Raw genomic sequence first — 113,595 nt, 5'->3', positions numbered from 1 at the left:
TGCTGGTCCATCCCGACAAGAACATGCAGATGAAGAACCTCAGCGACCTCTTTCCGGAGGGTACGCCACGGATCAACGGCGAGCTGACGGAAGTCCAGGCCAATGGCCAGACCCGCATCGTCACGTTCGCCCCGATCAAGGGCCTGCCGTCGGTGAACTGGTACATCGGCCTGTCCATCGACAAAGACAAGGCGTTTTCCAGGCTCAGTGAGTTCCGTTCTTCGGCTGTCGTGGCCACCGTGTTCGCCGTGGTCTTCATCATTGCCCTGCTGGGCATGTTGATTCGCCTGCTGCTGCAACCGCTGCAGGCCATGAGCCGCGCCATGGAAGATATCGCCGAAGGTGAAGGCGACCTGACCAAGCGCCTGGTCATTCATACCCAGGACGAGTTCGGTATTTTGGGCAATGCCTTCAACCGTTTCGTGGAGCGTATTCACACCTCGATCCGCGAAGTGTCCTCGGCCACCGAGCAGGTCAATGAAGTCGCCCTGCGCGTAGTGAACGCCTCGAACTCCTCGATGGCCAATTCGGATGAGCAGGTCAACCGCACCAACAGCGTCGCCGCCGCGATCAATCAACTGGGGGCTGCTGCTCAGGAAATCGCACACAACGCCGCACAGGCTTCGCAACAGGCCAGCTCCGCCCGCCACCTGGCCGAAGACGGCCAGCAGGTGGTCAATCGCAGCATCGAGGCGATGAACCGCCTGTCGGACCTGATCGTCACCTCCAGTTCGCACATCGAAACGCTGAACAGCAAGACCGTGAACATCGGCCAGATTCTGGAAGTGATCACCAGCATCTCCCAGCAAACCAACCTGCTGGCGCTCAACGCGGCCATCGAAGCGGCGCGTGCCGGCGAAGCGGGTCGAGGCTTTGCGGTGGTCGCTGACGAAGTGCGCAACCTCGCCCACCGCACCCAGGAATCGGCGCAGCAAGTGCAGAACATGATCGAGGAGCTGCAAGTCGGCGCCCGTGAATCGGTCAGCACCATGGGCGAAAGCCAGCGTCACAGCCAGGACAGCGTGTCGATTGCCAACCAGGCGGGCGAGCGCCTGGGCAGCGTGACCCAGCGCATCGGTGAAATCGACGGCATGAACCAGTCGGTGGCCACCGCCACCGAAGAACAGACGGCCGTGGTTGACTCGATCAACATGGACATCAACGAGATCAACATGTTGAACCAGGAAGGCATGCAGAACCTGCAGTTCACCTTGAGCGCCTGCTCGGACCTGGAACAGCAGGCCAGCCGCTTGAAGCAATTGGTGGGCAGCTTCCGGATCTGATGATCTGCGCGGCAACAAAAAAAGCCCCGGACCTTGCGGTCCGGGGCTTTCTCGTTCTTGCGTATGGCGCACCAGGCGGGATTCGAACCCACGACCCCTGCCTTCGGAGGGCAGTACTCTATCCAGCTGAGCTACTGGTGCAAGCGGGCGCCATGATACTCATATGCGTTGCGGGCGTCCATGCCGCTGAATCGCCTGGCTTTTTCAAAGCTGTCACAGGCGTTTGCTACGCTGATCAGAAAAATGCAGCAAAAGGGCCGTTTTCGTTCTTTTTTTCGAACAGGCTATTGTCCTTTACCCCCTTTGATCCTAGGATTCGTTTGAGATTTCAAACGCTCTTGTCTGGGTGCTGAACCGCGCGAGTCCAATCCGTGCGCTATTTATGTGCTTCAGCCCAGTGAATGATTTCCCTGACGGCAGCCTATCGAGGCGCCTTTCTACAATCATAATTCGCTCCGCATCCTTTGCGGGCTGTTAAGGAAAGCCGACATGCAGCTTAAAGACACCCAGTTGTTCCGCCAGCAAGCCTTTGTCAATGGCGCGTGGGTTGATGCGGACAATGGTCAGACGATCAAGGTCAACAACCCGGCAACGGGCGAAATTCTGGGCACCGTGCCGAAAATGGGCGCTGCCGAAACCCGCCGTGCGATCGAAGCCGCTGACAAAGCGCTGCCGGCCTGGCGTGCACTGACCGCCAAAGAACGTGCGGGCAAACTGCGTCGCTGGTTCGAACTGATGATCGAGAACCAGGAAGACCTGGCTCGTCTGATGACCCTGGAACAAGGCAAGCCATTGGCCGAAGCCAAGGGCGAAATCGTTTACGCCGCTTCCTTCATCGAGTGGTTCGCCGAAGAAGCCAAGCGTATCTACGGCGACGTGATCCCGGGCCACCAGCCAGACAAGCGCCTGATCGTGATCAAGCAGCCAATCGGCGTGACCGCAGCGATCACCCCGTGGAACTTCCCGGCCGCGATGATCACCCGTAAAGCCGGCCCGGCCCTGGCCGCCGGTTGCACCATGGTACTCAAGCCTGCTTCGCAAACCCCATTCTCCGCTCTGGCCTTGGCTGAACTGGCGCAACGTGCCGGCATCCCGGCTGGCGTGTTCAGCGTTGTCACCGGCAGCGCCGGCGACATCGGTACCGAGCTGACCAGCAACCCGACCGTACGCAAGCTGTCCTTCACCGGTTCGACCGAAATCGGTCGTCAACTGATGGCCGAATGCGCCAAGGACATCAAGAAAGTCTCCCTGGAACTGGGCGGCAACGCACCGTTCATCGTGTTCGACGACGCGGATCTGGATAAGGCCGTCGAAGGCGCGATCATTTCCAAGTACCGCAACAACGGCCAGACCTGCGTCTGCGCCAACCGCCTGTACATTCAGGACGGCGTCTACGACGCGTTCGCCGAGAAGCTGAAAGTCGCTGTGGCCAAGCTGAAGATCGGTAACGGTCTGGAAGAAGGCACCACCACCGGTCCGCTGATCGACGAAAAAGCCGTGGCCAAGGTGCAAGAGCACATCGCCGACGCCCTGAGCAAAGGTGCGACCGTACTGGCTGGCGGCAAGCCGATGGAAGGCAACTTCTTCGAGCCGACCATCCTGACCAACGTGCCGAACAACGCGGCCGTGGCCAAGGAAGAAACCTTCGGTCCATTGGCGCCACTGTTCCGCTTCAAAGACGAAGCCGACGTGATCGCGATGTCCAACGACACCGAGTTCGGTCTGGCCTCGTACTTCTACGCTCGTGACCTGGGTCGTGTGTTCCGTGTGGCCGAAGCCCTGGAATACGGCATGGTCGGCGTCAACACCGGTCTGATCTCCAACGAAGTCGCGCCATTCGGCGGCATCAAGGCTTCGGGCCTGGGCCGTGAAGGCTCCAAGTACGGCATCGAAGATTACCTGGAAATCAAATACCTCTGCCTGGGCATCTAAGCGCCCGGCAAGGCATTGCTTCAAGCGCAAAGGGCACGAGAGCGCTGTCCCTTTGCGCCGCTTCAAACCGGAATTTTCTCGGTGGCCGGGAACGCCGTGGCAGTCGATCATCGCATGCTGCCGCCGCTGCTCCCCGCCGCTTTATCCTTGAACCACGCCGCCCGATGAGCGGTGAATGAGGAATATATGAGCAAGACTAACGCTGATTTGATGGCCCGCCGTACCGCTGCTGTTCCACGTGGTGTTGGCCAGATTCACCCGATCTTCGCCGAGTCCGCGAAGAACGCGACCGTGACCGACGTTGAAGGTCGTGAGTTCATCGACTTCGCCGGCGGTATCGCTGTGCTGAACACCGGCCACGTGCACCCGAAAATCATCGCGGCCGTGACCGAGCAGCTGAACAAGCTGACCCACACCTGCTTCCAGGTACTGGCCTACGAGCCGTACGTAGAACTGTGCGAAAAAATCAACGCCAAGGTGCCAGGTGATTTCGCCAAGAAAACCCTGCTGGTGACCACCGGTTCTGAAGCCGTTGAAAACGCCATCAAGATCGCCCGTGCCGCCACTGGCCGTGCCGGCGTGATCGCCTTCACCGGCGCTTACCACGGTCGCACCATGATGACCCTGGGCCTGACCGGTAAAGTCGTTCCTTACTCGGCTGGCATGGGCCTGATGCCAGGCGGTATCTTCCGTGCTCTGTACCCGAACGAACTGCACGGTGTGAGCATCGACGACTCGATCGCTTCCATCGAGCGTATCTTCAAGAACGACGCTGAAGCCCGTGACATCGCGGCCATCATCCTCGAGCCAGTTCAGGGCGAAGGTGGTTTCTACGTCGCTCCGAAAGAGTTCATGAAGCGTCTGCGTGCCCTGTGCGACCAGCACGGCATCCTGCTGATCGCTGACGAAGTACAGACTGGCGCCGGCCGTACCGGTACCTTCTTCGCCATGGAACAGATGGGCGTTGCTGCCGACCTGACCACCTTCGCCAAATCCATCGCTGGCGGCTTCCCGCTGGCCGGTGTGTGCGGCAAGGCCGAATACATGGACGCCATCGCTCCAGGCGGCCTGGGCGGCACCTACGCCGGTAGCCCGATCGCTTGCGCCGCTGCTCTGGCAGTCATGGAAGTGTTCGAAGAAGAAAACCTGCTGGACCGCTGCAAGGCTGTCGGCGAGCGTCTGGTGACTGGCCTGAAGGCCATCCAGGCCAAGTACCCGGTGATCGGCGAAGTCCGTGCCCTGGGCGCGATGATCGCAGTCGAGCTGTTCGAAAACGGCGACAGCCACAAGCCGAACGCTGCTGCGGTAGCGTCCGTTGTGGCCAAGGCTCGCGACAAGGGTCTGATCCTGCTGTCCTGCGGCACCTACGGCAACGTTCTGCGCGTCCTGGTACCGCTGACTTCGCCGGACGAGCAACTGGACAAAGGTCTGGCGATCATCGAAGAGTGCTTCTCCGAGCTCTGATCACCCAGTGTGACCTGATTCACAAAAAACCCGCTTCGGCGGGTTTTTTTACGCCCCTTGAAACACATCGCCCGCTTTAACGCTGTATCGAATAGCCATCATTGGCTAAGGTTCCAGCATTGCCAGGGAGAGCTGTATGACATCCGTCATTTTACCCGCCGTGCCAAGAGTATTGATCGCCGAGGCTGACCCCTGGTCGCGGGATCTGCTCAAGGAAGTGTTGTTGAACGTTCGCTGCGATGCGCGGCTGGACTTGTGTGCCGATGGCCAGCAAGCGCTGGAGTTACTGGCCGCCAAACCCTATGACCTGGTGATCGCCGACTGGGAGTTGCCGGGGGTCGATGGCCTGAATGTGCTGCGCAGCATCCGCCAGCGCAAACGCCAGCCGCCGCTGCCGTTTATCCTGATGAGCAGCCGCAACGACAGCGCCAGCGTGCGCGAGGCCCTGCCGCTGGCGCCGACTGCCTACCTGACCAAACCCTTGAACATGGACAGCCTGACCCAGCGCTTGCAGGGCTTGCTGCTGAGCGCCGGTGAAGAGGTGTCGTGCGAGGTGCCGTCGCTGGCGCCGGGGATGACCTTGTCGGTCTACCTGGAGCGTCGTCGCGAGCTGGCTGAAGGCGCGCCGTTGATGACCGACGTGCAATTGGCGGTGCAGCGCAGCCTCAATCCCAATGGCCTCGATCTGACCGCCCTGGAAGAGGAAATCCGCACCGATCCGCAAGTCACCGCAGTGCTGATCGCCGCCGCCAACAGTGCGGCCCATCATAACGGCGCGGCGGTGCAGACCTTGTCCCAGGCACTGCATCGGCTGGGCACCGGGCAAAGCATGAACCTGATTCTCGGCCTGGCGCTCAAGCGCAGTGCCAAACTCAGTGATCCGTGCCTGGCTGACTATGCCGAGCGTTACTGGAACCTGTCGCTGCACACGGCTGAATACGCGCGCACCCTGGCGCGTCTGCTCGATCTCGATCAGGAGCGCTGCTACTGCGCGGGCATGCTGCACCGTCTTGGCGATCTGGCGTTGCTGCGTTGCCTGCAGGAGTGGCAGCAGGCCGGCGGGCCACTGGATGATCTGGAAGAAGTGGGCGAGGCGTTGTCCGAATACGGTGCCGCCTACGGCTCGGCCTTGCGTACCCGCTGGCGCCTGCCGCTGGAGCTGCGCGAGCTGATTGCGGCGGCCTATCAGCTCGGTGGCGGGGTTTACTCGCGTGAAGCGCTGGTGATGAACATGGCGGCGCAGTTGGCGCGTCTGAACGAACATGAAGGCCTTGAGGCGCTGGCAAAAAGCCGCACGGCACGATTGCTCAAGATCGGATTGCCGGAATTGATGCGCCTGCGCAAGACGTAAGCGCGCCACCAGCCCGGTTCTTGCGGCATTGATCAGGCCGTGACAATCCGGTTCTTGCCCTCGCGTTTTGCCTGATACATTGCCGCATCGGCGCGGGCGAACAGGCTTTCCACGCTGTCGTCTTCAGCGGTCAGGCAGGTCAGGCCCTGGCTGACGGTGATGCCGAAGGCGTGGCCGTCGTGGCTGAAGCTCAAACGCTGGATTTCCCGTTGCACGCGCTCGGCCACCTGCAGGGCCATATCCGGTGTGCAGCCGGGAAACACTGCGGCAAACTCTTCGCCGCCGATACGCCCGAACAGATCATTGCGTCGCAACGCCGCCCGGCCGCTGTCGGCGATTTTTTGCAGCACGTTGTCGCCCTCCGGATGACCGTAGCTATCGTTAACGGTCTTGAAATCATCGATATCCAGCATCAGAAACGACAGCGGCTCACCTTGTTGACGTGCCAGCTCGAACTCGCGGCGCGCGCAATCGAAAAAGTGCCGACGATTGCTGCTTTGCGTCAGCACATCGGTGGTGGCCAGGCGGTGCAGCTCGGCTTCCATGAGCTTTTTCTCGGTAATGTCTTCGGCGATGCCGACGATGATTACCGGTTGCCCCGGTTCGGCCTGGCGGTTGATGAAACACTTGTCGCTGAGCCAGCGCAGCTGCCCATCGGCATCGGTGATGCGATATTCGCGGTCCTCCACTGCACCCGTTTCCAGCACTTCGGCCAGGCTGCGTTCGGCATACTCCAGGTCGTCGGGATGAATGCTGTCGCGCCACTGATTGCTGTCGGCCAGCAGCTGCTCGGCAGATCGGCCGAAAATCCGCTCATAGGCGGGGCTGACATAGAGCACCTGGCGCGTTTCCCAGTCGAGTGCCCAGAGTATGGCGTTGACGCTGACCAGCAAGGTGCTGAACAGCTGCTCGCGCTCGCTCAGGCGTGCGACTTCGCCTTGAGCGTGCATCAGTGCCATCAGGGTTTGCGCGGCCTCAGGCCATGTCGAAGGAGATGAGTCTTGCGGGTGTTTTTTGAGCATCGGCACAAATCTCAAAGGCATGCCGCGTATTCGACAGCGGCCACAACGAAGCCCGCCGGGGGTGGCGAAGTGTCTTTGAGATAAGGGAATTGAAACGAAGTTCCGAGCGGTGCGCCCCTGAACGGAGGCGCACCGATCAACGGCATCAGACAGCGGCAGGGCGCAGGGAGTAGGTCTTCAACTGATCGGCGAAATCACGCAGGGATTGAATCCCGCTGGCTTCGGCTTCGTGGACCCAGTCCTTGATGGCGGCGAGCATGTCGTGACCATTCGAACTGGTCTTGACCCAGATCTGCTGCAAGGCCAGGCGTTTCTCGTAAATTACCTTGAGCGCCTGACTGTGCTCGAGCATGTTCTGGATGCGCACGTGGTGCCTGTCGTCCAGCAGGCTGGTTTCTCGCGAAAGCAGGCGTTTGGCACGGTGGAACTGGTGACGGACAGAGTGATCGACCTTTTCCAGCTCTTGCTTGACCAGCGGGCCGATCACCAGCTTGCGGTACTGAGCCATGATCTGGAAACGGTTGTTGAGGATCGCCATGGCGGTGTCCATGTCCAGGCTGCCCTTGCCTTCAACGCGGTGGGCAATAGGCGCAACCCGCTGGACCTTGGCCAGACGCAGGAAGCTGAAGACTTTGATCCAGGCCCAGCCCAGGTCGAATTCCCACTTCTTCACCGACAGTTTTGCCGAGTTAGGGTAGGTGTGATGGTTGTTGTGCAGTTCTTCACCGCCAATCAGGATGCCCCAGGGCACGAGGTTGGTCGCCGCGTCACGGCATTCGAAGTTGCGGTAGCCGACGGCATGGCCCAGGCCATTGACCACGCCGGCAGCCCAGACCGGGATCCACATCATCTGGATGGCCCAGATGGTGATGCCGATGGTGCCGAACAGCAGCACGTCGATGACGCCCATGATCGCCACGCCCAGCAGCGGATAGCGGCTGTACAGGTTGCGCTCGATCCAGTCTTCGGGGCAGTTCTTGCCGTAGATACGCAGGGTCTCGGGGTTTTCCGCTTCGGCGCGGTACAGCTCGGCACCTTTGCGCAGCACGGTGGACAAGCCTTTGACGACCGGGCTGTGCGGGTCATCTTCGGTTTCGCATTTGGCGTGATGCTTACGGTGGATGGCGGTCCACTCGCGGGTGTTCTGCGCCGTGGTCAGCCACAGCCAGAAACGGAAGAAATGTTTGAGCGCCCCATTCAACTCAAGGGAGCGATGGGCCGAGTAGCGATGCAGATAAACCGTGACGGCGATAATCGTGACATGGGTCATCAGCAGGGTGACTGCCACCAGTGACCAGGCCGACAAGCCTAGAAAACCTTCGTACCACATAGGCTGTAGGGCCCTCGATAAAGAAAAAAACAGCCGTTGCATTATCACTAAGCCCACACAGAAAACCAGTCGCCCTTTCAGATAAGAGTGGCTGGATGTGTCGGTAAACTATAATTCCTATCTTTTGTGTAAGGACATGGATCGCCGAATGTCTGCCATCTATCGCGATGCATTGCGTGCAGCGCTGCTTTATTTGCTGTTTTCTGTCGTCTGGCTGCTGTCCAGTGGCTATTTATTGAACAGTTTCTTCGATGATTCCGCCGAGAGGATGCGCTGGCAACTGATCAACGGTTACCTGTGGGTGCTGTTAAGTGCCGGCCTGATCTTCATTGCCCGGGCGCGCCTGCTTCGCTGCCTGGGTCTGGGTGCCAGGCTGCGACAGCGCGAGGCCGATCGCGAGCGCCTGCGTCAGGCGGCAGCGGTGTTCGATTGCACTCACGAAGGCGTGCTGGTCACCAACATGCAGGGGCTGATCGTCCATGTGAATCGGGCGTTCATGCAGATCACCGGCTACCAGTCCGAAGACGTGCTGGGTCAGCGGCCCAGTCTGTTCAAGTCCGGGCGTCATCATCCCGAGTTCTACCAGGCCATGTTCGCGACCTTGCGCACCAGCGGGGAATGGAGCGGGGAAATCTGGAACCGACGCAAAAGCGGCGAAATCTACCCTCAATGGCAGACGATTCGTCTGGTGCGCGACGAGGATGGTCACCCAAGCCACTACGTAGCGGTATTTTCCGACATCAGTGCGATCAAGAACTCCGAGCGGGAGCTGATGCGCCTGGCCCATCACGATCCATTGACCGACCTGCCCAATCGCTTGCTGTTCACCGACCGCGCGGAACAGGCATTGGCCTCGGCGCAGCTTCACAAGCGCGGTTGCGCGCTGCTGATGATCGATCTGGATCACTTCAAGATGATCAACGACAGCCTCGGGCACACCATTGGCGATCAACTGCTCAAGGCGGTAGCGGAGCGTCTGGCCGCCATGTTCGGCCCCGGCGTGACCCTGGCGCGGCTGGGCGGTGACGAGTTCGCCGTGCTGGCCGAGAGCTGCCCGCAACTGGTGCAGGCGGCGGCGATGGCCCAGCGCATCATCGACGGCCTCAAGGAGCCGTTCCTCATCGAAGGCCATCAGTTGTTCATCAACACCAGCATCGGCATCAGTCTGTTCCCCAGCGATGCCTTGAGCGTTGAGCAATTATTGCGCAATGCCGACTCTGCGCTGTTCAAGGCCAAGAGCACCGGGCGCAACGACTATGCCCTGTACACCGAGGAGCTGACGGCCCATGCCCAGCAGCGGGTCGAGATCTCTTTCGAGCTGCGTCGAGCGCTGGATTTGAATGAGTTGCGGGTCCATTACCAACCGGTTCACGACCTCAAGACCAGCCGCCTGATCGGCGTCGAAGCGCTGGTGCGCTGGGAGCATCCGCAACGTGGGCTGATATCGCCGGCGGAATTCATTCCGGTCGCCGAGCGCACCGGGCTGATCGCCGAGATCGATGCGTGGGTCATGGGCCAGGCGTGTCGGCAGATGTGCCAGTGGCAAGAGGACGGGGTGGTGTTGTCCTTTGTCGCAGTGAACGTGTCGTCGCGGTTGTTTGCCCGTCGCGAGTTGTACCAACAGGTGGCGCAGGTGCTGCACGACACCGGGTTGGCCCCGGCCTGCCTGGAGCTGGAAGTCACCGAAAGCGCGGTGATGGACGATCCGGAAGTGGCGCTGGAGCAGATGCACCGCTTGCGCGAATTGGGTGTACGCCTGGCCATCGATGACTTCGGCACCGGCTATTCGTCGTTGCTGCGGCTCAAGCGTTTGCCGGTGCAGAAACTCAAGATCGATCAGGGTTTCGTCGCCGGTTTACCCTGGGATGAAAACGACGCGGCGATCTCGCGGGTGATTATCGCCCTGGCCCAGAGCATGGGCATGCAGGTGCACGCCGAGGGGATCGAACAGGTCGAGCAAGCCGCTTTCCTGCTCGAGCAAGGCTGCGACCTGGGCCAGGGTTACTGGTTTGGACGGCCGATGCCGGCGCAGCAGCTGGATTGGTCTCGGGCGCCAGCAATCAAATAACGCGCTAATGCACATTAACTTGTGGGAGCAAGCTCGCTCCCACAAGGTTTTGGCGATCTCGAAAAACCGCAATTCCCCGCAAACCCTTGTCCCGCCAAATAATGTCTTCTGGTTATATAAACATTCTTAAATAGTCTTTTTAAGAATATCTGCGCCTCACTACTATTGGTCTCACGCCGCAAGCAGTGCCGACACTGCGAGGCAACCTCTCAGTTGAAGGAGCAGCACCATGAGCGCATCCCTGCGTAGTGTCGACGGTCAAGACGAAGCCACCATCCTGCGTGAAATCCAGAGTGCCCTGCGCGACCTGCGCTTCGGTGCCGTGGAAATCACCGTGCACAACGCCCAGGTGGTGCAGATCGAGCGCAAGGAAAAATTCCGTTTGCAGCAGCCTGGCAACAAGCCGGGCTGAGGCGAAACAGGCAACGCGATTTCCGAAATCCCATAAGAAAAAGCCAATACCCCCAGATTTCCAGGAGCTTTCACCATGTCGTCGATTCGCCACTTCGCTTTGGCCGCTCTGGCCAGCGCTCTTTTTGCCGGTTCCGCGGTTGCCAAGGACTACGAGCTGCTCAACGTGTCGTATGACCCGACGCGCGAGCTGTATCAGGACTACAACGCCGAGTTCATCAAGTTCTGGCAGAAGGACCACGCTGGCGACACCGTGAAGATCCAGCAGTCCCACGGCGGTTCGGGCAAACAAGGTCGCGCGGTCATCGACGGCCTGCGTGCCGACGTGGTGACCCTGGCCCTGGCCGGCGACATCGACGAAATCGCCAAACTGGGTAAAACCTTGCCGGCGGACTGGCAGAAACGCCTGCCGGAGGCGAGCACTCCTTACACTTCGACCATCGTGTTCCTGGTGCGCAAGGGCAACCCGAAGGGCATCAAGGACTGGGGCGACCTGATCAAGAACGATGTGTCGGTGATCACGCCAAACCCGAAAACCTCCGGCGGTGCGCGCTGGAACTTCCTCGCGGCCTGGGCTTATGGCCTGAAAGCCAACGGCGGTGACGAAGCCAAGGCCAAGGAATACGTACAGACCCTGTTCAAGCACGTTCCCGTGCTGGACACCGGCGCCCGCGGTTCGACCATCACCTTCGTCAACAACGGTCAGGGTGACGTGCTGCTGGCCTGGGAAAACGAAGCTTTCCTGGCGCTGAAAGAAGATGGTGGTGCGGACAAGTTCGACATCGTCGTGCCTTCGCTGTCGATCCTCGCCGAGCCGCCGGTGGCGGTCGTCGACAAGAACGCCGAGAAAAAGGGCAACGAGCAGATCGCCGAAGCTTACCTCAAACACCTGTACAGCCCGGCCGGCCAGGAAATTGCCGCGAAGAACTTCTATCGCCCGCGGGACAAGGACGTCGCCGCCAAGTACGCCCAGCAGTTCCCGAAACTGGAGCTGGTGAGTATCGACAAGGACTTCGGCGGCTGGAAAAGCGCGCAGCCGAAATTCTTCAACGACGGTGGTGTGTTCGACCAGATCTATCAGGCACAGTAATCTTAAATAGCCATCAACGAGCCCCGGATTCACCTCCGGGGCTTAGTGCGTTTCTTGACCAAGGACTTTTATGTCGCGTCGTATCTCCCCCGTCATACCCGGCTTCGGGCTGACGCTGGGCTACACCTTGGTGTACCTCAGCCTGATTGTGCTCATACCCCTGGCGGCAATGTTCGTGCATGCCGCCCAACTGACCTGGGACCAGTTCTGGGCAATCATCTCGGCACCCCGCGTGCTGGCAGCGTTGAAGCTGAGCTTCGGCACCGCGCTTTGCGCCGCGATCATCAACGGCATCATCGGCACGCTCCTGGCCTGGGTATTAGTGCGCTATACCTTCCCTGGACGAAAAGTGATCGACGCCATGATCGACCTGCCGTTCGCCTTGCCGACGGCAGTGGCCGGTATCGCGCTCACCGCGTTGTATACCCCTACCGGGCTGGTGGGTCAGTTTGCAGCGGATCTGGGTTTCAAGATCGCCTACACCCCTCTGGGCATCACCCTTGCCCTCACTTTTGTGACACTTCCATTCGTGGTACGTACCGTACAGCCGGTATTGGCCGATATTCCCCGTGAAGTGGAAGAAGCGGCGGCGTGCCTGGGAGCAAAACCCTTGCAGGTTTTCCGCCATATCCTGCTGCCGGCGCTGTTGCCGGCGTGGCTCACCGGTTTCGCCCTGGCCTTTGCCCGCGGGGTCGGCGAGTACGGTTCGGTGATTTTCATCGCCGGCAACATGCCGATGAAAACCGAGATCCTGCCCCTGCTGATCATGGTCAAGCTCGACCAATACGATTACACCGGCGCTACCTCCATTGGTGTACTGATGCTGGTGGTTTCCTTCGTCCTGTTGCTGCTGATCAACCTGTTGCAGCGGCGCATCGAAACCCCATAAGGAGGCGGCACCATGTCCCAATCGTCTATCGCTGCCGCTTCTTCGGCCAACGCTGCCCGCCGTGGCAGCGCGACTTCGCGGCGCATCCTGATCGGCTTAGGCTGGTTGATTTTTGCCCTGTTCCTGCTGTTGCCACTGTTCATCGTGGTGTCCCAGGGCCTGAAACTGGGGCTGGGCGCGTTCTTCACCGCGATTTTCGAACCAGACGCCTTGTCGGCACTGAAACTCACGGTGATTGCCGTACTGATCTCGGTGCCGTTGAACCTGGTGTTCGGCGTCAGTGCCGCCTGGTGCGTGAGCAAGTATTCGTTCCGCGGCAAGAGCATGCTGGTGACGCTGATCGACTTGCCGTTCTCGGTGTCGCCGGTGATCGCCGGTCTGGTCTACGTGCTGATGTTTGGTGCCCAGGGCCTGTTTGGACCGTGGCTGCAGGATCACGACATCCAGATCGTCTTCGCCCTGCCGGGCATCGTGCTGGCGACGATTTTCGTTACCGTGCCGTTCGTGGCGCGGGAGCTGATCCCGCTGATGCAGGAACAAGGCACCCAGGAAGAGGAGGCCGCGCGCCTGCTCGGGGCCAATGGCTGGCAGATGTTCTGGCACGTCACCGTACCCAACATCAAATGGGGCCTGATTTATGGCGTGGTGCTCTGTACCGCGCGGGCCATGGGCGAGTTCGGTGCGGTCTCGGTGGTTTCCGGGCACATTCGCGGGGTGACCAACACCTTGCCGCTGCACGTCGAGATCCTCTACAACGAATACAACCACGTGGCCGCGTTCGCCGTGGCGAGCCTGTTGCTGATCCTGGCGCTCTTCATCCTGCTGCTCAAGCAGTGGAGCGAAAACCGTATTAACCGCCTGCGCGCCAGCGCCGCGGAGGAATAAGTCATGTCGATCGAAGTGCGTAACGTCAGCAAGAATTTCAACGCGTTCAAGGCGCTGGACAACATCAGCCTGGACATCCAGAGCGGCGAACTCGTCGCGCTGCTCGGCCCGTCGGGCTGCGGCAAGACCACGCTGCTGCGGATCATCGCCGGCCTGGAAACCCCGGATCAGGGCAACATCGTGTTCCACGGTGAAGACGTGTCCGGCCACGACGTGCGTGATCGCAACGTCGGTTTCGTGTTCCAGCACTATGCGCTGTTCCGCCACATGACCGTGTTCGACAACGTCGCCTTCGGCCTGCGCATGAAGCCCAAGGGCCAGCGCCCGAGCGAAAGCCAGATCGCCGCGAAGGTGCACGAACTGTTGAACATGGTGCAGCTCGACTGGCTGTCGGACCGCTACCCGGAGCAACTGTCCGGTGGTCAGCGCCAGCGTATCGCCCTGGCCCGCGCCCTGGCGGTGGAACCAAAAGTGCTGCTGCTCGACGAGCCTTTCGGCGCACTCGACGCCAAGGTCCGTAAAGAGCTGCGCCGCTGGCTGGCGCGTCTGCACGAGGACATCAACCTGACGTCGGTCTTCGTGACCCACGACCAGGAAGAGGCCATGGAAGTCGCCGACCGCATCGTGGTGATGAACAAGGGCGTGATCGAGCAGATCGGTTCACCGGGTGACGTCTACGAAAACCCGGCCAGCGACTTCGTCTATCACTTCCTCGGTGATTCGAACCGCTTGCACCTGGGGGATGACAACCATGTGCTGTTCCGTCCGCATGAGGTGTCGCTGTCGCGCCACGAGCTGGAAGACCACCACGCCGCCGAAGTGCGCGACATTCGTCCGCTGGGTGCGACCACGCGGGTGACGCTGAAGGTGGAAGGGCAGAGCGATCTGATCGAAGCCGAAGTGGTCAAGGATCACGACAGCCTGACCGGCCTGGCCAAGGGCGAAACGCTGTTCTTCAAGCCGAAGGTCTGGCAGAAGGTCGCCAACCTCTAAGCAAAAGCTTCTCGGGCGAGCTCGCTCCTGCAGGAGCGAGCTCGCCCGCGATGTCGACGACTACAGCGCTCCCAGCAACCCACTCTGCAACACCAGCACACAGCCCAAGCCAATCAGGATCGCACCACTGAAGCGCGGCACAAACCGCTGGCAACCCGGTGTCGACAACGGCCCGAGCAGCAGCGAGGCGCCCAGCACCGCCGCTACATCCGCCAGTGAAAACACCAGGTTCACAAAGCTGCCCAACAGTAGAAACTGCAACCACGCCGGTGCCGAACTCGTGACGTCGACGAACTGCGGCAGAAAGGTCAAAAAGAACAGCGCGGTCTTCGGGTTGAGCACTTCAACCACCACACTGTCACGCAGCACGCCGGGCTCCTGTCCCTCGACCTTTTCGACAACCCGCCCGCTTTTGACAATCATCGACCCGCCCAGCCAGATCAGATATCCCGCCCCGGCCAGCCGTATCACGTCGAACGCCATGGGCGCGGCATGCAACAACGCTGACAGGCCAAACGTCGCCCCGGCGATATGTGCATAACAACCCAGGTGTATGCCCAGCGCGGCTTTCAGCCCGGCGCGTCGGCCATGGGCCAGGGTCTGGCTGGTCATGTAGAGAATGGCCGGGCCCGGCATGCAGGCAAAGGCGATGGTCGCGGTGGCGAAGGGAATCCAGAGTTGCAGGGACATGGTGGTGCTCTTCCATTGAGTGAGTGCCGCAAGGCATGTTCTGGAAGACGCCGGACAGGGGAGGCAGATGAACTACAGGCAGCGCGTTACCAGTGCTGCAAGGTTATGGCGGGGGCGGTGGCGCAGAAATACGACAGCTGCCGTATTTTATCCGCGACCTGCGCGCAGGATGCTGTGCACCACACCTCAGCCCACAGGCAGGCCGAGCCGGACGGCATACACCGCCAGTTCCGCGGTGTTGTGCAGGTCGAGTTTGCGCATCAGGTTTTCCCGATGCTTGCGCACGGTCAGCGGGCTGATGTGGAGGGTGTCGGCAATGTCGCGCGCCGAAGAGCCTTGGGCGACCAGGCTGAGGATTTGTTGCTCGCGTTTGGTCAGTACCGCGTTGGCAATCAGGTGATCGCCGGGGTTGCTGCTGCCATGACCATCCACCGCAAAGCGTACGGCGACCGCCAGGTAGCGTTTGTTCTGCTGGATGGCATCGATCGCGTCGAGCAGCTCCTGGCTTTCATCGGCCTTGGTCACGTAGGCCTGCACACCGGCATCCAGCACCCCGCGAATGGTGCTCAGCTCGACATTGGCTGTCAGCACGAGGATTTTCAAACGAGGAAAGTCGGTGCGCAGGTCGCGGATGAATTGCAGGCGATTGACCCCGGGCATGCCCAGGTCGAGCAGCAGGAGGTCAATGCGCTGCGCTGCCAGAGCCGCGAGAATATCGTCGCTGTTGGCGGCTTCGGCGACGACCTGCAAGTCGTCCCGGATCGAGAGCAGAAACCTCAGGCCGTCGCGCACGATGCTATGGTCATCGGCAATCAGGACGTTCAGGCGCTTCACTTCCATTTGTAGTCGCTCTTATTTTTGAGATGTCGTCATGCCCGAGATCATTGCGCGCAAGTATTTCGTCGATCTGTTGTTTCGACAATCCTACGCGGTGCTATTTGCCAACTTCGTCATACCCTGGCCGGTGGCCTTCGTGTTCAGGCACGCCGTGCCCTGGAGCTGGAGTGCCGTGTGGATTGTGGCGATGTACGGTTTGACGACCTGCCGTGTCCTGCACTCGCGGCGTTACTTTGCCCAAGCCAAGCGAGATGTCTCTCTGCGGCCGCAGCATTGGGGCTGGCTGGCGGCGGTGTTGTCCTGGCTGTCGAGCCTGCTCTGGGGCGTGCTCGGATGGATCGGATTTGCCACGGGCGACCCGCAGTTGCAGGCGTTCACCTGCGTGGTGCTGACCGGCCTGGTGTGTGGTGCCGTGCCTTCGCTGTCAGCGTTCCCGGCGGCCTATGCCGGCTCACTGATCGCGATGCTGGCGCCGATCACCTTACAGTGTCTGCTGACCTCCGGGGAGGTTTACACCACCTACCTGTTTTTCCTCGCCTGCCTGGCCGGGGTGAACCTGTATTACAGCCGGGTCACCTGGCGAACACTGCACGAGACCATCCGGCTGCGCCTGGAAAACGTCGATCTGGTTCGGCGCCTGGAACAGGAACGCGACCGTGCGCAGGCAGCCGACCAGGCCAAGTCGCGCTTTCTCGCCGCGGCCAGTCACGATCTGCGCCAGCCGATCCACGCCCTCGGGCTGTTTGTCGCCGGCCTTGCCTCATTGGCCGAACGCGGTGCCGTGGCGGCAGACAAGGCTCGCGATCTGGCGACTCGCCTGGCAACGGTCATCGGCAACCTCAGTGGCTTGCTCAACGGTTTGCTTGATATCTCCCGCCTTGATGCCGGTGTGGTCGCCGTCACTCGCGAAACGGTGTCGGTGGAGCGTCTGTTTGCCGATCTCAGTGACGAGTTCAGCGCCAATGCCAGGGCGCGAAACCTGCGTTGGCGGGCGCGTCCGGGCCAGTTCTGGATCGACACCGACCCGGTGTTGCTCAAGCGCATGCTCGACAACCTGCTGTCCAACGCAATTCGGTACACCGAGCAGGGCAGTGTCTTGCTCGGCTGCCGACGTCGCAAGCACAGTCTTGAAATACAGATATTCGACACGGGGCCGGGCATTGCCAGCGAGCACCGTGATCAAATTTTTGAGGAGTTCGTGCAACTGCATAACGCTGAACGTGATCGCAGCCAGGGGCTAGGTCTGGGATTGGCGATCGTGCGTCACACTGCGCGGCTATTGGGGCATGACATTCGCGTCACGTCGGTGGAAGGACGCGGCTCGATGTTCTCCGTGAAGGTGCCTTTGGTGGCGGCGCCCGCCCTGGCGCAACCGCACACAGTCGCGGCAGCACAAGCGGACAGCCTCGGCATTCTGATCATCGACGATGAGCGCACAGTGCTGGACGCCTTGCGGCAGTTGCTCGAAGTCTGGGGCCACAGGGTGTATGCCGGTGCATCGGTGCGAGAGGCCTGCGATGAGCATGGCAAGGCGGCCGAAAACGGACCGGCCGCCGTGCACCTGATTCTCAGCGATTTTCGCCTGAGCGGCATGAACGGCCTGGAGGCGATCCATCGTGCCCGTGGCTACCTCAATGCGGTGGTGCCGGCGATCATCATCACCGGCGACACATCATCGGCCTGCCTTGAAGAGACGGCGGCGAGCCATTTTCGGGTACTGCAAAAACCCCTCGATGCCGGGTTGCTGCGCGACAGCCTGAAAGCGTGCCTGGAGTCCCGGCGCGTGGGTTGAAGTACTCGTCAGACGCTGCCCGAGCGCCCGTGTGCCAGCGACCTGACCGGGCCGGAACGTTGCTCGATCTGCTCTTTGAGGTCATGGCGCAGGCCAAGCATGAACGCCAGTTCGGCGACCACGAACAACGGCCCGACGATCAAGCCGCTGACGTCGTCGACGAACGCCGGTTTACGCCCTTCGTAATGGTGGCCGACAAACTGGATCACCCAGCCGATCACGAACATCCCCAGGCCGCTGCTCAGCCAGACCAGGGTGCTTTGCTGTGCCAGTACGTGACCGGCCCAGACACAGAGCCCGAGCAACGCAGTCATCAACACGCCCAGACGCAGTTCCAGGCGCAGGTAAAACCACGCCGACGCCAGCGACGCCAATACGGCCGGCGATACCCAGATACTCCCTATCGACCATTGCGGGCGTGACAGCAGTACCGCGACAGCAACCACGATCAACGGGATGCCGATGAAGTGGGTAGCGATGTTGCGCGGGTCGCGGTGATACGCAGCGTATTGACTGAGGTGGTCGACGAGGCTTTTCATTGTTGTTCTCCTGTAGGGTGACGGGATCATGCCCTCGGGTGGCGCGGTGCTCTGTCAACCAGGCGACAATCTTTAGGAGTTTTCATGGATATGCAGCTGTGGCGTCCTCAACTGATGCGCGGTCAGTGGTTCAGCCATTTGCCGGTGTCTTTTCAGGATAGCCTGCTGGCCGCTGCCCGGTTGCGGCGCCTGACGTCGGGCCAGGCCCTGTTCAAACGCGGCGACCCGCCCTGCGGACTGTACGCGGTGCTCGAAGGCGCGGTACGTGTGGGTGCCGTGAGTGAGCAGGGCAAAGAGGCTTTGTTGAGCTTGATCGAGCCGCCGCACTGGTTCGGCGAAATCTGCCTGTTCGACGGCCAGCCGCGTACCCACGATGCGTTCGCCGCAGGCCCTTGCACCTTGCTGCACATTGCGCAAAACACCTTGCTGGCGCTGCTTGAAACACAGCCCGGGTACTGGCGCCATCTGGCATTGTTGATGAGCCAGAAACTGCGCATGACCTTCATCAACCTTGAACAGCTGAGCCTGCTGCCGGCCCCGGCACGCCTGGCCCACCGTCTGTTGATGATCGCCGAGGGCTACGGCCAGACCACCCCGCCGCGTAGCGTCCTGCAACTGCCCCAGGAACAATTGGCCTCTATGCTGTCGCTGTCGCGCCAGACCACCAACCAGATCCTCAAGGACTTGCAGGGGCAAGGGATTATTGGCCTGAGTTACGGCGAGATCGAGATTCTCGATGCAGCGCGGTTGCGGGCAGTGGCCACGATTTAAAAGTCTACGCAGGCCTATTGTAGGAGCGAGCCTGCTCGCGATAGCGGACTCTCAGTCACCATATCAGTGTCTGACAGACTGTGATCGCGAGCATGCTCGCTCCTACAGGGAATGTGTGACCTTCAGAGCTGTCGTCAACCGCACTCGATCACCTCAACCCATCCCGAAACTGCCCCGGCGTCATCCCCGTCCAGCGTTTGAACGCGCGGCTGAAACTGCTGGTGTCGGCAAAGCCGAGTAGATAACTGATCTCGCTCAGCGATACCTGCGGGTCACGCAGATGCAACAGCGCCAGGTTCTCGCGGCTTTCGTTGAGCAGCGTGTCGAACCGACAACCCTCGTCCGCCAGGTGCCGTTGCAGGCTGCGCAGGCTCAGGTGCAACGCCTTGGCAATGTGTTCGGCACTGGGCTCGCCTTCGGGCAGTTGTTCTTCGATGGCATCGCGAACCTTGCGCTCCCAGGTCAACGGCTTGAGTTGCGCCAGGGTGCGCTTGAGTACGGTCTCGTTGTGTTCGGCCAGCTCCGGGTTGGCGTCGTCGAGGTGGCTGTCGAAGTCGACGAAGGCGAACTCCAGGCGGTCCTCGTCGGCGCCGAAATGCACCGGTGAGCGAAAGACTTTGTGCCACTGATGCGCGTCTGCTGGTTCCGGGCGGCGCAGGTAGGTGGCCAGCGGGGCGTAGTCGCGGCCCAGGCGGTTACGGCAGGTGCGCACATAAATCGCCATGAAGGCGTCGATGGCTTCGAAAGCCGGGGCCGGATTGCCTGGCGGAATTTTCAAGTGAAAACGGTAGCGGTCCTCGCCGCGCGTCAGCTCCAGTTCCAAAGCATCACTGACCACCTGGTGATAACGCACGATACGTTCGAACACTTCCCGCAGGCTGCCGCTGGCCACCAGGGCATAACCCAGTGCGTGGAAGGTGGTCGGGCTGACAAAACGCGATACCCGCAAGCCGAGCGCCGGGTCGCCGCTGGCCTGCACCGCCAGTTCCCACAAGCGCGTGGTGCCCGACAGCGGATAGCGCGCATTGGGGTCGTCCATCCATTGCGGGTCGAGCCCTGCTTGCTGGCACAGGTCAGTGCTGTCGAGGCCCAGGGCGTCGAGTTGCTTGCGCAGGGCGCGGGTCCAGCTGGCGAGGGAGGTCGGTTCGGTCATGCTGATTGGCGCTTCCGGTCAACAGGTTGGCGTTCACGGCTACCGCGATGCGAGGGCTCGCAAGGCAGGATGCATCCATCAATAACCAGAGGATGGAAGCATGAACGGTACTTCTGCAAGCCCCCAACGACTGAATGCAGCTCAACGATCTGCGCATATCCGTGAAGTGGTGCTGGCCAGGGGGGTGGGGTTGCGTGAGCAATACCCGATTCTCAAGCATCAGGACGCCATCGGCGCGAGCATTCTGGCCTTTGCCCTGGTCGGCATGATCGGTTCGGCAGCGCTCTACATCACGGGGCACATGGCCTGGTGGGCGTGCCTGCTGCTCAACGGTTTTTTCGCTTCGCTGACCCATGAGCTTGAACACGACCTGATCCACAGCATGTATTTCCGCAAGCAGAAGGTCCCGCACAACCTGATGATGGGCCTGGTCTGGCTGGCGCGGCCGAGCACGATCAACCCGTGGATTCGTCGCCATTTGCACCTCAATCACCACAAGGTCTCGGGCTCGGAAACCGACATGGAAGAGCGCGCCATCACCAACGGCGAGCCCTGGGGTTTCGCGCGGCTGCTGATGATCGGCGACAACATCATGTCCTCGGTGATCCGCATGCTGCGGGCCAAGACCTGGGCCATGAAGCTCAACATCCTCAAGCGCACGCTGAAGGTCTATGCACCGCTGGCGCTGATGCACTGGGGCGCGTGGTACGTGTTTCTCGGCTTCCACGCTGCGAACGGCATTGCCCATCTGATCGGTACGCCGATCGAATGGTCGGCGACCACCCTGTCGGTGATGCAGGTGATCGACATCGCCGCCGTGGTGATCATCGGCCCGAACGTGTTGCGCACCTTCTGCCTGCACTTCATCAGTTCGAACATGCACTACTACGGCGACATCGAGCCGGGCAACGTGATGCAGCAGTGCCAGGTGCTCAACGCGCCGTGGTTGTGGCCGTTGCAGGCGTTCTGCTTCAACTTCGGCAGCAGTCATGGCATCCATCACTTCGTGGTGAAGGAACCCTTCTACATTCGCCAGCTGACGGTGCCGGTGGGGCACAAGGTGATGCGCGAGATGGGTGTGCGCTTCAATGACTTCGGCACCTTTGCGCGGGCGAACCGGTTTGTGCGCAAGGATGAGGTGGTGGCTGAAAAGGTGGGTGCAGCTCGGGCTTGATGGTTATCTGTCAGGGCCTCATCGCGAGCAAGCTCGCTCCCACGAGTTTTTTGGATGAATGCAAAATTTGCGTTCAGCACAAATCCCTGTGGGAGCGAGCTCGCTCGCGATAGCGGTGGTTCAGACTGAGTCAATCCGGCTGAAACGGCGACTCACTCAAGATCACCCCGGTCTCATCCACATACCGCTGCCAATGCTCGATCAAGTCATTGAGCTTCTGCGGCTGGCTCAGTGCCAGGTCATGAATTTCCCCCGGATCATTGCCCAGGTCATACAGCTGCCAGGTCGCCGGCCCAACTGGCCCCGGAATGTAGACGGCTTTCCATTGCCCCTGGCGAATCGCCCGTCGCCCGAACAACTCCCAGCCGGTCACCGTGTGCTCATCGTGCACTTCGGCGGTTTCACCCGAGAGGAAGCCCAACCACGACTTTCCGCGCACCTCGGCCACCGGTTTACCGTGCCATTGCTTGCCCGGATGACGCACGCCTGCGAGGTCGAGGATGGTCGGGGTGATGTCCATTACCGTGCCGAAACCATGGCTGATCTGCCCCTTGAGCGGCAACTGCGGGTAGTGCACCAGCGCCGGTACGCGAATCCCGCCTTCAGTGGTGAAGGCCTTGAACAGGCGCGATGGCGCCGTCGCCACCTGTGCCCAGTTCGGCCCGTACCAGACGTAGGAATTGGCGCGGCCGATGTTGTCCAGGCTGTTGTCGTAATGCTGGTTCAGATAGGTCAGCAACTGCGGGCCGAATTTCGGGAAGGCTTCGAGCAACGCGCCCTCGGCGCCGTTATCGGACATGAACAGGATGAAGGTATTGTCCAGTTGCCCTTGCTGGCGCAGATAGTCGACGACGCGCCCGATGTTCCAGTCCATGCGCTCGACCATCGCCGCATACACCTCCATGGCCCGCGCGGAAATCTGCCGTTGCTCGTCGCTCAAGGCGTCCCATTGTGCGGTCAGTTCGATCAGCGGATGGGGTTCGACGTCAGCTTCGATCAGACCCAGTTGCTTGAGCTTTTCCAGACGCTCCAGGCGCAGGACTTCAGGGCCGACGTCATAGCGCCCGCGATATTTCTCGACCACCTCGGCCGGCGCCTGCAACGGCCAGTGCGGCGCGGAAAACGGCAGGTAGGCGAAGAACGGCCGGGTCTGGTCACGCTCCTTGAGGTATTGCAGCAGCTTGTCGCCGAAGGCATCGGAGGAGTAGAAATCCTTGGGCAATTCATCGATGAACTGGTCGTCCTCGATGTACAGCGCCGGGGTGGATTTCAGCAGACGCGGCGTCTGCTCGTCGTAGGTTGGCTCGAAACCATAGTGATTGGCGGCGCCCGGCAGCAGCGAAAACGATCGCTCGAAACCCCGCGCATGAGGCGCCAGTTCAGCGGTCAGGCCCAGGTGCCATTTGCCGCTCATCAAGGTCTGGTAACCGGCCTCGCGCAAAAGCTCGGGCAGGGCGACCACGCGGTCGTTCAGGTGGCCTTCGTAGCCGGGTTTGCCGATCAGGTCCGGGGTCAGCGCCTCGGCCATGGTGCCGATACCGGCGATGTGGTGGTCGGTGCCGGTCAGCAGCATCGAGCGGGTCGGCGAGCAGGTCGGCGCGGTGTGGAAGTCGGTCAGGCGCAGGCCATTGTTGGCCAGGGCATCCAGGTTCGGCGTACTGATTTCGCCACCGAAGGCACCGAGATCGGAGAAGCCGAGGTCATCGGCCAGGATCACCAGAAAGTTGGGACGTTGCGGCATCAAGCAGTTCCTTTTTCAGTAGGCAATGTAGGACAGCGGCAGATCGCGAACCTGAACCGGCACGGGAGGTTGGTAGTGATCGTCGCTGGTGAGTTCGTGCAGGAGTTCTTCGCGCAATTGGTGGAAATCGAAACTGCTGCGCTGGCGCGGATGGGGCAGGGCAACCTCGACCACCTGCTTGATGCGGCCGGGGCGCGGCTCCATCACCACCACGCGGTCGGCAAGGAAAATCGCTTCCTCGACATCGTGGGTCACCAGGACGGTGGTGATTTTTGCCCGCTCGCGGATCGCCAGCAGCTCGTCCTGCATCTGCTGGCGGGTCAGCGCATCGAGGGCGCCGAAGGGTTCGTCCAGCAGCAAAATTCGTGGGCTCGCGACCAGCCCGCGGGCGATGGCCACGCGCTGGGCCATGCCCCCGGAGAGTTGATGCGGGTAGGCGCGGGCAAAGTCGCCCAGGCCCACCAGCTCGATGAAATCGTTGATGCGTTTGTGCTTCTGCGCGGCGCTCAGCGGTTCGTTGACCAGGCCCAGGCCGATGTTGTCGGCCACGCTCAGCCACGGGAACAAACGGTGTTCCTGAAAGACGATGCCGCGCTCGCTGCCGATGCCGCTGACGGCCTTGCCATCTACGGTGATCTGTCCGCGAAACTGTATGTCCAGGCCCACCAGCAAGCGCAGCAGCGTGGACTTGCCGCAACCGCTGGAGCCGACGATGGCGACGAATTCACCTTCGGCGATGTCCAGGTTGAATTCGCGAATGGCCTCCAGTTCGAAGCCGTCGACGTCAAAGGTCTTGCCTACGTGAGTGAAGCTGACAATGGGTGCGTTCATGCGTGTCTCCAGCGAGTGGCGCGGATTTCCAGGCGTTGGCCAATGAGGTTGAGCAGGGCGCCGGTGAGACCCACGAGCAGCATCCCGGCCATGATCAGGTCCATGCGCAGCAGTTGCTGGGCACCGATCATCTGGCTGCCGATACCGCCATTGGACGGCATGAAATATTCGGCGCCGATGGTGCCGAGCCAGGCGTAGATCAGGCTCAGGCGCAGCCCGGCGAAAATCCCTGGCGCTGCGCCGGGCAGCACCAGCCGACGCAGGCGCTGGCGCAGGTTGAGGCGCAACACCCGGGCGGCTTCATTGAGCTGTGGCGAGAGGTTGGCGACGCTGCGCTGAGTGGCGATGAACAGCGGAAAAAACGCGGCGAGGGCGACGAACACCCACTTGGCCAGTTCACCCAGACCGAACCACGCCGTGAGCAACGGCACCCAGGCAAAAATCGCGATCTGACGAAGGGCGGCGAGGGTCGGGCCGAGCACGCGCTCACAGGTTCCCGACAGCCCCAGCAGCAAGCCGAGGGTGAACCCGAGGCTGCCACCGAGCAGCAATCCGCCAAGGGTTCGGCCCAGGCTCAGGGCCATGCCACCGATCAAGGTGCCGTCGAGCAAACCGTTCCAGGTCGTCTGCAAAACGATCACAGGACTGACCAGGATATTCGCGTCGATCCACTGCTGATCCGTGGCGACTTGCCAGAGCGCGAACAACGCCAGCGGCAACAGCCACGGCTGCAAGCGCTGCCAGCCTTGATAACGCGGACCACGACGGATTTCCGCGGTGGCCGGGTGCGGCCAGTGCACCAGGTATTTGTCCAGCAGGCCGATGCCGCGGTCCATCGCCACGCCCATCACGCCGATCACCACGATGCACACGAACACGATGTCGAGCATGAACAGCTGCCGCGCCCAGACCATCAAGTAACCGATGCCCTCGCTGGAGGCGAGCAGTTCCACGGCGAGCAATGAGGTCCAGCCGGCAGCGAGGGCCAGGCGTACGCCGGCCATGAATGCGGGCAGTGCTGCCGGCAACACCAGACGGCGAATCAGCAGGTGCGAGGGCAGGCGCAGTACGGCAGCGGCTTCACGCAGTTTGGGCTGGGCGTCACGCACGCCGACCAAGGTATGCAGGGTCACCGGCACCACGATGGCCTTGATCAGCACCACCAGTTTCAGCACTTCACCGATGCCGAAGAACACCATGAACAGCGGAATCCAGGCCAGGGTCGGGACCTGTGCCAGCCCGGTGAACGTCGGGAACACCAGACGTTCGAGTCTCCGGCTGAAACCCAGTGCCGCACCCGATACCGCCCCGACACTGACCCCCGCAAGAAGCCCCCAGAACAGGCGTTGCAGGCTGATCCACAAGTGGCTCCACAATTCGCCTTGGGACAGTTCCAGCGCGCTGTTCCAGACCAGCGAAGGCGTCGGCAGGATCTGCTCGCTCATCCAGTGATTGCGGCTGGCCAGCCACCAGAGTGCGAACAGCAGAGTCGGCAGTATCCATGCCAACAGGCGATGACTGAGGCCAGGCCAAAAGGACCTGCCACCCAGTGGCGGAGCAACCAGCGGCAGGCTGAGAAGCGAAACACGGGCCATGGGAGACCTCCGTTGAGCTGAGCGAGGTGTATGCAAAATCGATCTATAAAAATGAAAATCAATTCTATTGAGCGATAAGAAAATTCATTTAAAGCCTGTCGACCAGCCCGTATCCAATGCCTTCGCTGAATATTTTCGATGCGATTCAGGCATACCCGCCGAAGAGGTCCGTGTACCTTGATTTAGATCAAAAAGATCTAAAAATGTGAATTTATAGTATTTAAGTGTTGGACAGATTTAGGCCTAGGTTCGGCTTCTGAACGCCCGATTCCCAAGGAGCCGCACCCATGAGCCTTCCCTTCAAAAGAGTCATCAGCCTGTTTGCCCTGACGGGTTTTCTCGCCTTCACCGCCAATGCCGCCGAACTCAAGGAAATCCGCATCGCCGTGCCGGACCTCAGTGCCGGTACCCAACACAGCGGTGGCGGCGTGGTGGACGTGCTGCGCGATCAACAGATTTTCGAAAAGGCCTTTGCCGAGCAGGGCATCAAGATCCAGTGGAATTTTTTCAAGGGTGCAGGCCCGGTGATCAACGAGGCGTTTGCCAACGGTCAGGTAGACCTGGCGTACCTCGGCGATCTGGCGGCGATCATCGGCAAGTCCAACGGCCTCGATACGCGCCTGCTCAGTGCGTCGGCGCGAGGGGTCAAACATTACCTGGGGGTGGTTCCGGGGTCGGGCATCAAGACCTTGCAAGACCTCAAGGGCAAACGCGTGGCGATCTTCCGTGGCACTGCCAGCCAGTTGTCGTTTGATGCAGCGCTGGCCAGCCAGGGCTTGAGCGAGAAGGACGTGAAGGTCATCAACCTTGACTTCAATGCAGCGGTGGCGGCGCTCGCGGCGAAGCAGATTGACGCGTCCTGGAGTGGTTCCGGGCTGACGGCATTGCAGGCCAAAGGCCTGGCGGAGCTGCCGCTCACCACCAAGGACCTTGCGGGGGCCGGCAGCGTGCAGGCGGTTCTGGTGGGGACCGGGAAGTTTGTCGATGAGCATCCCGAGGTGGTCGCCAAACTGCTCAAGGCCCAGCAGCAGGCCGTGGACTGGTTGACCCAGGAGAGCAACAAGGACGCCTACGTGCAGTTGGTCTCGGGGCTGGCCAGTTATCCGCCGGTGATTCTCAGCCAGGACCTGCAGGATCAGAAGTTGAGCGAGGTGTTCCCCTCGACGCTCGATCCGGTGTTCCTTGGCAAATTGCAGGATGCGGTGGACCTGGCTGCGCAGCAGAAGCTGATTCGCAAGCCGTTCAAGGTCAGTGACTGGGTGGTGCCGGAGTTGGCGGCGGCCAAGCTCTGAATCTTTGTCATCAAAGCGGACGCCTTCGTCGAAACGCCGCCGGGAGACAAGCCTGCTCCCATAGGGGAGCTCTGTCGAACACAAGATTTGCGTTCTCTGAAGATCAAATGTGGGAGCGAGCTTGTCTCCGGGCGGCGTTCCGACGAAAGGGCCATCAAACCGCGACAGCGATCTGCTGGTTGTCCACCGCCACCAGCGTCTCGATCATGGCCCGCGCCGCCGGCGAAAGACGAAACCCCGCGCGACTGACAATGCCGCAGCGCGCGTTCATGCTCTCGATGTTCTGCGGCAAATTGCGCCAATGCAGTTGCACCAGCGAACCCTGGGCAATGTCTTCGATAAACGCCTCTTCCGTGCCCACGCCAATGGCGTTCGATTGCAGCACCACTTTGACCAGCGCCGGAAAATGCTCGGTCTCGATGGTCGGTGAAAAATCCACGCGCCCGCTGAGGTTGGCCAGCAGCTTGCGAATGCCCGGCGGGATCATCGTGGTCGCCAGCGGGTAGTCGAACATGTCGTTGGTCGACAGGCTTTCCTTGACCAGCAGCGGATGCCCCGGGCGGCAGAAAAACACCCCGCGCTTGGGCGTCAGTGCCTGGGTCTGGAAGTTCGGGTCGGCTTCGAAATGGCGAATGTCGGCGATGAAGAATTCGATCTCTTCACGGCTCAGGGCGCGGCTGAGTTTTTCCCAGTTGTCCACCTCGAAACAGGTGCGCACTTTCGGGTGCGCAGTGATGAACTGCGCCACCGCATCCGGCACCAGTTTCACCGCCGGGGCCGGGCCGCAACCGAAGCGCAATTCCCCGGCATCGAGCTTGGTCATCTGCGTCACTTCAGAACTGAGCAACGCCGCGCCCTGCACCAGGCTGCGGGCATGTTGCAGCACCACCAGGCCTTCTGGCGTGGGGCGCAGGTCCTTGTTGCCACGGTCCACCAGCACACAGCCGAATTCGTGTTCCAGCCCCTGGATACTGCGGCTGAAAGCCGGCTGGGTGATGCCCATGGCCTCGGCGGCGCGGACGAAACTGCGGTGTTCGTCGAGGGCGATGAAGTAACGCAACTGGCGAAGATCCATATGCTTTTCCGGCATCCTAAAAATAGCTCGAAGGCATTTGCGACGAGGGTTGACTGAGGTTTTAAATGCAACCTCTTATTCCGTCAACGAAGCATGTAGTTATCTATTAGATCTAAATTGAATATAGATAGAGCCATGATTCGCCGCCGGACAACCGCAAGCTGTCTGATGAGGGTCTACCCATGAGCAATGCCGCTTTCGCCGTACAACCCGCTGTTCACGCGCTTGAAATACACCCGGTGGCCGGACGCATCGGTGCCGAAATCCGTGGTGTGCAACTGTCCGGCGAGCTGGATGCCGCCACTGTTGAAGCCATTCAACAGGCGCTGCTGCAATACAAGGTGATCTTCTTTCGCGAGCAGACCCAGCTCGATGATCAACGTCAGGAAGCGTTCGCCCATCTGCTGGGTGAACCGGTGGCGCACCCGACGGTGCCGGTTCGCGAAGGCACCCGTTACCTGCTTGAGTTGAACGGTGCCGAGGGCCAGCGAGCCAGTTCCTGGCACACCGACGTGACCTTCGTCGAGGCTTACCCGAAAGCCTCGATCCTGCGCTCGGTGGTGGCCCCGGCGTTCGGTGGCGACACCCTGTGGGCCAATACCGCTACGGCCTACGAAGGGCTGGCGCCGGAGTTGCGTGAACTGGCCGACAAACTGGTGGCCGTGCACAGCAACGAATACGACTACGCCGGCGCCAAGCCGGACGTCTCGGCGGAGAAGCTGGAGCGTTATCGCAAGATCTTCACCTCGACCGTCTACGAGACCGAGCACCCGGTGGTGCGTGTACACCCGATCAGCGGCGAAAAAAGCTTGCTGCTGGGGCATTTCGTCAAGCGCATCAAGGGCTATTCCCAAACCGATTCGGCGCACCTGTTCGGCCTGTTGCAAAGCCACGTGATCCGTCAGGAAAACATCGTGCGCTGGCGTTGGAAGGCCGGTGACGTGGCGATCTGGGACAACCGCTCGACCCAGCATTACGCAGTGGATGACTACGGCACTCAAGACCGCATCGTGCGGCGGGTGACCCTCAAAGGTGAAGTGCCGGTGGGGGTGCATGGGCAGGTCAGCCAGACCGTGAAAGGGCCGGAGATCGGCGGCGTCTGAGCCAACGCTATCGCGAGCAAGCTCGCTCCCACAGAAAATCTCTTGTGTTCACAAAATCAGTGTGGGAGCGAGCTTGCTCGCGATGGCGGCCAACCGGGCAATAAAAATCTGAATATTCAGCCCATGGTGCAACCGTCCCCATGGGTTTTCTGATCGGGAACCTCGCCTTATGAGTCCGTTGCACATCGCTCGACCCTCGTCACCCCAACGGCTCAAACGCCTGCCCCTGGCCCTGTTGCTGGCAGGCAGCGCCGGTTGGACCCAAGGCTATGCCGCCGACAGCAGCACCCCGGCAACACCCCCGACAAAAACCGCCACGGCCGACGGCACACAGCTTGAAACGGTGACGGTGACCACTCGCCGCCGCGAAGAAAGTTCGCAAGACGTGCCCACGCCCATGAGCGTGGTCAGCGGCCAGACCCTGGAAACCCAGCGGGTCTATCGCATCCAGGATCTGCAGCAACTGGTACCCAGCGTCAACGTCGCCTACATGCATGCGCGGCAGTCCAGTGTGTCGATCCGTGGACTGGGCAACAACCCGGCCAGCGATGGCCTGGAAGGCAGTGTCGGCCTGTACATCGACAACGTTTACCTCGGCCGTCCCGGCATGGCGGTGTTCGACCTGATGGACATCGAACAGCTCGAAGTGCTGCGCGGCCCGCAAGGCACCCTGTTCGGCAAGAACACCACGGCGGGGGTGATCAACATCAGCACCCGTGCGCCGACCTTTACCCCTGAACGCAGCATCGAAACCTCGGTGGGCGAGGACGGTTATTTCCAGACCAAGGGCACCATTTCCGGGCCGTTGAACGATGAGTTGGCCGGTCGATTTTCCGCCTACCGCACCCGCAGCGACGGCGACATCAAGAACGAATACGACGGCCATGATCTGAACGGCGGCTCGCGCGACGGTTTCCGTGGCCAGTTGCTGTACAAGCCCAACGAGTCGTTCAACCTGCGCTGGATCGGCGACTACAACGAAGAGGATTCCAGTGCCGGCACCCGCGTGTTGTTCAACACCGGGCCGACCATCAATGGCACCAACCTCTACCAGGCTCGCGCCGATGCGGCGGGTGCGACGCTGGTCGACGGCTCCCATCGCAAGGTCAACCTGAACAACGATCAGCACGTCAACGTGCATCAGGGCGGCACCTCGGTCGAAGCCAACTGGACCTTGCCGAGCGACTTCACCCTGACCTCCGTCAGCTCTTATCGCTGGTGGAATTTCACCCCGCGCAACGATGAAGGCCTGAACGTTGCGGCGGTGTACAACGCCGGTGTCTCGGTGGAAGACAAACAGTATTCCCAGGAATTCAGGCTGGCTTCGCCCACCGGTGGATTCTTCGATTATGTGCTGGGTGCGTACTACTTCGGCTCGAATCTGGACAACAAATCCTTCGCTTACTACGGCCCGCTGGCGGACATCTGGAGCGGCACGCCCAGCGGTGCACTGAACAACGTCAGCAGCGTCGGCAACGGCCATATCGAGACCAACAGCTTCGCCCTGTTCGGCCAGGGCACCTGGCACCTGACCGAGCGCCTGGACTTCACCGCTGGGGTGCGCGGCACCTACGAAGAGAAAAGCGCCTGGGTGACTCGCGATGCGCCACTCGGCGGTGCGGCGGTCACGGGCGCTGCCGCAGCGGCTCGCCGCGCGCGTGCCGGAGTTTACGATTCCGGCGATCTGAATCAGTACAGCTCCAGCCCTTCCGGCCTGCTGAACCTCAGCTATCGCCTCACCGATGACCTGCTCACTTACGCCACGCTGTCCCATGGCGAGAAGTCCGGAGGGGTCAACCTCGCGGTCGGCACTGCACCGATTGCCGGCGCGGATTCGTTGTTGATCGGCACTGAGCGGGCCAACAACGCCGAACTCGGTTTCAAGAGCACGCTGTGGGATCGCCGCCTGCAACTCAACGCCAACCTGTTCTGGACCCAGGTCAACGGCTACCAGACCAACGCCTACGACGACGTCAATCGCGTGCAGTACCTGACCAACGCCGGTTCCGTGCGCTCCCGTGGTGTCGAGTTCGAAAGCACCGTGCTGCCGGTGCGGGGCCTGACCCTGAACCTCAACGGCTCGTACAACGACGTCAGCTACCTCTCCTACAAGGACGCGCCGTGCCCGCCGGAAGTCAGCCTGGCGCCGGGTGCTCCGGCCTCTTGCGACCTGACCGGGCATCAGGTGGTCGGCGCCTCGAAATGGATCGGCAACGCCAATGGCGAATACAAATGGAACCTGAGCAACGGCTTCGAAGAGTACGTCACCGCCAGCTATGCGTTCCGCTCCAAAGCGGTCGGCACGGTGGAGGATTCGGACTTCGGGCAGATCCCCAGCTATGCCGTGGTCAACCTGTCCACCGGCCTGCGCGGTGATTTCAACCAGGGCCAGTGGGACGTCTCGCTGTGGCTGAAAAACGCCTTCGACAAGACCTACTACACAACCCTGTGGACCGCCGCCAATGGCGGTTATGAAGGCCTGCTCGGCACGCCACGGACCTTGGGCCTGACCGGTCGATACGACTTCTGAGCGGAACAAAAAATACTGCGGTGTCCCGGGGTAAACCGCTGGGGACCGCCGCCTCAGTTACCGGTGATTAATACGCAGATTTTGGCTTTGCAACCCTTGCCGGTGGTCAGTGAAACGAACCTGATAGCCGCTTCGGGTGTAGAGGTGGATACGGTGAGAGAGGCGTCTTTGAAATCCTGGGTCAGAAGGCGTTCATCTGGCAAAACGACCGCCTTCCACTGTCCTTGAAAGACATTGATCGGGTGGCGAGTCTTGTTGCTGATCTCAAGTTCAGCCGCGCCCGTTTCCTTGATTGTGGCCGCAAAAACTGAGAAGGGCGCCATTAATAGCGCCATGCACATTAATGGCCGAGGTGTGAATGTCATGGGTACTCATCCTGAGTGTGTGGGTCGGTGTGGACAGATTGCCTGTTGTTCTAAAACGGCGACAGCGCCTTGGCAATCCTGCTGTTGTAAGCGGAGGTGTGCAGTTACCTCATTCCGTTAACAGCATGCCTAGCTGGAATATTTTCAATGCCTGGTAGGCATGGGGTTGCGGGTTCCAGGCCAGACACGTTGTGGAACAAGGGCTGTAGCGCTTCAAGCATTTTGTTTATTCAAAATAGTTATATGAATAACTTTAAAAATTACTTTCGGGGATAAGCAGTCCGGCCAATGATTCTCCCAGCGAAGTGTCGCGTGGGGATGTTGATCACGACATTTCGCCAATCCGCAAAGAGACCGCAGGGAGTACAGCAATGGGTAATGTCCAGATCGCCACCGGCGCACATGAGGTGCTGTGGCGCCAGCCACCCGGTGGCGAATTGGTCGACCTCGGCCGACCGCATCGTGTGCCGTTGGGGCAACTGCGTTTGCAGCGCGTGCCCAAAAGTGCCCTGCGTCGACGCGAAGCGATTGTGCTGGGTGTGCTGGCGTTGCTGGTGCACGGCGCGGTGATCTACTGGGTCAATCAGCAGCCGACCCAGGTGTTACCGATCGTGCCGCCGGAGATTCCGCCGATGACCATCGAGTTTTCGCGCCCGGCGCCACCGGTGGTCGAGCCACCGCCGCCGCAACCTGTTCAACCCGTGGTTGAGCCGCCACCGCCGGTAGAGGACGAATTGGCGGTGAAGCCGCCGCCACCCAAGCCCGTGCCTAAACCCAAGCCGGTCGCCAAACCCGTGCCGAAACCGGCCCCCAAGGCTGTTGAGCAACCACCGGCGCCGCCACAACCGGCCGCACCCGTAGCCGCTCCCGCGCCGCCGGCACCGCCTGCGCCCGCACCGGTGACACCCGCCTCAGCCACCGCCGCGTACCTGAAAAACCCGGCGCCGGAATACCCGTCGCTGGCCCAGCGTCGCGGTTGGGAAGGCACGGTGTTGTTGCGGGTGCATGTGTTGGCAAGCGGTAAGCCGGGCGAGATTCAAGTCCAGAAAACCAGCGGTCGCGATGCTCTCGACGAGGCCGCCGTGAACGCCGTCAAGCGCTGGAGTTTCGTGCCCGCCAAGCAGGGCGACGTCGCACAGGACGGCTGGGTCAGCGTGCCCATCGATTTCAAGATTCATTAAACCGACACCAAATTCGCGCGAAACGTTTACACGAGGAATACACCATGACGTTACTGGCATCTCCACTTCAATCCATCGAAAGCGCGGTGATCTGGCTGCTGGTGGTTTTTTCCGTTGCGACCTGGGGCCTGGCATTGCTCAAGGGTGTGCAGTTCGGTCGTCTCAAGGCCCAGGATAAAAAATTTCATCAACAGTTCTGGGCCGCTTCGAGTCTCGACTCGGCGGCCGAACTGAGCGAGACCCGGCCCGGTGCGGCCGCCCGGGTGGCGCAGGCCGGTTACGCGGCGATCCAGGTCGGTGAGGCACCGCAGGCTGCGGACCTGAGCCAGGCGATCAATCATCAGGATCGACTGGAGCGTGCCTTGCGCCAGCAGATCGTGCGCGAGCGCCGTTCGCTGGAAACCGGCTTGGCAGTGCTCGCCAGTATTGGCAGTACCTCACCGTTCATTGGTTTGTTCGGCACGGTGTGGGGAATCATGGAGGCGTTGAAAGGCATCAGCGCGGCCGGTTCCGCCAGTCTGGAAACCGTGGCCGGGCCGATTGGTGCGGCACTGGTGGCCACCGGTGTGGGGATCGCCGTCGCGGTACCGGCGGTGCTGGTTTACAACTACTTTTTGCGTCGTCTGAAACTGACGGCGGCGGACCTGGATGACTTTGCCCATGACTTCTACAGCCTGGCGCAGAAGAGTTCGTTCCGCGTACTGATCCACCCGACGGCGCAAAGGACAGTAGCCCAGGGCAATGCACAGAAAGTGAAGGAGGCCTCCTGATATGGCCTTCTCCACGCAAGACACAGATGAAGTGCTGAGCGAGATCAACGTGACACCGTTGGTGGATGTGATGCTGGTGTTGCTGGTGGTGTTCATCGTCACCGCACCGCTGCTGACCAACGCGATACCGATCAACCTGCCCAAGACCGAAGCCGTGGCGCCGGTCGAGCAGAAAGATCCGCTGGTGGTGAGCATCGATGGCGCCGGCAAGCTGTTTATCAACAAGGACGAAATCCAGCCTGACTTGCTGGAGTTCAACCTCCAGGCGGCGAAGGCCAAGGACCCGGAAGTGCGTGTGCAACTGCAGGCCGATGACGGGGTGAATTATGGCGAAGTGGCACGGGCCATGGCGTCCATCGAGCGGGCAGGGATCACCAAGCTGTCGGTGATTACCGCGCGATAAAACAGATATCGATTTTCCGGGGCCGTCTCCTTGGCAGGGTGCGGCCCCTTTTTTTTGCCACGGCCTCAGCGCACACCACTGATCCCTGTGGGAGCGAGCTTGCTCCGGGCGGCGTTCCGACGATGGCGTCTTCAAACTCGACATCCATGGTGACTGATCTGCCGCTATCGCGAGCAGGCTCGCGTCTACAAGGGATATGTTTAATATTCGATATAGATCTTAATAAATAGCTTCTTATTCCTTAACGAATATAAATCTCCTCCCTATACTCGATCAGGAACAGACACGCAGCAGGAGTGTTCCCCATGCGCAACGAATCAATTCGCTACCTGATCGTGCCGGGCTGGCAAGGATCGCCAGAAGATCACTGGCAAAGCCATTGGCAGAACAGCCTGCCGAACAGCACTCGCGTCGAGCAGGCTGACTGGCTGACGCCGCGTCGTGAAGACTGGGTTGCCGCGCTGGCCGAAGCCATTGCCGCTGACAGCACGCCGGTGATCCTGATTGCGCACAGCCTGGGCTGCATCACCGTCGCCCATTGGGCCAGGACCGCCCCCGTGCAGTTCTTGCGGCAAGTACGCGGCGCGTTGCTGGTGGCGCCAGCGGATGTCGAGCGGCCGACCTGCGCACCCGCGCTGCGCAACTTCGCGCCGATTCCGATGGACCTGCTGCCGTTCCCGAGCCAGGTCGTCAGCTCCGACAACGACAGCGCCGTGAGTGCGCCGCGAGCTCTGGAGCTGGCGCGCCAGTGGGGCGCCGAGGCGGGCATTCTGGCGGGGGCAGGGCACATCAACGTGAAATCCGGTCACCAGCGTTGGGAGCAGGGTTTTGCCTATCTCTATCGCCTGCAAAATCGCATGGAACATCACGCCCTGCGCCGCGCTTGAAACCAATCTTTTTTTAAACGCCCCCGTCTCCCGGCGGTTTTGGGCGGGAGTCTGCCATGAGCTTTGAAACCTTCGGTCAGCCACTGCTGACCTTTCCCGATGCAGAAAAAAGCCCCCTGAGCATCCGCGCCAAGGCGCTGGTGTTTGTCGATCCACGTTCACGGCAATTGCGTGAAGACCTTGAGCAACTGGCCACGCGTTCGGTGTCGGTGCTGATCCGTGGCGAAACCGGCACCGGCAAGGAGCTGCTGGCGCGGCATATCCATCGCGCCAGCGATCGCGGTGGCTTGTTCGTCTCGGTCAATTGCGGTGCGATCAGACCGACCTACGCCGATGCTGAACTGTTCGGTTATGCCGCGGGGAGCTACAGCGGTTCGGCGAGCAGCCGCGCCGGCTGGTTCGGCTCGGCCAATGGCGGCACCCTGTACCTCGACGAGATTGGCGACCTGCCGCTTCCCATCCAGATCAAGTTGCTGGCGGCCCTGGAGAACCACGAAGTCACCCGTGTCGGCGCTCACCAGCCGAGCCCGGTGGATGTGCGCCTGGTGGCCGCGACCAGCATTGATCTGGCCCAGGCGGTGGCGGCCGGAAAGTTTCACGAGCGGCTGTATCACTACCTCAGCGAAGGTCAACTGGAGTTGCCGGCATTGCGCGAGCGCACCGGCGACATTCTTTCGTTGGCCGAATACTTCCTCGGCATCTACAGCCAGCGCCTCGATTTGCCGGTGCCCTTGATCAGCGAGGCGGCGCAACAGGTGCTGGAGCGCCACAGCTGGCCAGGCAACACCCGTGAACTGGAAAACATCATTCACTTTGCCCTGCTGGTGAGCACGGGCGAGGAGATTTTACCCGAGCATCTGAACCTGCCAGCCTCTTCGATTTCATTCTCGGAAATCGAGCAACACATTGTTTTAACGAGCAAAAATGCCACTGCGGCGGAGAAAACCGCACTCAAGCAATGGCTGGAACGCCTGAGCCAGACGCTTTGAGACGCAACATGAACAAAATGGAATATGAAGCTGAATAAACGTTATTGTTCGGGAATAAAAAATCCCGGTATTGTCCGCTTCACGCCAGCGATATCACTTCACTGGCACTCTCATATACAAGCCGTCGCCACAAGCGACTGTGATTTTCGATAAGGACACTGCATGAAAAAGGTTCTGTTGTTCACCGCATTGGCGGCTGCCCTGACTGCGGGCCTGGCCCAGGCTGGCGAGAAACTGGTTGTGGCGGCGACCCCGATTCCACACGCCGAGATTCTCGAGCTGATCAAGCCGACCCTGGCCAAAGAAGGCGTGGACCTGGAAATCAAGGTGTTCACCGACTACGTACAACCGAACGTACAGGTTGATCAGAAGCGTCTGGATGCCAACTACTTCCAGACCCTGCCGTACCTGAAAAGCTTCAACGAAGGCAAAGGCACCCACCTGGAAACCGTGATCGGTGTTCACGTGGAGCCTTTCGGTGGCTACTCGAAGAAAGTCAAAACCCTGGCTGAGTTGAAGGACGGCGCGACCATCGCCATCCCGAACGAAGGCAGCAACAGCGGCCGTGCCCTGATCCTGCTGCAGAAGGCCGGCCTGATCGAGCTGAAAGACCCGAAAAATGCCCTGGCCACGCCAAAAGACATCGCCAAGAACCCGCACAACTTCAAGTTCAAGGAACTCGAATCGGCCATGCTGCCGCGTGTGCTGGATCAGGTCGACCTGGACATGATCAACACCAACTACGCGCTGGAAGCAGGCCTGAACCCGGCTAAAGACGCCCTGGTGATCGAAGGTGCCGATTCGCCTTACGTGAACTTCTTGGTGGCCCGTCCGGACAACAAGGACAGCGACGCCATCCAGAAGCTGGCCAAAGCCCTGACCAGCCCTGAAGTAAAAGCGTTCATCGAGAAGAAGTACAACGGCGCGGTACTGCCAGCGTTCTGATTCGCGAGTAAAACCCCTTTAAGGTTTCAAACGCCGACGGCTAGCGATAGCGTCGGCGTTTTTTTTGGCTCGCCTTCAAAGCCCTGCGCATCGCCTTTCAAAGCACGGCGCAACGCCACCAATAACTTGAGAATGTCCTGCGGATCCAGCCGCTGCGGTGTTTTTGCGTGTGTCATGTTCTCGTCCTTGTGAGATTGGCCGGGGAGTCTGGCCAAAAGCGGTCCGTCCTTGGAGGGCTATCCGGAAAAAAAGATCCTTCCTACGGCGTAAGGGAAAATAGCTGTCCTCCATCGTCCCGGCAAACCCGCATAACTGTTTTCTGCTCGTCAACTAGCAGTTCTGATAGGTGCTTACTCGTTCGAGCGGGTGCAAGCTGAGTTCATCATCCGGGGAGTTGCCGATGAGAACGATTAATCAGCTGCTGCAACGTTATCGCTATGACGCATTGGACGTGCTTATCCAGGTTGAACCAGTAGGGCAGGTGACACAGACCCGGTTCTATCGTGGTGAACACCTGGTGACGCAACTGAACGGTCAGAACAGCCAGAGTGTGTTCCAGCACCATAAACAGCTGTTGGCACTGCACACCCATGAAGACAACCAAAGCCGCAGCCAGTTGCTAGCCACGGATCAGCAGCGCTCGGTATTACAGGCCGGACCGGTGCAGCAACGCTACGCGCCTTACGGGCATCGACTGGCCAGCAGTGGCCTGGACAGTCTGCTGGGGTTTACCGGTGAAGTGCCTGACCGGATGACCGGTCACTACTTGCTCGGTAATGGGCACCGGGCGTTCAACCCGGTGCTGATGCGCTTCAACAGTCCGGACAGCCTGAGCCCGTTTGGGCGGGGTGGGCTGAATTCGTATGCGTATTGCCTGGGCGATCCGGTCAATTTCACTGATCCGACGGGGCAATTCACCGAGGTGCTCGGCCTGTTCAGAAGCGTCGGGGGACTGTTCATGACAAAACTGGGAATGTCCCGAGTCATTCCCTCCTATAACGTGGCAAAGGACGCCTTGAAATTGGGGGCTTTGACAAAGTTGTCACCCAGACAAGCCTTCACGGCATTCAGTACAGTCGCGGCGGCTAAATTGGGACTGGCCGCAGGTGTTTTCGGGACGGCGGCCCTCGTCACTTCAAGCGTCAAAGAAGGTGAGGCGGCCGAAGTATTGACGGCTGTCGCGGGAGGGTTGCTAGGGTTGGCGATGCTTTCGAGAGCAGGCACTTACTTCGCTGCAAAAAATTCCGGTGCTGAAGCGGGTTTGATCAATTTTGTGAAGAACAAGGGGCAGGTAATCCCGCCGACACCACCCTCCTCACGTCGTAGCTTGTCGATACAGATGTCATATTTCGAGCCCTCTGCCCCGCCACAAACTCCGGGTACACCTAGACCCTCGGCTCCTCCACTTTCTGCGGGGGCGACGGATGCCGGATTCTTCAATTTTCCACCCCAGACAAATCGCACAGCCCAATTTCTGAACACACAACTCGACAGGCAACTCCAAATCTTCCGAGATGCCAAAAAAATTCGCCGTCATTCTTTATAGCGAGCACGTTGCCGCGCATTAATCCGGCCAATACCAAGCCGGCTCATCCAGCACCCGCTGCCCGACAATCCCGGTCTGCCCCAGCTCCTTTTCCAGCACGATGCAGCTGCACTCCGGATCTTCCTGCAACGCTGAAATCAACCGTCGGGCGTGGGACACCACCCACACCTGGCACTGTTGCGACGCGCGAATGATCAGCCGCGCCAGTGCCGGCAGCAGGTCCGGGTGCAGGCTGGTTTCCGGTTCGTTCAGTACCATCAGCGTCGGAGGGCGCGGTGTCAGCAAGGCCGCGACTAGCAACAGGTAACGCAGCGTACCGTCGGACAACTCCGCCGCCGAGAGCGGCCGCAACAAGCCCTCCTGATGGACCTCGATGGCAAACCGCCCGCCCGGCAGCGATTCGATGGCCAGCCGCGCACCGGGAAAGGCATCGCTGATCGCGGCCCGCAGGGCGTCGGGCTCGCCGATCTCGATGATGGTCTGCAAGGCAGCCGCGAGGTCGCGCCCGTCGTGGTGCAGTACCGGCGTGCGCGTGCCCAACTGCGGTTGGCGCACTGGTGCGTCGGCGTCGCTGCGGAAGTGATCGTAGAAGCGCCAGCGGCGGATGAACTCGCGCATCTCCAGCACTTCCGGCGAGCCCCGCAAACTGCCGACCTGGTCGAACAGGCTGTCGAAATTCGGCGTGTGTTGTGCCAGTACGTCCCACTTGCGATTGTTGCGGGCGCGGATCATCGGACCTTCGCGATCCACCAGCAGGCTCGCCGGGCGATAGAACGGCCCGGCCCACAGGCATTCGCGCTTGATCTGCGGGTCAAGGCTGAAACGTGAGGAGATAGGTGAACTGTGCTCCGGCAGCATGAAATGGCCGTTGGAATCCGGCAGGCCGAGGCTGATCGAATAACCGAAATCCTCGCCGGCAAACCCCAGGCGCAGGCGCTTGACGCCTTTGCGAACCGTGGCTTCGATCGGTACCTCGCCGTTGCGCATGCGCCGGGTGATGGTTTCCGGCCCGGCCCAAAAGGTCGAATCCAACCCGCCTTCGCGGGCCAGGGCGTTGACTACACCGCCCTGTGCGGTTTCCGCGAGCAGGCGCAACGCCCGATACAGGTTGGATTTGCCGCTGCCATTGGGACCGGTGATCAGGTTCAGTCGCCCGAGCGGGATCACCAGTTTGTTGATCGAGCGGTAGTTGGCGACGGCGAGCGTCTTGAGCATGAGGAGTCCTTTCACCGGATCGGCGGAGGGCACATTGTCGGGTACTCCAGGCCAATCAGAACAGGCATTTTCCGTCAGAGATCTTTGTAAGTTTTTTCTTCATAAGTCGGCCAGCAAGCTGACAACTCTGATCTAAGCTCTCTGTCGTGTTGTCTATGAAAAGGCCAAGGAGTTTGCATGGCGGTTCCCGGATTGAAAGTAGCAATGGCCTTGAGTGTCGCCCTGTTGTTGAGCGCTTGTGACGAGAAAAAACCGGTCCCCGAGTTTCTGCCACGGGTGTTCGTGCAAGTGGTCAAACAGGAGGATTTCGCGGCCTCGGTCACCCTCACCGGTGATATCCAGGCGCGGGTACAGACCGAGTTGTCGTTCCGCGTGGGTGGCAAGATCATCCAGCGCACGGTCGACGTCGGCGATCACGTGACCGCCAAACAAGTGCTGGCGCGCCTCGATCCCAAGGATCTGCAGGCCAATGTCGATACGGCCGAAGCCCAGGTGGCGGCTCAGCAAGCCCTGGTCAAACAGAACACCGCCTCTTTTGCCCGTCAGCAAAAACTCTTGCCCAAGGGCTACACCAGCCAGAGCGAATTCGATTCGGCCCAGGCCACCTTGCGCAGCAGCCAGAGCGCGCTGGCCGCTGCCCAGGCGCAACTGGCCAATGCCAAGGACCAGTTGAGCTACACCGCGCTGATTGCCGATGCGCCGGGGATCATTACCGAGCGCCAGGCCGAAGTCGGCCAGGTGGTGCAGGCCACCATGCCAGTATTCACGCTGGCCCGGGATGGCGACCGCGATGCGGTGTTCAACGTCTATGAGTCACTGCTGGCGGAGAAACCCAGAGACCAGACCATCACCCTCAGCCTGCTCGACAACCCCGACATCAAGACCACCGGCACCGTGCGCGAAGTCACCCCCGCCGTGTCGGCGCAGTCAGGCACCGTGCAGGTCAAGGTCGCTCTCAACAGCGTGCCCGACGGCATGCAACTCGGTTCGGTGGTGAGTGCCACGGCCAAAGGCTCGGGCAAGTCGGTCATCGAGTTGCCGTGGTCGGCCCTGACCAAAAACATCAGTGAGCCTGCTGTCTGGATCGTCGACGACAAAGGCCAGGCGCAGCTGCACACCGTCACTGTCGGCCGCTACCTGACCGGCAGGGTCATCATCAATGGCGGGTTGAAGGGCGGGGAAAAAGTCATAGTCGCTGGCGGGCAGCTGTTACACCCGGGCATGGAAGTCGAGATTGCCGAAAACACTTACAAGGATCTGACCTGGGGAGCCAAGCCATGAAGCCGATTTGGGCGTTGTCCATCGGGCTGGTGCTCAGCGCCTGTTCCAAGAACGAGCCGCCGCCTGCGCCGGTGCGGCCAGTGCTGTCGATCAAGGTCGAGGCCCTGAGCGAGGAAGGCCTTGGCCGTTTTGCCGGGAACATTCAGGCCCGTTATGAAAGCAATACCGGCTTCCGTGTCGGCGGACGCATCGCCAGTCGTAACGTCGATGTCGGCACCGAGGTGGAGCCGGGCACGCTGCTGGCGACCCTCGATCCAACCGATCAACAGAACCAGTTGCGTTCGGCGCAGGGTGATCTGGCGAAGATCCAGGCGCAACTGATCAATGCCAAGGCCAGCGCCCTGCGTCAGCAGGCGTTGTTTGATCGCGGGGTTGGCGCGCAGGCGCACTTGGATGCGGCCCAGACCGATCTGAAAACCACACAAGCCTCGCTCGATCAGGCGCGGGCGGCCGTCGATCAGGCCCGGGACCAACTCGCCTATACCGAGTTGCGCAACGACCATAAAGCCGTGGTGACCGCCTGGAACGCCGAGGCCGGGCAAGTGGTGCAGGCCGGTCAGCAAGTGGTGACCCTGGCGCAGCCGGACATCAAGGAAGCGGTGATCGACCTGCCCAATACCTTGGTGGATCAGTTGCCCAAGGACGTGGTGTTCCAGGTTGCCGCGCAACTTGATCCGAAAACCAATACCACCGCGACCATTCGCGAAATCGAACCCCAGGCACAAAGCGCCACGCGCACCCGCCGCGCCCGCCTGACCCTGGCCGAATCCCCGCCAGGTTTTCGCCTGGGTACGGCGATCAGCGTCACCTTGAGTTCGGCGATCAAGCCAAAGATCGAACTGCCGCTGACCGCGTTGCAGGAGGTCGACGGCAAAACCCGCATCTGGGTGATCGATCCGCAGAACAAGACCGTTGCGCCACGGGACGTCGAGGTTCTCAGCCGGACCGACAGCACCGTGGTCCTGGCCGATGGCGTGAAGAATGGTGAGCGCGTGGTCAGTGCCGGCGTCAACAGCCTCAAACCGGGGCAGACAGTGAAATTCGACGAGGACAGTCAATGAAAGGGCCTTTCAATCTTTCCGAATGGGCCCTCAAGCATCAGTCGTTCATCTGGTATCTGATGTTCGTCGCGTTGCTGATGGGTGTGTTCTCGTACTTCAACCTGGGGCGCGAAGAAGACCCTTCGTTCACCATCAAGACCATGGTGATCCAGAGCAAGTGGCCGGGGGCGACCCAGGAGGAAACCCTCAAGCAGATCACCGACCGCATCGAGAAAAAACTCGAAGAGCTCGACTCCCTCGACTACGTGAAAAGCTACACACGCCCCGGCGAATCGACGGTGTACGTGTACCTGCGTGACACCACCAGTGCCAAGGACATCCCGGAAATCTGGTACCAGGTGCGCAAGAAGATCAACGACATTCGCGGCCAGTTCCCCCAGGGCATGCAAGGCCCGGGGTTCAACGACGAATTCGGTGATGTGTTCGGTTCGATCTACGCCTTCACCGCCGACGGCCTGACCATGCGTCAGTTGCGCGACTACGTGGAACAGGCCCGCGCCGAGATTCGCGGCGTGCCGGGGCTGGGCAAGATCGAGATGGTCGGCCAGCAGGATGAAGTGATCTACCTGAACTTCTCCACGCGCAAACTCGCCGCCCTGGGCATCGATGAACGTCAGGTCCTGCAGAGCCTGCAGTCGCAGAACGCCGTGACCCCGGCGGGGGTGATCGAGGCCGGACCCGAGCGGATCTCCGTGCGTACTTCGGGGCAGTTCGCCTCGGAAAAAGACTTGGCCGAGGTCAACCTCAAGCTCAACGATCGCTTCTATCGTCTGGCCGACATCGCTGACATCAGTCGTGGCTACGTCGATCCGTCAGCGCCTGAGTTCCGCTTCAACGGCAAGACGGCCATCGGCCTGGCCATTGCCATGCAGAAGGGCGGTAACGTCCAGGCGTTCGGCAAGGCCCTGCACGCGCGCATGGAGCAACTGACCGCCGACCTGCCGGTTGGTGTCGGCATACACAACGTGTCCGATCAGGCCGTGGTAGTCGAAGAGGCAGTCGGCGGCTTCACCAGTGCCCTGTTCGAAGCCGTGGTGATCGTGCTGGTGGTCAGCTTCATCAGCCTCGGCGTGCGCGCCGGTCTGGTGGTGGCGTGCTCGATTCCGCTGGTGCTGGCGATGGTGTTTGTGTTCATGGAATACAGCGGCATCACCATGCAGCGGATTTCCCTCGGCGCACTGATCATCGCCCTCGGCCTGTTGGTGGACGACGCGATGATCACCGTGGAAATGATGGTCACGCGGCTGGAGCTAGGTGAGACCAAGGAGCAGGCGGCGACCTTTGCCTATACCTCCACGGCGTTCCCGATGCTCACCGGTACGCTGGTGACGGTGGCCGGTTTCGTGCCGATTGGCCTGAACGCCAGTTCCGCCGGCGAGTACACCTACACGCTGTTTGCGGTGATCGCCTGCGCCATGCTGGTGTCGTGGGTGGTGGCGGTGTTGTTTGCGCCGGTGATCGGTGTGCACATCCTCAGCACCAATGTGAAACCCCATGAAGGAGAACCCGGTCGTATCGGTCGCGCTTTCAACAGTGGTTTGCTCTGGTGCATGCGCAATCGCTGGTGGGCCATTGGCATCACCGTGCTGTGTTTTGTCCTGGCGCTGTTTTGCATGCGTTTTGTGCAGAACCAGTTCTTCCCGTCGTCGGACCGCCCGGAAATCCTCGTCGACCTGAACCTGCCGCAAAACGCCTCGATCGCCGAAACCCGCCGTGCGGTCGATAAGCTGGAAGCCACGCTCAAGGACGACCCGGACATCGTGCGCTGGAGCACCTACATCGGTCAGGGTGCGATCCGTTTCTACCTGCCACTGGACCAGCAACTGCAGAACCCGTTCTACGCACAGTTGGTGATCGTCAGCAAAGGCCACAGCCGTGAAGCCATGATGCACAAGCTGCGTGAGCGCCTGCGCAACGATTTCGTCGGCATCGGCAGTTACGTTCAGGCACTGGAAATGGGCCCGCCGGTGGGGCGTCCGATCCAGTACCGGGTCAGCGGCAAGGACATCGACCAGGTCCGCCGGCATGCCATTGACCTGGCCACCGAACTGGACAAGAACTCGCACATCGGCGAGATCATCTACGACTGGAACGAACCGGGCAAAGTCCTGCGCATCGATATTGCCCAGGACAAGGCGCGGCAACTCGGCCTGTCGTCCCAGGATGTCTCCGAGTTGTTGAACGGCATTGTCAGTGGTGCACAAGTGACCCAGGTCGATGACGACATCTACCTGATCAACGTCGTGGGGCGTGCGGTGGATGCCGAACGCGGCACGCCAGACACCCTGCAAAACCTGCAGATCGTCTCGCCGAACGGCACCTCGATTCCGCTGTTGGCGTTCGCCACGGTGCGCTACGAACTGGAGCAGCCGCTGGTGTGGCGTAGGGATCGTCTGCCGACCATCACCATCAAGGCGGCGATTCGCGACGACATCCAGCCGACTGACCTGGTGAAAGTCCTCAAGCCATCGATTGATGCCTTCGCCGCCAAACTGCCGGTGGGCTACAAGGTCGCCACCGGCGGTACGGTGGAGGAAAGCGGCAAGGCCCAGGGGCCGATTGCCAAGGTCGTGCCGCTGATGCTGTTCCTGATGGCGACCTTCCTGATGATCCAGTTGCACAGCGTGCAGAAGCTGTTCCTGGTGGCCAGCGTCGCGCCACTGGGGCTGATCGGCGTGGTGCTGGCGCTGGTGCCGACGGGCACGCCGATGGGCTTCGTGGCGATCCTCGGGATTCTCGCGCTGATCGGCATCATCATCCGCAACTCGGTGATCCTGGTGACCCAGATCGACGAGTACGAGCGCAACGGCTACGCGCCATGGGACGCGGTGGTGCAGGCCACCGAGCATCGCCGTCGGCCTATCCTGCTGACGGCGGCCGCGGCGAGCCTGGGGATGATCCCGATTGCCCGGGAAGTGTTCTGGGGGCCGATGGCCTACGCGATGATCGGCGGGATAGTGGTCGCGACCTTGCTCACGCTGCTGTTCCTGCCGGCGCTCTATGTGGCCTGGTACAAGATTCGCGAACCGAAGAAAGAGGTGCAGTAAAAGCGAGCAAGCCCGCTCCCACAGGGAACCGAGTACGCCTGAACAACTCGGTCAACTGTGGGAGCGAGCTTGCTCGCGAAGGCGTCAGAAATGCCGCTGCAAATCTTCAGGCTTTGCGCCAGACACTCGCCAACCAGGGCTGCTGCTCCCGCGGCAGCCCCGCCGGCCGGTAGTAATGCTCCAGTTCGACAAACCCCGCCTCGGTCAGCAATTGCTGCCACGCCGCCAGGTCGTGATACGAGCCGTAACGCGGTCCGTTCCAGCCTTCCTGATTGTCCCCGCGAGGATTGGAGCTGAACAACACTCCACCGGGTTTAAGCGCCCCGTGCAGTTGCTGCAACACCCTTGGTAATTCCTGACGTGGCACATGAAACAACACCGCATTGGCGAAAATCCCGTCAAAGCGTTCCGCCGGCAGATCGAGCTTGAGGAAATCCTGATGCCAGACCTCGCAGCCGCTGTCCTCACGCGCCATCTGCGCGAATTTTTCCGAACCGTCGAGGCCGACCGCTCGGTGGCCCATGCGGGTGAAGGTCTGCAAGTCCCGGCCTGGCCCGCAGCCGAAATCGAGAATGTCGAACGGCGCCTGGCCCTGAATATGCCGCAACAGTGCGTCGATGTTTTGGCTGACATCGTGATCGCGGGTGCCTTCACGGAAGCTCTCGGCCACCGAGTTGTAATGGGCCAGGGTGGTGGCGGTGATCTGTTGCAGATCGTCTGGGGTTTGTTTCATGGTCGGCTGCGAGGGCAATTGATGTCTGGCGAATATACGCCATCAAGTCGGGGGCTGCTGCGCAGCCCATCGCGAACAAGCTCGCTCCTACAGGGCTACCGCTTGTTGAGGCCCCGCGCCAAGCGATCCCCACCCAACTGAATCACCGCCACCAAGGCCACCAGCAGCACAATCACCGTCAGCATGATCTGGCTGTCAAAACGCTGATAGCCGTAGCGATAGGCAATGTCACCCAAGCCACCGGCACCAATCGCCCCGGCCATGGCGGAGGAGTTGATCATGGTCACCAGGGTGATGGTGAAGCCGCCGACGATCCCCGGCAGTGCTTCAGGCAACAGCACATGCCAGACGATGTGCCCGCGCCGGCAACCCATGGCCTGGGCCGCTTCGATCAGCCCGTGGTCGACCTCACGCAAACTGACTTCGGCGATACGCGCAAAAAACGGCGTCGCCGCGATGGTCAACGGCACCACGGCGGCCCACACGCCGTAGGTGGTGCCGACGATCAGGCGGGTGAAAGGAATCAGCGCCACCATCAGGATCAGAAACGGAATCGAGCGGAACAGATTCACGAAACCGCCGAGCACGCGATTCAGCGTTGGCGCTTCGTAGATGCCGCCCTTGGAACTGGTGACCAGGATCACCGCCATCGGAATCCCCACCAGCAGCGCGATCAACGACGACACGCCGACCATCAAAAAGGTGTCGATAAAACCCTGCAGCAAGCGATCAAACCACATAACCCAAAACCTCCACCTGTTGTGCCCACTGGCCGGCGCGCTGGCGCAATTGTTCGGCATTGAGGGTTGAGGCACTCACCGACAGCAGCAGTTGCCCGAGCGCGTGCCCCTGAATCCGCTCCACACCGCCCTGCAACAAGCGCACGCGACCGCCGAGGGCGGCGAACAGCGCGGCCAGGTCCGGCTCGTCGCTGGCGCTGCCGGTGAATTGCAGGCGCAGCACAACAGCGGCGTCCGGCGATTGCGCTTGCGCCTGCAAACGCCTTTGCAGCTCCTCCGGCAGGGCGTGCTGCAAGGGCGCGAGCAAGGTCTTGCTGACGTCGTGCTGCGGGTTGCCGAACACTTCCCACACTGGCCCCTGTTCGACGATGCGCCCGTGCTCCAGCACCACCACGCGATCACAGATGTCGCGGATCACCGCCATTTCGTGGGTGATCAGGACGATGGTCAGGCCCAGGCGTTTGTTGATCTCGCGCAGCAGGCCGAGGATCGACTGGGTGGTCTCCGGGTCCAGCGCCGAGGTGGCTTCATCGCAGAGCAGAATCTGCGGGTCGTGCACCAGCGCGCGAGCGATACCGACGCGTTGTTTCTGCCCGCCGGACAGTTGCGCCGGGTATGCCTTGTGCTTGCCTTGCAGGCCCACCAGTTCCAGCAGTTCACGGACCTTCTGTTCGCGTTTGTCCTTGGGCACGCCGGCGACTTTCAGCGGCAACTCGACGTTCTGCCACACGGTCTTGGCCGACATCAGGTTGAAGTGCTGGAAGATCATGCCGATGCGCCGACGCAGCGCCACCAGGCGGTCTTCGTCAAACTCGCCGATATCAACCTGATCGATCAGCACGCGACCGCTGCTCGGTTGTTCCAGGCGATTGATGGTGCGGATCAGCGATGACTTGCCGGCACCGCTGCGGCCGATGATGCCGAACACTTCGCCGCGTTGGATCGCCAGGTCGATGCCTTGCAGCGCATCCACCGGGCCTTGCTGGCCGTTGTAGGTTTTGCCCAGGCCGATGAAACGCACGTGGGCGCGGTTCAGCTCAGGATGAAGCTCGGTTTTTTCAGCACGCTGTGGCTCTGGAATTTCCAGTCGCCGTTGGATCGCAGCGGTCATGCTCAGCTTTCCCAGCCGGCTTGATAGAGCTTGCCGTGGGCCTTGTCCAGGGCTGCGCGAACGGCCGGGGAGTGCTGGTAGATGTCGACGAACTTGATCAGGCGCGGGTCGGTTTTGCTCTTCGGTTGGATCACGAACTGGATCACGTATTCCTTGTGATCGAGGCCGTCAAACAGCAATGCGGAGCCGGCATCGAAGGTCTTGGCCAGGCGAATGTAGGCCGGGTAGCCCTGCACCAGATCGGCATCGTCGTAGGCACGCACCAGTTGCACGGCTTCAACCTGGAGGATCTTGATCTTCTTCGGGTTGGCGATGATGTCTTCTTCGGTGGCTTTGTAGCCAACGCCCGGTTTGAGCGTGATCAATCCGGCCTTGGCCAGCAGTTGCAGGCCTCGGCCGCTGTTGATCGGGTCGTTGGCGATGGCCACGCTCGCGCCTTGCGGCAGCTCATCGAAGCTTTTGTATTTTTTCGAGTAGAGGCCGACGTTGTTGATGATCCCCGGCGCGAACGGCACCAGGTCGAAACCCGAGGCGGCCTTGGCGTTTTCCAGGAACGGGATGTGCTGGAAATAGTTCACGTCGATGTCGCCGGCAGCGAGGCTGACGTTGGGCGCGATCCAGTCGGTGAACTCGACAAGCTCGACTTTCAGGCCTTGTTTCGAGGCTTCCTCCACGGCCGCTTCCAGTGGAATGGCGAAGGCGGCGGTGGTGCCGATTTTCAGTGGGGCGTCAGCGGCGAAGATTGCCGAGCTGAACAGGCCGAGGGCCAGGGCCAGTGCTTTGACTGGGTGAGAGATGTAGTGCTTTTTCATGATCAGTTTTCCAGTCAATGATTAGATATTTGATTCACATGTGTGGCGAGGGAGCTTGCTCCCGCTGGGCTGCGAAGCGGCCCTGAAACCATCCAATAAGGTCTGTCAGATAAATCGGATCGTCTGGTTTTGGAGGTGCTGTGCACCTCGACGGGAGCAAGCTCCCTCGCCACAGGGGCTTAGTGTCGGTAGTCAGAGCCGGTATGTTGTCGTGGCAATTGCGGTCCTTGATGGAACAGTTTTTCGCGCAAGGTGCCGCTGTCATACGCCGTCTTGTACGAGCCCCGTCGCTGCAATTCAGGGATCACCAGCTCAATGAAATCCACATAGCTTTCCGGCGTGACAATGCGCGTCAGGTTGAAGCCGTCGAGGCCGGTTTCGGCGATCCACGATTCCAGTTCATCCGCCACCTGTTCTGGCGAGCCGACCACGGTGATGTAGCGGCCGCCGAGGGCGTGCTGCTCGAGCAGTTTGCGTCGGGTCCAGTCGTTGTTTTGCAGGTGTTTGGTGGCGGACTGGATGGCGTTGCTCTTGACGTACTGGATCGGTTCGTCGATCTCGTACTGGGAGAAGTCGATGCCGGTGGACGCCGAGAAATGTGCGACGCCGGCTTCGGCGCTGGCGTAGCTCAGGTATTCGGCGTGCTTGGCCCAGGCCAGTTCTTCGCTGGCGCCAACGATCACGTTCAGGCCCATGAACACCTTGATGTCTTCAGGATTGCGTCCGGCCTCGACGGCACTGGCGCGAACCTTGTCCACCTGCGCCTTGGTCGAAGCCTTGGTCTGGCCGCTGATGAACACGCACTCGGCGTGGCGCCCGGCAAACAGCAGGCCGCGATCGGAAGCACCAGCCTGGAACAACACCGGCGTGCGTTGCGGCGAAGGCTCGCAGAGGTGATAGCCCTCGACCTGATAGAACTCGCCCTTGTGCTCGACCTTGTGCACCTTGTCCGGCTGCGCGTAGATCCGTTGCTGTCGATCGTTGAGTACGGCGTCGTTTTCCCAGCTGCCTTCCCAGAGTTTGTACAGCACCTGCAGGTACTCGTCGGCCTGGTCGTAACGCCGGTCGTGCTCGACCTGCTCGCTCAGGCCCATGGCCTTGGCGGCGCTGTCGAGGTAGCCGGTGACGATGTTCCAGCCGACGCGACCGCGCGTCAGGTGATCGAGCGTCGACAGGCGCCGGGCGAACAGATAGGGCGGTTCGTAGGTGAGGTTGGCGGTGAGGCCGAAGCCGAGGTGTTTCGTCACCGCGGCCATGGCCGAGACCAGTAGCAACGGGTCGTTGACCGGCAGCTGGATCGACTCTTTGAGCGGCACGTCCACCGAGTTCTGGTAGACGTCGTAGACGCCGACGATGTCGGCGATGAACAGGCCGTCGAACAGCCCGCGCTCCAGTAACTGCGCCAGTTCCGTCCAGTATTCAAGGGTGTTGTATTGGGTGGAGTTGTCCCGTGGGTGTGTCCACAAGCCATGGTTGATGTGGCCGATGCAGTTCATGTTGAACGCATTGAGCAAGATCTTCTTTTTGGTCATCAGATGGTCCCCCGCAGTGGTGGGTTCGCATCGTTAAGGTAGTAGTTGCCGACGGCGTGATACTTCCAGCGCACCGGGTCGTGCAGGGTGTGCACGCGGGCGTTGCGCCAGTGGCGATCCAGCCCGTGTTCGATCAACGTCGCTTGGCTGCCTGCCAGTTCGAACAGGGTGCTGCCGGCGGCGAGGGAAACTTCGGTGCTGATGGCACGCGCTTCGGCGACGGCAATCGAGGCGGCGGCCACAGTCTGTGCGTTGGTCTCGGCCTGGGCTTTATCGAGGTAAACACCGGCGCGTTCCAGCAGCGCTTCGGTGGCGTGCAGGCGAATGCTCAGGTGGCCGAAGCTCTTGAGGGTCAGCGGATCTTCCGTGGCAGTTTCGTGTGTGGCATCGATCCACGGCCGGGTTTTGGTTCGTACAAAATGCAGGGCATCCTCGAACGCGGCGCGGGCGATGCCGGTGTCGATGGCGGCATGAAGAATCTGCGCCAACGGCCCGACCGGCGTCGGCCGTTCGAAGGCACTCTGGAACGGGATTACGTCTTCGGCGGCGACATACACATCTTCGAACACCACCGAACCGCTGCCGGTGGTGCGTTGGCCGAAGCCGCTCCAGTCGTCGATCACCGTCAGGCCCTGGCTGTTGCGCGGGACAAACGCCAGTTGCTGTACGCCCTGTTCATCCACCACCGAGGTCGGGATGCGCTGGGCATAGATCGCGCCGGTGGCGTAGAACTTGCGGCCGTTGATGCGATAGCCGTTGCCATCGCGGGTCAGGCGAGTGGTGCGGTCGTGGGCGGTTTTGGTGCCCAGTTCGGCCAGGGCATTGCCGAAGCGCTGGCCGGCGAGGACTTCGGCGTACAGGCGGGTTTTCTGCTCGTGGCTACCGTTCACCCGTAGCACTTCGAGGGCGTAGAAGTGGTTCTGCGGAATCTGTCCGAGGGAGCCATCGGCCTGGGCAATCAGCGCGATGACCTTGGCCAGCGTGATGTTGGAAACGCCCGCACCGCCGTACTCCTTCGGCACGCTGATGCCCCACAGGCCCGAGCGGGAAAACACTTCCAGCTCCGGGTGCGGCAAACGGCGTTCACGGTCGCGCAGGGCGCTGTCGCGTTTGAAATCTTCGGCCAGATCACTGGCAACAATCAGGGCTTGCTCATCGCTGGTGATGACCGCGACGTGCTGAGAATGTGGCATGTTGTTCTCCAGATGTCTGGTCGTCAGATCCAGGAATGGCGATTGGGCAAAGTGCCGTTGAGGCGATAGGCACCGACCGCGTAGTACTTCCAGCGCACCGGGTCGTGCAGGGTGTGCACCCGGGCGTTGCGCCAGTGGCGGTCGAGGTTGAATTCGGCGAGGGTGGCGCGGCTGCCGGCCAGTTCCAGCAGCTTTTCGCTGGCCAGCAACGAGATCTCGGTGGTCAGCACCTTGGCTTCGGCCACGGCAATCGAGGCGCGGGCAGCGGACTCGGTAGTGATCGGCGCGGCACTCACCTGGTCGAGCACTTGCCCGGCCTTGCGCAGCAGCGCCTCGGCGGCGTGCAGTTCGATTTTCAGTTTGCCGATGTCGGCGATCACGTAGAGGTCATCACCGGCGCGTTCGACGTTGGCGTCGATCCACGGTCGGGCGCGGGTTTTCACGAAGTCGATGGCGTCGTCGATGGCGCCTCGGGCGATGCCGGCGTCGATGGCCGCCTGAATCAGCTGGGACACGGCACCCTGAATGTTCGGCGTGTCGTTGATCTTCCAGTTATCCACAACCAGCTCGGGCTCGACCCGCACGTTGTTGAGCAAAATCGTACCGCTGGCGGTGGTGCGCTGACCGAAGCCGGACCAGTCGTCGACGATGCGCATACCCGGCGTGCCACGACGAATGAACGCCATGACTTGCCTGCCATCGTCATTGAGCGCCTTGACCGCGACCCAGTGGGCGAACAGGGCACCGGTGGAATAGAACTTCTGGCCGTTGATGACCCAGTCGTCGCCGTTGGCGGTGATGCGCGCCTTCAGTTCCAGGGTGTTTTTCGTGCCGCGCTCGGGCCCGGCATTGCCGATGCGCCAACCGTCGAGCACGCTTTTGAACAGCTGCTTTTTCTGCGCCTCGGTGGCACTGCCTGATAGCAGATTGAGGATGCCGAACTGGTTTTGCGGGATCTGCCCCAGTGCCGGGTCGGCTGCGGAAATGATCGCGAAGACTTCAGCGAGGGTCACGAAGGAAACTTGCGGGCCGCCGTACTCACGGGGGATGGAAATGCTGCCCAGGCCGCTGCGGGTGAACTGTTCGATTTCCGCCCATGGCAGCTTGCGCTGCTGGTCGCGTTTGGCGGCGTTGAGGCGGGCAACCTGCGCCAGCTCATGGGCCGCCTGGATGGCTTGCGCATCGTTGCGCAAGACCTGTGCGGGCAATAACAACGGGGCGATGTCCAGATCACTCTGGACGACTGCGTCTGCCAGACTGGACATCAATGCCACTCCTTGGCTGCACGCAATGCCCTGGCGATCTGCACTGGGGTGATTGTGTTCCGGACCATACCTACCTCACATCTCATGAAAGCGCTGCTTGTGGCGGCGCAGGAAAACAAGAATGTCCGGTGGTCCGGTTTATATACCCTAAACGCTTATAAATATTTTATGAACTAACTTTTAGGAATATGAATAGAAGGGAGAATCAAGGCAGTCGGCGCCTCACTTGCAGGAGCCGTCCGCAGTAAACCGGCTCCTGCAGAAAAGCCATCTCATCGGTTGTGGGACTCGGCTGCTTTGAGTTGCCGTTTCCTCGGTACTTTCAGATAAACATTGGAGCAACCGATCTTCAGCACCCGCGCTGGCGCCCAGCGCGAGTTATTGCCCACCCTGTCGAGGATGCAATAGGTCACTTCCAATCGCGGGTCCTCGCCCGCCTCGACAATGATCGCTGGCGGTACCCAGACCTGAATCGGCTGGCCGACGTCGTGCGCTTCAAGCTTGGGCAGGTCCATGCGCACATCGCCCCAGCGCAGGGTGATTTCATCGTCACGGGCCATGTTCAGGTACGGCTCGATGGTCAACGGAACCCCGCGTTTGATCTGCTGTGCATTGACGCCTTTGCGGTTGATCGTTTCGGGGAAGCTCACTGGCGTCAGTCTCTGGTTTTCATCGGCATGCAGTGCAGAAGGCTGGCCACCGGGACAGTCGAGTTTGATCTGCACGGTCTGGCAGGCCGACAGCGCCGCTTTCCGGCCGATTTGCATGACGCGGTAATGAATGCGCGAGGTGCCATTGGCGATGAAGCTCTCGGGTACCCGCAACTGCACGGGCTGATCGATATCAGCGGTGCTCAAAACCCGTTGGGCCACATAACAGTCGTCCCAGAACAACTCGACCAGGTCACCTTCGTCCATACCGGGGTAGGGCGCTACCTCGATTAACAGATGTGCCGCGCAGGTGATGTTGATGCCAGCCTTGTGGGGCCGCGCCAGGCTGGGTGCCGCCAGCCCGAAGGTGTTCGACGGGTTTTTCATGAAGTCTCCTTGAGGTCTTGCAACGAAGTCCGTTTCTGGAAAGTCAAAAAACAAATATCGACCAGCAAGACTACTCATTACTTTGAGTTAAATAATGAAGTGAGCGGAATGAATGTCGCGAGTTGGGACTAGATAAGAGTTTGGCGGGGTGGGTGTCAATTGGAATTGAAAGTTGTCGTGGATGTTTATAGTTATTCAGATGATTCCTACGCAACTTGGTTAGAAAACCCTTTCGTTGCGTCGCAAATACCCAATAACGAGGCAGGATACGGTTAATTTTCTGTGCGTTTACAGGCGTTCATCTGCTCTGGGAGTTTCAGCTGAAGATGCGCGTATTTATTGTTTTACATATATGTATGTACCGCGCAGGCATACAAGGCAGGCGTGTCGATCAGGCTTGATTAGTTTGGTATTAATGAGGGGTGTGTTGAGGGTGAGCAACTTCCGTCCATGGAAGTTTTGGGTGTTTCGCGGCTTTGTCAGTTATGAGCGTTGTTCAGAAACTTGCTGAGAAACTGACGGGTGCGCTCTTCTTTAGGGTTGGCAAACAGTGCCTTGGATTCGCCTTGCTCAACGATCACGCCCTTGTCGAAAAACACCACGCGATTGGCCACGTCACGGGCAAAGCCCATTTCGTGGGTGACGATCACCATGGTGCGTTTTTCTTCGGCCAGACCACGAATGGTCGCCAGCACCTCGCCTACGAGCTCAGGGTCGAGTGCCGAAGTCGGTTCGTCGAACAGGATCACTTCCGGCTCCATCGCCAGCGCCCGGGCAATCGCCACGCGCTGTTGCTGACCACCGGAGAGGCGACGTGGGTAAGCGTCTTCCTTGCCGGCGAGGCCAACCTTGGCCAACAGCTTTTTACCCAGGGCTATGGCCTCGGCGCGAGGTGTCTTCTTGACCACGATCGGGCCTTCGATGACGTTTTCCAGGGCCGTACGATGGGGGAACAGATTGAAGTTCTGGAACACGAAGCCCACATGCTGGCGCAGGTTGCGCACCAGGCTCTGTTGCTGGTTCAGCGGGCGACCGGTATCGATCTCGATATCGCCGACCTTGATCCGGCCACTGGTGGGTTGTTCAAGGAAGTTCAGGCAGCGCAGGAAGGTGGTCTTGCCCGAGCCGCTGGGGCCGATGATGGCCACGACCTCGCCTTCCTTCACTTCAAGATCGATGCCGTTGAGCACGACTTGACCCTTGAACTGCTTTGTCAGTTTTTCCACGACAATCATGGGATCAGGACTCCTGGTCGTGCCGATTGACCCGCTCTTCCAACTTGTTCTGCAGGTGCGACAGCACCGTGGCCAGAATCCAGTAGATCAACGCGGCGGCAAGATACATGGTAAAGACTTCGAAAGTCCGGGCGGTAATCAGCTGTGCCTGGCGGAACAGTTCCGGTACCTGGATGGTCGCGGCCAGCGCGGTGTCCTTGACCAATGAAATGAAGCTGTTGCCCAGCGGCGGCAAGGCCGTGCGCATCGCTTGCGGCAGGATGGCCCGGCGCAGGGTCTGCGCGCGGGTCATGCCGATGCTCGCAGCAGCTTCCCACTGACCGCGTTCGATCGAACCGATCGCGGCCCGCAGGATTTCACAGGCATAGGCAGCCATGTTCAGCGAGAAGCCGATCAGGGCCGCCGGTAGCGGGTCGAGTTCCATGCCCAGTTGCGGCAGGCCGTAATAGATCACGAACAGCTGCACGAGCAAAGGCGTGCCGCGAAAGAACGACACATAGATGCGCGCCAGCCAGCTGACCGATTTGAAACGCGACAGGCGCATCAGCGCCAGGCCGAAGCCCAGCAGCAGGCCGAAGAACATGCCACCAAGGCTGAGGACAACCGTGTAATACGCGCCCTTGAGCAGAAAGGGCGCGGAGTCCAGTGCGAGTTGGAAAGCTGCTTCCATTATTGAGTGACGTCAGCGCTGAAGTATTTTTCCGAAAGCTTTTTCAGCGTGCCGTCGGCGCGCAGCTCATCCAGGGCCTTGTTCACGGCAGCCAGCAGTTCAGGCTCGCCTTTGCGCAGGGCAATACCCGATTCCTGGCGGGAGAACGCCTGGCCGGCAGCGACGGTTTTTGGTGCTTTCTTGGCGTATTCGAGGGCGGCCAGACGGTCGATCAGGATCGCGTCGGTACGGCCATTGTTCAGGTCGGCGAACTTGGTTGGGTCATCGTCATAGGTGCGCACGTCGGCACCCGGCACATTGGCGCGTACCCATTGTTCGTAGTTGGTGCCCAGGCCCACACCGACTTTCTTGCCGGCCAGGTCTGCAGCGGTCTTGATGTTCAGCGCAGCTTCCTTGTCCTTCAGCACCAGCGCCTGAATCCCGGAAACGGTGTACGGCTCGGAGAAGTCATACTTCTTCTTGCGCTCGTCGGAGATGGTCACCTGGTTGACGACTACGTCCAGACGTTTGGATTCCAGAGCGGCAAGGATGCCGTCCCACTTGGTTGGCTGAATCTTGGCTTTGACGCCAAGCTTCTGTGCCAGGGCTTCGGAGAGTTCGACTTCGAAACCGGCCAGCTTGCCGTTTTCATCGACGAAGCTGAACGGTGGATAAGTGCCTTCCAGGCCGACGTTGATAACGCCTTTGTCCTTGATCTGTTGCAGTTGCTCACCGGCAACGGCGTGGCTGATCAGGCCGGCACTCAATGCCAGGCCCAGCGAACCCACGAGCAGATTGCGACGTAGTGCGGAAAAATTCATGACAAGCCCCTGTGTTTTCTTATGGAAGACGCTTTGGAAAGGTTGGCGAATTCGACAATTGGACGACTGCGATATCCTGCCTTAATGCAGCTTATGCGTCTTGCTGCAAATTCGCCTGCAGCATGACTATATGATGGCGTTCTTAGATTAGAAAATAATACTTTCTATTTTTATTATTCGTTTATCGAATAATGCTTTTCCTGTAGGAGCGAGCCTGCTCCGGGCGTCGCTTCTACATGAGATTGCCGTCGTTACAGGAAATCCTTGTAGGCAAACAACGCCGGCGCGCCACCGGTGTGCAGGAAGATGATCGGACCGTCATCGAAACGCTGACGCCCGACGCCGTCGAGCAACCCGGCCATGGCCTTGCCAGTGTAGACCGGGTCGAGCAACAGACCTTCCTGGCTCGCCAACAGCTTGACCGCAGCCAGGGTGCCGGCATTTGGCTCGCCATAACGGGGCGCGAAGTATTCATCCCACAGCTGCACCTTGAAGGCCGCCGGTACGCTCACCCCCAGCAGCTCGGCCGTGCGTTCGGCGAGGCCTTGAACCTTGGGCCGCTGATCTTCATCACTGCGTGAAACCGTGACGCCGATGACGGGCAATTTCGGCAGCGCTTCGCTCAAGGCCAGCGCGAGACCGCTGTGCGTTCCGGCACTGCCCGAGGCCAGCACCACGGCGGCGAAATCCAGTCCGGTGTCCTTGATCTGTTCGGCCAGTTCCAGTCCGGCACGCACGTAACCCAGGGCGCCGAGCGCATTGGAGCCGCCAATCGGCACCAGATAGGGTTTTTTGCCGCTATTGCGCAGACGCGCGGCGAGGGCGTGGAGTTGTTCGTCAGCGTTGTCGAGGTTGTCCACCAACTCGACCTTGGTGTCGAACAGGTCGAGCAGCAGGCGATTGCCGTTACCGGTGTAGTTGCTGTCATCGGTGTTGAGCGGATTTTCCAGCAGTGCCACACAGCCCAAGCCGAGTTTGGCGGCGATGGCTGCGGTCTGGCGCACGTGGTTCGATTGCAGCGCACCGGCGGTGATCAGGGTGTCGGCACCCTGGGCGAGGGCATCGGCGGCCAGGTATTCGAGTTTGCGCAGCTTGTTGCCGCCCATGGCCAGGGGCGTCAGGTCGTCGCGCTTGACGTAAATATCACGGCCCAGCCAGGAGGACAGGCGTTCCAGTTTTTCCAGGGCGGTCGGCTGACCGAGCAAGTCGAGGCGGTTAAAGCGGGCGAGCTGTTGTTTGATCATGAGTCCGTACTGGCCGTTGGAGATTTCAGGACTATAGGCACGCTACTTTGGAGGAGCAACCGCCAATCGCTTATAGCCATTGGTACTGAGGACAGCACAATTGGTTCTTAATTTCGCCCTCGGGCCTTGCCGTAAAGTAGGCGCCGTCAGCGCGGCCAGACAGTCCGGCCGCCCGTGAGGAGTTTTTACCGTGAGTGAGCGTTCCAGCCATTGGCAATTGCAGACCATCGTCAGCCAGTTACGCACGGCCCGCGAGCAGTGGCGTGCCCAGAACGGCCGGGCCAGCGGCGAGCAGGGCGGTCGCGAGCTGCCGTCCCGGGCGGCTATGGCGGAGATCCTCGAAGCCTTGTGCGGGGCATTGTTCCCGATGCGTCTGGGGCCGGTGGACCTGCGCGAGGAAAGTGAAGACTTCTACGTCGGTCATACGCTGGATGTGGCTTTGAATGCTCTGCTGGCGCAGGCGCGGCTGGAGTTGCGCTACGTTGCACGGCATAACGCCGAGGCGGAAAGCGAAGTTGAAGCTCGGACCATCCAGATCATCCAGGACTTCGCGCTCGCCCTGCCGGGGCTGCGCAGCCTGCTGGACACCGATGTGCTGGCGGCCTATCACGGCGATCCGGCAGCGCGCAGTGTCGACGAAGTGCTGCTGTGCTATCCCGGAATCCTCGCGGTGATTCACCATCGCCTGGCGCATCATCTGTACCGCGCCGGATTACCGCTGCTGGCACGGATCAGCGCGGAAATCGCCCATTCGGCCACGGGAATCGACATTCACCCCGGCGCGCAGATCGGCCGCAGTTTCTTCATCGACCACGGTACCGGCGTGGTGATCGGCGAGACGGCGATCATCGGCGAACGTGTGCGGATTTATCAGGCCGTGACCCTGGGCGCCAAGCGTTTCCCGGCGGACGAGGACGGCCAATTGCAGAAAGGCCACGCGCGGCATCCGATTGTCGAGGATGACGTGGTGATTTACGCCGGTGCGACGATTCTCGGGCGGATCACCATTGGCCAGGGGTCGACCATTGGCGGTAACGTCTGGCTGACCCGCAGCGTGCCGGCGGGCAGCAACCTGACCCAGGCGAATCTGCAGCTTGATGACGGGGCGCAGAAGTAACTTCGCTCTATTTGATACCTGTGGCGAGGGAGCTTGCTCCCGTTCGGCTGCGCAGCGGCCGCAAATCCAGCCAATGCGGTTTGACTGGAGTCAATAGGAGGATAGATTTTGGGGCCGCCTTGCGGCCCAACGGGAGCAAGCTCCCTCGCCACAGTGGGTATTTTCTAACCGCTCAGTCCGTGACTTCGGCTGACTCAACTCCGTGTAGGAAATTTACCGCCGAGCCCTGCAATTAGTCCTTAGCCCCCTATCCATGTTTAACTTGAACGTTCATTCAAGTTAAACCGGTGGTTCGCCGCCCGCTCACAACAGGAGGCTTGCCTTTGCTGAGTCCGATTTCTACAGCCACGTTATTGCCGTTCAAGGTGCACCGTACATGAGTGCATCGTCCCTCCCACCCAGCGGCCTGGTCCGCATGAACCCGCCGGTGTTCTGGTTCTCGGCAAGTTTCATTCTGCTGTTCGGCATTGTGGTCATCGCCATGCCCGAGCAGGCTGGTGCCTGGTTGCTGGCGGCACAAAACTGGGCGGCCAACACGGTCGGCTGGTATTACCTGCTGGCGATGACTCTGTATCTGGTCTTCGTGGTGGTCACCGCGTTGTCCGGCTACGGCAAGATCAAACTCGGTGCCGACCACGACGAACCCGAATTCAGTTATCTGTCGTGGGCCGGCATGCTGTTCGCCGCGGGGATCAGCATCACGCTGTTTTTCTTCTGCGTGTCCGAACCGCTGACGCACATGCTGCAACCGCCGCAAGGTGAAGCCGGCACGGCCGACGCGGCGCGACAGGCGATGCAGATTCTGTTCTTGCACTGGGGCCTGCACGGTTGGGGCGTGTTTGCCTTTGTCGGCATGGCGCTGGCCTACTTCGCTTACCGGCATAACCTGCCACTGGCCTTGCGTTCGGCGTTGTACCCGCTGATCGGCAAACGCATCAACGGTCCCATCGGCTACGCCGTGGACGGCTTCGGCATCATCGCCACGGTGTTCGGCCTGGGTGCCGATATGGGCTTTGGTGTGTTGCACCTGAACTCCGGCCTGGACTACCTGTTCGGTATTGCCCACACGCAATGGATTCAGGTCGGCCTGATCAGTCTGATGATGGGCGCGGCGATCATCGTTGCCGTGTCCGGTGTGGATAAAGGTGTGCGGGTCATGTCCGACATCAACATGCTGTTGGCCTGTGCGCTGCTGCTGTTCGTGTTGTTCGCAGGTCCTACGCAGCACTTGCTCAACACCTTGATCCAGAACCTCGGCGACTACCTCGGCGCCTTGCCGATGAAGAGTTTCGACCTGTACGCCTACGACAAACCCAGCGACTGGCTCGGTGGCTGGACAGTGTTCTACTGGGCCTGGTGGATTGCCTGGTCGCCCTTCGTGGGGCTGTTCATCGCACGGATTTCCCGTGGCCGGACCATCCGCGAATTCGTCTTCGGCGTGTTGCTGATTCCGCTCGGTTTCACCCTGGCGTGGATGTCGATCTTCGGCAACAGCGCCATCGACCAGGTGCTCAACCACGGCATGTCGGCGCTGGGCATGTCGGCCATCGACAACCCGTCGATGACCCTTTACCTGCTGCTGGAAACCTACCCGTGGAGCAAGACCGTGATCGCCATCACGGTGTTCATCAGCTTCGTGTTTTTTGTCACCTCCGCCGACTCCGGCACGGTGGTGCTGTCAACGCTGTCCGCCAAAGGTGGCAATCCTGATGAAGACGGGCCGAAGTGGCTGCGGGTGTTCTGGGGCGCAATGACCGCGCTGGTCACCAGTGCGCTGCTGTTTTCCGGCAGCATCGATGCGTTGAAGTCGGCGGTGGTGCTGACCTCGCTGCCGTTCTCGCTGATCCTGCTGTTGATGATGTGGGGGCTGCACAAGGCGTTTTATCTGGAATCGCAGAAGCAGATTGCGCAGATGCATTCCTTGGCACCGGTGTCCGGCGCCCGGCGTGGCGGCTGGCGTCAGCGCCTGAGTCAGGCGGTGCACTTTCCGTCCCGGGATGAGGTCTATCGCTTCCTCGATACGACGGTACGCCCGGCGATTGAAGAGGTGTCCGCGGTGTTCAGGGAAAAGGGTCTGCATGTGGAAACCCATCCGGACCCGGCCAATGACAGCGTCAGCCTGGAAATCGGCCATGGCGATCAGCATCCGTTCGTGTATCAGGTGCAGATGCGTGGTTACTTCACGCCGTCGTTCGCCCGTGGCGGCATGGGCTCCAAGCAACTCAACAATCGCCGCTATTACCGCGCCGAAGTGCATTTGAGTGAGGGTAGCCAGGACTATGATCTGGTGGGCTACACCAAGGAGCAGATCATCAACGACATCCTCGATCAGTACGAACGGCACATGCAGTTTCTGCATCTGGTGCGCTGATCACTGGCAGGGCGCCGGGGCTTTTCAGCTCTCGGCGCTGAGCACCATGAACAGCACCAACGCCGCTACCGGAATGCTGAACACGAGCGTGCCGATCCCCAACTCTGTACTCAGCGATTGCCTGGCATTCACTACGCCGATGGCGCCGTTGATCACCGTCAGCGCCAGCCACAGCACGACAAATCCGTAGGTCAGGGTCTGGCGGCTGAAGCCGATTTTCTCGCCGATGAACAGCATCAGCGCGAGCAGGGCCAGGCCGAAGGTGATGATGATGGTCGTGTGCATGGTGTCTGCCAACCTTGCGATGGGTTTCGCATCTGCGCCGCTACGGCGACTTTGTTCCTGTCTCTTGCCGTTGTGCAAGTGCGTCGGTTTTTCCTGCCTGATAAAAAATCTGTGAAACGTTTCAGCAATTCGTCGACTCTCAGGTTTTTTGGCGACTGTCCCGGCGTATGCTGAGCGACTGGCAAAACAGTCGATACCAGATTCAAGACCGACAAGAGAGGATTCGATGACTTACACCGCTGCCGAAAATCGCTATGAGTCCATTCCTTACCGCCGCGTAGGTCGCAGCGGTCTGGTATTGCCGGCGTTGTCCCTGGGCCTGTGGCACAACTTCGGCGACAGCACGCCGATCGACACCCAGCGTGCGTTGTTGCGCACCGCGTTCGACCTGGGTATCAACCACTTCGACCTGGCCAATAACTACGGCCCGCCATACGGCAGCGCCGAGACCAATTTCGGCCGTCTGCTGCGTGAAGACTTCAAGCAGTACCGCGATGAGTTGATCATCTCCAGCAAGGCCGGTTGGGACATGTGGCCGGGGCCCTACGGTCAGGGCGGCGGTTCGCGCAAGTACGTGCTCGCCAGCCTCGACCAGAGTCTTCAGCGTCTGGGCGTGGATTACGTCGACATCTTTTATTCGCACCGTTTCGACCCGGACACGCCGCTGGAAGAAACCGCCAGTGCCTTGGCCACGGCAGTGCAGCAGGGCAAGGCGCTGTACATCGGCATCTCGTCCTATTCCGGGGTGAAAACCCGGGAAATGGCGGCCTTGCTCAAGGAGTGGAAAGTGCCGTTGCTGATCCATCAGCCGGCGTACAACCTGCTCAACCGCTGGGTGGAAAAGGACCTGCTCGACACCACTGACGAACTCGGTACTGGCGTCATCGCGTTTACCCCGCTGGCGCAAGGTCTGCTGACCGACAAATACCTCAACGGCGTGCCGGCCGATGCGCGGGTCAACCGTCCGGGCGGTGGTTCGTTGCAGGCTTCGCACTTGTCCGAGGCGAACATTGCCCATGTGCGGGCGCTGAATGAAATTGCCAAGCGTCGTGGGCAGAGCCTTGCGCAACTGGCGTTGGCGTGGACGCTGCGCGATCCGCGGGTGACGTCGGCACTGATTGGCGCGAGCCGGCCGGAGCAGATTATCGAGAACGTCGGGGCGTTGAAGAACTTGAGTTTCAGTGCTGAGGAGTTGGCGGAGATAGATCGATTTGCCCAGGAGGGCGGGATCAATCTTTGGGAAAAGCCTTCGACGGCTGAGTAACAGTTTGGCGCCGGACGTTGCGGCGTCTGTTCGGGCCTCTTCGCGGGCAAGTCGCACCGCCGCTCCCACAGGGGTAGTGTCAACCCGGAACCATTGTGGGAGCGAGCTTGCTCGCGATAGGGCCATCAACGTCAGTACAAAACCGACTGATCAGCGAAAAAACGGCACATCCCCCAACACCGTCGCCCGCTGCATCACCCGCCGCGCCGGTCGGTAATCATCCACGGCGTAATGTTGTGTCACGCGGTTATCCCAGAACGCGATGTCGTCCTGCTGCCAGCGCCAGCGGATGGTGAACTCCGGGCGCGTTGCGTGGGCGAACAGAAACTTCAGGATCGCCTCGCTCTCGGTTTCCGACAGTTCGTTGATCTTCGAAGTGAAGCCTTCATTGACGAACAACGAACGCCTTCCGCTGACCGGGTGGGTGCGGATCACCGGGTGTGACAGCGGTGGGTTCTTGCGCCGCGCCTCTTCCCACTGGGCCAGTGCTTCAGGCGTGTTGCCATAACGCTCCAGCGGAAACGAACGGGTGAAATCGTGGGTCGCGGTCAGCCCTTCGAGCAAGGCTTTCAGTGGTGCCGACAAGGCTTCGTACGCCGCGATGCCGCTAGCCCATAAGGTGTCGCCACCAAACTCCGGCAGCAGCTTGGCGCTGAGCACCGCGCCCATGGCCGGGGTCGGCAGGAAGGTCACGTCGGTGTGCCAGATCGCGTTGTCGCGCACGTCGGTGACGGCGGTGTCGAGGATCAGTACTTCCGGTTGTTCCGGCACATTGGGGTAGATCGGGTGAATGTGCAGATCGCCGAAATTGGCGGCGAAGCGTGCCTGTTGCTGCGGGGTGACCGGTTGATCACGGAAGAACAGCACCTGGTGCTTGAGCAGGGCTTGTTCGATGGCATCGCGTTGTTCCAGGTTCAGCGGTTGGCTGATGTCGACGCCGCTGATTTGTGCGCCAAGGGCGGAGCTTAATGGAACGATGGTCAGGTGGCTCATGGTCTTTCTCTTCAATCCGGGGGTATATCCAGGTTCCCACAAGGTTATTTCTACGACGAAGCTCAGTGGGCCTGGCCGTGCCATGGCACCAACTTGCGTTGCAGGGCGCGCAGGCCCATTTCCATGGCGAAGGCGATCAGGGCAATCACCAGGATTCCCAACACCACTACATCAGTGACGAGGAACTGCGCGGCGGACTGCACCATGAAGCCCAGGCCGCTGGTGGCGGCGATCAGTTCGGCAGCCACCAGGGTCGACCAACCCACGCCGAGGCCGATGCGCACACCGGTCAGGATGTCCGGCAAGGCACTCGGCAAAATCACATGACGAATCAACTGTGCGCGAGTCGCGCCCAAGGACTGCGCGGCACGCAGTTTGGCCGGGTCGACGGTGCGCACACCGGTGGCCGTGGCAATGGCAATCGGGGCGAAGATCGCCAGGTAGATCAGCAGTACTTTCGACACCTCGCCGATGCCGCACCAGATCACGATCAGCGGCAGATAGGCCAGCGGCGGAATCGGCCGGTAGAACTCGATCAGCGGGTCGAGCACGCCACGGGCAATGCGGTTGGCGCCGATGGCGATGCCCACGGGCACTGCGGTCAGCACGGCAAACCCGAGGCCAAGGCCAATGCGGCTGAGGCTGGCGCCGAGGTGTTGCCACAGGGTCGAGTCCATGTAGCCGCTGGTGGCCAGCAACCAGCCTTTTTGCAACACGGCAGAGGGTGGTGGCAGGAACAGTGGCTCGATCAGGCCGGTCGCCGTCACCGCCCACCAGATCACAATCAGCGCAACCAGTGTCAGCACGCTGATCCAGCGTGTGCTCAGGCTGCGACGCACCGGCGTCACGGTAGCGCCTGTTTTTAATGCGACGGGAATCTCGTAACTGCTCATGCGCGCTCCTGCCGCTGGGCGGCACTGCGTTGGGAGAACACTCTGGCGAGCACGTGTTCGCGGGTTTCGATAAAACGTGGGTCGGATTTGATCGCCCGGGCCGACTCGCCGGCGGCGTAGCGTTGACCGAAGTCGAGGTTCAGGCGCTCGACGATCTGCCCCGGGTTGGGCGCCAACAGAATCAGGTCGGTGGCGAGGAATACCGCTTCTTCGATGTCGTGGGTAATCAGGAACACCGGTTTCGCCGTACGCCGCCAGACTTGCAGCAGCAGTTCCTGCATCTGCTCGCGGGTAAAGGCATCGAGGGCGCCGAACGGCTCGTCCATCAGCAACACGCGCGGGTCGGCCGCAAGGGCGCGGGCCAGGCCGACGCGCTGCTTCTGGCCGCCGGAAAGCTGCCAGATGCGGCGCTGCTCGAAACCGGAAAGATCGACCAGCGAGAGCATTTCCCGGGCGCGGGCTTCGCGCTTGTCCCGGGCGATGCCGGCCAGTTCCAGGCCGAAGCCGACATTGGCCAGCACGTCTTGCCACGGCAGCAGCGCGTCGTCCTGAAACACCACGCCGCGTTCGGCGCTCGGGCCTTTGACCGGCACACCGTCAAGGGTGATGCGCCCGGCACTGGGTTCGACGAAACCGGCAATCAGGTTCAACAGCGAAGTCTTGCCACTGCCGGACGGGCCGAGGGCGACCAGCAACTGCTGGGGCCCCAGGGTCAGGGAAATATCCGCCAGCACCGGTTCCGGGCTGCCAGGGTACTGTGCGCTGATGCGCTCCAGCTGTAGCAAGGCCATCGCAATGAACTCCCGATCAGTTGGTGATGAACTTGGCGCTGACGTACGGCGCGTAGTCCGGCAGTACCGCCTCGACCTTGCCTTGTTCCTTGAGGAACGCCGCGGTGTCGGTGATGGCTTTGGTAGTCGGTGCACCCAGAGTGATGACCTGGTCAGCCGCCAGCGGATAGACGTTGCCTTGCAGCAGCAGCGGAATGTCGGCGGCCTTGGCGCCGGACAGTTTCACCAGCTTGTCGACGTTGCTCTGGTCGGCGAGCCAGGCTTGCGGGTCTTTGCGGTAGTTGGCGTAGGCATCGAGGGTCACCTTGGCGAACGCGGTGACGATGTCCGGATGCTTCTCCGCGAAGTCCTTGCGCACGATCCAGGCGTCGAAGGTCGGCGCACCGAACTTGGCCAGCTCACCGGAAGTGATCAGCACCTTGCCGTTTTCCTTGGCAACGCCCAGGGCCGGGTCCCACACGTAAGTGGCGTCGATGTCACCGCGCTTCCAGGCGGCAATGATCGCCGGCGGCGCGAGGTTGAGGACGGTGACTTTCGACGGATCGATGTTCCAGTGCTTGAGTGCCGCAAGCAGGCTGTAGTGGCCGGTGGATACGAACGGAACGGCGATTTTCTTGCCGATCAGATCCTGCGGCGTCTTGATACCGGAGCCGTCACGCGCAACCAGTGCTTCGGCAGCGCCGATCTGGGTGGCAATCAGGAAGGTTTCCACCGGCACTTTGCGGGTGATTGCAGCGGTCAGCGGGCTGGAACCGAGGTAGCCGATCTGCACGTCACCAGAGGCGATGGCGGCAATGATGTCCGCACCGTTGTCGAACTTGCGCCAGCTGATATCGGCCTTGGTGGCTTTTTCGTAGGCGCCGTCGGCCTGGGCGACTTTCGCCGGGTCAACGGTGGTCTGGTAGGCGACGGTGACGTCGGCTGCCTGGGCAAAAAAACTGGCGGTTGCCAAAGACGCGGCCGCCAGCAAGCGAAGGGGGAAAGTCAGTTTCATGGGGAAGCTCCTGATCAGGCGACCGAGTGTGGGCGTGATGAGGAGACTAAATGATCTAAGAATTCGAAAATAAATAACTTTTTCGAATTAGCTTATGAGAGGACAGTCTTGCCGATGTGAGAAGGCTTCTGTGGTGAGGTGATCAATCCCCTCACCACAGAAGCCTGTTGCCATAGGGTTGGGATCAGTTACTGATCGCCAGAATGCTGGCCTGGTAAGCCCCGACAAACACGTCGAAATCACCCACCTCGTTCTGCTCCAGTTCCGCCTGCTGGGCCAGCGACGAGCGCGCCAGTTCTTCAAACTTCGCTTGTTCTTCAGCCGGCAGCGGTTCGCTGCGGAAGAACTCGGCATGGGCCTGACTCTGACGCAGGGAGAACTGGGCGAAACTTTCCTTGTGTTCGGCCATGGCTGCCAGCACTTGGGCCGAGGGGGTCAGGGACGAATCCAGGACCTTGGCCATCTGCGCGTCCAGCGCTTTGCTATGGACGTCGCTGCCGTGGCTCTGGTCGAGCAGCGCTGCCAGTGGCGCGATTTTCTCCAGCAGTTCGCCCGCCCATTCCTTCAGGTCGACCGGTTGCCCGTCGCGCTGCAATTGCAGGCCAGGACGACGACCCTCCTTGACCACGCTGAGGAAGTTCGAGGTCGCGTTACTGCAGCTGGTGTTGGTCAGCAGCGGGCTGTCATTGAGTGCGCAGTACAGCAGGAACGCATCGAGGAATCGCGACTCGGTGAGGTCGATGCCCATCGGCAGGAACGGGTTGATGTCCAGGCAACGCACTTCGACGTACTGAATGCCACGGGCCATCAGCGCCTGGATCGGCCGCTCGCCGGTGTAGGTCACGCGTTTTGGACGGATGTTGGAGTAGTACTCGTTTTCGATCTGCAGGATGTTGGTGTTGAGCTGCACCCACTCACCGTCCTTGTGCGTGCCGACTTCAACGTACGGCGCGTACGGGGTGGCCACCGCTTTGCGCAGGCTGTCGGTGTAGCTGACCAGATCGTTGTAGCACGGGGTCAGACCGGCCTGGGCGTTGCTCTGGTAACCCAGGTCGCTCATGCGCAGGCTGGTGGCGTACGGCAGGTACAGGGTGTGCGGATCCAGTTGTTCCAACTGGTGCGAGCGACCGCGCAGGAAGCCGGCGTCCAGCGCTGGCGAGGCACCGAACAGGTACATCAGCAGCCAGCTGTAGCGGCGGAAGTTGCGGATCAATGCAATGTAGGACGACGACTGGAAATCGCGGTCGGTGCCGACAAAACCCTCGGCCTGCTTGAGCAACGGCCAGAGCTTTTCCGGCAGGGAGAAGTTGTAGTGAATGCCGGCAATGCATTGCATGGTCTTGCCGTAACGCAGGGCCAGGCCCTTGCGGTACACATACTTGAGCTGCCCGATGTTGGAGGTGCCGTAATAGGCGATCGGGATGTCTTCCTCGGCCGGCAGCGGGCACGGCATCGATGGGCTCCACAGGTACTCGTTGCCGAGCTTGCTGTAGGCAAAGCGATGAATACTGTCCAGGCTCTCCAGGGTGTCCGCCGGGTCGGGCAGGGCTGGCGTGATGAACTCCAGCAGCGACTCGGAATAGTCGGTGGTGATCTGTTCGTTGGTCAGCGCGGAACCCAGTTCTTCCGGGTGCGGCGTTTGCGCCAGGCGACCTTCGCCGGTTACGCGCAGGCATTCACGTTCGATGCCGTGAAGGCACTGCTCGAGCAGAGAGAGGTTAGCGCGCTCGCCGAGCAGGGCCAGGCGGCGGTTGAGAAGTTCGCTCAAGTTGGATTCCTTCACGCGTCAGTCGCCCCAATATGGGGGTGGGCAGGACGGTCTACAAGGGTGAAGTTAAAACTGGCGTTTTCGCCTGGTTTTTGTCGCTGATTGATCAAAAACTGCACAGATCCGTTGTAGGAGCGAGCATGCTCGCGATGGACCCGAGAACACCGCTGGGTGTCAGGCTACCAGCGTCATCGTTGACGCCCATCGCGAGCATGCTCGCTCCTACAGGGAACGGCATAGCGCTGAAATTAACTCAAATCGATGACATCTAGCTACAGGACAGCGAAGGTGCCTTGTGCTTTAGCGACCAGTTTGTCGCCTTGCATCACATCGGCTTCGACCACCATGGTGCGCCGGCCCGGATGGATCACCCGGGCCGTGCACATCACCTCGCCGTCAGAGACGGCGCGGATGTAGTTGATCTTGCATTCGATGGTCGCACTCTGCTGGTCAAAGCCGTGGGTGCTGGAGCAAGCCAGGCCCATGGCGATGTCCACCAGACTGAACAAGGCCCCGCCGTGCAGCTTGCCACCGCGGTTGCGCAGCTGCGGCTCCAGCACCAGGGCGACTTGCGCCACCCCGGTTTCCAGACTGTGCAAGCGACAGCCCAGCAGCCTGAAAAACGCGCTTTCGGTCAGCCCGGCAGGGATGTCCATCAACGTTTCTTCAACTGCTTGGCGTTGGCGAACAGCGATGCCATGGCATTGTTGCTCGGCGCTGCCGTGGCAGTTTCCTTGCGTGGTGCGCTGTTCTGCGACTGGCGCGGTGCCGAGCCAGGACGCGCGCCACGAGCGCCGTCGATTTTCTCGCCCGGGGTGTCGCTCATGCGCATCGACAGGCCAACGCGTTTGCGCGGGATGTCGACTTCCATGACCTTCACCTTCACCACGTCACCGGCCTTCACCGCTTCGCGAGGGTCCTTGATGAACTTCTCCGAAAGCGCAGAGATGTGTACCAAACCGTCCTGATGCACGCCGATGTCGACGAATGCACCGAAGTTGGTCACGTTGGTCACCACGCCTTCGAGGATCATGCCCAGTTGCAGGTCCTTGAGGTCTTCGACGCCGTCCTGGAACTCGGCGGTCTTGAACTCTGGACGTGGGTCGCGACCCGGTTTCTCCAGCTCTTGCAGGATGTCGGTGACCGTCGGCAGGCCGAAGGTTTCGTCGGTGAATTTCTTCGGATCGAGGCGTTTGAGGAACGCGGCATCGCCGATCAGCGAGCGAATGTCGCGGTCGGTTTCAGCGGCAATGCGCTGCACCAGCGGATAGGCTTCCGGGTGAACTGCGGAGGAGTCCAGCGGGTTGTCGCCGTTCATGACGCGCAGGAATCCTGCAGCCTGCTCGAAGGTTTTTTCACCCAGGCGGGCGACTTTCTTCAGGGCGGCGCGAGTCTTGAACGCACCGTGTTCGTCACGGTGGCTGACGATGTTCTGTGCCAGGGTCGCGTTGAGACCGGAGATGCGTGCCAGCAGCGCCACGGACGCGGTGTTCACGTCCACGCCGACGGCGTTCACGCAGTCTTCGACGACCGCATCCAGGCCGCGGGCCAGTTTCAGCTGCGACACGTCGTGCTGGTACTGGCCGACGCCGATGGATTTCGGGTCGATTTTCACCAGCTCCGCCAGTGGATCCTGCAGGCGGCGGGCAATCGACACGGCGCCACGGATCGACACGTCGAGGTCCGGGAATTCCTTGGACGCCAGTTCCGAGGCCGAGTAAACCGAAGCACCGGCTTCAGACACCATGACCTTGGTCATTTTCATGGCCGGGTATTTCTTGATCAGGTCCGCGGCCAGCTTGTCGGTCTCACGGCTGGCGGTGCCGTTGCCGATGGCGATCAGGTCCACCGAGTGCTTGGCGCACAGTGCGGCGAGTACGGCGAGGGTCTGGTCCCACTTGTTGTGCGGCACGTGCGGGTAAACCGTGGCGTGATCGAGCAGCTTGCCGGTGGCATCGACCACCGCGACCTTGCAACCGGTGCGCAGGCCAGGGTCGAGACCGAGGGTGGCACGCGGGCCGGCCGGGGCCGACAGCAGCAGGTCGTGCAGGTTGTGGGCGAACACGTTGATCGCTTCGGTTTCCGCGCCGTCGCGCAGCTCACCCAGCAAGTCGGTTTCCAAATGCGTGTAGAGCTTGACCTTCCAGGTCCAGCGCACCACTTCGCCCAGCCATTTGTCGGCGGCGCGGTTCTGGTTCTGGATGCCGAACTGCTGGCCGATCATGCCTTCGCACGGGTGCATGGTGCCCGGCAATTCGTCGCCGACCTTCAGCGCGGAGCTGAGGATGCCTTCGTTGCGACCGCGGAAAATCGCCAATGCACGGTGCGAAGGCATGCTCTTGAGCGGCTCATCGTGTTCGAAGTAGTCGCGGAACTTGGCGCCTTCCTCTTCCTTGCCGGCGATCACGCGGGCACTGAGGGTGGCTTCCTGCTTGAGGTAGTTACGCAGTTTGTCGAGCAGACCGGCGTCTTCGGCGAAGCGCTCCATCAGGATGTACTTGGCGCCTTCGAGGGCCGCCTTCACATCGGCCACGCCTTTTTCCGCGTCGATGAAACGTGCCGCTTCAGTTTCCGGATTCAGGGACGGATCGTTGAACAGGCCGTCGGCCAAGTCGCCGAGGCCGGCTTCCAGGGCGATCTGGCCCTTGGTGCGGCGCTTCTGCTTGTACGGCAGGTACAAGTCTTCGAGGCGGGTCTTGGTGTCGGCGAGTTTGATGTCACGCTCGAGCTGCGGGGTCAGCTTGCCTTGTTCCTGGATGCTGGCCAGGATGCTGATGCGCCGTTCGTCGAGTTCTCGCAGGTAGCGCAGGCGCTCTTCCAGATGACGCAATTGCGTATCGTCGAGGCTGCCGGTCACTTCTTTACGGTAACGGGCGATGAAGGGCACGGTTGAGCCTTCATCGAGTAGCGCGACGGCCGCTTCGACCTGTTGTGGGCGTACACCGAGTTCCTCGGCAATGCGGCTGTTGATGCTGTCCATAAAACCACCTGACAAATTGTGAAAGCAGCCCGCAGGCATTGAAATAGAGCCATTGCGAAACTGGTTGAGCGGCCTGGCGTGCACCGCTGCCCGGGTCAACAGGCCATGCGTTGACCCCTGAAATCGAACAATTACTGCGGACGCTATAAAATTGAATGGCGTCGGTCTGTAGTACCTGTCTGACGTTGCCTGACACAAAACGCCGCGCATTATAACCAGCGTTCCGGCCTTCGGGGCCATCGCAGGTGGCTGACGCCGCAGTCGGTTTTCTGGCAGTAAAGGAAAAATCTGCTAACAATGCACACGGTGCGTATAACGGCAGCTACGCCATAATGCGCGCCGAGATCAAAGGAGCATCCAATGAGCAGCACTGCACAAACTGCTGAAGGCGAAAAAATTCTGATTGTTGACGACGATCCAGGGCTCAGCAGCCTGCTGGAACGCTTTTTCGTCAGCAAGGGCTATCGCGCCCGCGCAGTACCGAACACTGAACAAATGGACCGCCTGCTGGCGCGTGAAGTGTTCAACCTGGTCGTACTCGACCTGATGCTGCCCGGCGAAGACGGCCTGACCGCCTGCCGCCGCCTGCGCAACGCGAACAACCAGATTCCGATCATCATGCTCACCGCCAAGGGCGACGAGTTGAGCCGCATCAAGGGCCTGGAGCTGGGTGCCGACGATTACCTGGCCAAGCCGTTCAACCCGGACGAACTGATGGCCCGCGTCAAGGCGGTCCTGCGTCGCCAGTCGGCACCGGTGCCGGGCGCGCCGGGCAGCGAAGATGAAAGCGTGACCTTCGGTGACTACGAGCTGTCCCTGGCCACCCGCGAACTCAAGCGCGGCGAAGAAGTGCACATGCTCACCACCGGTGAGTTTGCCGTGCTCAAGGCCCTGGTGATGAACGCCCGTCAGCCGCTGACCCGGGACAAGCTGATGAACCTGGCCCGTGGCCGTGAATGGGATGCCCTCGAGCGTTCCATCGATGTGCAGATTTCCCGTCTGCGCCGGATGATCGAACCCGATCCATCCAAACCGCGTTACATCCAGACAGTCTGGGGCGTGGGTTACGTGTTTGTACCGGACGGTACCGCCACCAAGTGATGGGCGATTTGTAGGAGCGGGTCCGGCGGGCGATGAGCAACTAATCACGCCCGCAGACTCGCGATCCGCAATATGCGAGCATCGCTCGCTCCTGCAAGTATGTAACGGTTATCCATGAAAACCCCCGTTTGGTTCCCCCAGAGCTTTTTCTCCCGCACCCTTTGGCTGGTGCTCATCGTTGTACTGTTCTCCAAGGCGCTGACCCTCGTTTATCTGTTGATGAACGAAGACGTGCTCGTGGACCGTCAGTACAGCCACGGTGTGGCGCTGACCTTGCGTGCCTATTGGGCTGCCGATGAGGAGAACCGCGGCAAGATCGCCGAAGCCGCGACCCTGATCCGCGTGGTCGGCACCGGTGTGCCGGAGGGTGAGCAGCACTGGCCGTACAGCGAGATTTATCAGCGTCAGATGCAGGCGGAGCTGGGGGCAGACACCGAAGTTCGACTGCGCATGCACTCGCCGCCAGCCTTGTGGGTTCGGGCGCCAAGCCTGGGCGATGGCTGGTTGAAAGTGCCACTCTATCCTCACCCACTGCGCGGCCAGAAAATCTGGAACGTGCTGGGCTGGTTCCTGGCCATCGGTTTGCTGTCCACGGCGTCCGCCTGGATCTTCGTCAGTCAGCTCAACCAGCCGCTCAAACGTCTGGTGTACGCCGCGCGCCAATTGGGCCAGGGTCGCAGCGTGCGCCTGCCGATCAGCGATACGCCGAGTGAAATGACCGAGGTGTACCGCGCCTTCAACCAGATGGCCGAAGACGTCGAGCAGGCCGGACGCGAGCGCGAGTTGATGCTGGCCGGGGTATCCCACGACCTGCGGACACCCCTGACCCGATTGCGCCTGTCCCTCGAGCTGATGGGCGACCGCAACGACCTGACCGACGACATGGTGCGTGACATCGAGGACATGGACGCGATTCTCGACCAGTTCCTGGCCTTCATTCGCGATGGTCGCGATGAGTCGGTGGAAGAAGTCGATCTGAGCGATCTGGTGCGTGAGGTCGCTGCGCCCTACAACCAGACCGAAGAAAAGGTGCACTTGCGCCTGGAGCCGATCCAGCCGTTTCCATTGCGACGGGTGTCAATGAAGCGCTTGCTGAACAACCTGATCGGCAACGCACTGCATCATGCCGGCAGTGGCGTAGAGGTGGCGGCGTATGTCTCGGGGGATACCTCGGCGCCTTATGTGGTGCTGAGCGTCATGGACCGCGGCGCCGGGATCGATCCGGCGGAGCTGGAAGCGATTTTCAACCCGTTCACCCGGGGTGACCGCGCACGGGGTGGCAAAGGCACCGGTTTGGGGTTGGCGATCGTGAAGCGGATTGCTTCGATGCATGGCGGCAATGTCGAGCTGCGTAATCGCGAAGGTGGCGGGCTGGAAGCGCGGGTGCGCTTGCCGCTTGGGTTGCTGCTGCCGCGGGATGCGGTATAGAGGCAGCTTCGAGCGCCAAGGTTCAAGCTGCAAGAAAAAGCGGCCTTACACGAGCCGCTTGAAACTTGCAGCTTGCGGCTGGCTTCTAGCCTTTCCCTTTGGTCCGCGTCATGTTCGGCCCGCCATTCTTCTCCAGATGTTCAATGATGATCCCCGCCACGTTCTTGCCGGTGGTGGTCTCGATCCCTTCCAGACCTGGTGAGGAGTTCACCTCCATCACCAGCGGCCCGTGATTGGAGCGCAGGATGTCTACGCCTGCGACTGCCAGGCCCATGACCTTGGCCGCGCGCAGTGCCGTCATGCGCTCTTCCGGGGTGATCTTGATCAGGCTGGCGCTGCCGCCGCGGTGCAGGTTGGAGCGAAACTCGCCGGGCTTGGCCTGGCGCTTCATTGCCGCAATTACCTTGTCACCGACCACGAAACAGCGAATGTCGGCGCCACCGGCTTCCTTGATGTATTCCTGGACCATGATGTTCTGCTTGAGGCCCATGAAGGCCTCGATCACCGATTCCGCCGCCGTCGCGGTTTCGCACAGCACGACGCCGATACCCTGGGTGCCTTCCAGCACCTTGATCACCAGAGGGGCGCCGTTGACCATTTCGATCAGGTCGGGAATGTCGTCGGGGGAGTGGGCAAAGCCGGTGACCGGCAAACCGATGCCTCGACGTGAGAGCAATTGCAGGGAGCGCAGCTTGTCCCGCGAGCGGGCAATAGCGACCGACTCATTGAGCGGAAACACCCCCATCATTTCGAACTGACGCAGCACGGCGCAGCCGTAGAAAGTCACGGATGCACCGATCCGTGGGATGACCGCGTCGAACCCTTCCAGCGGTTTGCCGCGGTAGTGGATCTGCGGCTTGTGGCTGGCGATGTTCATGTAGGCGCGCAATGTGTCGACCACCACCATTTCATGCCCACGCTCAGTCCCGGCTTCGACCAGGCGGCGGGTGGAATACAGACGCGGATTCCGCGACAGCACAGCGATCTTCATGCAACACCTGTGGAGGAGGTAGATACCGGGAACACCGGCTTGTCTTGTACATATTTAATGCCCGGATTGACCACCAATTGGCCATCGATCAGGGCTTTGGAACCCAGCAACAGGCGGTAACGCATGGACTTGCGACAGGCGAGCGTGAACTGGACCCGCCAGACTCGATCACCAAGAGCCAGGGTGGTGTTGATCACGTATCGCACTTGTGCGTGACCGTTGGAGCTTTTAATGGTTTTCATCGTCACCAGCGGGGCTTCGCAACGCCGATGACGCAGTTGCACGACCGAGCCCAGATGCGCGGTAAAACGCACCCACTGCTCGCCGTCGCGTTCGAATGTTTCGATGTCAGTGGCATGCAGGCTGGAGGTACTGGCACCGGTGTCGATTTTTGCTCGAAGGCCCGCGACTCCCAGATCCGGGAGCGCCACCCACTCGCGCAGACCGACAACGGTCAAATGGTCAAATGTCTTCAAAAGTGCTCAACCGGTATAAACGCTCGGTCCGCAATCAGCCGGATTTCGCGGTATTCACGCAGAATAATGATTAAAAGGCGACAGATATCTACGGCCCGGATTTCCAGCGCCTCGGGGAGGCTCTGGCATCGCTGCATTGTAATCCGAGTCGGTGAAATTCTTGGTACGAGAGAAACGGTAGTACAGTTCACCAATATTTCAGAATGAGGAAATTCCATGGCACAAAAAAACGAAGAGGACGACAAAGTCCGCCTCGACAAGTGGTTGTGGGCTGCACGTTTTTACAAAACGCGGGCCCTGGCCAAAGCGGCGATTGAAGGCGGCAAGGTGCAGCACCGGGGCGAGCGTTGCAAACCGGGCAAGGAACCTCGTATTGGCGATGAATACGTAATCCGCACAGGCTTCGATGAGCGCACCGTGGTGGTTCAGGCACTGTCGATCGTTCGGCGTGGTGCACCAGAGGCGCAGGCGCTTTATGCGGAGACCGAAGCCAGTATCGCCAAGCGCGAAACGGCGGCGGCACAGAGAAAGGCGGGCGCCCTGGGTGTGAGCACCGATGGCAAGCCGAGCAAGAAGCAGCGAAGGGACCTGTTCAAGTTCCGCGGCAACAGCAACGAGTAGGAGGGGGGAGGGGCATTCCTGTGGGAGTGTGACTTGCCCGTGATCGAGCGCGCAGCGCCCGTCGAGTTCCACCGTAACTTCAGCGGCACCCTTGCAATTGCGCGTGCGCGCATCCATATCCGCTGTTCGCCTGTGGCGCAGCATAGGGGCACTATTGCCGCTCGTCGAAAATCGCACACAGCTTCGGACCTGTAGGTCATAACCACAGTGCCAGCATTGCAGAGCGAGAGACGTCGCTACCTGTCAGCGTTTGATCCCTCGACTTGGATCAGGCCCCGATTGTTCATAAAATGCCTTTCATGGCAGAACATTGCGCACCTGAGGGTGCGGCGCGGCAAATATTTTTGCTTCTGTAACCTTTTTTACCACTTCAGATACCCAGACCTATGACCGATCAAGCGGATAACGACTTCACCCAACGCTTCATCTTCGATGACAGCGACACCCGCGGCGAGCTGGTCTCGTTGGAGCTCAGCTACGCCGAAGTCCTGGCCAAGCACGCCTACCCGCAGCCGGTTGCGCAATTGCTCGGTGAGCTGATGGCGGCCGCTTCGTTGCTGGTCGGCACCTTGAAGTTCGATGGACTGCTGATTCTGCAGGCCCGCTCCGAAGGCCCGATCCCGCTATTGATGATCGAATGCTCCAGCGAGCGCGACATCCGTGGCCTGGCCCGCTATGACGCGGATCGCATCGCACCAGACGCCACCTTGGCCGACCTGATGCCGGACGGCGTCCTGGCGTTGACCATCGACCCGAAACAGGGCCAGCGTTATCAAGGTATCGTCGACCTCGACGGCGCCACCCTGTCGGAATGCTTCACCAACTATTTCGTCATGTCCCAGCAGGTCGGTACACGCTTCTGGCTGTATGCCGACGGCCGTCGTGCCCGTGGCCTGCTGTTGCAGCAACTGCCAGCCGACCGCTTGAAAGACGAAGACGAGCGTGCCGCCAGCTGGCAGCACATCACCACGCTGGGGAGCACGCTGACCGCTGATGAGCTGCTGAGCCTGGACAACGAAACCGTGTTGCATCGTCTTTATCATGACGAGCAGGTGCGTCTGTTCGATGTGCAGAAGCTGCGCTTCCGCTGCAGCTGCTCGCGCGAGCGTTCGGCCAATGCCCTGGTCAGTCTCGGCAGCGAAGACGCCCAGCAATTGGTGCTCGAACACGGTGGCAACATCGAGATCGATTGCCAGTTCTGCAACCAGCGCTACCTGTTCGACGCTGCCGATGTCACTCAATTATTCGCCGGAGCGGGTGTCGATACGCCGTCAGATACCCGTCACTAAAACGGTTCAGCGCAGGTAAATTCACTGGCCAGCGCCGGATTAACGCCGTTACGACGGGAGGGGCCTACTCTTTTTGGGCTTTTCTGGCATAATCCGGCCCACTTTTTTCGCGGTAGTAGTGCACGACTTTCTACTACAAAAACGTTTGGAGCACTCGGCCACTGGCCGACGGGGAACCTCATGACGCAAGCCAATAACGCCGTGTACACCGATCTGAGTGTTGATGATCTGGTTAAAGAAGCCCTCAATCGCGGTGAAGGCGAGCTTGCCGATACTGGCGCACTGGTCGTTCGCACCGGTCACCGTACCGGCCGTTCGCCAGTTGATCGTTTCATCGTTGAAGAGCCAAGCACCCAGGCTTCCATCGCCTGGGGCCCGATCAACCGCAAGTTCCCGGCCGACAAGTTCGATGCCCTGTGGGCTCGCGTCGAGGCGTTCAACAACGCGCAAGAGCATTTCGTTTCCCACGTGCATGTAGGTGCCGCTTCCGAGCACTACCTGGCAGTGAAGATGACCACCCAGACTGCCTGGCAGAACCTGTTCGGTCGTTGCCTGTTCATCAACCCGGCCCAGTACAACCCGGCTGGCCGTGAAGAGTGGCAGATCCTCAACGTCGCCAACTTCGAGTGCGTGCCAGAGCGTGACGGCACCAACTCCGACGGCTGCGTGATCCTCAACTTCGCACAGAAGAAAGTGCTGATCGCCGGCATGCGTTACGCCGGTGAGATGAAGAAGGCCATGTTCTCGGTGCAGAACTTCCTGCTGCCGGCTGCTGACGTGCTGCCAATGCACTGCGCTGCCAACATCGGTGAAGAAGGCGACGTGACCCTGTTCTTCGGTCTGTCCGGCACCGGCAAGACCACCCTGTCCGCCGACGAAAGCCGTTACCTGATCGGTGACGACGAACACGGTTGGGGCGAGGGCGTGGTGTTCAACATCGAAGGCGGTTGCTATGCCAAGTGCATCGACCTGTCCGAGAAGAACGAGCCGGTTATCTGGAAGGCCATCAAGCACGGCGCAGTGCTGGAAAACGTCGTCATCGATGATGCCAAGCACGCCGACTACACCGATGTCAGCCTGACCCAGAACAGCCGTGCCGCGTACCCGCTGGAGCACGTTGCCAAGCGTTCCGAGAAGAACCTCGGTGGCGAGCCGAACGCTGTGATCTTCCTGACCTGCGACCTGACCGGCGTACTGCCGCCAGTGTCGATCCTCAACGAAGAGCAAGCGGCCTACCACTTCCTGTCCGGCTACACCGCGCTGGTTGGTTCGACCGAAATGGGTTCGGGCAGCGGCATCAAGTCGACCTTCTCCACCTGCTTCGGCGCGCCGTTCTTCCCGCGTCCGGCTGGCGAATACGCTGAGCTGCTGATCAAGCGTATCCGTGGGTTCGGCTCCAAGGTTTACCTGGTCAACACCGGCTGGACCGGTGGCGGCTACGGCGTCGGCAAGCGTTTCAACATTCCGACCACCCGTGCCGTGATCGCAGCGATCCAGAGCGGCGCTCTGATCGGTACCGAAACCGAGCACCTGGACACCATCAACCTCGACGTGCCAGTGGCCGTACCGGGCGTTGAGACTGGCTTGCTGAACCCACGCAACACCTGGGCTGATAAAGCTGCCTACGACGAAGCCGCCAAGGCACTGGCTGGCCTGTTCATCGAGAACTTCAAGAAGTTCGAAGTGAGCGACGCGATCAAGGCTGCTGGTCCACAGCTGTAAGCGTTGGCTTGATGCAATGAAAAAGCCGCCCTTCGGGGCGGCTTTTTTGTGCGCGTCCGTTCAGGTTTTGAGGTGCAAGACAAACGCACCGAACAGCACCAACAAGACCCCGAGCACCTGCACTGTTGTCAGCCGCTCCTTGAAAAATACGTAGCCCATGATCGCCGCTATGCCGCCGGACAGTGTGCTGATGACCGTGACCACCGACACCGATCCAGCCACAGCGCCCCAGGCAAAGGCGGAAAATCCACCGAGGTTCATCAGGCTGGCACCGGTCAGGGTCAGGCAGTTTTTCAGCGGCGGGATTTTCAGGCCGTCGTCTATCCTGAGGACAATCACCACCAGCACCATCAGCCCGACCAGATAGGCCAGCCAGAGCATCGTCACCGGGCCCAGTGCCGGCAGGACGAAACGACCCTGCAACCAGAAGCTCGTGCCATACAACAATGCCGCCAGCAGCGCGAAGGCAATTGAGCTGCCGGCCTGTGTGTTATGCGGGAGTTTCGGGTCCGAGTGAATGCTCGACAGCACTACCCCCAGCACACAGAGCCCGATACACGCCAACTGAATCAGATTGATATGTTCGCCACTGGCCCAGGACAGCAGCGTGGTCACCACACCATAGGAGGTCACCAGTGGCGCGACGATCGAGGCTTTGCCTAGCGCGAAAGCCTTGGACAAGGCCAAGGCGCCTGAAACGGTCAGCACTGCAGCGACAAGGCCGATCAGCCAGGTCTCGAGCGAGGCGGACATCGAGCGCAAAATGAATACGGGGAACGCGATCAGCAACAGGCTCATGATGGTAAAGCCCAGCGCCTGACCGAAATACACGGCGCGTTTAACCCCAACAGCGCGGGCGTTCAAACCCACCAGAAAATCCGTGCCGCCCCACATCACGGCGGCCAACAGGCCCATCATTACATCCATGCAATGCCCTTATTGTTTGGCGTCGGGGACGTTGCAGGTCTTCAATTTCCTGGATCTCCCGGCGTTGCGCTCAAGGAATACATCCTAGCTGCTGGGAGGGAGTTAGCGATAGCGGCCGCAGTGTGCGTTAGCGCTCATTACAAGCAGGCTCGCAATGAGAGGACGTGGAGATTCTTGAATCGGTATTTCTTGGCAGGCGTTGCCGGGCAATGTCGAGCAGGTCATTGCCGTCCTGGGTCAGCAGGTACAGCGCACTGATGATCTTGGGAATATCACTGGCATCGGCCTGTTTGAAGCACAGGCAATACAGGGTTTCGAGTAAATCGTTGGCGGCACGGATGCGTTGTCGGGCGGCATCGAGGATTTCGTAAGGATCAGCCTCGGTGTCGATAACCAATACCGGGGTTTCGCTGTAGCTGGAGTTGAGGGGGCGATAGCGTTCTTCAAGTGTATTGGTTGAGGGCATGGATGTCGGTCCTGGAATAAGTTGGAGGTCATTCCGGCAGGCCGTTACGGTATTTTCAGCCTCGTCAAAACTATGAAGACAGTAGTGCAATCGGGCAATACAGCCGCAGTGGACAGGTTTTGTAGGGCTTTTACTGCCTTGGGGGAATGCTCCTACGCATTCCCCTTGGTTTCATCAGTGAAGGCTTGTTCAGGGAATGATTCCTACAGTGTTTGTGAGAAATGCATGTAGGGAGCTTTGATGGGTACGATTCAATTGACGACGGGTAAGCGGCGCGATGCTGCATCAAGGTCCAGCAATCCTCGCCCATAAGCTTCGCTGTTGGCGTAGAGGCCGGTGCGGTTTGCGGTTTCAAGCAAGTGATCACGCACCTGTTGCGCGCTCATTTGCGGATAAAGGCTCTGTACCGCTGCCAAGGCGCCGCTGACCAGAGCAGCAGCAGGTGAGGTGCCAGCCGTTTGCACATACTGGCCGTCCTTGCCGGTGGTCAGTAAACCCTGCTCGGCTCCAGAGTCCCCGCCGGGAACCGCGATGCACCAGGCTCTGGCAACACCGCAATAGTTGGATTTTCCATTGATCGCGCTGCCGTCGTTTTTCAATGCGACGACGGCAATCCAGCCCTTCTCCAGTTCCGGCACGGCAAGGGGCAGCCCCGGTTCCGCCAGTGGCTCGCGCTTGAGCTCATTGCCGGTTGGAAACACAAACACCGCTCCCTGCTTAACCAGTTTTCGAGCGATCGCCAGCGATTCGGGCATGACCTGGTTGTAGCGTGCTTCAGTCAGTTCAGTCGCCGGAATGGCATTGGCCCAGGAGTTATTGAAGATGCGTGCGCCGTTGTCATACCCGCTTTGCCAGGAACCGGCGATCTCGCTGTCGAAGAAAAAGGGCTCGTTGTCGTCGCCGAAACGAAAGGGGATCAGCTGCGCATTGAACGCGACGCCATGCATACCCTGGTCATCCTTGTTGGCGGCGAGAATACCGGCCATTTGCGTGCCATGACCGACTCGATCGAAAGTACCGGGACGATTTTCAACATGGTCATAACCGGGGTGTGCCACTCTGCCGGCAAACTCTGGCAGATCAGCGTTCAAGCCTGAGTCGATCAATGCCACGGTCACACCTTTTCCGGTGCCACCGCGGGCATAGAGGTGTGATGCCTGCACGACTGCCAAACCCTTTTGAGCGCGATACTCGGCTGTTTCGAATGTGTCGGGTGCGATTGAGAGTGTTCCGGTAGCGGTCATGCAGCCACCGAGCAGCAGCGGTAATGTCAGGGCAAGAGGAATTCGAGAGGCGGAGGGGGGCAACATGATCAGTCCTTGGTAAAGGTGACGCGCCTGTCAGTCTTCATGTGCGATGAAGGCAATGCGCGGAATTCGGTTAGAGGATCACGAACCTTACCTGTGACGTACACGGGGCGTGAGATGGCAAAACGCTCTGTGTGTTTCAACCTGTGGCCCGTACGACGCGAGTCAAGGCTGTATCATCCCGTATCGTTTTTATCGCCGACCTTTTCTCGACTCGCTGCCTTCCCTGACTAGTCTTTGAGTCTCGCAGCAGTCAACGGAGTGACAGCTCATGCACAACACCCTGGAACAGGTTTTCGGTTATCCACAGTTTCGACCAGGCCAGGAAGCCGCCGTCAGTGCGGTGCTGGCGGGGCGCTCGGCCGCGGCGATTTTCCCCACGGGCTCCGGCAAGTCGCTTTGTTATCAATTACCGGCCGTGTTGCTGCCAAACCTGACCCTGGTGGTCTCGCCCTTGCTGGCGTTGATGCAGGATCAGCTGGCGTTCCTGCAACGCCATGGCATTGCCGCGGGTAGCATCGACTCGGCACAAAGCCGCGATGAAGCCAGTGCCGTCATGGCGCGCGCGAAGTCCGGTGAGCTGAAGATCCTGATGGTCTCGGTGGAGCGTTTGAAGAACGAGCGCTTCCGGCATTTCCTGCAGCAGGTTCCGATCTCGCTGCTGGTGGTGGACGAGGCTCACTGTATTTCCGAGTGGGGCCATAACTTTCGTCCGGATTACCTCAAGCTTCCCGATTACCAGCGTCAGTTCAACATCCCGCAGGCGTTGTTGCTGACAGCGACGGCGACCCCAAAAGTCATTGCGGACATGCAAGCGAAATTCGCCATAGACGCCGATGATGTGGTGACCACCGGTTTCTATCGGCCGAACCTGAATCTACTGGTGGAACCGGTTCCCGGAGCGGACAAACGCCGGCGACTCGTCGAGTGGATGAGTGAGCGCACAGGCCAGCCGAGCATCGTCTACGTCACCTTGCAGAAGACCGCCGAACACATCGGCGAACACCTTAATCGCAATGGTATTCAGGCCGAGGCTTATCACGCCGGTTTGCCTCACGATCAACGCGAAGGCATCCAGAAGCGTTTCATGGGCGGCCAATCCAACTGCATCGTCGCCACCATCGCTTTCGGCATGGGCATCGACAAGAGCGACATCCGCAATGTGGTGCACTTTGACCTGCCCAAATCCATCGAAAACTACAGTCAGGAAATCGGCCGCGCCGGGCGTGACGGACAGCCGTCCGATTGTCTGGTGCTGGCCAATCGCGACAGCCTCAATGTGCTGGAAAACTTTGTCTACGGCGACACACCGGAACTGGACGGCATCCGCTATGTGCTTGACGAGTTGCAGGCGGCCGCAGCTGACGGTCAGTGGGAGTTTCTTTTAGGGCCGCTGGCGGACCACAGCAACATCCGCCAATTGCCGCTAAAGACCTTGCTGGTGCAGTTGGAACTGCGTGGAATCATCGCGCCGCGCTACGCCTATTACGCCGAATACCGCTTCAAGTACCTGCAGGAGCCCGAAGCACTGTTGGCCAGGTTTGAGGGGGAGCGCAGGGATTTCGTCGCCGCGATCATCCAGACCTCGAGCCGTGCGCGAACCTGGGCCACGGTGAATTTCGATGCCCTGTATGAGCAGCATCAGGCCGAGCGCAGCCGGGTGGTCAAGGCGCTGGATTATTTCCAGGAGAAGGGCTGGGTCGAGCTGGAAAGCAAGCAGATGACCGAGGTCTACGCCGTGCTGCAGTCGGGCTTCGACAGCGACGCATTGAGTCGGGAACTGCACGGCGGTTTCATTCGACATGAGCAGACCGAGGTTGCGCGAATTCACGCGATGCTGGAGCTGTTCGCGACCGATCGCTGCATGGGTTTTCGCCTGGCCGAATACTTTGGCGATCAGAACGCCCCGCAGCAGTGCGGGCATTGTTCGGTGTGTCACGGGCATGTCGCGCGATTGCCGGCCCCGCCGGAGTTGCCGGCACTTGTGGATAAAAACTTCGAGACGCTGTGTGGCGGTTTTATCCACAGGCACCAGCAACACACTGGCAGCATTCCTTCGACGGAAAGGGTGACGCGATTCCTGTGCGGAATCAGCGTGCCGTTGTTCACCAAACTCAAGACCCGCTCCATTGCGGGTTTCGGCGTACTGGAGGATTACCCCTACGCCGAGGTGCGCGATTGGGCCGCGCAGCATCTGGCAGGCTTATCCATCGCCTGAATGTTGCTCATCACAGGAATAAATTTCAAAAATGAGCGGTGGCTGACTATGGTGATGGCTGTCTTTGGATCGCCAACAAGAGAACACAACATGAGCCAGACACCGTCGAATATTCAGCGCGCCGCCGTGATCGGCGCGGGCACCATGGGCCGTGGCATTGTCATGTGCCTGGCCAACGCCGGCGTGGCGGTGCAATGGGTGGACAACAACCCGCAGATGCTGGAGCAGGCGCTGGGCGCCGTGGCTGACACCTATGCCCACAACGTTCGCCAGGGCCGGATTGATCAGGCTGAAGCCGATGCCCGCATTGCACGGGTATCGGCAGCGGCGGATTACGCGGCCATTCGCGACGTCGATCTGGTCATCGAGGCGGTGTACGAGAACCTCGAACTGAAACAGAAAATCTTTCGTGAACTCGATGGTCTGCTCAAGCCTGAAGCCATCCTGGCCAGTAACACCTCGGCGCTGGATATCGACGCTATCGCCGCGGCCACGCGCCGCCCACAGCAGGTACTGGGCCTGCACTTCTTCAGCCCGGCACACATCATGAAGCTGCTGGAAGTCGTGCGCGGTGCGCAAACTGCGCCGGCGGTGCTAGAGGCTGCCCTTGAGCTGGGCAAGCGCATGGGCAAAGTCAGTGTGGTGTCAGGCAATTGCGACGGCTTCATCGGCAATCGCATGCTCAATACCTATGTGCTGGAGGCGCGCAAGATGCTGCTCGAAGGCGCCTATCCTCACCAGGTGGACGCGGCGCTCCAGGGCTTCGGCTTTGCCATGGGGCCGTTCCGCATGTTCGATGTGGTCGGTATCGATCTGCAATGGCGGGCCCGACAACTGTCCGGTATCGGCCAGGATGTGCCGGAAGTTCAGGTGGATAACCGGCTGTGCGAAATGCAGCGATTCGGCCAGAAAAGCGGCAACGGTTATTACCATTATGAGCCGGGCAGTCGCCAGGCAGAGCACGACCCGCTGGTGGATGCGCTGGTGTTGGAAGTCAGCGAAGGTTTGGGCTTTCATCGCCGTGAAATCGGTCAGGACGAAATCCTCGAACGTTGCCTGCTGGCGCTGGTCAACGAAGGGGCGAAAATTTTGCAGGAAGGCATTGCCGGGTCGTCCCATGACGTCGATCTGGTTTACCTCAACGGCTACGGGTTCCCGGCGGACAAGGGTGGGCCGATGGCTTGGGCCGACCAGCAAGGTCTGGCGGACATTCATCGGCGCTTGATGGACCTTGAGACGCGGCAGGGTGACCACTGGAAACCGGCGCGGGTGATGGGTGAGCTGGCGGCGGCGGGCAAGGGTTTCGCTGACCATTGATTGACGTGGTGCCCTGAAGGGCACCATCGTCGGATCTGTGCCCGGAGACGGGCTCGCGAAAAACGATAACGCGTTTTTCGCTTTAGACTTGGCACACCCATTCCAGGAATTGACACCGATGCCACAGCGCACCGAATACCCGCACTTCCAGCCCATCACCACCCGCTGGCATGACAATGACGCCTATGGACACGTCAATAACGTCACCTACTACAGCTTCTTCGATTCCGCGGTGAACACCTACCTGATCGAAGTCGGCGGGCTGGATATCCATGAGGGCGAGGTGGTGGGTTTCGTGGTGAGTTCGGCTTGCGATTACTTTGCGTCCATTGCCTTTCCGGAGCGCATCGAGATCGGATTGCGGGTCGGCAAGCTGGGCAACAGCTCAGTGCAGTACGAGCTGGCTGTGTTCAAGCAAGGCGAGGAGGAAGCCTGCGCGGCGGGGCGCTTCGTGCATGTATTTGTCGATCGTGCATCGAATCAGCCTGTGTCGATTCCTGCAGGCTTGCGTGCAGCGCTGGAACGTCTGGTGATTCAGTAACGCAAAAAAAATCGCAGCCCTTGGGCTGCGATTTTTGCAGTACTCGATCACGAGGCGCTGGAGGCCTTAGTCGCGGTAGTACTTGTGGTGCTTGCGATGGCCATAGGCATGACCGTGGTGACGGTGGCCGTCACGGTAGTAGCGGCGATCATCATGGCCACGATAGGAGCGACGGTCGTCGTCCTCTTCGTTGCTCTTGTTGCCCATGTAGTTACCCAGCGCGCCACCGGCACCGCCGCCTGCTGCGGAGCCGATCAGGCTGCCGGTGGTGCCGCCCATGCTGCGGCCGACCACGTTACCACCTGCTGCGCCCAATGCACCGCCAATGGCTGCTTCGCCACGGCTGTGTTTGTTCGCGCCGACGGCGCTACCACCCGCGCCGCCCAGGGCCGCGCCGATGGTCGAACCGGTATTGCCGCCCAGCGACTGACCGACGACCGAGCCCAAAACCCCGCCCAATGCGCCGCCTACGCCGGCTTCGGTAGTGCCGCCAGCAGACGCAAAACCGCTGACCAGGCCAAGGGACAACAAGAGAATCGAGGAGAACTTCATGGAGGAACCTCAAGGGGATGACGGCGCGATCCTGAGGCTGTGTCAGAGGTGTGACAATCGAAATCCGACGAGTAACACGACTTGTACACAATTGTGCAAGTTATTGTTTTTTAGGCGGAACTTAACGTTTTTTCGTTGGTCTTTTATTACTTCGCAAAGGCTGTTTTCGAGAGAAAACGGCCTTTTTTGTGGGCGATGGGAAAGTGTTGTGGCAGCTCGGACAATGGATTGAATCGTCTGGCCCCATCGCTCGCGATGGGGCCAGTAGACTACGAGCTACGCAGATCTGGCCATGATCAAGCCAGTCTCACTCGCCGCCTCCAATCGAATCGCCACAAACTTCGAAGTCGGCGTATGGCTGCCATCGCCGATGCTTTCCAGCGGCACCAACGGGTTCACCTCCGGATAGTAGGCCGCCGCTTGCCCGGCAGGAATATCGAACGCCAGTAGCGTGAAGCCTTTGACCCGGCGCTCAACGCCATCATCCCAGAGCGAAACGATGTCCGCCTTCTGCCCCGGCTTGAAGCCCAGGCGAATGATGTCGGCCTCGTTAACGAACAATACGTCGCGCTGCCCCTTCACCCCGCGATAACGGTCATTGAGGCCATAGATCGTGGTGTTGTACTGATCGTGGGAGCGCATCGACTGCATGATCAGGTCCGGCAGTACGCCGGTGGCGCGGGTACGTTCGTGGATCAGGTCCCTGGGCAGGCTGTTCGGCTTGAAATTGGCCCGACCCGATGCGGTGTTCCACTTGCGTGCACCGGCACTGTTGCCGAGGTAGAAGCCGCCGGGGTTCTTGACCTTCTCGTTGAAGTCCTTGAAGCCGGGAATCGTATCGGCGATCAGGTCGCGAATGCGGCTGTAGTCAGCCACCAGCCAGTTCCAGTCCACCGGGTGGTTGCCCAGGGTCGCGGCAGCGATACCGGCGAGGATCGCCGGCTCCGAACGCATCTGGTTCGACAGCGCCTGCAACTGGCCGTTGGAGGCGTGGACCATGCTGAACGAATCTTCGACGGTCACCGCTTGCGGGCCTTCTGCCTGCACATCGATGTCGGTGCGACCCAGGCACGGCAGGATCAGCGCGTCCTTGCCGTGGGTCAGGTGGCTGCGGTTGAGCTTGGTGCTGATCTGCACGGTCAGGTCGCAGTTTTGCAGGGCCTGGAAGGTGCGTGGGCTGTCCGGCGTCGCTTGGGCGAAGTTACCACCCAGGCCGATAAAGACCTTGGCCCGGCCTTCCGCCATGGCGTGAATCGCCTCGACTACGTTGTGACCGTTGTGGCGAGGTACCTTGAACTGGAAACGACGCTCCAGCGAGTCGAGGAAGGCCACCGGCGGGCGCTCGTTGATGCCCATGGTCCGGTCGCCCTGCACGTTACTGTGCCCGCGTACGGGGCACAGGCCGGCACCGGGTCGACCAATGTTGCCGCGCAGCATCATCAGGTTGGCGATTTCCTGGATGGTCGCGACCGAATGGCGATGCTGGGTGATGCCCATGGCCCAGCACATGATGACGTTCTTGCCCTTGGCGTACATCCGCGCCGCTTGTTCGATCTCTTCCAGGCTCAGGCCGGACTGCTCGACGATCTGCTCCCACGGCGTGTCGTCGATGACCGCCAGGTAATCCAGCACATTGACGCTGTGCTCATTGAGGAAGTCGTGGTCGAACACCGCAGCAGCGCCGGTGCGTTGCGCGTCGCGTTCCCACAGCAGGAGAAACTTCGCCATGCCGCGCATGATCGCCATGTCGCCGCCCAGGGCCGGACGGAAGAATGCGGTATTGGTTGGCTTGTCGCCGTTGGTGAGCATTTCGATCGGGTGCTGCGGATGCTGGAAGCGCTCCAGCCCACGCTCCTTCAGCGGGTTGATGCACACCACCTGAGCGCCACGCTTCACCGCTTCACGCAGTGGTTCGAGCATGCGCGGGTGGTTGGTGCCGGGGTTCTGGCCCCAGACGAAAATCGCATCGGCGTGTTCGAAGTCATCGAAGGTCACGGTGCCTTTACCGACACCGACGCTCTGCGACAACGCCACGCCGCTGGCCTCGTGGCACATGTTCGAGCAGTCAGGGAAATTGTTGGTGCCGAAGGCGCGCACGAACAATTGATAGAGGTAAGCCGCTTCGTTGCTGGCGCGACCGGAGGTGTAGAACTCGGCCTGGTCCGGGCTGGACAAACCATTCAAGTGTTTGGCGATCAGCGCGAACGCGTCGTCCCAGCTGATCGGCTTGTAGCGGTCGGTCTCGGCGTCGTAGCGCATCGGCTCGGTCAGGCGTCCCTGGTATTCAAGCCAGTAGTCGCTTTGCTCGAGCAGGGCGCTGACGCTGTGTTTGGCGAAGAACTTGCCATCGACACGGCGTTTGGTGGCTTCCCAGTTCACTGCCTTGGCGCCGTTCTCGCAGAACATCACCATGCCCTTTTCCGGGGAATCGCCCCAGGCGCAACCCGGGCAGTCGAAACCGCCATTCTGGTTGGTCTTGAGCATGATGCGCAGGTTTTTCAGGGCATTGTCACTGGTCAACCAGGCCTGGGCCACGCTGATCAGGGCGCCCCAGCCACCGGCTGGGCCTTTGTAGGGTTTGTAGCGAGGAACGGGTGTCTGGTCGGCTTGACGGTGTTGACTCACGCTTGGTTCTCCGACGTTGGGCTGTACACCCGCGGTGCATTCTTCTGTGGCAAATGGATGAGGTTGAGGTTGTGGCGACGGGCCCACTGCACGGCAAGGCCGGTGGGCGAGGACAGGCTGACCAGGGTCTGGATACCGGCGCGCAGGACTTTCTGGATCAATTCGAGGCTGCAACGGCTGGTGACAATCGCCAGCCCACCCGCCGTCGGGATGTTCCGCCGGACCAGCCCGCCGATCAGTTTGTCGAGGGCGTTGTGCCGACCGATGTCTTCACGACCCATGAGCAATTCGCCCTGGGCGTTCATGAACACAGCCGCGTGCACCGCACCGCAATGCTGGCCCAGCGGTTGGAAGGCACCGATGCGCTGGCGCAGGCCATCGAGCCATTCCACGGGCGGCAAGGGTGCACCGGGCAATACCTGCAGGTCGGGCAATGCCTGTTCGACCGCTTCCACACCACACAAGCCGCAGCCGCTGGTGCCGGCCAGTTGCCGACGCTGTTGCTTGAGATTCCAGAAGGCGCGGTTGGCAATGGTTACTTGCGCGTATTGCGCGGAGCCCGAACCGCTCAGTTGCAGGTCGTAGATGTCCGTCGCGTCCTGAATGATGCCGCTGCCGAGGCTGAAGCCGACGATAAAGTCTTCGAGATCGGTGGGGGTTACCAACATCACAGCCTGACTGATGCCGTTGTAGGCAATCGCCAGCGCGACTTCCTCAGCCAACGCGGTGTCGGCCGACTCCGAGAATTGGAGATTGCTGTAACTGTAGGTCTGGCTGGCGGCGGGGGCGGGCGTTTCGAGGGCAGGCGCCGCGCAGACTGGGCGCTTGGTGTTCATGGCATCACCGTCGGTTTGATCTGCTTTAAGACTAGGCGCGGCAACTTGTCGCGTCTAATCGCTATTACTGATCTGCCGATAGATGCCGTCGATCAAGCACCTATTGGCGATTGTTGATAGATCGCAAAACAGGCTTCGGCCAAGGCCGAGCGTGGTGCACTGCGACGCATGATCAACCCCAGTTGGCCAAGGGTTTGCGCATTTTCGATCGGTTGCAGGCGCAAATGCTCGGTCAGGCCTTCGAGGCCGCCGTCCAATGGCATGACGGCGCAACACAGGCCGCCGTGCACGGCTTGTAACAATTGATGCACGGCATCGGTCTGCAATAGCGGCTGCGGATTGAGACCGCGACTGTGGAAGTTATGGTCGATCGACTGACGAAAATGCATGCCACTGCTGAGCATGCCCAGCGGCAGTTCGATCAGCGACTCCCAGCTCAGCGGCGCCTCGCCGAAAGAAAAGAAGCGCTGATCGTAGAGCAGGCCCATGCGGGTTTCGCTGAAGGCCAGGGCGTCGTAATGCTCGGTGTCCAGGCGTTCCAGGTAAGAAACCCCGAGGTCCAGGCGATTGCTCGCCAGTTGTTCGAGGATCTGCTCGGAGCTTAGTGCCGAGAGCTCGAAGCGCAGGTTCGGGTGCTCGCCGTGCAGGCGTTGCAGCAGTGGCAGCGGATCGAAGCTCGACAGCGGCACCACGCCCAGGCGCAACGTACCGACCAGATTGCCGCGACAGGCAGCCGCCTCGGCGTACAGGCCATCGTAGGCGGCCAGCACGGCTCGCGCCCAGGCCAGCACGCGTTCACCCGGCGCAGTGAAACCTTCGAAGCGCTGGCCGCGGTTTACCAGCGGCAGCTCGAGTTCTTCCTCGAGGCTGCGCAGACGCATGGACAGGGTCGGCTGGGTGATGTGGCAGCGCGCGGCCGCCTGGCCGAAATGGCGGGTTTCGTCGAGGGCGATGAGGAATTTCAGCTGCTTGATGTCCATCTTCGCTCCAGGGTGCGGGAAGGTGCCGATTCTATCCCAAGCGGGGTCATTGGTCGGCTGGGAATCGCAGGTGGCGGCTGTGGTCTAGGCTTTGACCTCTGGACCCCCGAAACCCAAGGAGCGTGCACCATGAGTCTTTTGAGCTTTGTGAAAGAGGCAGGCGAAAAGCTGATTAATTTGCTGACCCCCGGCAATGCCAATGCCGGCGAGCAATTGAAAGAGCACATCAGCAAGGTCGGCCTGGGTAACCCGAATGTGCAGGCGACGGTTGATGGCCACAAAGTAACAGTGACTGGTGAAGTCGCCAGTCAGGAGGAAAAGGAAAAAATTCTGCTGGCCGTGGGCAACATTGAAGGTGTCGAAAGCGTTGACGACCAGATCACTGTGACCGGACCTGTGGTAGCCGCCGCGCGTTTTGTGGTGGTCAAAAAGGGCGACACCCTTAGCGCCATCTCATTGGCCGTGTATGGCAACGCCAATCAATACAACAAGATTTTCGAAGCCAACAAACCGATGCTTTCCCATCCGGACAAGATCTATCCGGGGCAGACGTTGCGGATTCCTGAGTAACCTTCAAGGCCGCCATCGTCGGAACGCCGCCCGGAGCAAGCTCGCTCCCACAAGGGCAGATGTGATTCCTGTGGGAGCGATGGGGCGGCGATGGGATTTGCTCGCGAAGCCGGCGCCACGGTCTCACAGCCCGGCAATCAAATCCCGATAATCCTCTACCGCGGCAAATTCTGCCGTGTCCCTGGGGCCCTTGCGGCTATCGGGCTGACGCACCGCCAACAGGTGCGCCACACCAAAGTCCCGTGCACTGCGCAGAATCGGCAGGGTATCGTCGATGAACAGGCTGCGCGACGGATCGAAATGGATATCGGCCTGCAGCGCGTCCCAGAATTGCGGGTTCTCCTTGGGGAAACCGTAGTCATGGGAGCTGATCAACCGTTCGAAGTAAGGCGCCAACTGGATTCTTTCCAGTTTCAGCGACAGCGAATCCCGGTGGGCATTGGTGATCAGCACCACGCGCTTGCCGGCTCGCTTGATCGCGTCCAGAAAGGTATCGGCATCGGGGCGCAAGGCAATCAGGTGCGCGGTTTCCAGTTTCAGCTCGCGCACCGACAACTTCAGTTCGGCGCTCCAGAAATCCAGGCAGTACCACTGCAACTGGCCGGCGTTGCGCTCGAACAGCGGCTGCAACTCCTGCTCGGCCATGGCCCGGCTGACCCCATGCAATTCGGCGTAACGCTGGGGCAGGTGTTCCAGCCAGAAATGGTTGTCGAAGTGCAGGTCCAGCAGCGTGCCGTCCATGTCCAGTAGAACGGTATCGATATCGGACCAGGGTAGTGAAGGCATGGCGGCGTCTCGGGCGGTAGAAAGATTTCTGACGTAAATAAACAGGAAAGCCGCGTTATAGTAGCGCGTTCACGCCAAGGAGCTTTGCATGCGCCAGAAACCCACCATACTCGCCCGCGAAATTGTCGCCACCAGTCGATTGTTCTGCGTGGAAGAGCTGAAGTTGCGTTTTTCCAATGGCGTGGAGCGCACCTACGAGCGCCTGGTCGGCAAAGGCGCGGGGTACGGCGCGGTGATGATCGTGGCCATGCTCGATGCCGAGCATGCAGTGTTGGTCGAAGAGTATTGCGGCGGCACGGACGAATACGAAATGTCGTTACCCAAAGGCTTGATCGAGCCGGGCGAAGACGTGTTGGCAGCCGCTGAACGCGAGCTCAAGGAAGAGGCCGGTTATGGCGCCCGACAGTTGGAGCATTTGACCGAGTTGTCGTTGTCCCCCGGCTATATGAGCCAGAAGATTCAAGTGGTGCTGGCCACAGAACTCTACGAAGAGCGTCTGGAAGGCGATGAGCCAGAGCCGATGCGGGTCGACAAGGTCAACCTGCGTGAACTGTCGGCGCTGGCGCAAACGCCGCAATTTACCGAAGGCCGTGCCTTGGCGGCGCTGTACCTGGCCCGCGATCTACTGACCCAGCGTGGGGTGTTTCGACCATGAATTTTCCACATCCGTTGATGGCCCCGGTGATCGAACTGGCCTTGCAGGCAGGCGACGCCATTCTGCCGTTCTGGCGCACCGGTACGGCGGTCACCGCCAAGGCTGACGAGTCGCCGGTGACTGCGGCCGACCTGGCCGCGCATCACCTGATCCTCGCCGGTCTCACGGCACTCGATCCGAGTATTCCCGTGCTTTCGGAAGAGGACGCTGATATCCCGCAAAACGTGCGGGCCGGTTGGCAGCGCTGGTGGCTGGTCGATCCGCTCGATGGCACCAAGGAGTTCATCAGCGGCAGCGAGGAGTTCACCGTCAACATTGCCCTGGTCGAAAACGGGCGTGTGGTGTTTGGCGTGGTGTCGATGCCGACCAATGGACGCTTCTATGTCGGTGGTGCAGGGCTGGGGGCGTGGCGTGGCGACAAGGGTGGGACACCGGTCGAGATTCATGTGCGTGATGCCCTGGCGCCCGGCGAGTCGTTTACCGTGGTCGCCAGCCGTCGTCACTCCAGCCTCGAGCAGGAGCGTTTACTGGCGGGCTTGAGCGCCAGTCTGGGTGAACTGCAACTGGCGAACATCGGCAGCTCGTTGAAGTTTTGCCTGGTGGCCGAGGGGGCAGCCGATTGTTATCCGCGCCTGGCGCCGACTTCGCAGTGGGACACGGCCGCCGCCCAAGGTGTGCTGGAGGGTGCCGGTGGTGAGGTGTTGGCGTTGAGCGGGGAGTCGTTCAGCTATCCGGCGCGGGAAACGCTACGCAATGGCTTCTTCCTGGCACTGCCGGCGAAGGCGGCCTGGCGGAAAAGGTTGTTGGAACTCGCCAACCTGTAGGAGTGAGCTTGCTCCGGGCGCCGGCAAGCCGGCGCCTACAGAGTTTCAGCGGTGCAGCACGTATTGCCCTACAAACCTTACCGCCACTTCCTCCCGACCGTCATTCACCACTCGCGTGTTCAATGTCAAACGTGCCCGGCTATAGCGCTGGAAAGTCGCCAGAAATTTCTTCCACACCACCGGGTCCGGCGCTTCGCAAATGGCAATCGCGTCGCCGGTAACCGGCAGCGGATAGCTGATCTGTCCTTCCTGAATCACGATGTGCCCGTCGGTGATCCCTTCTTCCTTCAAACGCAGATGCAACCAGCCCCAACCGGCCAGCACCGCGCCACAATACAGGCTGCCGCCGAACATCGTGCTCTTGTGGTTGACGTTGGCGTCGAGCGGCAGGTGCAGACGCAGTTGCTGGTCGTGCCAGTCGAGTACCGTGAGGCCCATGTCCCGTGTCAGGGGGATGTCGTGATGAAGAACGGATTCCAGTTGACGACTGTCGCGGCTCATTCAGTGGTCTCTTGTTTGAAGTGGATGGTTGGACCTTAGCTCAGTCGAGGTCATCGGTGTGGGCGAAACTCAAACCGTGCTTGCGCAGCTTGTCGTGCAAGGTCTTGCGCGGGATGCCGAGGGCTTCGGCAACGCTGCGCACGGAGCTGTGCGAGCGCGCCAGTTCGGCGGCGATCAGCGACTTTTCGAAGTTCTCCACCTGTTCGCTCAAGCCACCACTGATCACTTCAACCGAGGTGCGTCCGCCATCTGGCGTGTCATTGTCCAACGCCAGTTCCAGGCCGAGGGCGAAGCGTTCGGCGGCGTTTTGCAGCTCGCGCACGTTGCCCGGCCAGGTATGCCGCAACAACAGCGCACGCTGTCCCGGTTGCAGTTCATGGGGGGGCAGGCCGTGGCGTGCGCTGGCTTCATCGGCAAAATGCTGGAACAGCACCAGGGCGTCTTCACCCCGTTCGCGCAGCGGTGGAATGCGCAGCGGAGCAACGTTCAGGCGGTAATACAGGTCGGCGCGAAAACGGCCTTGATCCGCCGACTGGCGCAAGTCTTCCTTGGTGGCGGCGATGATGCGAATGTCCAGCGGAATCAACTGATTGCCGCCCAGGCGTTCGACGACCCGTTCTTGCAGCAGGCGCAGCAGTTTGACCTGAACATCCAGGCTCATGCTCTCGATCTCGTCGAGGAACAGCGTGCCGCCGTTGGCGAACTCGAACTTGCCGATGCGGCGTTTTTGCGCGCCGGTAAAGGCACCGGGTTCATGACCGAACAACTCGCTTTCGACCACGGACTCGGCCAGTGCACCGGCATTGATGGCGACGAAGGGACCGTTTCTGCGCGCCGACAAATCGTGCAGCGCCCTGGCCACCACTTCCTTACCGGCGCCGGTTTCACCGAGGATCAGCACGTCGGCCCGGGTCGCTGCCAATGCACCAATCTGCTCACGCAGGCGCAGCATCGAAGGCGACTGGCCAACCAGGCGTGCACTGAGTTCGTTGCGGTCGCTCAGGGCCAGGCGCAGGCTGCGGTTGTCCAGCACCAGTCTGCGCAGGGCCAACGCACGGCGCACGCTGTCGAGCAGGGCGTCGCTGGCGAAAGGTTTTTCGAGAAAGTCATAAGCGCCCGCCCGCATCGCCTGCACCGCCAGCGGTACATCGCCATGGCCGGTAATCAGCAGCACCGGCAGTTCCGGATCCTGGGCGTGCAGCTCGCTCAACAGTTCCAGACCGTCCATACCCGGCATGCGAATGTCGCTGACCACCACCCCCGGCCAGTCGCGCTCCAGTTGAGCGGCGAGGCCCTTGGCTTCGGCCAGCGGCAGGATTTTCAGGCCCGCCAGGTCCAGCGTCTGGCCCAGCGCCTGACGCAGATGGGGATCGTCGTCGATCAACACAACCTGGATGCGATTGTCGATGGTCATGCACTTCGGTCCTCGGACGGTTGCAGGCTGACGCCAGGCGCGCCTGCACGTAGCTTCAGGGTAATCAGGGCGCCACCTTCCTTGTGGTTGGCGAACAGCAGTTCACCGCCGAAGGCACGCATCAGGGTTTCGCAGATGGCCAACCCCAGACCGAGGCCCTGGGTACGGGTCTTGGTGGTGTAGAAGGGTTCGCTGGCGCGGCCCAAGGCCTCCATGCAAAAGCCGGGACCATTGTCGCGAATGTACAAGGTGACGCCTTCAGCCGTGGATTGGGCACTCAGCCAGAGTTTGCGCGGCGGGCCTTTTTCCGTCAGGGCATCCAGGGCGTTGGCCAGCAGGTTGCCCAGCACCTGGCGCAGACGGGTTTCCCCGGCCTCGACCCACAGCGTGGCGGCCGGTAAATCGCGGATCAGTTCGACGTCCATGCTGCGGCGGCGCTTGGCCAGCAGCGCCAGGGCATCATCCAGTGCCGGTTGCAGGGCAACGCTTTCCGGGGCATGACGATCGCGTCGGGCGAAGGCGCGCAGGTGGGCGATGATCGACGCCATGCGCCCGGTCAGTTCGCTGATCAATTTCAGGTTGCCGCGGGCATCGTCGGTGCGCTGATGGTCCAACAACACTTCGGCGTTTTCCGCGTAGCTGCGAATGGCAGCCAGCGGCTGATTGAGCTCATGGCTGATGCTCGCTGACATGGTGCCCAGCGCCGACAGTTTGCCGGCCTGCACCAGATCATCCTGGGCGCGGACCAGTTCCTGCTGGGCCTGTTCACGTTCCAGTACTTCCTGTTTCAGCCGACGGTTGAGGCCTTCCAGATCACTGGTGCGCTCCGCGACCCGGCCTTCGAGTTCACGTCGCGCCTTGGCTTCGAAGGCGATGCGGTCGAGGTAATGGCGCCGGCGTTGCATCATCAGGCCGAGCAACAGCATCACGACCAGCAGTGTTGCACCACCGATGGCGACGACGGTACGAACCGGTCGGTCGATCAGGGTACGTGGCGCAAGAATGCTGACGTTCCAGCCGGTTTCGGCAATGGCTTGGGTCTGGGTCAGCCACGCTTTGGGGTTGAGATTCAGCGGTCTGGGGTCGCGGGTCGGATAAGGTTGGATGGCGGTGATGGCTTCCTGTTCTGCATCACTCAAGGGTCGAGTCGAGCGAAACCGCCATTCGGGGCGCGAGGTGAGGATGACCACGTCGTTCTGGTCAGTCAGCAGCAGTTGTTCCGGGGTCTTGCCCCACAGGCTTTCGGTGTGGTCCAGGTCGACCTTGACCACCAGCACGCCGATGATTTTCTCGCCATCACGCACGCCGGCGGCAAAGAAGTATCCGCGCTTGGCCGACGTCGTGCCCAAGCCGAAGAAGCGCCCGAGCCGCCCGGCCATGGCTTCACTGAAATAGGGGCGGAAGGAAAAATTGCGGCCGACGAAGCTGTCGTGTTTGTCCCAGTTCGAAGCCGCCAGGGTCTTGCCCTTGGCGTCCATCAGGTACATGACTTCGGCACCGGTCTGGGTACTGATGTTTTTCAACAGGCGATTGGCATTGCCTTGGGTGACGCCATCGTCCGGTGCATTGAACATGGCACGCAGGGCCGGCAGGTCGCCGAGAATCTGCGGCAACACTTCATAGCGGTGCAGGGTGCCAAGCAAGTTGGCGACGTAGAGATCAAGGGTCTGCCGGTTCTGACTGGCCAGCTCACTGCGATAGTAACGCTCGGCCAGATGTTGCAATGGCCACAGCAGGGGTGCCAGGCAAATCGCCAGGATGGCCAGGCTGCGCCAACGGGGTCTGGGAGGGAGGGTCGGTTTCATGAGCAACATGCGCCTGTGGGGACAGGCGCATTATGCCTAGGCTTGCGCACGTAGTCTGCGCGCCCCGGTGCTTCCGGCCTGACCTGGGTTTTCAGGCGAAGAGGTCGGCGTCCTTGAAAAAGGCAGCCGCCTGGTCCTTTGCCGACAGTTGCGGCGCTTCTTCCAGTTGCCAGTCGATGGCCAGGTCCGGATCGTCCCAGCGAATGCTGCGCTCGGCAGACGGCATGTAGTAGTTAGTGGTTTTATAGAGGAACTCGGCAAAGTCGCTCAGCACCACGAAACCGTGGGCAAAGCCTTCCGGTACCCAGAGTTGGCGACGGTTTTCAGCGGACAGGCGCACGGCCACCCACTTGCCGAAGTGTGGCGAGCTACGACGAATGTCTACGGCGACATCCAGCACTTCACCGGCTGTGACACGCACCAGTTTGCCCTGGGTGTTTTGCAACTGATAATGCAGGCCACGCAACACGCCTTTCTGCGAGCGGGAATGGTTGTCCTGAACAAATTGCGTGTCCAGGCCAGTGGCCTGCCTGAATGCCAGCTCATTGAAGCTCTCATAGAAGAAACCACGTTCGTCACCATAGACCTTGGGTTCGAAGATCAGAACGCCGGGCAGGTCGGTGGTCACTACATTCATGGTGTTTCTCCAGCATTAATCGTTTGAGGGGCGACATTCTTGCGCAAAGTGCCAGTTGAGGCGAGTGCGGGGTTCAACACCGGTCGCTATGGAGCGAAAGCAATCTGCCTTGTGGGGGGTTGCGTATCGCCCAAAGCAATGGCGATATAGGCGCCTAATAAAATTTCAGGGGTCGTTGTATGCCACTCGCCACGTTGATTCATCGCGCCAGTTTGCCCAGCCCGCAAGTGTCTGCGGAGCAAGCGCTAGAGCTGTTGGAGGAACATTACGGGTTGAGCGGCAGGTTGCAGGCCCTTGGCAGCCAGCAGGACCTGAACTACCGCGTCGACAGCGAACAGGGGCGTTTCGTCCTGAAAATCTGTCGCGGGGATTACTCAGTGCTGGAGCTGCAAGCCCAGCATGCCGGCCTCAAACATCTGGGTGAGCATCCGGATGTCCACGTTCCCCGGGTAATCCCGGCAAAAAGCGGTACAGACCTGCTGACCCTCGACGTGGGTGGTCAGACCGTGCACGCACGTTTGCTGGACTACATCGAAGGTCAGCCGCTGACCAGCCTTGAGTATTTCACGCCTGAAGTGGTGGCCGGTTTCGGGCACCTGTGTGGCGAAATGGATCTGGCACTCGCCGATTTCGACCATCCGGGCCTGGTGCGTACGCTGCAGTGGGACGCACGCCATGCTCACGCGCTAATCGCCCATCTGTTGCCGGTGATCAAGGACGAAAATCAGCGTCGACTGATCGTCGAAGCCTCCGGGCAGGCCGAACGTCATTTGTTGCCACTGGAAAGCAAGCTGCCGGTCCAGGCTATCCACATGGACATCACCGACGACAACGTGGTGTGGCAGCGCGACAAACTGCGCCACTGGCAGTTGCAAGGCGTGATCGATTTCGGCGACCTCGTGCGCACTTGGCGCATCACCGATCTGTCGGTGACCTGCGCCGCGTTGTTGCACCACGGCGAAGGCGATCCTTTCTGCATTTTGCCGGCCATCAAGGCGTATCACGCAGTCAATCCATTGCAGCGTGAAGAACTGCTGGCGTTGTGGCCACTGATCGTCGCGCGGGCGGCGGTGCTGGTACTCAGCGGTGAGCAGCAAGTCAGCGTCGACCCGGGTAACACCTATAGCCGAGATAATCTGGTGCACGAGTGGGAAATCTTCCGCGTAGCCACCTCGGTGCCACTGGCCCTGATGGAGGCGGCCATCCTGACGTCGGTGGGTGAGCAACTGTCAGTGATTGGCAGCGAAGGCTTTGCGCCGCTGTTGCCGTACCTGGTCGGGCGCGAATTCGCATTGATCGATCTGGGCGTGCTCAGCCCACACTTCGAAGCCGGCAACTGGGAGCAGCCAGGCATTGATCAACGCCTGCTGGACGAAGCGGCCGCCGCCCATGGGCTGGCGGCCAGTCGTTATGGGCAATATCGCTTGTCCCATACTCGCCCGGACAGCGCGATTGAACCCGACACCTTCCCCCTGCATGTCGAATTGCGCGTTCCCCACGGCACTACGGTCGAAGCACCCTTTGCCGGTGTGGTTCACCATTCAGCGTCGGGGGCGCTGCAACTCGATGGCCCGCAACTGAGCGTGCGACTCTGGGGCGTTACGCCGTCCCTGCACAGTGGCGCGGCGCTGGTCAAAGGCCAGGTATTCGGCGCGGTCAGCGGTCCGTTGATCGTGCAGTTGTGCCGTGACGCTTCGCTGGATGCGCCGTTGTTCTGCACGCCCTCGCGCGCCGCCGCCTGGCAGGCGCTGTGTCCTTCACCGGCAGCCTTGCTGGGGCTGGCCTGCGATGCTGAAGCGGAACTCGATGGCTCGACATTGCTGGCGCGACGCGACGCCAGTTTCGCCCGCACACAAAAACATTATTACGTCGATCCGCCACGCATCGAGCGTGGCTGGCGCAATCACCTGATCGACATGCAGGGCCGTTCTTACCTGGACATGCTCAACAACGTCGCGGTACTGGGCCACGGTCATCCGCGCATGGCGGCAGTCGCCAGCCGGCAATGGTCGCTGCTCAACACCAACTCGCGCTTCAACTACGCGGCGGTGGCGGAATTCTCCGAGCGCTTGCTGAAACTGTCGCCGGACGGCATGGACCGGGTGTTCCTGGTCAACAGCGGCAGCGAAGCCAATGACTTGGCGATCCGTCTGGCGTGGGCCTACAGCGGTGGTCGCGACATGCTCAGCGTGCTGGAGGCCTACCACGGCTGGACAGTGGGCGCCGATTCGGTCTCGACCTCGATCGCCGACAACCCCAAGGCCTTGAGCAGCCGTCCGGACTGGGTGCACCCGGTGACCGCGCCGAACACCTATCGTGGTGAATTCCGTGGTCCGGACAGTGCGCCGGACTACGTGCGCAGTGTCGAGCACAACCTGGCGAAAATCGCCGAACAGAATCGCCAACTGGCCGGCTTCATTTGCGAGCCGGTGTATGGCAATGCCGGCGGTATCTCTTTGCCGGCCGGTTACCTGAAACAGGTTTACGCGATGGTCCGCGAGCGCGGTGGCGTGTGCATCGCCGACGAAGTGCAGGTCGGCTACGGGCGCATGGGCGATTTCTTCTGGGGCTTTGAACAGCAGGACGTGGTGCCGGACATCATCACCATGGCCAAGGGCATGGGCAACGGCCAGCCGTTGGGTGCGGTGATCACCCGTCGGGACATCGCCGAAGCGCTGGAGTCCGAAGGCTACTTCTTCTCGTCCGCCGGCGGCAGTCCGGTCAGTTGCCAGGTCGGCATGGCAGTGCTCGACGTGATGGAGGAAGAAAAGCTCTGGGAAAACGCGCAGATCGTCGGCAGCCATTTCAAGGCTCGCCTTGAGTCGCTGATCGATATTCATCCGTTGGTGGGCGCGGTGCATGGTTCCGGTTTCTATCTGGGCGTCGAATTGATCCGCAACCGCGAAACCCTGGAGCCGGCCACCGAAGAAACCACGGCGCTGTGCAATCGCTTGCGCGAGCTGGGGATTTTCATGCAGCCGACCGGTGACTACCTGAACATCCTCAAGATCAAGCCGCCAATGGTTACCTCGCGTCAGAGTGTGGACTTCTTTGTCGACATGCTGTCGAAGGTGCTAGCGGAAGGCCTGTAAACACTGCCCCCCGTAGGGGCGAACCTGCTCGCGATCAGGTCAGAAGGACTGTTTCGTGAGCAGGCTCGCTCCTGCAGGACGTTGTGGTGTTAATTCGATTGTTATCGGCTTTCAGTGTGTCACTCGCGTTAACTCAGATGATTGGTGCTTTGAAAGCCGATATTTATCGGATATAAAGGCGGCATAACCAGAACATCTCAATCCTCGACGGTTCCCTGGAGTCCAGATAGCCATGACCACGTTGAACAGCACCCCGCGCGCCGACGGCTTCTACATGCCCGCCGAATGGGCCCCGCAAACCCAGACCTGGATGATCTGGCCAGAGCGTCCGGACAACTGGCGCCTGGGCGGCAAGCCGGCACAGGCCGCTCACGTGGCCGTGGCCAAGGCCATCGCCCGTTTCGAGCCGGTGACCGTGGCGGTTTCCGCCGGCCAGTACGAAAACGCCCGGGCACGTCTGGACGTGCCGAATATTCGTGTGGTCGAGATGTCCAGCGACGACGCCTGGGTTCGCGATACCGGCCCGACTTTCGTGATCAACAACAGTGGCGAAGTCCGTGGCGTGAACTGGGACTTCAACTCCTGGGGTGGTTTCGACGGCGGCCTGTACTCGCCGTGGAACCGCGATTCGCAGGTCGGCGGCAAGATTCTCGAGATCGAGCGCAGCCAACGCTATCGCACCGAAGGTTTTGTGCTGGAAGGCGGTTCGATTCACGTCGACGGCGAAGGCACCCTGATCACCACCGAAGAATGCCTGCTCAACCGCAATCGCAACCCGCACATGAACCGTGCCGAAATCGAAGCGGTCCTGAGCGCAAACCTGGCTGTGGATAAGATCATCTGGCTGCCGGACGGTCTGTTCAACGACGAAACCGACGGCCATGTGGATAACTTCTGCTGCTACGTGCGCCCGGGCGAAGTGTTGCTGGCCTGGACCGATGATCCGCAGGATCCGAACTACCCGCGCTGCCAGGCGGCGATGAACGTGCTGCAAAACAGCACCGACGCCAAGGGTCGCCCATTCACGGTGCACAAGATGCCAATCCCGGGCCCGTTGTTCGCGACCGAGGAAGAGTGTGCCGGTGTCGATCCGGTGGATGGCACTCAGGAGCGTAACCCGAGTGTTCGTCTGGCCGGTTCCTACGTGAACTTCCTGATCGTCAACGGCGGCATCATTGCGCCAAGCTTCGACGATCCGTTCGATGGCCCGGCCAAAGAGATTCTGCAGAGCCTGTTCCCGCAACACGAAGTGGTCATGGTGCCGGGCCGCGAACTGTTACTGGGCGGCGGCAACATTCACTGCCTTACCCAGCAGCAGCCTGCACCGCACAAAGAGTGAGTGAGGTTGTAACAGCTTGAGTTGATTGCAAAATCCCTCGAGCCGTTGAACGGCTTCATGGCGTGGCACACAGCCCGCGATCCTTCGGGATCGCGGGCTTTTTTGTATCCACTTATCCACAGTTCAGAAACCTTGGCACAGCTCTTGTATCTCTGCTGATGTAACGCGGGGAGGGGGAGGACTTCGATGTTCTGTCATAAACCTTGGATAACGTAGCCGCTCACCAACCGGGAGAGAGCGCTGAAATGAACGCCGAAGTGAATGTGGTGAGCGATCGGACAATGCATCCCCTGTCGGTTAACAGCGAATCGCTCCAGATGCTGGCGCACTGGTTCAAGTCCAATGGAACGCGTCAGATCAGCGAAACTGATCCGCGCCGGACGATGATCGAGCGCTACCCTGCTGGCTTGTTCAGCGAAGCAGAGCTGGAAGCGTTGTGGGATGTAATGGAAGGATAAGAAGAACAACAACGGATTGAACAGGAAAAAGCGCTGCCGGGATGGCAGCGCTTTTTTTGCCTGCAATTTCATGCGGGCACAATTGTTCCCCTGCTGGAGCGATGTCAGAAACTGTATGTCCCCGTCACTACGAGACTGCGCGGTGCCCCCGGCTGGATCTGGAAGGCACTGGTCGCCGAGCTGTAGTAAGTCTTGTCGCTGATGTTGTTCAGCGCCGCGCGCAAGTCCCAATCCTTCTGGCGGAAACCGGCCAGGGCGTCCCAACGGCCGTAACCGGGCAGCACGGTGGTGTTGAGGTTGTCGGCATAACGTTCGCCGACCAGGGTCAGCCCTGTTTCGGCATACCAGCCCATTTCCGGTTTCCAGGTCACGAACAGGCTGCCGTTGTGCTTGGCTACGTTGTTGACGCGATTGCCTTCCAGGCCGTTGTTGTCCTTCTCGATGGTGGCGTCCTGTATACCGACGCCGCCACGCACGTACCAATTGCCAACAACCTTGCCGATGCCGGTCAGCTCGATCCCGCGCGAGCGTTGCAGGCCGGACAGCAGAGTAATGGTCGGATCGTTCGGGTCACTGGTACGACGGTTGTAGAGTTCCAGCTCATAGATCGCCAGGGTGGTGCTCAGGCGGTCATCGAGCCAGTCACTCTTCACGCCGATTTCCTTCTGCTTGGTCAGCTCGGGGCTCAGGTCGTTGCTGTTGCCGGCGGCGCCCGGGGTGATGCCGATCAGACCGCCGCCGACCGGCGAGAAGGTCTTGGTCCAGGAGGCGTAGAACGAGTGATTCTGCAACGGCGTCCAGACCACGCCGACCCGTGGGCTGGTGCTATGGCTGTCCTGGTCTTCGGAAATGTCGCGCACCTTGTTGGTGGTTTCGACGTCGAAGGTGTCGTAGCGCAGGCCGGCGAGCAATTGCCATTGATCGTTCAGGCGCAATTGATCCTGCACATAGATGGCGCGGCTTTCGACTTCGGTGTGGTTGTTGCTGGACACCACCATGCGCCCGGTGTGACGCAAATCGCGATTGGGATTGAACAGATCCAGTGCCGGCACCGGCGAGCTGCCCGGCCCGGAGGTCGCGGCGGTGTACAGGATCGGATCGCGGCGCTGGCTGCCGATTTCGATACCGGTGAGCAGGCGATGTTCCAGGCCGAAGGTATCGAAACCACCTTCGAGCTCGACGTTGTTGTAAATGTTGCGAGTGTTCAGGTCCTGCTGCCAGTGCTGGCGCGTGACCTTGTTGGTCGCTGGTGTGTAACCGGTCAGGTAGGTGTTGTCGAAGTCGCTGTCGAGCTTGAACACCCCCAGGGTCTGGCGCAGTTGCCAGTTTTCGCTCAACTCATAGGTGAGTTTCGAACGCAGGGACTGGGCCTTGTCATCGATGTAGTCGTGCTCGCTGCCGTAGGTCGTGTCGCGGCCTACGTCGGCCGGGCGACCGTTGACACCGGGAATGCCGCGATCCGGCGTGCGGTTGTAACGGCTGTACTCGTACTGCACCAGCCAGTTGAGGTCGGGTGTCAGTTGCCAGCTCATCGACGGCGCGAACAATTGGCGGTTGCCGCTCACGCCATCGCGAAAACTGTTTTCGTCCATGTTGCCCATGTTCAGGCGCAGGCTGATGTTCTCGGTCGGATCTGTGCTGAGGTCGGCGTACAGGCTGCGCAAGTCCTCGCTGCCACCCTGGACCTCGATGGTCGAGCGGCGGCCGGACTCGGGCATCTTGCTGACCCGGTTGACGATCCCGCCCTGGCTGCCGCGACCGTACAGCACAGCGGCCGGGCCTTTGAGCACGTCGATGCGCTCGATGTTGTGCAAGTCGCGTACGTACTGGCTATCGTCGCGAATGCCATCGAGGTAGAAGTCGTTGCTGGCGTCGAAACCGCGAATGCGCAGGCTGTCGAAGCGCGTGTCTGCGCCGCTGCTGATGTTGGGCATGCCGCTCAGTGCCGTGCCCAGATCGTTGGTGCCGTAGTCCATCACGCTCGAGGTTTTTACCGAGTCGATCGCTTGTGGCACGTATCGCACCGGCGTGGATGTGCGAGTTGCTGTGTTGGTCTGGGTGACGCGAGGATCATCGGCATCGACCTCGGCGCTGACCGACGTGGCGGGCAGTGTGGTTGGTGCAGCGACCGAGAAGCCGGCAGACAGAAAGGCAGAAAACCCAAGGGTGACGGGCGTAAGACGAAAGGGGGCAGGCATTTATACAGCGCATCCGAGAGGGTGGAAAATTCAAGGGTGCAAATGATAATGCTTGTTATTTGCTTTGGTTCGCCGTTCTTTTCTGTTCCCTGGAAATGTGTGTTTCTAATTGTGTCTCTATCGTTACAAAGACTTTTCGACGGGATTTGACCGATCCATGAAACACACTGAAAGCGATTCCGGCGTTTTTCCGCAACCGGCAGACGATTAATCTGCCGCCATCGATTTTTGCCGGAGCTTTGTCATGATCCTTCACTACATCTACGACCCGTTGTGCGGCTGGTGCTACGGCGCAAAGCCACTGGTAGAAGCTGCCCAAACCGTATTGCCGGTTATTGCCCATGGCGGCGGCATGATGAGCGGAAGCAATCGGCAGAAGGTTTCGCCGCAACTGCGCAACTACGTCATGCCCCATGACCGGCGCATTGCCGAATACACAGGTCAGCCCTTCGGCGAGGCGTATTTCGAAGGATTGCTGCGTGATCACAGCGCGCTATTCGACTCGACGCCACCCACGGCAGCGGTGCTGGCAGCCGAGGCGATTGCCGGGCGCGGTCTTGAATTACTTGGCAGGTTGCAGACTGCTCACTACGTCGAAGGGCGAAGAATTGCTGATGCGGCGGTATTGATCGAGATGGCTCAAGGCATTGGTCTGGAGCCTCCCGCCTTCAAAAAAGCCTTCGAAACCGTTGATCCGCAGGATCACTTCCAGAGCAGCCGGGCATTGCTATCAAAAGCAGGCGGACAAGGTTTCCCCACCTTCGCCCTGGAAATGGACGGCCAGTACAGAGTGATCGATATCGGACCCTGGCTCGGTAAACCGCAGGCCTTTGCCGATTGGCTGAGTCAGTCATTGCCTGATCAGGCTTCATCCAATCCCGCAGCGGTTTGTGGCGTAGACGGCTGCATCGATTGAATAATCCTGCCACGTAAAGCAATTTCTTAGACGATTTTTACCTATTTGTAGAAGATTCATGAAATTGACACATCGTAAGGGGCGCGGCTACGATTCGGCCCCTGCGCCTGTGGCTGACCGCCACGATCACAAAAAAATAATAAGGCCCGCCGCGAGCAATCGTGGGCGGGTCTTTTGTTTTCGCACGGAAATAAGAGCGCCAAAGCGCCGTTTCAGCGGACGACACAGCGCGTATCAACCGATACCAAGGAAAAAAATAAAATGTTGAACAAGCGAATCAGCCTGATCGCTCTGGGGATTTTGAGCGCTTCACAGGCCATGGCTAACGACCAGGCCGAGTCCAAGGGTTTTGTCGAAGACAGCAGCCTCAACGTGCTGCTGCGCAACGCCTACATCAACCGTGACTACAAAGACGGCAACCCGGATAAATCCGAGTGGGGCCAGGCAGCCATCGGTACCTTCAAGTCCGGCTTCACCCAGGGCACCGTCGGTGTCGGTGTAGATGCGTTCGGTCTGTACGCATTGAATCTGGAACGCAGCGAAGACCGCAGCGGCGCGCAAGGCATCGACTTCTTCAAGAAAGGCGACAGCGGCGCTCCGGCTGACGACCTGTCCAAGGGCGGCGCGGCGATCAAGTTCCGCCTCTCCAGCACCACGCTGACCTACGGCGACCAGATGCCGGCCCTGCCGGTGCTGAACTACGACAACTCGCGTCTGCTGCCGGAAAGCTACACCGGCACCATGATCACCTCCAAGGAGATCAAGGGCCTGCAACTGGACGCCGGTCGTTTCACCGCCGAGTCGCGCAAAAGCGCTGAAGGCCGTGACAGCGGTGGCTTGAAGTCGATCAACGTATTGGGCGGTAGCTATCAGTTCACCGAGCAATTCAAGGCGGCGCTGTACGCTTCCGACGTCGAAGACGTGCTGAAGAAGCAATACGTGAACGCCAACTACGTGTTCCCGATCGACAAGGATCAGTCCCTGACCCTGGACTTCAACGGCTACCGCACCAAGCTGGACGATTCCTACGTCCGTGAAAGCGGTGCAACCGGTGATGACAACAAGATCTGGAGCCTGGCCGCGACCTTCGTCACCGGCCCGCACTCGTTCACCCTCGCGCACCAGCGCAGCACCGGTGACAGCAACCTGGGCTACGCCTACGGCGGCTATCAGAAGGATCAGGGTCGTGTCGGTGACGGTGGCAACACCATCTACCTGGCCAACTCCTACTGGTCCGACTTCAACGCCGAAGACGAACGCAGCTGGCAACTGGGCTACGGCCTGGACTTCAGCGCCTTCGGCGTGCCTGGCCTGACCTACAACGTTGCGTACGTACGCGGTGACAACATCACCACGTCCACCAGCGAAGGCGGCACCGAGCGCGAAATCTTCAACCAGTTCAAATACGTCGTCCAGAGCGGCCCGGCCAAAGACCTCAGCGTGAAACTGCGCAGCTCGGTCCTGCGTGTTTCGCAGAAGTCGAGCGAGTACAACGTCAGCGGTAACGAACTGCGCGTGTTTGTCGATTACCCGATCAACATCTTCTGATGATGGTTGCGTGATCAAGGCCTGATGCAAGGCTGAGAAAAGAAGAAGCCCCGACTGGTTCGGGGCTTTTTTTGTGTTTTGAATGGTTCATGTCGCTGAAAGTCGATTTCGAGAACATGAGTCGGAGACGTGTCGTCGGCGGCGACATCTGCCGAAAATGTGTCGCAAAAAGTGAAAAATTCCGACACTTCACAGCGTTTCATGCGGATAGAAAAACGGCACCGGCTAAAATGCTGGATATTTTTCGGCTTTTAATTCATTACGCCACGTAACGAATGATGTTCCCGCCCCCACCTTTTTCCCCCTGACACAACCCAATACATTCCTCTCCAACGCCTCCCGATCATCCCGACGGGAAGGCCACTGGAGATGTCCCCATGCCTTTCGTAAATGTCCGCATTACCCGTGATGGCGTTACCGCTGAGCAGAAGGCTCAGGTCATCGCGGAAATCACAGAAACCCTGGAGCGCGTGCTCAACAAGCGCCCTGAATTGACCCACATCGTGATCGAGGAAATCGACACCGATAACTGGGGCTATGCCGGGATGACCACCACCCGGTACCGCAAACAATTGGCCGAATCCCAGGAATAGCCAGGTAGTCGATTGATCAACTTTTAATCACTTGTTCGAGCAGAGGTCTTCATCATGAGCTTTTCGAAAAAAGTCATCGTTATCACCGGCGCCTCCCAAGGGCTTGGCGACGGTATGGTCCAAGCCTTCCGTGAACTCGGTTACCGCATCGTCGCTACGTCGCGTTCGATCAAGCCCTCCACCGACCCGGACATGCTCACCGTGGCCGGCGACATTGGCGAGCCCGAGACCGCCCAGCGCGTGATCCGTGAGGCCATCGCCCGCTTTGGTCGCATCGATACGCTGGTGAACAATGCGGGGATATTCATCGCCAAACCCTTCACTGCCTACACCGCCGAAGATTATGCGAACGTGTTGTCGGTGAACCTCAATGGCTTCTTCTACATCACTCAGCTGGCCATTGCCGAGATGGAAAAGCAGGGCAGTGGCCATGTCGTGAACATCAGCACCAGCCTGGTGGATCACGCCATCGACGGTGTGCCTTCGGTGCTGGCCTCGCTGACCAAGGGTGGCCTCAACGCGGCGACTAAATCCCTGGCCATCGAATACGCCAAACGCGGCATTCGGGTGAACGCGGTCAGCCCCGGCATCATCAAGACGCCAATGCACAGCGAAGAAACCCATGCTGCGTTGGGCAGCCTGCACCCGGTCGGGCACATGGGCGAGGTCGATGATATTGCCCAGGCCGTGGTGTATCTCGATGGTGCCAAGTTTGTTACCGGCGAAATCCTGCATGTGGACGGAGGGCAGAGCGCGGGTCATTGAAAACATCTTTTTCAGATGTTCGGAATCACCAAAGCCCTCGTATTGCTACGGGGGTCTTCTTGTGAAGGTGAGCCAGTGAGCGATCCTGATAAAGACCCCACTATTGGTATCGATTGAGAATGTGTCGATTACAAGCTATGTTGCACTGTGTCTTTTTCGACACATTTTGATTCGCTATCCATAAACCTGATCGACATTCATCACGGTTTTTGATTGTGCAATCTTATCCTTACCCGATGAAAATGGATTTTCTATGAGCGGTGATGTGCAACGGCAACAAAACGACAAGATGTGGTTTTTGCAATTTTTGCGGGCTGTTGCATGCCTGCTCATCGTCTATGTTCACTGGCTTACATTTATATTGAATCCCGGCTCAGTGAACGAGTTTGTTTATCAGACGAAGCTTCCAGCGTATGAGGCTTCAGCTGGGGTAATTACCTACGCCACAGCCGTCGGTAAAATATTGCCATTCGATTTTCGAGAAGTTTATTTTGGCCTGGCACTATTTTTCCTTATTAGTGGTTTTATCATTCCTGTTTCCCTGGAAAAAGGCAGCAAGGTGAATTATGTCGTTCGGCGCATCGCGAGGATTCTGCCAACGGCCTTTGTTTGTACGATCATAACGTCGTTGGTCATGCTTGCAGGCATCTATGTGGAAGGGAGTTCGGTCGCGCCTTTTTCGGTTGTTGCGGTACTGGCAAATGCTTTACTGGTACGGGATATGCTGGGGCAACCATTCATTGATACAGCCATCTGGACGCTGGAAATAGAAGTACATTTTTATATTATCTGCTTTGTCATCAGCTTTTTCTCTGGTCAGAAAAAAGCATGGGTCATTCTGTCATTACCTGCCCTGTTCTTTCTGGCCAGTTTGGCCCTGACGTATTCCACGGGACCCTACGAAATCTACAGGCGATACCTCAATGTAATCGCAATTAATGGAAGTTTTCTTGGTGTCATGTTCGTAGGTATGGCGCTTTACAACTTCAGCACTGGAAACTGGTCTGTTCTTAAAACAGCGATCATGGTTTTTGTATTGCTGGTGTTGAACAATTTGACGCTGCAGAATTACGCCAGTAGTACGTTCACTATTATCTATGCCAATCATGTGTCTGCCGTGCTGGTCTTTATCAGACTGATGTTACTGGGCGACAGGGTGCCCTATTTCAAACTGATGGATAAACTGGCTGAAATTTCCTACCCGCTTTATCTTCTGCATGGAGGGTGCGGATACACGATTTTTTACATGGTGTACAAAAGTACACACAATACCAGTGTTTCCCTCTTTGCTTCGTTCGTGGCCGTCAGTTCTCTTACCTACATTGTTCACTGGACAATTGAGCGCCCGTCGACCCCGGTGGGTAAAAGAGTTGCCGGGTTTTTCGACAGGCAGGCGGCTTTGCGTCACAAGCCTGATGGTGCGATAGCGTGACTCGAATGGCGCTCATGCCTTCATTTGGCTGACAGCTGTAAAACAAAGCCCTTGTATTGCTACAGGGGCTTTTTCTTGAGGGTATCGGTGAGCAATGCGAATCAGGACGTCTGCCGATCCAGATCACGCCGAAGCACGACAGCAGTGGTGATGTCTTCAACGGTTTCATGACTGGCGACGGCATCCCTGACTCGATTCAGGTCATCGATGGTGCGTGATTCGACCTCGATCACCAGATCCAGCTGGCCACTGACCGAGGAGATGCGCCGTACCTGCGAGTGTTGCGCAAGTAGATCCAGCAGGCTGATGGCCGGTGTACGTTTCAGGCAGACCAGGAGGATGGCGCGGATCACGTTGGCGTCGATTTCGCCGATATCCGCTCGGTAACCCCTGATCACGCCATTGCGCTCAAGGTTGATGACGCGTTCGCTGGTCGCACTTCTTGAAAGGCCGATTCTCGCGGCCAGCGCCTTCAGGGCTATGCGCGCTTCCTTGGATAATATTTCGAGTATTTCGCGATCTTTCGTGTCCAGGTCGCGCATCAGAACTCCCCAATTTTGCCACCGATTTTGTGCCGGTCGATTCCGACAATATGCAGGCGAAAGGCGACCGCATACCTACTGCCGTCCCAGGCTTCGCGTGCCAAGCTAACTGAAAAAAATGGCTTGGAAAACACTTACCATGACTGACCTTTCCCACCCTGCACCGCAATTCTCGACGGTCGATGCCGAAAAACTCGGTGAGCAGCTTTTCGATGTCAAAGGTAGCGCCACGCCGCTGGACGGCGAGCGAGACCGCAACTACCGGTTGAACACCGGAACCGATGCGGGGTGGATCCTGAAGGTCGTCAACGCGAGTGAGCCGCGCATTGAAAGCGAGTTTCAAACGGCGATTCTCAGCCACCTGGCCAGCCACAATCCCGAGCTTGCCGTACCCTTTCTGAAGAAAAGCCTGGCCGGTGATTTCCTCGCATCTGCCGTCGCACCGACCGGCGAAACCCATGCGGTGCGCATGGTGAGCTGGCTGCACGGCACACCGCTGGCCGAGGTCGAGCGTACGTCCGAACTGATGCGCAGCCTCGGGCAGTCCTTCGGTGAAGTAGACCGTGCGCTGCAGGGCTTCATTCATCCGGGTGCGGTACGTGATCTCGACTGGGATTTGCGTCACGCCGCACGTTCGCGCTCGCGTCTGCACTTCGTCAAGGATCCCGGCAAGCGGGCCATCCTCGAGCGCTTTATCGAGCGTTTCGAAAACACGGTTCAACCAAAGCTTGCGCGTCTGCGCGCGCAAGTCATTCACAACGACGGCAATGACTGGAACATCCTCGTCGACCCGCACAATCATCAGAACGTCTCGGGCATCATCGATTTCGGCGATGCCGTGCACACGGTGCTGATTGCGGAAGTGGCGATCACCTGCGCCTATTCCATTCTCGACATGGAAGACCCCATCGGCGCGGCGGCTGCGCTCACGGCCGGCTTCCACGAGAAATATCCTTTGCAGCCGGAGGAGGTCGACGTCCTCTTCAATCTCATCGCGATGCGCCTGGTGATCAGCGTCACCTTGTCGGCCCAGCGTTGCGGCCAGACGCAAGACAATCCCTACCTGGCCATCAGCGAGGCGCCGGCCTGGCGTCTGCTGGAGCGGATGGACCGCATGAACCCGCGACTGGCGACGGCGATCCTGCGCAAGGCCTGTGGCTTTGATGCGATCGAAGGTGCGGGTGCGATTCGCCGCTGGGTGACTGAAAACAGCAAAACCTTCGCCGATATCGTGCGGCCATCCGCCGCGACCCTGAACAAGGCCATTGTGCCGTTTGGCGATGCTTCGCACGAAATGACGATTGCTTCAGCCGAACAGCGTCCAGCGGATGCGACGCGCTGGTGGAATGATTTTTCCGCCGCGCACAAGGTGCCGCTCGGCATCGGTCCCTGGGGCGAGGAGCGCACCATCTACACGGACGCGGCGTTCGAGTCGCGATTCATTGAAGGCCAGCGCCGGATCATTCACGTCGGCGTCGACTTGATCATGCCCGCCGGTACGCCGCTTTATACGCCGGTTGCCGGGGTGGTGCAGAGTGTCGAGGTCGAGCGTGAACCGTTGGGCTACGGTGGCTTGATCATGCTCAAGCACTCACCAGAAGGTTGCCCGCCGTTCCTGACCTTGTGGGGGCACATGTCCCACGAAGTGCTGGTGCGGCTGAAGCCTGGTGATTGTCTCGAGGCGGGCGCGCTGGTCGGCTACATGGGGGCGGACACCGAGAATGGCGGATGGATTCCCCATGTGCATATTCAGATGTCGACGGACACCGGGCTGAAAGCGAGCGAGTTCATCGGCGTCGGTGAACGGGCTTATGTCGACGTTTGGGCCGACCTTTTCCCCGACGTTTCGACACTGGCGGGCATTCCTCCGGAAACCTACAGCCAGGACGGCCGCACCAAGGCCGAGATCGTCGCCAAGCGCAAAGAGTTGCTGCTGCCCAACTTGTCGATTTCCTACTCGGACCCGATCAAGTTCGTGCGCGGTGACGGGGTCTGGCTGATCGATAACTTTGGTCGCGCCTATCTCGATTGCTTCAACAACGTCTGCCATCTCGGCCATTCCCATCCCGATGTGGTGCAAGCGATTTCGCGGCAATCGGCGCGGCTGAATACCAACACGCGTTACCTGCACGACAACATTGTCGAGTATGCGCAGCGGCTCACCGCCACCCTGCCGGAAGGCCTGGCAGTGGCTTCCTTCGGCTGCTCGGGCAGTGAAGCCAACAGCCTGATGCTGCGCATGGCGCGCAATCACACCGGGCGAAATGACGCGATTGTGCTGGACTGGGCCTATCACGGCACGACGCAGGAATTGATCGACCTCAGCCCCTACAAATACAAACGCAAGGCCGGCAAAGGACGTGCAGATCATGTGTTCGAGGCAGCCGTACCGGATGCCTACCGTGCCGCAGATGGTTGGCGGTTCGAAGAGCTGGGCAAGCGTTTCGCCGAAAGCGTGGCCGATCAGATTGAGCTCATGCGCAAGCAGGGCCGCTCGCCGGCGTTCTTTCTGGCGGAATCCATTCCCAGTGTCGCGGGGCAACTGTTCTTCCCGGAAAACTACCTGAAAGAAGTCTATGCCATGGTGCGGGCCGAGGGCGGCGTGTGCCTGGCGGACGAAGTACAGGTCGGCTTCGGTCGTGTCGGCAGTCACTGGTGGGCGTTTGAAACCCAGGGCGTGGTGCCCGACGCGGTGTCCATGGGCAAACCCATCGGCAATGGCCATCCCATGTCGGCGGTGGTGACCACCCGTGAAATGGCGGAC

Annotated in this window: 98 protein-coding genes, 1 tRNA gene and 1 pseudogene (2 of these 100 only partly in view); 50 read left to right on the top strand and 50 right to left on the bottom strand. The window is 60.3% G+C overall.

Going from position 1 to position 113,595, the window contains the following annotated elements:
• Positions 1–425, top strand: a pseudogene (locus EIY72_RS30295) (HAMP domain-containing protein); its annotated part reaches 607 nt to the left of the window's first position; the annotation flags it as partial.
• A gap of 93 nt (positions 426–518) precedes the next feature.
• Entirely contained in the window at positions 519–1,283 is a 765-nt protein-coding gene (locus EIY72_RS30290; protein WP_371315404.1) for a methyl-accepting chemotaxis protein, read from the top strand.
• Positions 1,284–1,347: 64 nt separating this feature from the next.
• Here the strand turns inward: EIY72_RS30290 and EIY72_RS03295 are convergent.
• Positions 1,348–1,424: transfer RNA gene (locus EIY72_RS03295), tRNA-Arg, on the bottom strand.
• Positions 1,425–1,772: 348 nt separating this feature from the next.
• On the opposite strand from EIY72_RS03295, the gene gabD reads away from it, so the two are divergent.
• The 3 genes from gabD to EIY72_RS03280 all read left to right on the top strand — a co-directional run bounded on the left by gabD (position 1,773) and on the right by EIY72_RS03280 (position 6,030).
• Complete coding sequence (gabD, locus tag EIY72_RS03290) at positions 1,773–3,215, top strand: NADP-dependent succinate-semialdehyde dehydrogenase (RefSeq protein WP_093227893.1); 1,443 nt, start codon at positions 1,773–1,775, stop codon at positions 3,213–3,215.
• A 186-nt stretch (positions 3,216–3,401) separates the two neighbouring features.
• Positions 3,402–4,679, top strand: coding sequence for a 4-aminobutyrate--2-oxoglutarate transaminase (gene gabT, locus EIY72_RS03285; RefSeq protein ID WP_093227890.1), 1,278 nt, complete (start codon positions 3,402–3,404; stop codon positions 4,677–4,679).
• A gap of 136 nt (positions 4,680–4,815) precedes the next feature.
• Positions 4,816–6,030, top strand: coding sequence for an HDOD domain-containing protein (locus EIY72_RS03280; protein WP_093227887.1), 1,215 nt, complete (start codon positions 4,816–4,818; stop codon positions 6,028–6,030).
• A 32-nt stretch (positions 6,031–6,062) separates the two neighbouring features.
• On the opposite strand, the gene EIY72_RS03275 is transcribed toward EIY72_RS03280, so the two are convergent.
• Positions 6,063–7,052, bottom strand: a complete 990-nt coding sequence (locus tag EIY72_RS03275) for a sensor domain-containing diguanylate cyclase (RefSeq protein ID WP_093227885.1) — start codon at positions 7,050–7,052, stop codon at positions 6,063–6,065.
• A 145-nt stretch (positions 7,053–7,197) separates the two neighbouring features.
• A complete protein-coding gene (gene desA / locus EIY72_RS03270; protein ID WP_093227882.1) occupies positions 7,198–8,382 on the bottom strand; it encodes a delta-9 fatty acid desaturase DesA in 1,185 nt (394 codons plus the stop codon).
• A gap of 148 nt (positions 8,383–8,530) precedes the next feature.
• Between desA and dibA the strand changes: the two genes are divergently transcribed.
• From dibA to EIY72_RS03240, 6 genes are all read left to right on the top strand, one after another.
• A complete protein-coding gene (gene dibA, locus EIY72_RS03265) occupies positions 8,531–10,450 on the top strand; it encodes a phosphodiesterase DibA (protein WP_093227880.1) in 1,920 nt (639 codons plus the stop codon).
• Between the two features lie 229 nt (positions 10,451–10,679).
• Complete coding sequence (gene oscA, locus EIY72_RS03260) at positions 10,680–10,862, top strand: sulfur starvation response protein OscA (protein WP_007975618.1); 183 nt, start codon at positions 10,680–10,682, stop codon at positions 10,860–10,862.
• A gap of 75 nt (positions 10,863–10,937) precedes the next feature.
• Entirely contained in the window at positions 10,938–11,951 is a 1,014-nt protein-coding gene (locus EIY72_RS03255; RefSeq protein ID WP_093227877.1) for a sulfate ABC transporter substrate-binding protein, read from the top strand.
• A gap of 70 nt (positions 11,952–12,021) precedes the next feature.
• Positions 12,022–12,840, top strand: a complete 819-nt coding sequence (cysT, locus tag EIY72_RS03250) for a sulfate ABC transporter permease subunit CysT (protein WP_007972956.1) — start codon at positions 12,022–12,024, stop codon at positions 12,838–12,840.
• A gap of 12 nt (positions 12,841–12,852) precedes the next feature.
• Entirely contained in the window at positions 12,853–13,725 is an 873-nt protein-coding gene (cysW, locus tag EIY72_RS03245) for a sulfate ABC transporter permease subunit CysW (RefSeq protein WP_046031356.1), read from the top strand.
• Between the two features lie 3 nt (positions 13,726–13,728).
• Complete coding sequence (locus EIY72_RS03240) at positions 13,729–14,718, top strand: sulfate/molybdate ABC transporter ATP-binding protein (RefSeq protein ID WP_093227870.1); 990 nt, start codon at positions 13,729–13,731, stop codon at positions 14,716–14,718.
• A gap of 60 nt (positions 14,719–14,778) precedes the next feature.
• Here EIY72_RS03240 and EIY72_RS03235 read toward each other — a convergent pair whose 3' ends face one another.
• On the bottom strand, positions 14,779–15,408 hold the full coding sequence (locus EIY72_RS03235) for a LysE family translocator (protein ID WP_093227867.1): 630 nt from the start codon (positions 15,406–15,408) through the stop codon (positions 14,779–14,781).
• Positions 15,409–15,594: 186 nt separating this feature from the next.
• Positions 15,595–16,248 (bottom strand): response regulator, encoded by a 654-nt coding sequence (locus EIY72_RS03230; protein ID WP_093227864.1) that lies wholly within the window; start codon positions 16,246–16,248, stop codon positions 15,595–15,597.
• Between the two features lie 31 nt (positions 16,249–16,279).
• On the opposite strand from EIY72_RS03230, the gene EIY72_RS03225 reads away from it, so the two are divergent.
• The gene (locus EIY72_RS03225) at positions 16,280–18,037 is read left to right on the top strand and encodes an ATP-binding response regulator (protein ID WP_093227861.1); all 1,758 of its coding nucleotides are present in this window, start codon (positions 16,280–16,282) and stop codon (positions 18,035–18,037) included.
• An 8-nt stretch (positions 18,038–18,045) separates the two neighbouring features.
• On the opposite strand, the gene EIY72_RS03220 is transcribed toward EIY72_RS03225, so the two are convergent.
• Positions 18,046–18,576, bottom strand: a complete 531-nt coding sequence (locus tag EIY72_RS03220) for an Mpo1 family 2-hydroxy fatty acid dioxygenase (protein WP_093227858.1) — start codon at positions 18,574–18,576, stop codon at positions 18,046–18,048.
• Positions 18,577–18,660: 84 nt separating this feature from the next.
• On the opposite strand from EIY72_RS03220, the gene EIY72_RS03215 reads away from it, so the two are divergent.
• The gene (locus EIY72_RS03215; protein WP_093227855.1) at positions 18,661–19,347 is read left to right on the top strand and encodes a Crp/Fnr family transcriptional regulator; all 687 of its coding nucleotides are present in this window, start codon (positions 18,661–18,663) and stop codon (positions 19,345–19,347) included.
• A gap of 148 nt (positions 19,348–19,495) precedes the next feature.
• Here the strand turns inward: EIY72_RS03215 and EIY72_RS03210 are convergent, their stop codons facing one another.
• The gene (locus EIY72_RS03210) at positions 19,496–20,500 is read right to left on the bottom strand and encodes an AraC family transcriptional regulator (protein WP_093227852.1); all 1,005 of its coding nucleotides are present in this window, start codon (positions 20,498–20,500) and stop codon (positions 19,496–19,498) included.
• A 100-nt stretch (positions 20,501–20,600) separates the two neighbouring features.
• Here EIY72_RS03210 and EIY72_RS03205 point away from each other — a divergent pair, with 100 nt between their 5' ends.
• Positions 20,601–21,674 carry a fatty acid desaturase gene (locus EIY72_RS03205; RefSeq protein ID WP_093227849.1) on the top strand — a complete coding sequence of 358 codons (1,074 nt, stop codon included), beginning with the start codon at positions 20,601–20,603 and terminating at the stop codon, positions 21,672–21,674.
• A gap of 130 nt (positions 21,675–21,804) precedes the next feature.
• Here EIY72_RS03205 and EIY72_RS03200 read toward each other — a convergent pair whose 3' ends face one another.
• The 3 genes from EIY72_RS03200 to EIY72_RS03190 are packed head-to-tail and all read right to left on the bottom strand — an operon-like array spanning position 21,805 to position 25,841.
• Complete coding sequence (locus tag EIY72_RS03200) at positions 21,805–23,415, bottom strand: arylsulfatase (RefSeq protein WP_093227846.1); 1,611 nt, start codon at positions 23,413–23,415, stop codon at positions 21,805–21,807.
• A gap of 15 nt (positions 23,416–23,430) precedes the next feature.
• Complete coding sequence (locus tag EIY72_RS03195) at positions 23,431–24,246, bottom strand: ABC transporter ATP-binding protein (protein WP_093227843.1); 816 nt, start codon at positions 24,244–24,246, stop codon at positions 23,431–23,433.
• Positions 24,243–25,841 (bottom strand): ABC transporter permease, encoded by a 1,599-nt coding sequence (locus EIY72_RS03190; RefSeq protein ID WP_093227840.1) that lies wholly within the window; start codon positions 25,839–25,841, stop codon positions 24,243–24,245. The genes EIY72_RS03195 and EIY72_RS03190 overlap by 4 nt, the downstream gene beginning before the upstream one ends.
• Before the next feature lie 287 nt (positions 25,842–26,128).
• Here EIY72_RS03190 and EIY72_RS03185 point away from each other — a divergent pair, with 287 nt between their 5' ends.
• On the top strand, positions 26,129–27,133 hold the full coding sequence (locus EIY72_RS03185) for an ABC transporter substrate-binding protein (RefSeq protein ID WP_093227837.1): 1,005 nt from the start codon (positions 26,129–26,131) through the stop codon (positions 27,131–27,133).
• Between the two features lie 154 nt (positions 27,134–27,287).
• On the opposite strand, the gene EIY72_RS03180 is transcribed toward EIY72_RS03185, so the two are convergent.
• On the bottom strand, positions 27,288–28,208 hold the full coding sequence (locus EIY72_RS03180) for a LysR family transcriptional regulator (protein ID WP_093227834.1): 921 nt from the start codon (positions 28,206–28,208) through the stop codon (positions 27,288–27,290).
• A gap of 182 nt (positions 28,209–28,390) precedes the next feature.
• Between EIY72_RS03180 and EIY72_RS03175 the strand changes: the two genes are divergently transcribed.
• Together EIY72_RS03175 and EIY72_RS03170 are read left to right on the top strand one after the other, a co-directional pair.
• Positions 28,391–29,311: a TauD/TfdA dioxygenase family protein gene (locus tag EIY72_RS03175; protein WP_093227832.1), complete on the top strand. Its 921-nt coding sequence runs from the start codon at positions 28,391–28,393 to the stop codon at positions 29,309–29,311.
• A 169-nt stretch (positions 29,312–29,480) separates the two neighbouring features.
• Positions 29,481–31,841, top strand: a complete 2,361-nt coding sequence (locus tag EIY72_RS03170) for a TonB-dependent receptor (protein WP_093227829.1) — start codon at positions 29,481–29,483, stop codon at positions 31,839–31,841.
• A 53-nt stretch (positions 31,842–31,894) separates the two neighbouring features.
• On the opposite strand, the gene EIY72_RS03165 is transcribed toward EIY72_RS03170, so the two are convergent.
• Positions 31,895–32,206, bottom strand: coding sequence for a hypothetical protein (locus EIY72_RS03165; RefSeq protein ID WP_093227826.1), 312 nt, complete (start codon positions 32,204–32,206; stop codon positions 31,895–31,897).
• A 371-nt stretch (positions 32,207–32,577) separates the two neighbouring features.
• On the opposite strand from EIY72_RS03165, the gene EIY72_RS03160 reads away from it, so the two are divergent.
• From EIY72_RS03160 to EIY72_RS03135, 6 genes are all read left to right on the top strand, one after another.
• The gene (locus EIY72_RS03160; protein WP_093227823.1) at positions 32,578–33,387 is read left to right on the top strand and encodes an energy transducer TonB; all 810 of its coding nucleotides are present in this window, start codon (positions 32,578–32,580) and stop codon (positions 33,385–33,387) included.
• 44 nt (positions 33,388–33,431) lie between these two features.
• A complete protein-coding gene (locus EIY72_RS03155) occupies positions 33,432–34,157 on the top strand; it encodes a MotA/TolQ/ExbB proton channel family protein (RefSeq protein WP_093227821.1) in 726 nt (241 codons plus the stop codon).
• A 1-nt stretch (position 34,158) separates the two neighbouring features.
• Positions 34,159–34,560 carry an ExbD/TolR family protein gene (locus EIY72_RS03150; RefSeq protein ID WP_093227819.1) on the top strand — a complete coding sequence of 134 codons (402 nt, stop codon included), beginning with the start codon at positions 34,159–34,161 and terminating at the stop codon, positions 34,558–34,560.
• Positions 34,561–34,865: 305 nt separating this feature from the next.
• Complete coding sequence (locus tag EIY72_RS03145; RefSeq protein WP_093227816.1) at positions 34,866–35,447, top strand: alpha/beta hydrolase; 582 nt, start codon at positions 34,866–34,868, stop codon at positions 35,445–35,447.
• Between the two features lie 56 nt (positions 35,448–35,503).
• A complete protein-coding gene (locus EIY72_RS03140) occupies positions 35,504–36,436 on the top strand; it encodes a sigma 54-interacting transcriptional regulator (RefSeq protein WP_093227814.1) in 933 nt (310 codons plus the stop codon).
• 162 nt (positions 36,437–36,598) lie between these two features.
• Positions 36,599–37,381, top strand: a complete 783-nt coding sequence (locus EIY72_RS03135; protein WP_093227812.1) for a MetQ/NlpA family ABC transporter substrate-binding protein — start codon at positions 36,599–36,601, stop codon at positions 37,379–37,381.
• 26 nt (positions 37,382–37,407) lie between these two features.
• Here EIY72_RS03135 and EIY72_RS29835 read toward each other — a convergent pair whose 3' ends face one another.
• Positions 37,408–37,557: a hypothetical protein gene (locus tag EIY72_RS29835; protein WP_165939580.1), complete on the bottom strand. Its 150-nt coding sequence runs from the start codon at positions 37,555–37,557 to the stop codon at positions 37,408–37,410.
• A gap of 224 nt (positions 37,558–37,781) precedes the next feature.
• On the opposite strand from EIY72_RS29835, the gene EIY72_RS03130 reads away from it, so the two are divergent.
• Entirely contained in the window at positions 37,782–38,927 is a 1,146-nt protein-coding gene (locus EIY72_RS03130; RefSeq protein ID WP_093227808.1) for an RHS repeat-associated core domain-containing protein, read from the top strand.
• Between the two features lie 18 nt (positions 38,928–38,945).
• Here EIY72_RS03130 and EIY72_RS03125 read toward each other — a convergent pair whose 3' ends face one another.
• The gene (locus EIY72_RS03125) at positions 38,946–40,142 is read right to left on the bottom strand and encodes an AAA family ATPase (RefSeq protein WP_093227806.1); all 1,197 of its coding nucleotides are present in this window, start codon (positions 40,140–40,142) and stop codon (positions 38,946–38,948) included.
• A 177-nt stretch (positions 40,143–40,319) separates the two neighbouring features.
• On the opposite strand from EIY72_RS03125, the gene EIY72_RS03120 reads away from it, so the two are divergent.
• The 3 genes from EIY72_RS03120 to EIY72_RS03110 are packed head-to-tail and all read left to right on the top strand — an operon-like array spanning position 40,320 to position 45,531.
• On the top strand, positions 40,320–41,423 hold the full coding sequence (locus EIY72_RS03120; protein WP_093227804.1) for an efflux RND transporter periplasmic adaptor subunit: 1,104 nt from the start codon (positions 40,320–40,322) through the stop codon (positions 41,421–41,423).
• The gene (locus EIY72_RS03115; RefSeq protein WP_093227802.1) at positions 41,420–42,484 is read left to right on the top strand and encodes an efflux RND transporter periplasmic adaptor subunit; all 1,065 of its coding nucleotides are present in this window, start codon (positions 41,420–41,422) and stop codon (positions 42,482–42,484) included. The genes EIY72_RS03120 and EIY72_RS03115 overlap by 4 nt, the downstream gene beginning before the upstream one ends.
• Entirely contained in the window at positions 42,481–45,531 is a 3,051-nt protein-coding gene (locus EIY72_RS03110; protein WP_093227800.1) for an efflux RND transporter permease subunit, read from the top strand. Before EIY72_RS03115 ends, EIY72_RS03110 begins: the two co-directional genes overlap by 4 nt.
• Before the next feature lie 106 nt (positions 45,532–45,637).
• Here EIY72_RS03110 and EIY72_RS03105 read toward each other — a convergent pair whose 3' ends face one another.
• From EIY72_RS03105 to EIY72_RS03050, 12 genes are all read right to left on the bottom strand, one after another.
• Positions 45,638–46,264: a class I SAM-dependent methyltransferase gene (locus EIY72_RS03105; RefSeq protein ID WP_093227797.1), complete on the bottom strand. Its 627-nt coding sequence runs from the start codon at positions 46,262–46,264 to the stop codon at positions 45,638–45,640.
• Between the two features lie 95 nt (positions 46,265–46,359).
• Positions 46,360–47,004 carry a methionine ABC transporter permease gene (locus EIY72_RS03100; protein WP_093227794.1) on the bottom strand — a complete coding sequence of 215 codons (645 nt, stop codon included), beginning with the start codon at positions 47,002–47,004 and terminating at the stop codon, positions 46,360–46,362.
• Positions 46,994–48,115 (bottom strand): methionine ABC transporter ATP-binding protein, encoded by a 1,122-nt coding sequence (locus EIY72_RS03095; RefSeq protein ID WP_093227791.1) that lies wholly within the window; start codon positions 48,113–48,115, stop codon positions 46,994–46,996. Before EIY72_RS03095 ends, EIY72_RS03100 begins: the two co-directional genes overlap by 11 nt.
• A 2-nt stretch (positions 48,116–48,117) precedes the next feature.
• Positions 48,118–48,927: a MetQ/NlpA family ABC transporter substrate-binding protein gene (locus EIY72_RS03090; protein ID WP_093227788.1), complete on the bottom strand. Its 810-nt coding sequence runs from the start codon at positions 48,925–48,927 to the stop codon at positions 48,118–48,120.
• A gap of 179 nt (positions 48,928–49,106) precedes the next feature.
• Positions 49,107–50,459 carry an LLM class flavin-dependent oxidoreductase gene (locus EIY72_RS03085; protein WP_093227786.1) on the bottom strand — a complete coding sequence of 451 codons (1,353 nt, stop codon included), beginning with the start codon at positions 50,457–50,459 and terminating at the stop codon, positions 49,107–49,109.
• A complete protein-coding gene (locus EIY72_RS03080) occupies positions 50,459–51,652 on the bottom strand; it encodes an SfnB family sulfur acquisition oxidoreductase (RefSeq protein ID WP_093227783.1) in 1,194 nt (397 codons plus the stop codon). Before EIY72_RS03080 ends, EIY72_RS03085 begins: the two co-directional genes overlap by 1 nt.
• Before the next feature lie 23 nt (positions 51,653–51,675).
• On the bottom strand, positions 51,676–52,917 hold the full coding sequence (locus tag EIY72_RS03075) for an SfnB family sulfur acquisition oxidoreductase (protein WP_093227780.1): 1,242 nt from the start codon (positions 52,915–52,917) through the stop codon (positions 51,676–51,678).
• A gap of 272 nt (positions 52,918–53,189) precedes the next feature.
• Positions 53,190–53,954, bottom strand: coding sequence for a hypothetical protein (locus tag EIY72_RS03070; RefSeq protein WP_093227777.1), 765 nt, complete (start codon positions 53,952–53,954; stop codon positions 53,190–53,192).
• A gap of 479 nt (positions 53,955–54,433) precedes the next feature.
• On the bottom strand, positions 54,434–55,189 hold the full coding sequence (gene tcyN, locus EIY72_RS03065; RefSeq protein WP_093227774.1) for an L-cystine ABC transporter ATP-binding protein TcyN: 756 nt from the start codon (positions 55,187–55,189) through the stop codon (positions 54,434–54,436).
• A 4-nt stretch (positions 55,190–55,193) separates the two neighbouring features.
• Positions 55,194–55,859, bottom strand: coding sequence for a cystine ABC transporter permease (gene tcyL / locus EIY72_RS03060; RefSeq protein ID WP_093227770.1), 666 nt, complete (start codon positions 55,857–55,859; stop codon positions 55,194–55,196).
• On the bottom strand, positions 55,859–56,659 hold the full coding sequence (gene tcyJ / locus EIY72_RS03055) for a cystine ABC transporter substrate-binding protein (RefSeq protein WP_093227767.1): 801 nt from the start codon (positions 56,657–56,659) through the stop codon (positions 55,859–55,861). The genes tcyL and tcyJ overlap by 1 nt, the downstream gene beginning before the upstream one ends.
• Positions 56,660–56,910: 251 nt before the next feature.
• On the bottom strand, positions 56,911–57,903 hold the full coding sequence (locus EIY72_RS03050) for a D-cysteine desulfhydrase (protein ID WP_093227764.1): 993 nt from the start codon (positions 57,901–57,903) through the stop codon (positions 56,911–56,913).
• A gap of 190 nt (positions 57,904–58,093) precedes the next feature.
• On the opposite strand from EIY72_RS03050, the gene epsC reads away from it, so the two are divergent.
• Together epsC and betT are read left to right on the top strand one after the other, a co-directional pair.
• Complete coding sequence (gene epsC / locus EIY72_RS03045) at positions 58,094–59,020, top strand: serine O-acetyltransferase EpsC (RefSeq protein WP_093227761.1); 927 nt, start codon at positions 58,094–58,096, stop codon at positions 59,018–59,020.
• Positions 59,021–59,435: 415 nt separating this feature from the next.
• A complete protein-coding gene (gene betT / locus EIY72_RS03040) occupies positions 59,436–61,391 on the top strand; it encodes a choline transporter BetT (RefSeq protein WP_162276466.1) in 1,956 nt (651 codons plus the stop codon).
• Positions 61,392–61,415: 24 nt separating this feature from the next.
• Here betT and EIY72_RS03035 read toward each other — a convergent pair whose 3' ends face one another.
• Positions 61,416–61,676, bottom strand: coding sequence for a hypothetical protein (locus EIY72_RS03035; protein ID WP_093227755.1), 261 nt, complete (start codon positions 61,674–61,676; stop codon positions 61,416–61,418).
• 226 nt (positions 61,677–61,902) lie between these two features.
• Here EIY72_RS03035 and mgrA point away from each other — a divergent pair, with 226 nt between their 5' ends.
• A complete protein-coding gene (mgrA, locus tag EIY72_RS03030; RefSeq protein WP_093227752.1) occupies positions 61,903–62,940 on the top strand; it encodes an L-glyceraldehyde 3-phosphate reductase in 1,038 nt (345 codons plus the stop codon).
• A 150-nt stretch (positions 62,941–63,090) separates the two neighbouring features.
• Here mgrA and tauD read toward each other — a convergent pair whose 3' ends face one another.
• From tauD to EIY72_RS02995, 7 genes are all read right to left on the bottom strand, one after another.
• Entirely contained in the window at positions 63,091–63,933 is an 843-nt protein-coding gene (gene tauD / locus EIY72_RS03025) for a taurine dioxygenase (protein WP_093227749.1), read from the bottom strand.
• Between the two features lie 62 nt (positions 63,934–63,995).
• Positions 63,996–64,826: a taurine ABC transporter permease TauC gene (gene tauC, locus EIY72_RS03020; RefSeq protein WP_093227747.1), complete on the bottom strand. Its 831-nt coding sequence runs from the start codon at positions 64,824–64,826 to the stop codon at positions 63,996–63,998.
• Positions 64,823–65,617: a taurine ABC transporter ATP-binding subunit gene (tauB, locus tag EIY72_RS03015; RefSeq protein WP_093227744.1), complete on the bottom strand. Its 795-nt coding sequence runs from the start codon at positions 65,615–65,617 to the stop codon at positions 64,823–64,825. The genes tauC and tauB overlap by 4 nt, the downstream gene beginning before the upstream one ends.
• 16 nt (positions 65,618–65,633) lie before the next feature.
• The gene (gene tauA, locus EIY72_RS03010) at positions 65,634–66,611 is read right to left on the bottom strand and encodes a taurine ABC transporter substrate-binding protein (protein WP_093227741.1); all 978 of its coding nucleotides are present in this window, start codon (positions 66,609–66,611) and stop codon (positions 65,634–65,636) included.
• Between the two features lie 184 nt (positions 66,612–66,795).
• Positions 66,796–68,379, bottom strand: coding sequence for a glutamate--cysteine ligase (gshA, locus tag EIY72_RS03005; protein WP_093227738.1), 1,584 nt, complete (start codon positions 68,377–68,379; stop codon positions 66,796–66,798).
• A gap of 272 nt (positions 68,380–68,651) precedes the next feature.
• A complete protein-coding gene (locus EIY72_RS03000) occupies positions 68,652–69,035 on the bottom strand; it encodes a PaaI family thioesterase (RefSeq protein WP_093227736.1) in 384 nt (127 codons plus the stop codon).
• The gene (locus tag EIY72_RS02995; protein ID WP_093227734.1) at positions 69,035–71,359 is read right to left on the bottom strand and encodes a Tex family protein; all 2,325 of its coding nucleotides are present in this window, start codon (positions 71,357–71,359) and stop codon (positions 69,035–69,037) included. The genes EIY72_RS03000 and EIY72_RS02995 overlap by 1 nt, the downstream gene beginning before the upstream one ends.
• Positions 71,360–71,719: 360 nt before the next feature.
• Between EIY72_RS02995 and ompR the strand changes: the two genes are divergently transcribed.
• Together ompR and EIY72_RS02985 are read left to right on the top strand one after the other, a co-directional pair.
• On the top strand, positions 71,720–72,460 hold the full coding sequence (gene ompR, locus EIY72_RS02990) for an osmolarity response regulator transcription factor OmpR (RefSeq protein WP_007972873.1): 741 nt from the start codon (positions 71,720–71,722) through the stop codon (positions 72,458–72,460).
• 114 nt (positions 72,461–72,574) lie between these two features.
• The gene (locus tag EIY72_RS02985) at positions 72,575–73,888 is read left to right on the top strand and encodes an ATP-binding protein (protein ID WP_132680101.1); all 1,314 of its coding nucleotides are present in this window, start codon (positions 72,575–72,577) and stop codon (positions 73,886–73,888) included.
• Between the two features lie 85 nt (positions 73,889–73,973).
• Here the strand turns inward: EIY72_RS02985 and rimK are convergent, their stop codons facing one another.
• Both rimK and rimB read right to left on the bottom strand, forming a co-directional pair.
• Positions 73,974–74,879 (bottom strand): 30S ribosomal protein S6--L-glutamate ligase, encoded by a 906-nt coding sequence (rimK, locus tag EIY72_RS02980; protein WP_007972871.1) that lies wholly within the window; start codon positions 74,877–74,879, stop codon positions 73,974–73,976.
• On the bottom strand, positions 74,876–75,355 hold the full coding sequence (rimB, locus tag EIY72_RS02975; RefSeq protein ID WP_093227733.1) for a retropepsin-like aspartic endopeptidase RimB: 480 nt from the start codon (positions 75,353–75,355) through the stop codon (positions 74,876–74,878). The genes rimK and rimB overlap by 4 nt, the downstream gene beginning before the upstream one ends.
• 216 nt (positions 75,356–75,571) lie before the next feature.
• Between rimB and EIY72_RS02970 the strand changes: the two genes are divergently transcribed.
• The 3 genes from EIY72_RS02970 to EIY72_RS02960 all read left to right on the top strand — a co-directional run bounded on the left by EIY72_RS02970 (position 75,572) and on the right by EIY72_RS02960 (position 78,987).
• Entirely contained in the window at positions 75,572–75,976 is a 405-nt protein-coding gene (locus EIY72_RS02970) for an RNA-binding S4 domain-containing protein (protein ID WP_093227732.1), read from the top strand.
• Between the two features lie 386 nt (positions 75,977–76,362).
• Positions 76,363–77,265 carry an Hsp33 family molecular chaperone HslO gene (gene hslO / locus EIY72_RS02965; protein WP_093227730.1) on the top strand — a complete coding sequence of 301 codons (903 nt, stop codon included), beginning with the start codon at positions 76,363–76,365 and terminating at the stop codon, positions 77,263–77,265.
• Positions 77,266–77,445: 180 nt separating this feature from the next.
• Positions 77,446–78,987: a phosphoenolpyruvate carboxykinase gene (locus EIY72_RS02960; protein WP_093227728.1), complete on the top strand. Its 1,542-nt coding sequence runs from the start codon at positions 77,446–77,448 to the stop codon at positions 78,985–78,987.
• A gap of 60 nt (positions 78,988–79,047) precedes the next feature.
• Here EIY72_RS02960 and EIY72_RS02955 read toward each other — a convergent pair whose 3' ends face one another.
• From EIY72_RS02955 to EIY72_RS02945, 3 genes are all read right to left on the bottom strand, one after another.
• Positions 79,048–79,902: a DMT family transporter gene (locus tag EIY72_RS02955; protein ID WP_093227726.1), complete on the bottom strand. Its 855-nt coding sequence runs from the start codon at positions 79,900–79,902 to the stop codon at positions 79,048–79,050.
• Positions 79,903–80,041: 139 nt separating this feature from the next.
• Complete coding sequence (locus EIY72_RS02950; protein WP_093227724.1) at positions 80,042–80,380, bottom strand: hypothetical protein; 339 nt, start codon at positions 80,378–80,380, stop codon at positions 80,042–80,044.
• A 251-nt stretch (positions 80,381–80,631) separates the two neighbouring features.
• Positions 80,632–81,690, bottom strand: coding sequence for a S8 family peptidase (locus tag EIY72_RS02945; RefSeq protein WP_371315403.1), 1,059 nt, complete (start codon positions 81,688–81,690; stop codon positions 80,632–80,634).
• Between the two features lie 268 nt (positions 81,691–81,958).
• Between EIY72_RS02945 and EIY72_RS02940 the strand changes: the two genes are divergently transcribed.
• The 3 genes from EIY72_RS02940 to EIY72_RS02930 all read left to right on the top strand — a co-directional run bounded on the left by EIY72_RS02940 (position 81,959) and on the right by EIY72_RS02930 (position 85,763).
• Positions 81,959–83,905, top strand: coding sequence for a RecQ family ATP-dependent DNA helicase (locus EIY72_RS02940; protein ID WP_093227720.1), 1,947 nt, complete (start codon positions 81,959–81,961; stop codon positions 83,903–83,905).
• A 90-nt stretch (positions 83,906–83,995) separates the two neighbouring features.
• The gene (locus EIY72_RS02935) at positions 83,996–85,222 is read left to right on the top strand and encodes a 3-hydroxyacyl-CoA dehydrogenase (RefSeq protein WP_093227718.1); all 1,227 of its coding nucleotides are present in this window, start codon (positions 83,996–83,998) and stop codon (positions 85,220–85,222) included.
• 118 nt (positions 85,223–85,340) lie between these two features.
• A complete protein-coding gene (locus EIY72_RS02930; RefSeq protein WP_093227716.1) occupies positions 85,341–85,763 on the top strand; it encodes an acyl-CoA thioesterase in 423 nt (140 codons plus the stop codon).
• A 66-nt stretch (positions 85,764–85,829) separates the two neighbouring features.
• On the opposite strand, the gene EIY72_RS02925 is transcribed toward EIY72_RS02930, so the two are convergent.
• From EIY72_RS02925 to EIY72_RS02910, 4 genes are all read right to left on the bottom strand, one after another.
• Positions 85,830–86,315, bottom strand: coding sequence for a glycine zipper domain-containing protein (locus tag EIY72_RS02925; protein WP_093227714.1), 486 nt, complete (start codon positions 86,313–86,315; stop codon positions 85,830–85,832).
• A gap of 276 nt (positions 86,316–86,591) precedes the next feature.
• Positions 86,592–88,940, bottom strand: coding sequence for an FdhF/YdeP family oxidoreductase (locus tag EIY72_RS02920; protein WP_093227712.1), 2,349 nt, complete (start codon positions 88,938–88,940; stop codon positions 86,592–86,594).
• Positions 88,937–89,776: a formate dehydrogenase accessory sulfurtransferase FdhD gene (fdhD, locus tag EIY72_RS02915; RefSeq protein ID WP_093227710.1), complete on the bottom strand. Its 840-nt coding sequence runs from the start codon at positions 89,774–89,776 to the stop codon at positions 88,937–88,939. The genes EIY72_RS02920 and fdhD overlap by 4 nt, the downstream gene beginning before the upstream one ends.
• A gap of 92 nt (positions 89,777–89,868) precedes the next feature.
• A complete protein-coding gene (locus EIY72_RS02910) occupies positions 89,869–90,756 on the bottom strand; it encodes a LysR family transcriptional regulator (protein WP_093227708.1) in 888 nt (295 codons plus the stop codon).
• A 129-nt stretch (positions 90,757–90,885) separates the two neighbouring features.
• On the opposite strand from EIY72_RS02910, the gene lysM reads away from it, so the two are divergent.
• Positions 90,886–91,326, top strand: coding sequence for a peptidoglycan-binding protein LysM (gene lysM / locus EIY72_RS02905; protein WP_093227706.1), 441 nt, complete (start codon positions 90,886–90,888; stop codon positions 91,324–91,326).
• Positions 91,327–91,449: 123 nt separating this feature from the next.
• Here lysM and yrfG read toward each other — a convergent pair whose 3' ends face one another.
• Complete coding sequence (gene yrfG / locus EIY72_RS02900) at positions 91,450–92,112, bottom strand: GMP/IMP nucleotidase (RefSeq protein WP_093227704.1); 663 nt, start codon at positions 92,110–92,112, stop codon at positions 91,450–91,452.
• Between the two features lie 88 nt (positions 92,113–92,200).
• Here yrfG and nudE point away from each other — a divergent pair, with 88 nt between their 5' ends.
• Entirely contained in the window at positions 92,201–92,767 is a 567-nt protein-coding gene (gene nudE / locus EIY72_RS02895; RefSeq protein WP_093227702.1) for an ADP compounds hydrolase NudE, read from the top strand.
• Positions 92,764–93,591, top strand: coding sequence for a 3'(2'),5'-bisphosphate nucleotidase CysQ (gene cysQ / locus EIY72_RS02890; protein WP_093227700.1), 828 nt, complete (start codon positions 92,764–92,766; stop codon positions 93,589–93,591). The genes nudE and cysQ overlap by 4 nt, the downstream gene beginning before the upstream one ends.
• Positions 93,592–93,636: 45 nt before the next feature.
• On the opposite strand, the gene EIY72_RS02885 is transcribed toward cysQ, so the two are convergent.
• From EIY72_RS02885 to rfbC, 4 genes are all read right to left on the bottom strand, one after another.
• The gene (locus tag EIY72_RS02885; RefSeq protein ID WP_093227698.1) at positions 93,637–94,092 is read right to left on the bottom strand and encodes a YiiD C-terminal domain-containing protein; all 456 of its coding nucleotides are present in this window, start codon (positions 94,090–94,092) and stop codon (positions 93,637–93,639) included.
• A gap of 40 nt (positions 94,093–94,132) precedes the next feature.
• Positions 94,133–95,506: a sigma-54-dependent transcriptional regulator gene (locus tag EIY72_RS02880; protein WP_093227696.1), complete on the bottom strand. Its 1,374-nt coding sequence runs from the start codon at positions 95,504–95,506 to the stop codon at positions 94,133–94,135.
• A complete protein-coding gene (locus EIY72_RS02875; protein ID WP_093227694.1) occupies positions 95,503–97,311 on the bottom strand; it encodes a sensor histidine kinase in 1,809 nt (602 codons plus the stop codon). Before EIY72_RS02875 ends, EIY72_RS02880 begins: the two co-directional genes overlap by 4 nt.
• A gap of 91 nt (positions 97,312–97,402) precedes the next feature.
• Entirely contained in the window at positions 97,403–97,948 is a 546-nt protein-coding gene (rfbC, locus tag EIY72_RS02870; RefSeq protein WP_093227692.1) for a dTDP-4-dehydrorhamnose 3,5-epimerase, read from the bottom strand.
• Positions 97,949–98,127: 179 nt separating this feature from the next.
• Between rfbC and EIY72_RS02865 the strand changes: the two genes are divergently transcribed.
• The 3 genes from EIY72_RS02865 to EIY72_RS02855 all read left to right on the top strand — a co-directional run bounded on the left by EIY72_RS02865 (position 98,128) and on the right by EIY72_RS02855 (position 102,837).
• Positions 98,128–101,040 carry an aminotransferase gene (locus EIY72_RS02865; protein ID WP_093227690.1) on the top strand — a complete coding sequence of 971 codons (2,913 nt, stop codon included), beginning with the start codon at positions 98,128–98,130 and terminating at the stop codon, positions 101,038–101,040.
• A 232-nt stretch (positions 101,041–101,272) separates the two neighbouring features.
• Entirely contained in the window at positions 101,273–102,379 is a 1,107-nt protein-coding gene (gene aguA, locus EIY72_RS02860) for an agmatine deiminase (RefSeq protein ID WP_093227688.1), read from the top strand.
• A 245-nt stretch (positions 102,380–102,624) separates the two neighbouring features.
• On the top strand, positions 102,625–102,837 hold the full coding sequence (locus EIY72_RS02855; RefSeq protein WP_093227686.1) for a hypothetical protein: 213 nt from the start codon (positions 102,625–102,627) through the stop codon (positions 102,835–102,837).
• Between the two features lie 104 nt (positions 102,838–102,941).
• Here the strand turns inward: EIY72_RS02855 and EIY72_RS02850 are convergent, their stop codons facing one another.
• Positions 102,942–105,035, bottom strand: coding sequence for a TonB-dependent receptor (locus tag EIY72_RS02850; RefSeq protein ID WP_093227684.1), 2,094 nt, complete (start codon positions 105,033–105,035; stop codon positions 102,942–102,944).
• Between the two features lie 244 nt (positions 105,036–105,279).
• Here EIY72_RS02850 and EIY72_RS02845 point away from each other — a divergent pair, with 244 nt between their 5' ends.
• The 5 genes from EIY72_RS02845 to EIY72_RS02825 all read left to right on the top strand — a co-directional run bounded on the left by EIY72_RS02845 (position 105,280) and on the right by EIY72_RS02825 (position 110,289).
• Entirely contained in the window at positions 105,280–105,951 is a 672-nt protein-coding gene (locus EIY72_RS02845) for a DsbA family protein (protein WP_093227682.1), read from the top strand.
• Between the two features lie 261 nt (positions 105,952–106,212).
• Positions 106,213–107,499 (top strand): OprD family porin, encoded by a 1,287-nt coding sequence (locus EIY72_RS02840; protein WP_093227680.1) that lies wholly within the window; start codon positions 106,213–106,215, stop codon positions 107,497–107,499.
• A gap of 377 nt (positions 107,500–107,876) precedes the next feature.
• Positions 107,877–108,092, top strand: coding sequence for a tautomerase family protein (locus EIY72_RS02835; protein WP_093227678.1), 216 nt, complete (start codon positions 107,877–107,879; stop codon positions 108,090–108,092).
• A 54-nt stretch (positions 108,093–108,146) separates the two neighbouring features.
• Positions 108,147–108,857: an SDR family NAD(P)-dependent oxidoreductase gene (locus tag EIY72_RS02830; protein WP_093227676.1), complete on the top strand. Its 711-nt coding sequence runs from the start codon at positions 108,147–108,149 to the stop codon at positions 108,855–108,857.
• A 253-nt stretch (positions 108,858–109,110) separates the two neighbouring features.
• Positions 109,111–110,289, top strand: a complete 1,179-nt coding sequence (locus tag EIY72_RS02825) for an acyltransferase family protein (RefSeq protein ID WP_093227674.1) — start codon at positions 109,111–109,113, stop codon at positions 110,287–110,289.
• 101 nt (positions 110,290–110,390) lie between these two features.
• Here the strand turns inward: EIY72_RS02825 and EIY72_RS02820 are convergent, their stop codons facing one another.
• The gene (locus tag EIY72_RS02820; protein WP_093227672.1) at positions 110,391–110,831 is read right to left on the bottom strand and encodes an Lrp/AsnC family transcriptional regulator; all 441 of its coding nucleotides are present in this window, start codon (positions 110,829–110,831) and stop codon (positions 110,391–110,393) included.
• A 139-nt stretch (positions 110,832–110,970) separates the two neighbouring features.
• On the opposite strand from EIY72_RS02820, the gene EIY72_RS02815 reads away from it, so the two are divergent.
• Positions 110,971–113,595: the 5' portion of an aminotransferase class III-fold pyridoxal phosphate-dependent enzyme gene (locus tag EIY72_RS02815; RefSeq protein WP_093227670.1), read on the top strand. Its footprint extends 423 nt past the window's final position; 2,625 of the gene's 3,048 nt are visible here — the first part of the coding sequence; the start codon lies at positions 110,971–110,973; the stop codon falls past the right edge of the window.

It is taken from the genome of Pseudomonas vancouverensis (assembly GCF_004348895.1).
GTDB lineage: Bacteria > Pseudomonadota > Gammaproteobacteria > Pseudomonadales > Pseudomonadaceae > Aquipseudomonas > Aquipseudomonas vancouverensis.
Note: the sequence above shows the minus strand (reverse complement) of the source record. Positions and strands in the feature narration are given on the sequence as shown.

What these genes read in the sequence shown, in the direction of transcription:
- EIY72_RS30290 (WP_371315404.1), top strand. Translation starts at nt 519, where the DNA reads ATGGCCAATTCGGATGAGCAGGTCAACCGCACCAACAGCGTCGCCGCC.
- gabD (WP_093227893.1), top strand. Translation starts at nt 1,773, where the DNA reads ATGCAGCTTAAAGACACCCAGTTGTTCCGCCAGCAAGCCTTTGTCAAT.
- gabT (WP_093227890.1), top strand. Translation starts at nt 3,402, where the DNA reads ATGAGCAAGACTAACGCTGATTTGATGGCCCGCCGTACCGCTGCTGTT.
- EIY72_RS03280 (WP_093227887.1), top strand. Translation starts at nt 4,816, where the DNA reads ATGACATCCGTCATTTTACCCGCCGTGCCAAGAGTATTGATCGCCGAG.
- EIY72_RS03275 (WP_093227885.1), bottom strand. Translation starts at nt 7,052, where the DNA reads ATGCTCAAAAAACACCCGCAAGACTCATCTCCTTCGACATGGCCTGAG.
- desA (WP_093227882.1), bottom strand. Translation starts at nt 8,382, where the DNA reads ATGTGGTACGAAGGTTTTCTAGGCTTGTCGGCCTGGTCACTGGTGGCA.
- dibA (WP_093227880.1), top strand. Translation starts at nt 8,531, where the DNA reads ATGTCTGCCATCTATCGCGATGCATTGCGTGCAGCGCTGCTTTATTTG.
- oscA (WP_007975618.1), top strand. Translation starts at nt 10,680, where the DNA reads ATGAGCGCATCCCTGCGTAGTGTCGACGGTCAAGACGAAGCCACCATC.
- EIY72_RS03255 (WP_093227877.1), top strand. Translation starts at nt 10,938, where the DNA reads ATGTCGTCGATTCGCCACTTCGCTTTGGCCGCTCTGGCCAGCGCTCTT.
- cysT (WP_007972956.1), top strand. Translation starts at nt 12,022, where the DNA reads ATGTCGCGTCGTATCTCCCCCGTCATACCCGGCTTCGGGCTGACGCTG.
- cysW (WP_046031356.1), top strand. Translation starts at nt 12,853, where the DNA reads ATGTCCCAATCGTCTATCGCTGCCGCTTCTTCGGCCAACGCTGCCCGC.
- EIY72_RS03240 (WP_093227870.1), top strand. Translation starts at nt 13,729, where the DNA reads ATGTCGATCGAAGTGCGTAACGTCAGCAAGAATTTCAACGCGTTCAAG.
- EIY72_RS03235 (WP_093227867.1), bottom strand. Translation starts at nt 15,408, where the DNA reads ATGTCCCTGCAACTCTGGATTCCCTTCGCCACCGCGACCATCGCCTTT.
- EIY72_RS03230 (WP_093227864.1), bottom strand. Translation starts at nt 16,248, where the DNA reads ATGGAAGTGAAGCGCCTGAACGTCCTGATTGCCGATGACCATAGCATC.
- EIY72_RS03225 (WP_093227861.1), top strand. Translation starts at nt 16,280, where the DNA reads ATGCCCGAGATCATTGCGCGCAAGTATTTCGTCGATCTGTTGTTTCGA.
- EIY72_RS03220 (WP_093227858.1), bottom strand. Translation starts at nt 18,576, where the DNA reads ATGAAAAGCCTCGTCGACCACCTCAGTCAATACGCTGCGTATCACCGC.
- EIY72_RS03215 (WP_093227855.1), top strand. Translation starts at nt 18,661, where the DNA reads ATGGATATGCAGCTGTGGCGTCCTCAACTGATGCGCGGTCAGTGGTTC.
- EIY72_RS03210 (WP_093227852.1), bottom strand. Translation starts at nt 20,500, where the DNA reads ATGACCGAACCGACCTCCCTCGCCAGCTGGACCCGCGCCCTGCGCAAG.
- EIY72_RS03205 (WP_093227849.1), top strand. Translation starts at nt 20,601, where the DNA reads ATGAACGGTACTTCTGCAAGCCCCCAACGACTGAATGCAGCTCAACGA.
- EIY72_RS03200 (WP_093227846.1), bottom strand. Translation starts at nt 23,415, where the DNA reads ATGCCGCAACGTCCCAACTTTCTGGTGATCCTGGCCGATGACCTCGGC.
- EIY72_RS03195 (WP_093227843.1), bottom strand. Translation starts at nt 24,246, where the DNA reads ATGAACGCACCCATTGTCAGCTTCACTCACGTAGGCAAGACCTTTGAC.
- EIY72_RS03190 (WP_093227840.1), bottom strand. Translation starts at nt 25,841, where the DNA reads ATGGCCCGTGTTTCGCTTCTCAGCCTGCCGCTGGTTGCTCCGCCACTG.
- EIY72_RS03185 (WP_093227837.1), top strand. Translation starts at nt 26,129, where the DNA reads ATGAGCCTTCCCTTCAAAAGAGTCATCAGCCTGTTTGCCCTGACGGGT.
- EIY72_RS03180 (WP_093227834.1), bottom strand. Translation starts at nt 28,208, where the DNA reads ATGGATCTTCGCCAGTTGCGTTACTTCATCGCCCTCGACGAACACCGC.
- EIY72_RS03175 (WP_093227832.1), top strand. Translation starts at nt 28,391, where the DNA reads ATGAGCAATGCCGCTTTCGCCGTACAACCCGCTGTTCACGCGCTTGAA.
- EIY72_RS03170 (WP_093227829.1), top strand. Translation starts at nt 29,481, where the DNA reads ATGAGTCCGTTGCACATCGCTCGACCCTCGTCACCCCAACGGCTCAAA.
- EIY72_RS03165 (WP_093227826.1), bottom strand. Translation starts at nt 32,206, where the DNA reads ATGACATTCACACCTCGGCCATTAATGTGCATGGCGCTATTAATGGCG.
- EIY72_RS03160 (WP_093227823.1), top strand. Translation starts at nt 32,578, where the DNA reads ATGGGTAATGTCCAGATCGCCACCGGCGCACATGAGGTGCTGTGGCGC.
- EIY72_RS03155 (WP_093227821.1), top strand. Translation starts at nt 33,432, where the DNA reads ATGACGTTACTGGCATCTCCACTTCAATCCATCGAAAGCGCGGTGATC.
- EIY72_RS03150 (WP_093227819.1), top strand. Translation starts at nt 34,159, where the DNA reads ATGGCCTTCTCCACGCAAGACACAGATGAAGTGCTGAGCGAGATCAAC.
- EIY72_RS03145 (WP_093227816.1), top strand. Translation starts at nt 34,866, where the DNA reads ATGCGCAACGAATCAATTCGCTACCTGATCGTGCCGGGCTGGCAAGGA.
- EIY72_RS03140 (WP_093227814.1), top strand. Translation starts at nt 35,504, where the DNA reads ATGAGCTTTGAAACCTTCGGTCAGCCACTGCTGACCTTTCCCGATGCA.
- EIY72_RS03135 (WP_093227812.1), top strand. Translation starts at nt 36,599, where the DNA reads ATGAAAAAGGTTCTGTTGTTCACCGCATTGGCGGCTGCCCTGACTGCG.
- EIY72_RS29835 (WP_165939580.1), bottom strand. Translation starts at nt 37,557, where the DNA reads ATGACACACGCAAAAACACCGCAGCGGCTGGATCCGCAGGACATTCTC.
- EIY72_RS03130 (WP_093227808.1), top strand. Translation starts at nt 37,782, where the DNA reads ATGAGAACGATTAATCAGCTGCTGCAACGTTATCGCTATGACGCATTG.
- EIY72_RS03125 (WP_093227806.1), bottom strand. Translation starts at nt 40,142, where the DNA reads ATGCTCAAGACGCTCGCCGTCGCCAACTACCGCTCGATCAACAAACTG.
- EIY72_RS03120 (WP_093227804.1), top strand. Translation starts at nt 40,320, where the DNA reads ATGGCGGTTCCCGGATTGAAAGTAGCAATGGCCTTGAGTGTCGCCCTG.
- EIY72_RS03115 (WP_093227802.1), top strand. Translation starts at nt 41,420, where the DNA reads ATGAAGCCGATTTGGGCGTTGTCCATCGGGCTGGTGCTCAGCGCCTGT.
- EIY72_RS03110 (WP_093227800.1), top strand. Translation starts at nt 42,481, where the DNA reads ATGAAAGGGCCTTTCAATCTTTCCGAATGGGCCCTCAAGCATCAGTCG.
- EIY72_RS03105 (WP_093227797.1), bottom strand. Translation starts at nt 46,264, where the DNA reads ATGAAACAAACCCCAGACGATCTGCAACAGATCACCGCCACCACCCTG.
- EIY72_RS03100 (WP_093227794.1), bottom strand. Translation starts at nt 47,004, where the DNA reads ATGTGGTTTGATCGCTTGCTGCAGGGTTTTATCGACACCTTTTTGATG.
- EIY72_RS03095 (WP_093227791.1), bottom strand. Translation starts at nt 48,115, where the DNA reads ATGACCGCTGCGATCCAACGGCGACTGGAAATTCCAGAGCCACAGCGT.
- EIY72_RS03090 (WP_093227788.1), bottom strand. Translation starts at nt 48,927, where the DNA reads ATGAAAAAGCACTACATCTCTCACCCAGTCAAAGCACTGGCCCTGGCC.
- EIY72_RS03085 (WP_093227786.1), bottom strand. Translation starts at nt 50,459, where the DNA reads ATGACCAAAAAGAAGATCTTGCTCAATGCGTTCAACATGAACTGCATC.
- EIY72_RS03080 (WP_093227783.1), bottom strand. Translation starts at nt 51,652, where the DNA reads ATGCCACATTCTCAGCACGTCGCGGTCATCACCAGCGATGAGCAAGCC.
- EIY72_RS03075 (WP_093227780.1), bottom strand. Translation starts at nt 52,917, where the DNA reads ATGTCCAGTCTGGCAGACGCAGTCGTCCAGAGTGATCTGGACATCGCC.
- EIY72_RS03070 (WP_093227777.1), bottom strand. Translation starts at nt 53,954, where the DNA reads ATGAAAAACCCGTCGAACACCTTCGGGCTGGCGGCACCCAGCCTGGCG.
- tcyN (WP_093227774.1), bottom strand. Translation starts at nt 55,189, where the DNA reads ATGATTGTCGTGGAAAAACTGACAAAGCAGTTCAAGGGTCAAGTCGTG.
- tcyL (WP_093227770.1), bottom strand. Translation starts at nt 55,859, where the DNA reads ATGGAAGCAGCTTTCCAACTCGCACTGGACTCCGCGCCCTTTCTGCTC.
- tcyJ (WP_093227767.1), bottom strand. Translation starts at nt 56,659, where the DNA reads ATGAATTTTTCCGCACTACGTCGCAATCTGCTCGTGGGTTCGCTGGGC.
- EIY72_RS03050 (WP_093227764.1), bottom strand. Translation starts at nt 57,903, where the DNA reads ATGATCAAACAACAGCTCGCCCGCTTTAACCGCCTCGACTTGCTCGGT.
- betT (WP_162276466.1), top strand. Translation starts at nt 59,436, where the DNA reads ATGAACCCGCCGGTGTTCTGGTTCTCGGCAAGTTTCATTCTGCTGTTC.
- EIY72_RS03035 (WP_093227755.1), bottom strand. Translation starts at nt 61,676, where the DNA reads ATGCACACGACCATCATCATCACCTTCGGCCTGGCCCTGCTCGCGCTG.
- mgrA (WP_093227752.1), top strand. Translation starts at nt 61,903, where the DNA reads ATGACTTACACCGCTGCCGAAAATCGCTATGAGTCCATTCCTTACCGC.
- tauD (WP_093227749.1), bottom strand. Translation starts at nt 63,933, where the DNA reads ATGAGCCACCTGACCATCGTTCCATTAAGCTCCGCCCTTGGCGCACAA.
- tauC (WP_093227747.1), bottom strand. Translation starts at nt 64,826, where the DNA reads ATGAGCAGTTACGAGATTCCCGTCGCATTAAAAACAGGCGCTACCGTG.
- tauB (WP_093227744.1), bottom strand. Translation starts at nt 65,617, where the DNA reads ATGGCCTTGCTACAGCTGGAGCGCATCAGCGCACAGTACCCTGGCAGC.
- tauA (WP_093227741.1), bottom strand. Translation starts at nt 66,611, where the DNA reads ATGAAACTGACTTTCCCCCTTCGCTTGCTGGCGGCCGCGTCTTTGGCA.
- EIY72_RS03000 (WP_093227736.1), bottom strand. Translation starts at nt 69,035, where the DNA reads ATGGACATCCCTGCCGGGCTGACCGAAAGCGCGTTTTTCAGGCTGCTG.
- EIY72_RS02995 (WP_093227734.1), bottom strand. Translation starts at nt 71,359, where the DNA reads ATGGACAGCATCAACAGCCGCATTGCCGAGGAACTCGGTGTACGCCCA.
- ompR (WP_007972873.1), top strand. Translation starts at nt 71,720, where the DNA reads ATGAGCAGCACTGCACAAACTGCTGAAGGCGAAAAAATTCTGATTGTT.
- EIY72_RS02985 (WP_132680101.1), top strand. Translation starts at nt 72,575, where the DNA reads ATGAAAACCCCCGTTTGGTTCCCCCAGAGCTTTTTCTCCCGCACCCTT.
- rimK (WP_007972871.1), bottom strand. Translation starts at nt 74,879, where the DNA reads ATGAAGATCGCTGTGCTGTCGCGGAATCCGCGTCTGTATTCCACCCGC.
- EIY72_RS02970 (WP_093227732.1), top strand. Translation starts at nt 75,572, where the DNA reads ATGGCACAAAAAAACGAAGAGGACGACAAAGTCCGCCTCGACAAGTGG.
- hslO (WP_093227730.1), top strand. Translation starts at nt 76,363, where the DNA reads ATGACCGATCAAGCGGATAACGACTTCACCCAACGCTTCATCTTCGAT.
- EIY72_RS02960 (WP_093227728.1), top strand. Translation starts at nt 77,446, where the DNA reads ATGACGCAAGCCAATAACGCCGTGTACACCGATCTGAGTGTTGATGAT.
- EIY72_RS02955 (WP_093227726.1), bottom strand. Translation starts at nt 79,902, where the DNA reads ATGGGCCTGTTGGCCGCCGTGATGTGGGGCGGCACGGATTTTCTGGTG.
- EIY72_RS02950 (WP_093227724.1), bottom strand. Translation starts at nt 80,380, where the DNA reads ATGCCCTCAACCAATACACTTGAAGAACGCTATCGCCCCCTCAACTCC.
- EIY72_RS02945 (WP_371315403.1), bottom strand. Translation starts at nt 81,690, where the DNA reads ATGTTGCCCCCCTCCGCCTCTCGAATTCCTCTTGCCCTGACATTACCG.
- EIY72_RS02940 (WP_093227720.1), top strand. Translation starts at nt 81,959, where the DNA reads ATGCACAACACCCTGGAACAGGTTTTCGGTTATCCACAGTTTCGACCA.
- EIY72_RS02935 (WP_093227718.1), top strand. Translation starts at nt 83,996, where the DNA reads ATGAGCCAGACACCGTCGAATATTCAGCGCGCCGCCGTGATCGGCGCG.
- EIY72_RS02930 (WP_093227716.1), top strand. Translation starts at nt 85,341, where the DNA reads ATGCCACAGCGCACCGAATACCCGCACTTCCAGCCCATCACCACCCGC.
- EIY72_RS02925 (WP_093227714.1), bottom strand. Translation starts at nt 86,315, where the DNA reads ATGAAGTTCTCCTCGATTCTCTTGTTGTCCCTTGGCCTGGTCAGCGGT.
- fdhD (WP_093227710.1), bottom strand. Translation starts at nt 89,776, where the DNA reads ATGAACACCAAGCGCCCAGTCTGCGCGGCGCCTGCCCTCGAAACGCCC.
- EIY72_RS02910 (WP_093227708.1), bottom strand. Translation starts at nt 90,756, where the DNA reads ATGGACATCAAGCAGCTGAAATTCCTCATCGCCCTCGACGAAACCCGC.
- lysM (WP_093227706.1), top strand. Translation starts at nt 90,886, where the DNA reads ATGAGTCTTTTGAGCTTTGTGAAAGAGGCAGGCGAAAAGCTGATTAAT.
- yrfG (WP_093227704.1), bottom strand. Translation starts at nt 92,112, where the DNA reads ATGCCTTCACTACCCTGGTCCGATATCGATACCGTTCTACTGGACATG.
- nudE (WP_093227702.1), top strand. Translation starts at nt 92,201, where the DNA reads ATGCGCCAGAAACCCACCATACTCGCCCGCGAAATTGTCGCCACCAGT.
- cysQ (WP_093227700.1), top strand. Translation starts at nt 92,764, where the DNA reads ATGAATTTTCCACATCCGTTGATGGCCCCGGTGATCGAACTGGCCTTG.
- EIY72_RS02885 (WP_093227698.1), bottom strand. Translation starts at nt 94,092, where the DNA reads ATGAGCCGCGACAGTCGTCAACTGGAATCCGTTCTTCATCACGACATC.
- EIY72_RS02880 (WP_093227696.1), bottom strand. Translation starts at nt 95,506, where the DNA reads ATGACCATCGACAATCGCATCCAGGTTGTGTTGATCGACGACGATCCC.
- EIY72_RS02875 (WP_093227694.1), bottom strand. Translation starts at nt 97,311, where the DNA reads ATGAAACCGACCCTCCCTCCCAGACCCCGTTGGCGCAGCCTGGCCATC.
- rfbC (WP_093227692.1), bottom strand. Translation starts at nt 97,948, where the DNA reads ATGAATGTAGTGACCACCGACCTGCCCGGCGTTCTGATCTTCGAACCC.
- EIY72_RS02865 (WP_093227690.1), top strand. Translation starts at nt 98,128, where the DNA reads ATGCCACTCGCCACGTTGATTCATCGCGCCAGTTTGCCCAGCCCGCAA.
- aguA (WP_093227688.1), top strand. Translation starts at nt 101,273, where the DNA reads ATGACCACGTTGAACAGCACCCCGCGCGCCGACGGCTTCTACATGCCC.
- EIY72_RS02855 (WP_093227686.1), top strand. Translation starts at nt 102,625, where the DNA reads ATGAACGCCGAAGTGAATGTGGTGAGCGATCGGACAATGCATCCCCTG.
- EIY72_RS02850 (WP_093227684.1), bottom strand. Translation starts at nt 105,035, where the DNA reads ATGCCTGCCCCCTTTCGTCTTACGCCCGTCACCCTTGGGTTTTCTGCC.
- EIY72_RS02845 (WP_093227682.1), top strand. Translation starts at nt 105,280, where the DNA reads ATGATCCTTCACTACATCTACGACCCGTTGTGCGGCTGGTGCTACGGC.
- EIY72_RS02840 (WP_093227680.1), top strand. Translation starts at nt 106,213, where the DNA reads ATGTTGAACAAGCGAATCAGCCTGATCGCTCTGGGGATTTTGAGCGCT.
- EIY72_RS02835 (WP_093227678.1), top strand. Translation starts at nt 107,877, where the DNA reads ATGCCTTTCGTAAATGTCCGCATTACCCGTGATGGCGTTACCGCTGAG.
- EIY72_RS02830 (WP_093227676.1), top strand. Translation starts at nt 108,147, where the DNA reads ATGAGCTTTTCGAAAAAAGTCATCGTTATCACCGGCGCCTCCCAAGGG.
- EIY72_RS02825 (WP_093227674.1), top strand. Translation starts at nt 109,111, where the DNA reads ATGAGCGGTGATGTGCAACGGCAACAAAACGACAAGATGTGGTTTTTG.
- EIY72_RS02820 (WP_093227672.1), bottom strand. Translation starts at nt 110,831, where the DNA reads ATGCGCGACCTGGACACGAAAGATCGCGAAATACTCGAAATATTATCC.